The sequence below is a fragment of the Emergencia sp. JLR.KK010 genome (assembly GCF_037018265.1).
In the GTDB taxonomy this organism is placed as follows: Bacteria; Bacillota; Clostridia; order Peptostreptococcales; family Anaerovoracaceae; genus Senimuribacter; species Senimuribacter intestinalis.
Genome location: NZ_CP143550.1, coordinates 1 through 115,343, shown reverse-complemented (window position 1 = coordinate 115,343; position 115,343 = coordinate 1). Strand labels below are relative to the sequence as shown.

Sequence of the window (115,343 nt, the reverse complement as noted above, 5' to 3'; positions counted from 1 at the left end):
TCGGATATCGCCAGGCTGGAACTGCAAAGTTATTATCTCAACAGAGAAAATGATATTTTCGTCAGAACTGAGCAGGGAATGATTATTCTGCTCAGTGAGGACAACAAAGAGCGGCTTCAGCAGACTTTAAATGCATGTCTTGTCAGAATCAAAGAATTTCTGGACAATCCCGTCATCGGCTACAGCCGGGCATTTCCAAGAAAAGACTGCGGCAAGGCGCTGGAGGAAGCAAGACTTGCCCTGGAAACTGCCAAGGCTATGGATATGACTGTAAAAACCTATGATGCCCTTTCGTCGATTCAGCTTTTAACGGCAGTGAAGGATACGCAGGAAGCGGAAGATTACTATGATGCTTACCTAGAGGCGCTCAGAACAAAGATTACCGAGGAAAACCTTCCGGAAATGATACTGACCGTGGAGAACTATGTGGCTAACTCCGGAGATTTCAAGCTGACAGCGGAGATGATGAACCAGCATGTCAACACCATAAGATATAGGATTAATCGTATCAAGAGTGTGCTGAATATGGAAAACGATACCATTAAGTTCAACGAAACCATTGCAATTGCAGTTAAACTCAGAATCCTGCTAAATCGGGAAATCTAATCGAAGTATAGGGCTTGTAATAATTACAAAAAAATCCTGTCATAATTAAAACCAGTACAAAGAAAACTGAATTAATTTTCTGTAAAATCAGGGAAAACTAAGGAGGTTTTCTTATGAGTGACGAGAAAAAGAAAAACACTATGGAAACGACCACGCTGACGGAAGTTCCCATGGAAGAAAGAAAAAGCTGGATATCCGTAGCTTTTATGCAGGCGGGCATTATGATTTGTGTTCCAAGCCTGCTTCTGGGCGGAATACTGGCAGGTGCAATGCCGCTTCATCTTGCAATTATTTCTGGTATTATCGGTTATATTATTGTAATCGTACTCTTTAGTCTTATGGGCATTATCGGAAGCGATCTGGGAGTTCCAACCTGTATGACGACATTAGGCGGCTTTGGAAAAAAGGGCTCCCGCTTTATCATCAGCACTTTGATCTTTATTTCTATGATTGGCTGGTTTGCTGTCCAAAACGACGTGTGCGGAAATGCTTTCTCTAATTTGATGTCGGAGTTTTTTGGACTGGATGTTCCGGTATGGCTGTCTTCCACTGTATGGGGGATTATCATGCTGGTTACGGCAGTATATGGAATCAATGCCTTGGATAAACTGAATAGGATTGCGGTTCCTGCCCTGTTTGTAATCACCATTGTTGGAACTATTATCGCGGTGAATAAATATGGCACTTCAGCGCTGAATGTGGATCCGGCGGAGATTACCATGTCCTTTGTAGATGGCATAGTACTGACTGTTAGCTTTATGGCGGCAGGCTGTCTTGCGGCATCAGATATTACAAGATATCAGGCAACCCGTAAAGATACCATTCTTTCCAGTTCCATCGGTGTTGCGCCGGCAGGCATTTTGATGATTGTACTTGGCGCTATTATGACAAAGGTTGCACAGCAGTATGATATTACAATTGTGTTCTGTGAAATCGGAATCCCAGTTCTGGGCATGCTGGTTTTGATTGCTGCTACATGGACAACGAACACGACCAATGCCTATTCCGGAGGCATCAATGCAGTTATGATGTTTAATTTGAAAGATAACAAGAGGGCCGCAGCGACAATGATTTCCGGTGTTCTTGGAACAATCTGTGCGCTGCTGGGCTTTGCTTCTCATTTTGAAAGCTTTTTATATGTGCTGGGAGATTTAATGCTGCCGACTATGGGCGTGATTTTAGCGGATTACTGGATTGTCAATAAAGCAAAACCGGAGAATTACAAGACTGCAGACGGCTTCAACTGGCTTGGGATTGTATCCTGGCTGGCGGGCTATGCTGTGATCAAATTCATTCCTTATGGCGTTCCTTTTGCGCAGGGAATTATTGCAGCAGGACTTTTATATGTCATTCTGGCAAAGACAGTAGGAAGACCGCAGGATAAAGCAGATGGTAAAGATCTGGCATAATAACAGGACGCAGAACAATTAACAGGGATTGTCCGTAATGCTTTTTCAATAGATGGAGTCGTAATCGCTTTCGGGAGAATTTGATGGCATATAACTTGCATGGTGTATTTACATGAGAAGAATACTTCTGAAAGGAGGCCATAAATGAAGAAAATTTTTATTAGTGCGGACATCGAAGGCGTGAGCGGAATCACCAGTTGGGAAGCAACCAGATACGGTGGCAAGGGTTACGAGGAAGCTTGCAGGCAAATGGCGAAGGAAACGGCCGCTGCATGCAGGGCTGCGTTAAACTGCGGCTATGGTGTGGTTGTCAAAGACGGACATGAAGATGCGATGAATATCGCCCATGAATTGCTGCCGGAGGAGGCTGAGCTGATTTCAGGCTGGACGTGTACACCTTTATCTATGCTTGGAGGCATAGATGAAACCTTTGCGGGCGTCATTTACATCGGCTATCATTCCGGGGCGTGGACCAACACGAGTCCGCTGAAGCATACCTGTGAGGATTACATCTACAACTGGTTTAAAATCAACGATAAATATGCGTCTGAATTCACGATCAATTCAGGGGTTGCTGACCAGTTTGGCGTTCCGTCACTGCTGCTGTCCGGTGACGCGGGGATTTGCAGCGAAGCGGAGACAGAATATCCGGGTATTGTCACCGTTCCGACCAAAAAAGGAATGGGCAATGCAACATGGAATATACACCCTGATAAGGTGGTAGCAGAGATTGAGCGGGCTGTGACTGAAGTACTGTCAAAGCCTTTACCGAAGTCCAAGCCGCTTTCAAAGTCCTATACGATGACACTATGCTATAAGGAGTTTCAGAAAGCTATGTCCGCAACTTGGTTTCCGGGCGTTGAGAAGCTAAATGACTATACTGTCTCCTATACGGCAGATAGCCCGATGGAACTGGCAAGATGCCGGTATTTTATCGGCTAACGCACTGTAGCTTGAACAGGGTTTTCTAAGTAAAGAATTAAAAACTAAAATTTATCCAGCCGAAGGCGTAATTCGGCTGGTTTTTTGTATAAGAAAATCAAGGTAAATAAATGAGGACAAAAAGGTTCATAGAATAATAGAACCTATTTTTAGCGAAACACATAAGAGGGCAGGCGAAGGAGTCGTTGATGAATTTACGCATTTTTACACATTATTGTAGTGAAGATGGCAAATGGCATGAATATTGCAATTTAACAGAATATAATGCAAATGCTGTGTCGCAGACCAGCAAAAAGTATGGGAACAGAAATTCTTGTTCCCCCCTGTCTTGCCGAGCGGGAGAAAGGTTCTAAAGGTTTGGCGGACGTGAAAGGAGGAAAAAATGAAAAAGAAGTTATTGGCGACCGCGCTTTGTATAGCGATGGTGTTGACCTGCCTTGCAGGATGCGGAGGAGAAGATAAAGGTGATAAAGGCGCAGACGGAATGAAGAAAATCGTTTACGCCAACGGCGGACAGCCGGAATCAATGGAGTATGTTGAAGGAAGCCGCTATGCGAAATACAGCGTCCTGAAATACAACATTTATACAGGACTTACACGAATTTCTAAAGACGGCACATCTGAGATGGGATGGGCAGACAAATATGAAACCAGTGATGACGGATTGGTATGGACCTTCCATATCAGAGATGGTGCAAAGTTCTCTGACGGCACAGATATGACTGCCCATGACTGGGAAGAAACGATGAAATACTACTGCGCACCGGAGACAGCTGCACAACAGACGACTTTGGAAGAGTATGTAAAGAATATGGGCGACTACATCGCCGGAAAATGTGATTGGGAAGAGGTCGGCTATAAGGCCCTTGACGATCGCACACTGGAGATTACACTGGAAAGCCCTTGTACTTATTTCCTGGATATCGCATGTACTTATGTAGCACTGCCGATGCACATTGTAAATGAAAATCCGAACTGGAATAAAACTGCGGAAACTTACGTTGGAAACGGTCCGTTCAGAATGACCAGCCTTAAAGACCAGGTAAATGTGGTGCTGGAAAAGAATCCGTACTATTATGATACAGATAATGTTGCCATTGATCAGGTAGAATTCGTATTCCTGGACGAACCATCTGTAGAATTGGCTTCCTTCCAGAATGGGGATATCGATGTATCAGATAACCTTAATGCGGAAGCGGTGTCTAAATATAAAGACAGTGACGAATTTGTAAACGAAAGCCGTATCGGTGTAAACTATCTGACCACTCATACGGGACATATTACAGATAATCGTGTGCGCCAGGCGTTGTCTCTTGCTCTTGATAGAGAAACCCTGCTTTCAATTCTGGGTCAGGTAAGCTACCCTGCTACTGGTTTAGTCCCTTATGGTATTCACTGGGGAGATGAACAGTATCGTGACAAAGCGGGCGATTTAGTAAGCTTTGATTTAGAACGTGCTAAGAAGCTCCTCGAGGAAGCAGGATATCCAAACGGCGAGGGACTTCCGACATATAAATATGTTTGTCAGAATAATGAGGAAGCAATGAACCGTGCGCAGGCAATGCAGTCCATGTGGCAGGCAGCAGGCTTCAAGATTGAAATCGTTTCCTATGAGCCGTCCACTTACTGGGACGTATTTGAGACTGAGGACTGGGATATCGCCGATGACGGCTGGACCGGTGACTATGACGACCCAAGCACAAACCTGTTCTTGTGGGAAGAACGTCGTGAAGTAAATCCGGACGGCAGTCTGAAAGATGCTCGTTGGCATGATGAGAAAGCGCTGAAATACAATGCGCTGATGCAGAAGACTTATAAAGAGACCGATTATGAAACTAGAATGAAGACATTCCTTGATGCAGAAAAGATTCTGATTGAAGAAACACCGATTATTCCAGTAACCTTCTATACAGATACAATGCTGGTAAATCCGAGAGTGAAAGGCATAGTGAAGAACTACATCGGTCACGTATTCTTCCAGTATGCAGATATTGCAGAATAAGAAAGCATAGAAACTGCGGCAGGTGTTCCAATTTAACTGGAACACCTGCTTCAAAAAAGGAATTGAAACAGAGAGGATAAGTCTATGTTTAAATATGTTGTCAAGCGTGTATTGATTGCAATCGTATCAATGTTCTTATTGATTACGATTACCTTCTTCCTGATGCACACCATTCCGGGAGGACCCTTCAGTGCAGGCGAACAGAAAAACCTAAATCCGGAGGTTTTGGAAGTAATCAGGGCCAGGTATGGACTGGATCTTCCGGTACATGAGCAGTTTTTTAACTATGTAAAGGATCTTTTTCATGGAGATATGGGTTTGTCCATGAAAAAGCTGAATTATAGCGTAAATGAACTGATTGCCGACAGCTTTCCGGTTTCCGCTCAGATTGGTTTTGTTGCCATCATTGTAGCGCTTCTAATCGGTATTCCCCTTGGAGTAATTGCCGCACTGAAGCGGGGAGGCGTGGCGGATATGCTGTCCATGACCCTTGCCACGGTGGGGATATCCATTCCAACCTTTGTTATCGCCATGCTGCTGATGTATGCTTTTTGTATGGAATGGGCAATTTTGCCTACGCACGGCTGGGGCGAGCTGAAGCATTTCATTTTGCCTGTAGCCTGTCTTTGCCTTGCACCTGTGGCGAACATCACCAGACTGACCCGTTCGACTCTTATGGAGGTGGTGCAGCAGGATTACATTCGGACTGCCAGATCGAAGGGGTTGTCTGAGTTTACAGTGATAGGTAAGCATGCTATGCGTAATGCTATCGTGCCAGTAGTTACCTACTTGGGACCACTGGTGGCAGGACTGATGACAGGAAGCTTTGCCATTGAGCGAATCTTTATGGTTCCCGGCATTGGCAGGTATTTCGTTAATTCTGTCAGCGACCGCGATTATACCATGATTATGGGTGTAACGATTTTCTATGGTCTGTTTATTATGATCTGTACGCTGATTGTGGATATTGCTTATGCACTCATCGATCCGCGCGTAAGATTGGATTCGTGAGGTGGGAAAGATGAGAAAGAAGAAAAATATGTTTCCGGAAGTTCCTGTACCGCCGTATACCATGGCAGATACAGATATTCCGGCGGAATTATTTGAACCGCTTCCAGAGGAGGATAAGCTGACTGATGTAATCAACCGGCCCAGCATCTCCTACTGGCAGAATGCTTATATGAAGATGAAAGCAGATAAACTGGCGGTTGTAGGAATTATTTTTATTATCTTTATGATACTGGTAGCGATTTTCGTGCCTATACTAAGTCCATATACCTATGATGGGCAGGATTACAACGCAATTTATCAGTCGCCGTGTGCTGAACACCCACTCGGTACAGATATGTTTGGACGCGACCTGCTGGTGCGTGTTGCCTATGGTGCAAGAATCAGTTTGACGATTGGTATTGTAACAGCCCTGGTCAGCCTGGTGGTCGGTGTGCTTTTCGGCGGAATATCAGGTTTCTTTGGCGGCAAAGTCGATATGCTGATGATGCGTTTTGTAGACGTATTTTCGGCAGTTCCATCGCTGCTATACAGTATTTTGCTGATTATGTTTATGGGCCCGAAAATGTCCAGTATTCTGATTGCAATCTGCTTGACCTATTGGCTTAGCCCGGCGCGGCAGACAAGAGGTCAGATTTTATCGGTAAAGAACCAGGATTTTGCTACGGCAGCTAAGGTAGTAGGCGAGAGCAAGGTGCAGATTTTACTGCGGCATCTGGTGCCTAACAGTATGGGCCCGATTATTGTTACGGTTATGCTGCTTATTCCTTCCGCAATCTTTGAAGAGGCGTTCCTGAGCTTTATCGGTATTGGTATTGCTGTACCGGTAGCAAGCTGGGGAACACTGGCAAACGACGGTATGGCAACAATGGGTATGTATCCGTATTTGATGCTGTTCCCGGCTTTGGCAATCAGCTTAACCATGTTTGCACTGAACTTTATTGGGGACGGATTACGCGATGCACTTGACCCACGTTTAAAGAAATAGAGGTAGAAATTATGTCAGAACATCTTTTAGAAGTAAAAAATTTGCGAACCAACTTTGCGACCGGCGGCGGAATTGTGCAGGCGGTTCGCGGTATAGATATTTATGTGGATTCTGGCGAATTTCTCGGCATTGTAGGAGAGTCAGGATGCGGAAAGAGTGTGACTATGATGTCTATCATGCGTCTTCTGGCGGACAATGCGGCAGTACGTGCGGATGCGCTGGAATTTGACGGCAGAGATATTCTTTCGCAAAGTAAAAAGGAAATGAAACGGATTCGGGGAAACGAGATTGGTATGATATTTCAGGATCCTATGACTTCTTTGAATCCGCTGTATACAGTGGGCAATCAGTTGATGGAGCCCTTGAGAGTACATAAAAAGCTGTCCAAGGCACAGGCCAAGGAAAAAGCCATCGAAATGCTGCGGCTGGTTGGCATCAATGAGCCGGAAAAACGAATGAAACAGTATCCTCATGAAATGTCAGGGGGTATGCGCCAAAGGGTGATGATTGCTGTGGCGATGTGCTGTGATCCGAAAATACTGATTGCTGACGAGCCGACTACAGCCCTTGATGTGACCATACAGGCGCAGATTATGGAGTTGATGCAGGAGTTGAAGGAAAAGTTTTCGACATCTGTTATTTTAATCACCCATGATTTGGGTGTAATTGCCCAGGTCTGCACTCGCGTAGTGGTTATGTATGGTGGGCTAATTATGGAAGAAGGTTCTTTGGATCAGATTTTCTATGAAACAAAGCACCCGTATACAATGGGGCTTTTGGAGTCAGTACCCCATAGTGATACGATGGGAAGCGGCACCTATGAAAAGCAGAAGCTGAAACCGATTCCGGGAAGTCCTCCGGACTTAATGAATCCGCCGAAAGGCTGTCCTTTTGCAGCACGCTGTGAAAATGCGATGAAAATCTGCAATATGGCGCCAGCAGAATTGACGACAGTAGCAGAAGGTCATCGCGTAGCCTGCTGGCTCCTTCATCCGCAGGCAAATCGAGGAAAAACCATGGAGAAGGAGGACGCAAGTGAACGAGAATAAGCCTTTAGTTGAAGTACAGGGATTGAAAATGCATTTTTCAGTGGCTGGAAAGGGTTTCGGAAAGAAAAGCAAGCAGACATTGAAAGCGGTAGATGATGTGACCCTGTCTATTCCTGCCGGAACTACCTTTGGATTGGTAGGAGAATCTGGCTGCGGAAAGACTACCGTGGGCAGAACAATATTGAAGTTATACAAGCCTACCGGCGGAAAAATTTTCTTTGACGGGCAGGATATTACCGATTTATCGGAAAAGGAATTTTCACCGTATCGGAAGGATATGCAGATGATTTTTCAGGACCCTTATGCATCGTTAGATCCGAGGCAGACAGTCAATGAAATTATCGGTGCGCCGCTGCTGGTTCAGAAATTAGTTGCTTCCAAGAAGGAGCGAGATGAAAGGGTTAGGGAACTAGTGCATATGGTCGGATTGAAAGATGACCATATCAACAGATATCCTCATGAATTTTCTGGCGGACAGCGGCAGCGTATCGGTATTGCCAGAGCGCTGGCTTTAAAGCCTCGGTTTATTGTCTGTGACGAACCGATTTCGGCGCTGGACGTATCCATTCAGGCACAGGTTGTCAATATATTAGAGGACTTTCAGGAAGAAATGGGGTTGACCTATTTGTTCATCTCCCATGACCTTTCTATGGTTCGACATATTTCCCACAGGGTAGGCGTGATGTATTTGGGACATTTGGTAGAAGTGGCAGATGTTGCAGAACTGTTCGAGAACAAGAGACACCCATATACCCAGTCCCTTATGTCTGCGGCGCCTGTGGCAGATCCGAAAAAGTCAGCGGACAGCAAGCGAATTATTTTAGAGGGCGATGTTCCCTCACCTATGAATCCTCCGAGCGGGTGCCCGTTTAGAACCCGTTGCCGCTATGCAACTGCAGAATGTGCGCAGGCGATGCCTCCTCTTACAGATATCGGAAACAACCATCAGGTTGCCTGCTATCACATGCTGTAATAGCAAACCATAAAAGGAGACGGCCTAAAGACTGTCTCCTTTGCTGTATCCCCAAAAGCGGATTAATGCTTTTCGCTGGAATCAGAGGTTAGCAGAGAGGAACCTTTCTTTGTAATTCGCATTCCATGTCTGCCTTTTCCTATTTCAATAAGACCATCCTGCTGAAGCTGATTGAGTATAGGGCGCAGCGCTCTGTCGCTGAGATAAAGTCCCTGCTTTTTCAGAAGCTCCGCCAGACCCGTTCGACCGATGCCGTGGGAAATTTTGGTATTTTTTCTGATTAGCTTTAGGATTTCTATCTGCACCTCAGCCGTGGAAGGACAATCCTCCGGCACAGAGATTTCCTCATAGAGATATTCGGGAAAAGAGGAAAGGGTCTTATAATAGGTGCAGAAGTTTTCCAGCTCTCGCACGTTTCCGGGCCATGAATAAGCAGTAAGCTGCCGAAGTTCCTGTGGGGTCAGATTATCATAAGATGTGCCGAGAAAGTACTTGAGCAAAGGAATAATGTCTTTCATTCTTTTGCGGAGAGGAGGAATCCGAATGGGAAGCACATTGAGACGGTAAAACAAATCGCTGCGGAAAGTCTTCTCCTGGACTGCCTGCTTTAAATCTCGGTTTGTCGCTGCAATTAAGCGCACATCAATGTTGATGATGTGGTCTGTACCTATTCTCATGACCTGCTTTTCCTGAATGACCCTCAGCAGCTTGGACTGCAGATTCGGTGATATGTCGCTGATTTCATCAAGAAAAATCGTTCCGTGGTTTGCCTGCTCAAACAGCCCTGCCTTTCCCTTCGCAATGGCGCCGGTGAATGCGCCGGGTTCATATCCGAACAATTCACTCTCTAAAAGATTTTCCGGAAGCGCTGCACAATTTACTGCAACAAAGGGAGCATTTGCTCGCTTTGAGGCGTTATGAATGGCCTGCGCAAAGACTTCCTTGCCTGTTCCGCTTTCACCATAAATCAGCACCGTGTGCTCTGTTAATGAGATTAGCTTTGCAGTCTGAATGGAGTTTTGAATCTCTTCCGACATGTGGACGATATCCTGAAAATGATATTTTGCCACATATCCTTTTTGCAGGTTGACTTTATTGACGGGAAGCAATTGACTTTTTTCTTTCAGAACAACAAAATATCCTATGACTTCGTCGATGAGTTTTATCGGGTATTTGTCGTAGTAATAATCTGTGCCATTTATTGTCGTGTAAGGATTTCCTGATTCGCTGTCGAGAGAATCCTTTAATTCTACTAATTGGCCTGCATCTAACAGACTGCTGTGATCTTTTCGGGAGATGCCCTCGACAGGGTCGTTTGCGTAAATGATGTTCATATGCTGGTCTGTCAGAAATACGCAGGACTTGTTGGAATTTGTTACAAAACTCAGGGTCTGCGTTTTTAAATACTCATAAATGTAATTTGTATTGAAGATAGTATCCGGTTCTGCCAGTGACTGCATGTATCGGAACAGGTTGCGATTAACGACGCTGTTATCCAGATCCAGGAGTTTCATCAGTCTGAACATGGTATCAAAGCTGACCTTACGGTAGCCAATGTCGATAATGTTCTTAATATGTGCCGGTACAAAATGCTTTTCGGAAGGAGTAATAGCAAGGGACAAATCGTCATAAATCGTTGTATGTGCAAGCTCCTTATCAAAGGGAACAAAGTTTAAATGGCTGATTCCAAGCTCGTAAAACATGTTCACCGTATTTACGGCAGTGCTGTAAGAGTCGTTGACGACCAGTACATTTGTATCTGCGGGGATATCCTGGAGGGTAATTAGTACACTCTGCTCAATACTCCTGCCCATCTTGATTACATTACTGAAATCTGCAACGCATTCTTTCGCTTTCTGAAAGACTCTTGCATCAACGGCAAGAAAAGCGTCGGCATGAAGGATTTCGTTTTCTTTTAAATCTGCCATAAAGCAGTTTTCGAAAACAGCATAATCACTGAATACTGAACGCAGATTGTCGTAGATGAATTCGCTTGCGGGGGTGTTGACGGAATCTTTCGAGTTTCTATAAAGAATGATTACTTTTTTCATGGGCAGCATACTCCTGTGGGTTTTCATATTGTTGATAAAAGTATACTATATTTAATGACAGGGTGCAATGTGATTGAACTGAATTGAACTTATTTCTGCCTCCTGACCTAGAAAAATATGGGCTGCCTCCATGAACGAAAAATAATTGTTCATGGGGGCAGCCCGTGTTTTTAAGATTTTTAGATTTATACTGTTGGATCCAGTTTCTTTAATTCTTCATCAACGATAACGCCGTCTTCCATAACCAGCTTACCATCGAAGTAGATGGTGGAGTTGAGGCAGATACCGTCGGTGTGGGAAGCGGCAGGCTGTCCGATTGGAGGCGCTTCGATGGCGCTGACATAGCCGATGCCCCATTCTGTACATCCCCATACACGCTCGTCTTCTACGACATTTCCTGTCAGCTTTGCACCCGGATTGAAGCCGTAGGCGATATGTGCCATTTTCAGCATACCTTCATCGTCAAAGCCTTTCAGGAATTTTTCATATTCAGAAGCTTCGCGGCCGCCTTCGATTTTTACGATAACGCCGTTTTCTACAGTCAGTTCAACCGGCTGAGAAGGCACGTGTCCGAATGGTGGGGTAATTGTACCGTCGAAAACGATTTTTCCGTTGATGGTACCGAACTTCGGAATGACATTGAGCTGGCCTGGGCACATGTGAAATCCAGGAACGTCAGCTTTGCCGCAGTCTACGGCTACAGTGTGAGATGGATCTAAAACAAAGCTTACGTCGGTTCCTGCAGGCGTAGTGACACGCATTTCTTTTACCTGTCTCTGGCGAACGCCGAAGGCCTCCATAAATTCTTTCAGCTGTGCAGTGTTGATGTCACCGATTGTTCTGATTAGAAGCTCTGGTGAAAAATCGACCAGACACATGTATCTGAGTTTTTTGTTCTTATCCATTGCAATTTCAAATGGAGTTGAGTACAGCAGCCACTGTTCATTGAACTCAATCCATACGTCAGCTTCAGATAGAGCAGCAGTTAAAAGCTCTACTGGAATATCAGGGTCGGCAGCTTTGCCAACACCCTTTGGTGTTGCAATCGTGATGACGGCTGGAAAGCCGCCTACGCTGTGTACTGCAGCGGCAACCGCCTGAATCAGAACCGGATTGGATTTCGTGTCAGCTGTGATAGCGACCGTTTCTTTCTCCTTTACGCCGAAGACCTCGCGGATCAGCTTATCGGCAGCTTTCTGTAATTCAAATTCTAACATGATGTGTCCTCCTTTTTGACGCATAATATGGTCTCATTATAGCTGGAGGGTTTTTCTGTTTCTTTAGAATAATTTTAAATCGAACCTTCTTTTTTTGTAGCCAGTACAATGAAAAAAGAGCCATGCTCTTATAAAATCTTTACAAAACTATCATAGGGAGGATTGCGATGAAAGCGGAAGATTTCGTAAAGAAAAACAGAGAACAGATGATAATGGATATCAAAGAATTTTCAGCGATTCCAAGCATTTTAGATGAAGAAACGAAAGGGGAGGGAAGACCTTTTGGGCAGAAAGCTGCGCAGGCTCTTACATGGATTTTGAACAAAGGAAGATCCATGGGAATGGAGGTGAAAAACTTTGACGGCTACGCCGGAGAAATGACGGCAGGCGGAGGCGATCGGCTGATTGGAATTTTGGGTCATGCAGATGTGGTGGCGGCAGGAGAAGGCTGGCATACGGCGCCTTTTGAAATAAAGGAGATAGATGGCAAGCTGTACGGCAGGGGTACTTTGGATGATAAGGGTCCAATTATATCTTGTCTTTATGCAGTCAAATATCTGATGGAGGAGAATCTGATTCCAGCGGAAACGGCGATTCGGATGATTATCGGCTGTGATGAGGAGGAAAACTGGAGATGTATTGAGCACTATGCGAAAAAGGCAGACCGGATGCCGGACTGCTCCATCGTGCCGGATGGAAACTTTCCTCTGATTCACTGCGAAAAGGGTCTTCTGGATGTGGACTTTTCCTATGAAACGGACGGGGACATTGGCTGTCAAATTGCAGTGGAGTCTCTTTACGGCGGAGCAGCCAAAAACGTAGTACCGGGAAAAGCACATTGCACCTTGCGGTGTCCGGATACAGAAACCGCTGCAAACCTTACTGCGGTACTGAATGCCTTTGAACATATCTGCGCGCAGCAGGAACATTGCAGCATTTTCGTGACCGTTTCGGGAAAGAGCACTCACGCCATGTCTCCGGAAAAAGGTTTGAACGCCATCAGTCTGATGATGAAAACCCTGGAAGAGGTCAGTGCAGAATTTGATATAGCGCCGGTATATAAAACCTATAATCAGTATATCGGCATGACCTATTATGGAGAAAAATTTGGCTTGAATTTTGCGGATGAAGCTTCCGGCAAACTGACTTTTAATGTGGGAACCATAGCGTTAGAATGCGGAAAACTTACTTTTGGCGTCAGTGTCAGATATCCTGCCACTGTGGATAAAGTCAAGGTGTTTTCAGCAGCCGAAGAGACCTGCAGACGCGCAGGGATGAAAATGGATATTACAAGTCATATGAACGGGCTGTATGTGGATGCTGGATCGGACTTTATTGGAGTCCTCATGAATGCTTATCAGAAGATTAGCAGGGACTATGAGTCCCTTCCAATTGCTATTGGGGGTGCAACATATGCGAGAACGATTCCGAATGCAGTGGCTTTTGGACCGTTATTTCCTTATGAGGAGGAGTTGGCCCACGAAGCAGATGAATTTCTGGATTTAGAAAGTCTGGATAAGATGACGCTTATCTACATCGAGGCGCTGAAAGGGCTGCTGACAATGAAAAAATAAACCAGTCATATTTCTCCCATCCTAAAATAGATTAGGTATGGGAGATTTTTTATTATGAAGAAAATATTGATTATCATAGGAACGATATTAGGATTTGCGCTGGGCGCTATGATCTTTGGCTATATTGCAGAGCCGGAGGGTGAAGCGGCGGCTGCAGATATGGTACAGCCGCCGACGATAAGCGCCAAGCAGGCGATTTTAATTGACGGAAAAAGCGGCGAGGTGCTTTTTGAGAAAAATGCAGATGAAAAAGGGTATCCTGCCAGCACGACGAAGATTATGACTGCTCTTGTGACTTTGGACGTCTGTGAACAAATCGGCGCAGGCATAGATACGACAGTGAAAATTCCGGAGGAAGCAGTAGGCGTGGAAGGATCTTCCCTGTATTTGAAAAAAGGAGAAGAAAGAACGTTGGAAAATCTGCTTTACGGTGTAATGCTCAGGTCTGGAAACGACGGCGCCACAGCACTGGCTGCTATTATGGGCGGAAACACAGAACACTTTGTACAGCTGATGAATGAAAAGGCGGAGAAACTAGGCTGCACCGGGACCAATTTTGTTAATCCCAGCGGGCTTTATGATGATAACCATTATACGACGGCACGAGATCTTGTGACCATCGCAAAAGAGGCCATGCAAAACAAGATTTTCCGGGAAATAGTGGGTGCAAAGTCCTGGGAAGAATACCATAACAAAAACAAGACGGTGTTTCAGTATGAGGGCGCCACAGGGATTAAAATCGGATTTACCAAGATGAGCGGAAGAACACTGGTAGCATCATCTAAGCGACAGGATACGGAACTGATTTGCGTGGTATTATCTGATGGAAACTGGTTTAATGACGCTTATGCGCTGATGGATTATGGGTATGAAGTGAGGGGGATTGAGGATGAAGAAAAGTAGATGTATTGATGCAGGACGTCAGGGATGCCCTTGTGCGCTGGCAGAATGCGGACAGTGTCTGATCTGCGCAAAGCTGCGCGGTGGAACGTGTCAGGAGTGCAGCTGGCAGGGCACCTGTATTTATTCTCTGTATGAACAAAATGGCCGCAGCGTGATTTTAAGCCGCAAGGATAGGCTGCTTAAAATCAAGCAGGTAAAGACCTACAGCGATGATTTAAAAGTCTTTATTGTCGAGGCTGACCGCGGATTCTGCCAAAAGGCACAGACAGCAGGAGCGTACGTGTTTGTGCGGGCCGAGGATGGGGCAAAATGGTATGATGCGCCAATCTCTGTTCTAAAAGCGGAACCGGAAGCGGGACTTTTGCATCTTGGTATTTGCCGGTGCGGTCCGAAGAGCAGCAGCATCTTTCAGGCGGAAAAAAATCTGTGGATTCGAGGCGTATATTATAATGCCCTTTCAGGTTTTGGCGCGCTTAGGGAAAATGCACAGGAAGCTTTTGTCTATGCAAAAGGCATTGCGATTGCGCCGCTGCGCAACTTTCTGGATGGCGGGAAGCGGTATAGCAGATGGCTTGGGCAACTGCACGTCTATGTTGATTTGGAAAAGGTAGGCTTTGATTTCTTTCACGACTATTTTGGGGATTTGCCGGCAGAAGCAGTTGAAGTGCGGGACTTTGCCAAGGAAGGTCTTTGCTCTTTAGATGATTTGGATCATATGGAGGAAAGTGATTCTCTCAATGTGTTTGCATTGACTTCACCATATTATGCCAGTCAGGTCGAGAGAGCAGCAGGAAGCAGCATTGTACGACCGGTAGAAGGAAATATGTGCTGTGGTGAGGGGATTTGTGGAGCTTGCACTTGCACAGATGAGATGGGACGCACCGTGCGCAGGTGCAAAATAAAAGAGTAGAAAAAACGATTATAAGTGAAAAGCTGTCGATATATGTAGAATCTAATTGAACTTGGGCGAAAAAGATGATAAAATGGCAGAGAGAATAGACATAGCAGAAGTCAGAAAAGTTGAGGAAATTTTCATGTCATCAATTTCGAATTTTACACAGGCGATGAAAGAACTGACCGGATTTGACGATGAAACGTCAAAAGAAAAAGTTAAGACCGCCGAAAAGCGTGAGGATTTTGCGCAAGATAGAGATAAGACCAGCGAGCCATTTCGGATGCCGCAGATGGAACCGCGTATCAGACCGCAGATGGAAATTCTTGTGCCTGAATTTAATCAGGAGGCAGGAACTGTCATCAGCAGCAGCATGGTGATTACCGGCAATATAGAAGGGGCGGACCAAGTAAAGGCAAATGGATGTATTTTTGGCGATTTGAATACGACATCGTCCGTCATCGTCAATGGAAAGATAATCGGAGATGTTGCCACAGAAAGTCTGGCGGTAAGCGGTAGTATTAAAGGTGCTGTGAAGGTCAGTTTAGATGCGCGCATTGAACATGCGGCAGTAATTGTGGGCGATATCAAGTCGGCGAATTTGCAGACAAAAGGAAAAGTAAAAGGCAATCTGGAAATCAAAAACGTCGTTGATATTACGGAAAGTGCTGTGGTCGTGGGAAACATTGATACTGGGGAACTGAATTCCGAGCGAGGTTGCGTCATCAATGGCAATGTGACAACGAGGAATACCCGCAGCTTTACTTTTGATGAAGAGCAACTTTTTAGTATTGGAGAGTAAACATGGAAGAAGAAAAGAAACAGCAGACAGAATACGAAGAACCAGTACAGGAAGAGACTGCTGAAGAGGAAAAAAACCATGAGGGCGTGCTGCCTATAGATGAGACCGGTGTGATTGCAGCGAATACCAAGGTGACGGGCGATATTGTGACTCGTGGGCACCTAATGATATACGGAGAGGTAGAAGGCAATGTAACAGCAGCAGGAAACATCACTGCAACAGGCAGGATTTCGGGTGATATCGCCTGCAGTAATCTGAAGCTGACTGGCTGCCAGCTGAAATCCAATCTCACCGTAAAAGAAAATATCCTGATGGATGCAGACTCCAAAGTGGAAGGGAGAATTTTCTGCAGTGTGCTTTCCGCAGACGGCACCATTAAGGGAAATATAGAGGCGACTTCGGAAGTGCAGATCCACAGCAGCGCCAGCATTACAGGCGGAATTCGCACAAAATCTATCTCTGTTGATGCAGGGGCACAGCTCCTGGGAAGTATGCAAGTGGTTCGGTAAATAAATATGGAAGGCAGATTTTCAGTAAGATTTTTTAAGCGACTTATTACATTTACAGTGCTGGGCATCCTTCTCATCTTGACGGTGGCGGTCATCGTGCTCTCTGTGAGAGTGACGGCATTGTCTGCAGAAGCTGGCAGTGGCACAGATTCTGGCGGAAACGAAACCCAAAACGCAGATTCTGCGCTGATTGTTGAAGAGGAGGCACTTCCTTATCAGGAAAAGTATGCATCACTTTATATTCGGGATGAATTCCGGCAGGCAAAGGCGAAGTCAAAAACGGTATACCTGACCTTTGATGACGGACCTTCTCAGACGTGCACGCCAGAGGTGCTGGACATTCTGAAGGAACACAATATTAAAGCGACCTTTTTTGTAGTAGGTAAGATCAGCGAAAATAGAGACATTGTACAGCGGATTATTGATGAAGGACATACTATCGGTATTCACACGTATACTCACTCCTACGAATACGTTTATCAGTCGATGGACACTTATCTTGCGGATTTTGAAAAACTCTGGACAGAGCTTTATGAGGAATTTTCTTATCGGGCAGAAATTTTCCGTTTTCCAGGCGGTTCTGTCAATACTTATAATTATACACTTTGTCAGCAGATTATCGCGGAGATGTACAGGCGTGGGTTTGTGTATTTTGACTGGAATGCCTCTGCAGAGGATGCGGCATCAGGAAATCCGTCCAGCGATGTGATTGCAGAACGAATCTTAAACGGCGTGCATAATGCTGACAGAAGTATCGTACTGATGCACGATAGTGCCAGCATGGGATCCACCGTGGAGGCACTGCCTGAAATTATCGAGCAGCTGCAGGATGAAGGTTATGCTTTTGATAAGCTGGACCGGAGTGTAAAACCCATTACTTTCTCTTATTTAAAATAAATGGGCAGACTTTGCCGTGTGTGCGGTGATACGGGACTTGACAGTGTGCCGCACCATAAGGTAAAATAAGAAAATAGTGAAAGATTACAAATAGAAAGGTAGATATAAAATGAAAAGAATCAAGACAATCGAAACAAGAAACTTAGAACAGAGCATGAAGAACGGTGGCTGTGGCGAATGCCAGACTTCTTGCCAGTCAGCTTGCAAAACTTCCTGCGGTGTAGCAAATCAGGAGTGCGAGAAGAAGAACTAAGATGATACACCAGTATAAACTAAACGGATACAATATCGTTTTAGATGTTTATAGCGGTTCGGTACATGTAGTGGATGATGTTGCGTATGACATCATCCATGATTTCTTTTCTGAGGAAAAAGAGACGCTGGTCGCAAAGATTTTGGACAAGTACGCAGGCAAAGCTGATGTAACCCGGCAGGAAGTGCTGGAAGTCATAGACGATATTGAAACGCTGCAGGAGCAGAGAAAACTTTTTACAGAAGATATCTACGAACCAAATGCTTACGATTTGAAGAATCGCCATACGGAAGTAAAGGCGCTTTGCCTTCACGTTGCGCATACCTGCAACTTAAACTGTAGCTATTGCTTTGCAAGCCAGGGGAATTTTAATGGTGAGCGGGGACTGATGTCCTTTGAAACAGGAAAGCAGGCGCTGGATTTTCTCATCGAGAATTCCGGTGACAGACGGAATTTGGAAGTGGACTTCTTTGGCGGCGAGCCTTTGATGAACTGGCAGGTGGTGAAGGACCTGGTTGCGTATGCCCGTAGCGTGGAGAAGCGGCATGGAAAAAATTTCCGCTTTACGCTGACCACCAACGGTGTAGGTATTGACGATGATGTCATTGCATTTACAAACAAGGAAATGCACAATGTAGTGCTCAGTCTGGACGGACGCAGGGAAGTTCACGACAGGCTGAGAAGAACACCGTCCGATGAGGGAAGCTACGATTTGATCGTGCCGAAGTTCCAGAAGCTGGTTGCGGCAAGAGGCGGCAAAGGCTACTATATGAGAGGCACCTTTACTCATAATAATGTAGATTTTACAGAAGATATTTTCCATATGGCAGACCTGGGCTTTACGGAGCTTTCCATGGAACCGGTGGTATGTCCGCCGGAGGATCCTTTTGCGCTGACGGAAGAGGATTTGCCGAAGCTCTTTGAACAGTACGAAATTCTGGCGACGGAGATGATTCGCAGAAAGAAAGCGGGAAGCGGGTTCACTTTCTACCATTATATGATAGATTTGACTCATGGACCTTGTATTTATAAGCGAATTTCCGGCTGCGGCTCGGGAACGGAGTATTTTGCTGTGACGCCGTGGGGCGACCTATACCCGTGCCACCAGTTTGTCGGCGATGAAAAGTACAAGATGGGTGACATTTGGAACGGCATTACAAACGAAGAAACTCGTCAGGATTTTAAGATGTGCAATGTCTATGCCCGTGAGGAATGCAGAGACTGCTGGGCGCGTCTTTATTGTAGCGGCGGTTGCGCAGCTAACGCATATCACGCAACGGGTTCCATCAAAGGCGTCTACGACTACGGATGCAAGCTTTTTAAAAAGCGGATGGAATGTGCGATCATGATGCAGATTGCAATGATGGAAGAGGACAACTAGTGTAATGAACGAGATGATTTAAATTGTTAAAACACCTCAAAGAATGATACATTCTTTGAGGTGTTTTACATTATAATAGCTGCATGAGACAATTATAAATGTTTAATCGATTAAAAAAATCATAAAACATTATTATATTCACATGTGAAATTATATAAAATAAATCAAATACTATATTGACATATGCAAAGAAAAACGGTAAAATATAGAAAATTAAGAATGTACTGATATAAAAAAGTTAAGACAATATAATAAATTCTTTGAATATTGTTGATTAAATAAATAGGGGTGATATTTATGACAGGATCAGAAAAAATCGCATACTCTAAGAATATTTCATGGCAGGATATAGACGATACAGTTTTTATTATCGAAGAAAAGACTAATCGAAGATATCGTTTAGATGACACAGCTAGAGATATTTGGCTGTTGCTTAACAATACTGTGGATAATATCTGTTGTAGTATGAATGAAAAGTATTCGGATGTGGATGAAGAAATAATATTAAATGACGTAAGTGATTTAATATTTGCGCTTTATGATGAAATGCTTATTACGATAGATGGTGCGAGTGAACAAAAAGCTATGAAGGAAGGCGAATATAGCAAGGAAGATTATCTCGGAAATATTGACTCTGAGATGTTTGAAAAGGAGTATGAGAAACGACAGTTAACAGGAGTAATGTTTGAATTGTTAACCAAGTGTAATTGGAAATGTAAGCATTGTTATATTCCAGAGCATTCCGAAGATGGACTTAGCACTGAGAAAATTATATCTTTGATTCGTGAAGCGAGAACAATGGGGGCATTGAATATTACATTTACAGGGGGAGAGATATTTTTAAGAAAAGATATAATGCAATTGATAAGGACTGCAAGAGAACTGTACTGTAGCGTGTCTTTATTAAGTAATGCGTCTTTGCTTGACGAAAAAATTGTAGAGGAATTATCACGACTATATATCAATAATTACTCTTTAACTATCTTTTCTCTAAATGAGCAGATACATGATGGGATAACAGGGATTAAGGGATCGTTAGAAGATGTATTAAGAAATATTCGATTATTGAAGAAATATGAAATTCCAGTCACAATAAAAACTCCAATTTTGAAAGATAATTATAAGTTTTATAATGAAGTAAAAGAGTTTGCTTCTAAAATTGATTGTACGTTTTCTATGTCACCAACAATTTTTTCGAAATCAAATGGGGATAGAACTCCACATAATTATCAGTTGAGTGGGGAGGAATTATGTAATGCAATTCGCGATGCGGATAAGGTTACTGAAAAATTTAAAGAGGGAAAGCCATTTCTTTATAAATATGATGAACCTTGTGCAACTGTATATACAAATCTATTTATAGATTGTAACGGAATGGTAACGCCATGCAATTCCATGTATTACTATGTTGGAGATATTAAAAAACAAAGCATTGGGGAAATATGGAAAAACTCAGAAGAATTGGAATATATAAGAAGTATAAAGAAAAAAGATTTGAAATGCAATTCTTGCAAGTTAGAACCTTTCTGTGAACGTTGCCCGGGAGTGGCACTTCTTGAAGACGGAACTTTTACAGGGTGTTGTGAGAGTAGTCGAGAAGCAGCCATTTTAAGAACTAAAATCGCAAAGGAGGTGAAATAAATGTATAGTACACCAGTTGTAAAAAAACAAGTATCTACCCCCGTGTTACAGATGTGCAGAGCGAATGCTTGCAACGGGAAGTAATTTTTAGGGTGAGTAATCTCACCCTTTTAATAGAATTATAGCGTTTAAGTTATAAACTTGACGAAAGACAAGGTGCAGCATGAAAAAATATTTATATAAACTGAGAGGAATCATTTTCGCAAAAATATCTTGTGCTGTTATTTCAATTGCAGCCTTAGCAGCGATTCCATATTTGAATAAACTTTTATTCGATCAAAAATTTAAAATTTGGGGCGACTATGGAATTCTCCTGCTTATCGGACTATATATTCTGGTCTATATCATCAATAGTGTTTTTGAATATATCAGTCAAAGAAATGCCTGGAAGCTTGATTGGAAGTTCAATCTTTTAATCAAAGATGATTTGTTTCATGCACTGCTTAACCAGCCGTACAGGGAATTTGCGAAGAAGTCGCAAGGAGAGTATTTATCGCTTTTTACAAATGATATAGGGGTGGCGAGTCAATATATTTCCAGCTGTGTTGCGGTGGTACAGACTGCAATGCAGATTTTTGTGTATGGCGTATTTATTTTTTCTCTGAATCTTTATATTGGGCTGGTAATTGTGGTGGGAACACTGCTTGCTCTTTTGGCACCGGCAATTACAGGGAAAACCTTGGCAGAACGCAGGAAAATATGGGTGTGCCTGCAAGGAAACTATATAGAAAAGCTGCGTGATTTATTTGCCGGTTTTCGTGAGGTCAACAAAAAAACGCAGAACGCCATGGGAAGTGAGCAGTCAAAAGTGCTGCGGAAAACAGAAGATAGTATGCTTCACTACGGGAAATTCAGCACATTTACTCATATCTTAAATGGGGGATTTTTATATGCGGTTAATATTCTATCCTTTGCTGCGGTCGGGATTCTTTTTGTTTTTTCAAAAATTACGCTGGGGACTGGAGTTGCAGCCCTTGGTTATGCAGAAAGCTTTATTGAACCGCTGAGATATATTTTGGAAGAAGTCAGCAATATTAAATCGACAAAGCAGGTTACGGAAAATCTGATGGAATATATCAACCAGCTGGGAAAAGGTGTGGCAAGGAAAGAATTGAAATCGGAACTAGAGGAAACCGCCATTGAAACCCTTGAGCTTGAGAACCTTTGCAAGACCTTTGAGGGGTTTGAAATTAAAAACTTTAGCTATCGCTTCGTAAGAGGACGTCAATATGCGTTAATTGGACACAACGGTTGTGGAAAAAGTACGATTCTTGAAATAATCCGTAAAAGTAAAGTAGAGGATTCTGGAAAGGTTTATTTTGACGGAACGTCCTCCGATGATATATGCGTAGAGGATTACGTATCCTTAACCGGTGTAGGAAGTCATATTTTTAAAGGCGATTTCACAGAAAATGTTACCATGTTTGGAGCTTATGACAAAGAACAAAGATTAGAAAACTTTGACTTCGGAGGCTTGGATTTTAGCGCAGGAGAAAAACAGGTAATCTGCATGCTCCGTGCTTTTGCAGAAAACGCATCGGTTGAACTGTATGATGAGCCATTTTCTGCCATGGATATGGCAAATAAAAAAATACTGTCAGGGATTCTGCAGAGTCGTAAAGATAAAATTGTGATTGTTGCAACCCATGATTTAGATAGCAACTACTTGAAAGCTTTTGACGAAGTTCTCCTCATGGAAGCAGGAAAGCTGTTGATGGCTGGAACACCTGATGAGGTTATCAAAACGGAGGCTTATCAAAAGCTAAGAAAAGAAAAATCAGTTTGAGCATAGTCTGAAAAGGAACAACTAGTGGGGTCGTTCCTTTTTGGTTGTACGACAGAAGGTTTATTCTGACAGTACTACTAGTTCTTTCAACAGTTTCGGAAGCCCACAAATCGCATTTAAACGATGGAATGGTCTGAAACTTCTCCAAACCTGATACATAAAATCCAAGGCCCCTTTCCATGCTAGTAGAAAGTGTATCATTTTATATGCTGGAAAACAAGTGGCAAACAGATTGTTGGGAATGCATTTTCTGACCGCACAGAAGGCATATGACCATAATGCGGTTAGTTTTTAAAACTGTGTAACAGGGATTCTGACCGCAGAGTACTGATTTCGAACCAACACGGTCAGAAATTTAAAGCTTACAATGCAGTATTGTGTAATTTCAAGTTCGTTATTCTCATTAATTACAATGTTTTCCATGAATTCCTGATGAAAATTCTTGAAACTTGTCTTAGACAAGTAAATTTTCTCTGTGTAGACACTTTAATCATCGTTTTTTTGACCGCAATACGCCTCATAGATATAGTTACGGTCATTTTTGAAGTTACACGATTTTTAAATCTGACCGCAACCTCACTATTTTGCTGCCATACGGTCAGATCTACCGTTTATGAGTGTTATGTGTCTTGTAAAGAGTTGGACAATCCGTCAAAAAAGTATAAACGGAGTAATTATTGCATGATTCTGTTTTAAACTTGACATAAAATTGAAATTAATATATTATAATATAGTAATAAAAACTAGATTTTAAAATATTAAAAAATATATAAGGAATTAGAAAGGGGAATATGATGACGGACGGAACTTTAAAGAGATATACAGTGGGGGAAGAGATTTTTAATACAGTGTCTCACGGCTTAGGCTCAGTACTGGCAGTAGGCGGTACTACAGTGCTGATCGTTTTATCTGTAGTTCACCACAGTGGGTTGGCGCTGGGCGTCAGTCTGGTTTTTGGTATATCGCTGATTGTGCTTTACACCATGTCGGCGGTTTATCATGGGGTGCCTCATCCCAAAGCAAAGGAAATACTGCGAATTTTTGATCATGCTTCTATTTTCCTTCTGATTGCGGGGAGTTATACGCCATTTTGTCTCGTCGCCCTTCGTGGAAATCCCAAAGGCCTGATCGTAGTGGGTGCAGTCTGGATTTGCGCAGGTTTTGGCATTCTGCTCAACGCCATCGATCTTGCGAAGACCGAGAAACTGGGCACCGTACTTTATGTGGTCATGGGCTGGGCGATTCTATTTGCCTTTAAAGATATTATCCGCGTACTGCCGCAGCCTGCCTTCTGGCTCCTGCTTCTTGGAGGGATCAGTTACACAGGGGGACTTGTGTTTTATGCTATGAAAAAAAGATATATGCACAGCGTTTGGCATTTGTTTGTGCTGGCAGGGAGTGTCTTGCATTATATCTGTATTGCGGTTTATGTCATACCTATGGCGTTCTAAAAAGCATGAATTGTCATATGAATAGTAACAAGAAGAATTGTTGGAGGTTCATATGGCAAAGATTATCATAGTCGGCGGCGGCTGGGCAGGGGTCAGCGCTGCAGTCACCGCAAGAAAAACCGGCGCAAAGGTGCAGCTTCTTGAAAGGACAGACCTGCTCCTGGGGCTGGGCAATGTGGGTGGTATTATGCGAAATAATGGAAGATTTACTGCGGCAGAAGAGAATATCGCTATGGGTGCAAGAGAGCTTTTTGAGATTACTGACGGCTGCGCAACCCATCGGAATGTAGATTTTCCGGGACATAAGCACGCAACATTTTATAACGTATTGAAGGTGGAGCCGAAGGTTCGGCAACTTTTGCATGAGATGGGAGTCGATATACATTTCATGACCCGGATTACGGATGTTGAAACCGAGAAATGTCAGGATGGTGAAAATAGGATTACGGGACTTGTGTCAGCGGATGGCGAACACTTTGATGCCGATGTTTATGTAGATTGTACGGGAACGACGGGACCTATGGGAAACTGTATGGAGTTTGGAAACGGTTGCAGTATGTGTGTGCTCAGGTGTCCCGCCTTTGGACCGAGAGTCAGCATTTCTGAGAAAGCAGGCGGATTTGACTACTATGGTAAACGTGCAGACGGAACGCTGGGCGCTTTCAGTGGATCCACGAAAATAGAGAAATCGACTCTATCAAAGCCACTGCAACAGGAGCTTTCTGAGAAAGGCGTAGCAATTGTGCCCCTTGCAAAGGAATTAATCAATGAAAGCAAGCTTTCCAAAAAGGTTTGCAAACAGTATGCGCTGCCGCAATTTGCGGAAAACATTGTTCTCATCGATACAGGCTATGCAAAGATGATGACCCCATATTTTCCGCTGGAGCAGCTTCGGATGGTGGCAGGTTTTGAAAATGCAAGATATGCAGACCCTTATGCAGGCGGAAAAGGCAACTCTATTCGCTATCTGGCAGTGACAGAGCGAGAGGAAAATATGCAGGTAAAAGGTGTTAAAAACCTCTTTTGCGGCGGGGAGAAGTCGGGACTTTTCATCGGTCATACGGAAGCAATTTCTACAGGGGCTTTGGCCGGTCACAATGCCGGATGCTATGCGGTAGGCGAATCGTGTTTGCAATTGCCGGATACTATCGCTATTGGTGCACTGCTAGCGTACCAAAAACCTGACGGCGGCATGTTCACTTTTGCAGGAGATGAGTTTTTCCAGTATATGAAGGAGAAAGGACTTTACTCCGTAAACAGAGAGGAAATTGCAGCGCGCATCGAGGCGGCAGATCTCACCTGCGTATACGACTGTTAAAAAAAGCGATGACTTCCAGGTGATTTTGTGTTAAAATCCTCCTTAGGAAAAGGAGACATAAAATCAATGAGAATTAATAAATATATTGCGCAATCAGGAATTGCCAGCAGAAGAAAGGCAGATGAACTGGTTGCTGCCGGCAATGTGAAGGTCAACGGACTGACGCTGAAGGAAGCCGGCTATGATGTAGTTGCAGGTGATGTGGTAGAGGTCAATGGTCGCCGCATAGAACCGGAGGATAAGAAGGTCTATATTTTACTCAACAAACCGCTGGGGTATGTGACAACCGTCAGTGACGATAAGGACAGACAGACTGTGATGGACTTGGTGAAGGATGTCGACGCCAGAATTTTTCCGGTGGGACGACTGGATTATAATACTTCCGGCATGCTGATCATGACCAACGACGGAGATTTTGCGTATAGGCTGACCCATCCGAAACATGAGATGCCGAAGACTTACAGGGCGCGGGTTGCAGGCGTTCTGTCTGACGAGAAATGTGCAAAGCTGCGAAGGGGCGTTGATGTCGGTGGTTATGTGACATCTAATGCCAAAGTACAGATTGTAAAGGGTGTGCAGAGGTCTACCATCGTGGATATCACCATTCACGAGGGAAAAAATCGCCAGGTACGCAAGATGTTTAAGGCAGTCGGCAATAACGTGCAGGAGCTTGCACGTATTGCTATCGGCGATATTAAGCTGGGCAGATTGGCTGTAGGGCATTATAGAAAACTGACAAAAGAAGAAGTCGAATATTTAAAGAATTCCTAGAAGGCGGGAAACCGTCTTCTTTTTGTGCTGACATTTACGGTGTTTTTTATAAAGAAATATTGTAAAAGCAAAAAGAGTGTGGTACAATATTTTTTTCAGTTAAACCGTTTACGATAAAGGAGGTTACGTTATGGGCGGCTTTTTTGGTGTTGCAGCGCGGCAGGACTGCGTGTTTGATTTGTTTTTTGGGATAGATTACCATTCTCATCTGGGAACTCGGCGAGGTGGTATGGCGGTATACGGAAAGGACGGCTTTAACAGAGCGATTCACAATATCGAAAACTCTCCTTTCAGAACGAAGTTTAATAAAGATATGCAGACGATGGACGGCATTATGGGAATTGGTTGTATTTCGGACTACGAGCCACAGCCGTTGATTATTCGTTCCCATCATGGCACTTATGCGCTGACGACAGTGGGAAAGATTAATAATGTCGATAGTCTGGTGCAGAGACTCTTTGATACGGGACATGCTCATTTTCTGGAGATGAGCGGCGGTGAAATCAACGCGACCGAACTGGTTGCAGCGCTGATCAATCAGAAAGAGAATTTAATCGAGGGCATGCACTATGCGCAAGAAGTCATCGACGGCTCCATATCGCTGCTTCTGATGAATAAGGCGGGCATTTATGCAGCTCGTGATAAATACGGCAGAACACCTATTGCTGTAGGTAAGAAAGAGGAGGGTTTCTGCTTTAGTTTCGAGAGTTTTGCCTACAAGAATCTGGGATATACAGATTACAAAGAACTGGGACCAGGAGAAATTGCAGTGATTACAGATCAGAACTGTGTGACACTGCTGAATCCAAACGAAGACATGAAGATTTGTACTTTCCTTTGGGTGTATTACGGGTTTCCGGCAAGCTCCTATGAGGGGATCAGTGTAGAGCGGATGAGAAATGCCTGCGGTGCCAAGATGGCACAGCGGGATAGTGTAGAAGCGGACTATGTAGCTGGTGTACCTGATTCCGGTATCGGAAGCGCAGTGGGATATTCCAATGCTTCTGGTATTCCATACGGAAGACCTTTTATTAAATATACGCCGACCTGGATGCGTTCGTTTATGCCGACCATTCAGACCAAGCGAAATCTGATTGCAAAGATGAAGCTTCTGACTGTGGAAGATTTAATCAAAGACAAGAGACTGGTACTCATTGATGACTCCATCGTAAGAGGAACGCAGCTTCGAGAAACTGCCGAATATCTCTTTGAAATCGGCGCAAAGGAGCTGCACATCAGACCTGCGTGCCCGCCGATTATGTATGGATGCAAATATCTGAACTTCTCGCGTTCTTCCTCTGAAATGGATCTGATTACCAGAAGAGTTATCACAAGACTTGAGAATGGCAACGTAACTGGTGAAATCCTGGAAGAATATGCAAATCCTGAGACAGAAAAATATGCGCAGATGGTGGAGGAAATCCGTAAGGAAATGGGATTCACTACGCTGCAGTTCTGTCGCCTTGATGATATGATGGATGCTACGGGCCTTGAAAGAAATAAACTCTGCACCTACTGCTGGAACGGAAAAGAATAGTCTTTGCACTGTAATGCAGCAGCTGTGCATATATTCGTAAAAATCAGCGAAAATATGCAGGCTATGATAAGGAATCGTGCATATTTTTTAGAATTTTGATTGCAATATGCAGATTTACAATGAAGAACGCCGTCAGAGAGAGGGAAAACCCTCTTGATGACGGCGTTTTATGCGTATTTTTTTAATTTTTGGTGAAAATATGCACGCAGCGGTGCATATTTTTGAGAATTCTCTTTGAAATATGCATGAGATATGAGTGAAGCAAGCGCACAGAGTTCAGCAGCGCTGAATTTTTTCTATTTTAAAATCCGGTAAAGGGCCAGCGCCTTGTAAATCGTTAGAGATTCAGGCATTTTTCGCATATCAAAACCAAGGATTTCGTTAATTCGTTTCAGCCGGTACTTCACCGTGCCTTTATGGACATACAGCATTTCGGCAGACTTGTCAATATTACCGTTGGCATCAATAATAAAGGTTTCCAGAGTTTCCAGCAAAGTATCAGCACCGGAAGCGGCATGCAGAATCGGATGCAGAATGGTAAGGACATGGTCAGAAGCTTTTTTGTCTGACGCAATGGCAGCGCACTCGCTGCAGAAATGCAGTTCGCCCAGATTGAAAACTTTTTTTGAAGGAAGAATGCGATGCAGGTAGGCGTTATAGGCGACGTACTCTTCGAATAAATCTTTGTAAATGCCGGGGTTATAGTAATCGGCATGAATCATCATGCGCTCAATTTCCTCATAGGAAGAAAAAGCTTTTTCTGATTCCATAAAGAAATCGTAGCGATTGATCTCATAATCAGGAAATTCCAGAAACAGAACGATGCAATCTCCGTTTACCTCTGAAATTGGCGTAAATCCTTGGGAATAATAGTGTTTTTCTAATTTCGTCCGAAGTAAATCGGGCTCTTTTTTTGCCCTGTTTGTCATGCTGAAAATGAGTACAGCGTGAATCTTCTTTATATCGACACTCAGCCGCTTGGCAAGGCTCTGAATTTTAATAGGTTCGTTGTGAATAAGAGCATGACACAGGGCAGTCTTATCAGAGCGGTTTTTCTCCCATATACACAGATACAGACGAATCGATTCCATCACCTGCTCAAACTGGATTTGGTTTACCGCGCCCTGCTTGGAAATCACTGTTAGATATCTTAATACCGGGTCGCTGAAGAAAATGGGGCTTCGGGTGAAGTAGTAGCGGTTTCCTGTCTTTGAGACAAAAGCACTTTGATAAGATGTGCGAGTGGAAAGTTTCTCTCCATGGGAAATGGTAAAATTAGCGTCATGAAGAGGTTTGAAATCTTCACCGGCCCAGTCAGCGCCGTGAAGCAGGTTCAAGTTCTTATCGTAGAGACCGATAGAAAAATGGGTGTACTGGCTGATAATGTCTACAAGAAGGGTTAGAGAGCGCTCCTGCGCAGAGAGGGACGCCATGTATTCCAGGACAATGTTAGTCCAGTAGTTTTGATTCTTTCGATCCTCCAGAATCTGTTCCATAATAGGCGTAATCAGTTCGCTGCAGGAGTGCCTGTGAGACGGCATCTGAATCAAAGGAAAATCCAGCTCTTCTGCAGTTTGTATTACTTCCGGCTCGAAGTCCTCTTTGAACATACCGATATTCATCACTAAAATTCCGCTTGCTCCGACGCGGCTAAGAAAGTGCAGGCAATCCAGTTTGACCTGTAAGGGAAACGTAAGAAAATAGCTGGACAGCAGAATCTCTCCAAGCAGATATTTGGAAGTGTGAAACAACTCGTCATAATTAAATTGAATGTCGAACTGGTCAACGATTCCAATGCCGGAAACGGTGTTGGAAAGCGATAAAGTTCCGGCTCTTACAATGGCACCTTCCATCACTGGCAGGCTTAATAAATCTTTCAGGGTGATACTCATATTGCACTCCTATCTGCCTTCTTGGACAAGATAATTGTTTAAAGTGTATCATAGGAGGAGTTTTTTGTCAAAAGGAACAAAGGGAAGTACGTTTTTTTATCTGAAACAGAAAAGACGTAAAAGTGATTTCAATGATATGATAAATTTATAATATTGTATATAGCAAAAGAAAGGAGGAAATCAGCTATGAGAACTTATTATTTAGAGGAAATGACCTGGCCTGAAATTGAAAAAGCATTGGGTGAAGGATATAAGACAGTGGTAATTTTTTCCGGTGCGGTGGAACAGCATGGGCCACACCTGCCGGAGGCTACTGATGCAATCAGAGCCCATGCGGAGGCGGGCGACTTTGCGAAGAGGCTGGGCAAAGCGCTGGCGGCACCTGTGATTCGTCCCGGCGTTTCTGACCCCCATATGCCGTTTCCTGGCAGCATTACATTGAGGGCGGAAACTTATATGATGATAATTGAGGACTATATTGATTCTTATTTAAAACATGGATTTGATACGTTTGTTCTTGCATCCACCCACGGCGGAAATATGCCTGCGATGGAAGAGGCAGCAGTGCGCTGCAGGGAGAAACATCCTGAGGCTGCTATCGTAACCGGCTGCAGCATGGCGGATGTTATGCAAATGCTTGCAGAGGCAGAGAAAAATGAGGGGCTGCCAAAAGGCGTCTGCGGTGGACATTCCTGTGAATTTGAAACGTCCATGATGCTGGCTGTATCCGATTTGGTACAGATGGATAAAGCAGAAGCAGGCTTTATGGGCGGACTGACCAAAGAGGTTTCGGACAAAATGAACACGGAAGGTCTTCGGGCAGTCAGTGCCAATGGAATTATGGGCGATCCGACTGGTGCAACCCGTGAGCGCGGCATGCGGTTCTTTGAGACTATGCAGCAGCTGCAGCTGAAGATTATAAAAGAGAAATTAGAACGTGAAGGGAAATAACTATGGCAGAGAATCATAAACAAGGTACGATGGAAAAACGTGCCATTACCCAGGTGCAGCCCAAGGAAAAGCAGTCAACCTTAAGCTTGACCATGATTTGGGTTGGCGGTGTAATCAGTGCACCTGCACTGATGGTTGGAGCAATTTTGATGGGAGGTTTATCCCTGCAGATGACTCTTTTAATTACCCTGTTAGCTTTTGGTGTACAGGTGGCAATTATGAGTTTAAACGGAATTGAAGCATCCGATACAGGCTATCCACTGACAGTGATTCTTGGAAAAACCTTCGGCAACACCGGTTCCAGATACATTCTGGCTGGTCTGATTACATTGACACAGGGCTTACAGGCTGCTGTACAGATCGGCGTTTGCGGCGGTGCTTTTGTTGCAGCGCTGGGTGCATTTGGAATTCCATTCCCGATGTGGCTGTCCATGATTTTGTGGGGCGGCATTATGGTACTGACTGCAGTATATGGTTTTACATGGATGACTGTGCTAAACTATGTAGCAGTTCCATTCCTGGTTGTTGTATGTGTATACGGTACCATTAAGTCTGTAGGCATGTACGGCGGCTTTAGCGCAGTGCTTGCTTATGAACCGGCACAGCAGATGGACTTCGTATCTGCACTGGCAATTATGATTGGTATCTTTGCTTGCGGAACCATCGTATGTACAGACCTGACCCGCTATGCAAAAGACAGAAAGGCAACGGTCATTTCTTCAGTACTGGGAATTTTACCGGCGATGCTTTTGATTGTTGCTATGGGTGCAATCATGAGCGTTGGCGCAGGAACAACAGACCTGACAGAGCTGTTCGTAAAACTGAACATGCCGATTATCGGCGTACTCGCACTGCTTCTGGCAACATGGACTACTAACACCACTAACTTCTACCAGAGCGGTCTGGCATTCACCAGATTCTGTGGAGAAAAGGATGGTAAGAGACCGCTTCTTACTGCAATTATCGGTGTAATCGCAACTGTTCTGGCAGTTTTAGGTGCACTGGATTTCTTCGTTCCGATGCTCAACGCATTTTCTGTCATGATTCCGCCAATTGCAGGCATCATGATGGCAGACTACTGGATTATTGGAAAAGGCAAGAAAGAAAACTGGGGTATTATTCCAGGTTTCAACTTTGCAGGAATTGGCGCATGGATAGCTGGTATGGCAGTAGGCTTCTTCGTAAACGTATTCAGCCCTGCATTTAACTCCATTGTTGTCGGTATGATTGTATATCTGATTTTAAATGCTGCACTTAAGAATGTAACCCCTGCAGCAAGAAATCCGGAAGAGTTTATTGGCGAGTAATCGCAAAGTATAGGAGGTATACATATGAAATATTTAAGCTGGAAAGATGTAGAGTACATGGTTTATGGCGGTGCTTTCCTTGCTGGCGGCGGAGGCGGCGGCATGGATGCAGGGCTTGCAATGCTGGCTGAACTGGAAAAAAGATATCCTGACTACAAAGTGCCGATGATTTCCCCGGAGGAAATGAAAGACGATGAGTATGCGGCAGTATTCGGTGGAATCGGCGCACCTACAGCAGTAGATATCAAAACCGTTCTCGACTTATTTGACAAGCTGCTCAAGCATGGCTATGAAGTTGCGGCAGAGGAAGTTCCTCACGGTATTGCAGCAGCACTTCCGCCGGAACAGGGTTCCTTGTGCTGCATTCTTCCGATTCTGGTAAGCATTGCGCAAGGTATTCCGGTGGTTGACGCAGACGGCTGTGACCGTGCATGCCCGGGCCTTGAATGCTGCCTGTACACCTTAAATGGTGTGCCGTTCTACCCTGGAATTCTGACTTCTGAAAGAGGTCACGTAATTCGTATTGAGCCGAGCGATCCCCTTGACGCTGCAATCATTGAGAGAACCACCAGAAGAATTCTGGATCTCTATGAAAATATGCTGGGTATGACTTGCTGGTACTCTTCTAAAGAAGATATTCTGACAAAACTGGTTCCAGGAACACTGTCAAAGGCAATCGCTGTGGGAAAAGCAATCCTTGAAGCAAAGGAAAAAGGCGTAGATGTGTCAGAAACTGTCGGAAAATTGGTTCCTCTGAAACTGCTGGCTGAAGGTGTGGTAACGAAGAAGGAATCTGTCATTAACGAAGGCCACGACATAGCGACTACCATCGTTACTGATGCAGAAGGCGTAGAATACAGAATTCTTGCTGCAAATGAAAGTATGGCATTAGAAAATCTGACCACAGGAGAAACCGTAATGAGCTGTCCCGACGTAATCTGCAGTATTGACAAGGACAATTACTACCCACTTAGTACCGCAGATGTACTGGAAGGTATGCATGTACAGTACTTCGGTACACCGGTAGACGAAAAGTGGTTTGCAACTGAAACCGCAAGAAACAGCTTCGCGCCACACTTCAAAAAATGTGGTTATGAAGGACCAATGGTGAGATTTTAGTATGATTGCTAGATGCAATTGGGCTTTGCCGGCGAGTTATCGCCATGGGCAAAGCCCGCTTTTTTGGCAGAAATGTGAGAGATTTTGACAAAATTGTGTACACCTGCTTGAAAAGAGCGAGGCAAGTATAGTATAATTAAAACAAAAGTTATAGTAGAATTTTACATTGGAGAGAATATTTTGGATTTACAAGCTGTACTTACAATGCTCGGCGGTGTAGGGCTTTTCCTTTATGGAATGAAGCTGATGGGACAATCCCTGGAACGCTTTGCCGGAGCGAAGATGGAGAAAACCCTTGAGAGACTGACCAGCAGCAGAGGTAAGGGAGTCCTCCTTGGCGCAGGAGTAACGGCAGTCATTCAGAGTTCGTCGGCGACGATTATTATGGTAATCGGTTTTTTAAACGCTGGCATTCTGAAACTGGTACAGGCAGTTCCCGTCATTATGGGTGCCAATATTGGTACGACCATCACCGCTCAGATTTTGAGACTGGGAGATATTAACAACGATAATTTCCTTCTGCAGATGCTGAAGCCAGTATCTTTTGCGCCTCTCTGTGTTGTGATTGGCGCTTTTGCTATGCTGATTTCTAAGAAAAACAAGACCAAAGATAAGGCTGGTATCGCTGTTGGGCTGGGGATTTTGTTCATCGGAATGAATATGATGGAGTCCAGTTTTAAGCCGCTGGCAAGCTCACCGGAATTTATGCAGATTTTTCTGGTGTTGACCAATCCGGTGCTGGGCGTTCTTGCCGGCATGGCAGTAACTGTGCTGCTGCAGAGTTCTTCTGCTTCTGTCGGCGTACTGCAGGCTATGTCTGCAACCGGCGCTATTACTTTTTCCATGGCGGCGCCTATTGTTATCGGACAAAACATCGGAAAATGCGTCACGGTGCTTCTTGCAAGTATCGGCACCAATAAAAATTCACGTAGGGCTGTCTGTATTGATATCACAATGTCCATTGCAGGTGCAGTAATTTTTCTGCTGCTGATTTATGTATATCAGGGGCTGTTTGGATTTAGCTTCTGGGATAAACCTGTAAATAGAGGTCGTATTGCAGATTTCCATACTTTATTTAATCTAGCAACCTGTATATTTATGTTGCCTTGTGTAAACCTCTTGATTCAGTTCTCGAAGAAAATCGTCAAAGACAAGAATGTTTCTAAAATCGATGAAGAACTGCAACTGCTGGATCCGATTTTTATTCCTACGCCGGCGCTGGCTCTGGAACAGTGCAAAAAAGTCATGGTTTCTATGACGGATGCTGCTTTGGAAAATTATCGCCTGGCGTCGAACTGCTTGTTTAAGTATAGGACTGAAGATTTCGAGAAAATCAAAGAAAATGAAAATTTCCTAGATAAGACCGAAACCGTTCTGGGGGATTATCTGGTTCGCATTACAGAGCAGCATTTGGATGTGGAGCAGAACCGTTTGGCGACGGAATTTATGCACACCGTAGGTGATTTTGAACGGATTGGAGACCACTGCCAGAATCTTCTTGATGTAGCAGAGTTTAATATGGAACAGAATATAGTCTTTTCTGAGGATGCTCTTTGTGAATTGAGATATCTGCAGGCAGCAGTAGATGAGGCGCTCAGCGTAACGGTTACTGCCTATCAGGAAGAGAAGGAAAGTGTTTGTCATAAAATTGGTCCTCTTGAAGACAATGTGGATTATTTGGTGGATATGCTGAAATCCAAACATATCGATCGCCTGAAAGCTGGTCAATGCAGTACGCAGGGCGGCATTTCCTATGTGGAAATTCTGACTAACATGGAACGAATCTCAGACCATTGCATCAACATTGCGCAGCATCTGCACCAGCGTATCGTGCGGCAGAGCCTGGATACCCATAAGAGTGAAGTCTTTGATAGAGATTCTGATGAATACAAAGCGATGACTGCATATTATGAAAAACAGTTCCTGGATCCTGTTCGGTAAGAAAAACAAAAAACTGCTTGACTGTATTTGGAAAAAGGAGTATACTCTACGTTAGAGAGATGATAAAGAATAAGTCTAGATGCAGACTATAAATGTATCAATAATTAATTATCACTAAATGAAGAGTGAGAGTAAACTTTATGAGCGGCTAAACAGCCGCTCTTTCGCATTTCGTGAGATAATTATATTGAATTCGCGCGCAAAAAGGTATATAATAAAAAAGGTTACTGTGCGGGCATAGTTCATCGGTAGAATATCAGCTTCCCAAGCTGAGGAGGTGGGTTCGACTCCCATTGCCCGCTCCATGAATATACTTGCAATAAGACTGAAACTGAGCTATAATCGAATCATAAGCGTGGGGGATTGGCGCAGCTGGGAGCGCGTTTGACTGGCAGTCAAAAGGTCAGGGGTTCGAACCCCCTATTCTCCACCAATGAAAAGCAGGTTGAACACCTGCTTTTTTTCCATCTCGGAGTATATCAGAAGCAAAAAATCAGAAAGCTAGAGAAATGAAATGAATCGATTGACAAAAATTATTTTAAAGAATATTTTTCGTGTACCGTCAATTTTTGGTAGAATTTACTGGTATGCGGCACATCCGGAACGCTATAGCGGAGAGGAAAAGCTGCGGCCGCTGCAGTATATTGTAGAGCGTGCCAAAATCAGCGGAAATTTGGATATCAAAGTCTATGGAAGAGAGAATATTCCGGAGAAGGATGGGTATATTTTTTATCCCAATCATCAGGGAATTTTTGATGGTTTTGCAATGATTGAAGCCTGCCAGAGACCAATTTGTCCTGTCATGAAGCAGGAACTAATGAAAATCCCCGGTGTAAAGCAGATTTTTACCTGTATGAATGCGCTTCCTATGGACAGACGCGATGTGAAACAGTCCCTTAGAGTAATCAACGAAGTAAGTCATCGTGTAATGCAGGGCGAAAACTGTATTATCTTTGCTGAGGGGACAAGAAGCGGAAACGGAAATCAGCTGCTGGAGTTTAAGGGAGGTAGTTTTAAAGCGGCGGTCAAGGCGAAATGTCCTGTCGTTCCTGTAGCTTTGATTGACGCATATAAGCCATTTGACAGAAATGTACCGGGGTTTATTACAGTGCAGGTGCATATATTAAAGCCAATCTATTATGAGGAATATGCGGGCAAAAAAACAACTGAAATTGCCCAGATGGTGAAAAGCAGGATTGAAGAAAACATTGCGGTGTATGCTGAAAATTAACAGAACATGAACATGGCTGTCCTTTTAAGGAAGGTCATGTTCTTTTTTTATGTAATCTTAATGCATGTAAATTCTTGGAAAGTAGAATTATATTGGAAAGCGCAATGGCAATCAGATATCCGTAAATATTCAGTGCAGGAATCCCAGTAAAGATAATTAGAAATATCAAAAGCAGCAATTGTTGAAACAGCGAATTGCGGAAAGATTGACCCTCGCAGCCAATTCCAATAAGCAGACTGGTTGTGGAGGCTGTCATATATAAAAGGGGCGCCAGCAGTCCGGCAAGGCGGATCATCAGTCCTAAATTGTCCTGTTTATAGAAAAATTGTCCCATGGAATCTGCGAAAAAGAAAAAGACGGCACAAGTTAAAATTCCAATAAAAAAGGAAAGTGCCAAGGTTCGTGTGATGAGTCTGCCGACAAATTTTTCTTTTCCAGCAGCGGCCATAGTAGATATTTTAGGAACCACGATTGAGCAAACTGCACCCACCAGAATCATGGGGTAGTTGATAAGGGGAAAGACCATACCCTTATACTGTCCCAGCAGTGACAACGCTTCGGAGGTTGGATAGCCGCAGGTGCATAGCCGCAGTTTTACAATGACAGAGGAAAAAGCATTAACTCCTTCTAAAAGGCACTGGGTCAGGCAGATAGGTGCGGCGCCTTTTGCCAGTGAAAGGAGAACATTGGAAATTTCTTTTCGCGTTGGCATAGGTGTTTTAACTTTCGGCTTAGTTTTTTTATAATATAGCAGCAGCAGTAAGACGCTTTGCATTTCTCCGATGGCGTAACACAGATAAACCAGAGTTACTGCAGGAAAATCAAACCGATTGAGGCAGAATCGTATAAGAAGGTATAAAATAGGAAAGCGCAGAATTTTTTCACTGATGTTGATTGCAGAGGGAATTCTTATCTTTGTAAGTCCCAGAAAGTGTCCCTTAGTGATGTTAGAGATGGACATTAAAATCATTAAAGGACAGGTAGCGAGGATGGGATAAACAAGCTTGCTGTCGCCAAGAAAACCGGAGGCGATAGGCTTTGCGGTAATTAAAACGATACCAACAAGAAAAACAGACCAGAAAAAGCTGGCACAGGTAGCGATTTTTACAGACTGATTCATTTCGGTATAGGCTGCAAAATGCTGGTTTTTTGCGGAAATTTTAGACATGGTAACAACGATGCCCTCTGTCATAAAGGAAAGAAAAAGGCAGTTGATGGGAGCTATCAGGCTTAAGAGACCGAGGCCTTCTGCGCCGAGAATTCTGGTTAGATATATGTTGAAAATAAATTCAATTAGACCGATAATCAGATTAGATACGGCCAGTACCATGATATTTTGTTTTACTTTTCCAAAGGTCATAGACACACTCCTTGATATGCCTATATATATGAGAGAGGAACTAACAGTATACATCATTACAAACGGAATACTTGAAAATTTAGAAGATATATGCTATGCCAATATATAACATTCAAACAATGACAAGAATGGAGCTGTATTGCAAGGAGAAGATAGGAATGTTCTGTGCGGCAGGGCAAACCCACGAAAAACGTTTAGTGCTTTTTTGGAACAGACAAAACTGACAGCTTTTTAGATTTTTGTCAGTTCTGTCAGGATTTCAGCCTATTAGGATGGCTTTTTTCACGATTTGCTGACAAAATTCTGTATGCTGCTATCATTTGTCAGTATTGATGGTTCGTGATACTTTTCGCGCGTTTGCCGTGTCTATGCGCCGGTTTGTATTGCACTGCATAATTTCCTGTGATATACTGAAAAAGTCAGTAATTTATTAGGAGAAACATTTTAATGAGCGGAAAAGTTTTAGAGCAAAGTCAGAGCGTATATGAACTGCTTGCAGCGGATGGAGCCTGCAGCGGGCAGGCGAAAGAAGTGCGGACTTTAATTGATAAATTGCAAAAAAGAGATATGACGGTATCGATCATCGGTCAGTTTAAGAGAGGAAAGAGCAGCCTTTCCAATGCGATTTTGGGGGCTGAGATTTTGCCTGTCGGCATTGTACCTATTACATCGGCTGTTACTCGTGTTGTTTATGGAGATAAAGGGTGTGAGGTGCATTTTCAAAATGGCGTGGTGACACCGATTGAGTTTGAAGAGCTTTCAGCATTTATTAGCGAGCAGGAAAATGCGGATAACAGGTTAGGAGTGGATTCGGTGATTTTGCGTACGCCATCGGAGTTTCTCAAAGATGGTTTAACCTTTGTGGATACGCCTGGCGTTGGTTCTTTTCATAAAAATAACACGGAAACGGCATATCACTACATGAAGGAAAGTGATGCGGTGATTTTCCTGCTGTCAGTGGACAGTCCCATTAATCAGATTGAGATTGATTTTCTGCAGAGTACCAAAGAATTTGCAGGGAAATTTTATTTTGCTGTAAATAAGATTGATGTGGTTGGAGAAGCGGATTTACAGGCTTATGTGCAGTACTGCCAGAAACTTCTCTGTCAGCTGATGGGTGTTGACTCTGTAGCAATGTTTCCTGTCAGCGCTAAAACGGGTGCTGGCGTAGAGGAATTGAAAACCTCCATTGCTGAGGACTGCCTGAAAAATGTCGGAGAGATTCTGGAGGAGTCCGCAGCCAAGAAACTGAAAGATTTGATTTCCAGAACGTTGAATCAGCTGGATTTTTACTGGAAAGCTATGAACATGGAATACAAGGAGCTTGATGATTGTTTTGAGCAAATCCATGAGACCGTTCAGGCATGCAGAACAAAAGCTGCAGCAACGGAAGGCTTTTATGAACTGCATTTAAACGAAATCAAGATACAGCTGTCGGCGAAGGTATTGGAGCTGTTTGGCATGGAGTATCAATATGAGATTGAAGAATTGCCGGCAGGACTTGTGGTAATGAGTAAAGACGACTTCTTGCGTGAGGTCGATACGCTATGCAATGATTTGAATACAACTTTGAGTGACATTTTGCTTTATAGGGAAGAAAATGCTTATGCAGTTGTGCGCAGAATCAATGCGATTAACAGACTAGGTCGGAGTTTGCGCAGAATCAGAGAGGAATTATAAGAATTAAGGGAGATATCTCCCTTTTATGGGCCCGTAGCTCAGCTGGGAGAGCGCTGCGTTCGCAACGCAGAGGCCGTGGGTTCAATCCCCATCGGGTCCACCATAGAAGATTGAATTACGTCGGAGACAAGCGCTTCGGCGTTTTATATACATTGTGAGATGAATTGGGGGTCATAGAAATTCTGTAAAAGGGTGCAAACATTTTCAGAAAATCTTGGGAATTGTAGAGTAACCGTCTTTATGCTATAATAAAAATCCAACGTAAGACTTAGTTGCATGACAGGAGAAGGGAAGCATTATAATGACAGAAGAAACTAGAATGATTTTGGACAAATTAGAGAGGATGGAAGAGAAATTAAACAGTCTTGATAATAAAGTGACATATCTCGACGAGAAGGTATCGTGTCTTGACGAGAAGGTGACGTGCCTTGACGAGAAGGTGACGTGCCTCGACGAGAAGGTATCGGACCTTGACGAAAAGGTGACGTGTCTCGACACAAGAGTTTCGGAGATGGACGAAAGATTTACTAAGGATATCCGAGAGATTAAAATCACATTGGAAAGCGAAGTAAACAGAAATATAGCAGTTATAGCAGAGGGGCATTTGAGCTTGGATAGAAAACTCGATGAAGCTTTGAAAGTAAACCAGGAAAGAGAAATGCTGCTTCTTCGTGTAAATCGTTTGGAAACAGAACTTTTAAAGAGAAGAGAACATTAAACCAGAGATTCTGAAGACAGTGCCCTCCTTTTTACAGGCATTCGCACATATTCTGGTGAGGAAAATCCCCGTTGACAAGCATTTTTTTTATATGGTATACTTTGTTTATCTGGATGATGGAATCGGGAGAGCGCATGGGCTTAAGGCTAGCGCCGTGCCGCCGAAGGGGCAAAACTCTCAGGCAACAGGACCGTTTCCGGACAGACCTCTGGAAAGTGTAAAAAGAAACCACCGATGAAGCAACTCTGCCCGTGAAGGGGCGGAAGAATCTTTCAGGTAAAAAGACAGAGTGTAATATTCTATCTCATTTACTCATGCAAGATACGCTTGGAGGTGGTTTTTGTGTCTGCATATATTTCTTTTATTCTCGAAATTATTGGAACTGTTGCTTTTTCTGTTTCTGGCGCCATGACCGGTATTCGCAAGGGCATGGACATTTTAGGCATTTCTATCTTAGGTCTTACTACAGCAGTGGGCGGTGGTGTGATTCGCGACTTAATCTTAGGGATTACACCGCCAAAGACATTTCAGAATCCAATTTATGCTATCGTAGCGATAGGAACGGCATTAATTGTCTGCACTCCTTGGATGCAAAGGCTCTTTTCTAAAAGGCAGAATTATTATGATTTGATAATGCTTTGGATGGATTCTGTGGGTCTGGGCATTTTTACTGTTGTAGGAATCGAAACAGCTTATAGTGTTTCTACAGATTTTAGTTTGTTTCTGATGATTTTTGTCGGAGCGGTGACAGGTGTTGGGGGAGGTGTGCTCCGCGATGTTATGGCACAGGATCCGCCTTATATCTTCGTAAAGCATTTTTATGCCAGCGCTTCTCTGATTGGTGCAGTGATTTGCTCTTTGATGTGGGAGCCCTTTGGGCAGGGCGTATCAATTATCGCAGGAGTTGTCATTGTTTTGGTGCTGCGGCTTCTGGCTGCAAAGTTCAGATGGAGTCTGCCGAAACCGGGTGTCGGTACAAGCGACAGGTAATGTGGAATATAAAGGAGCTGTCTAATTGTAATCAAGACAGCTTCGCTTTTTATTACAGGATTCCGCCTGCTTTGAACTCTTCATCGGATAGGACGCCGCCTTTGTTGGATACCACCAGAGAGGAGGCAGCGTTAGCCTTTGCGATAGCATCGTACATGGAAAGTCCCATGGAAAGCCCTGCCATCACTGCGCCGCAGTGACCGTCGCCAGCACCGATGGTGTCAACGATTTTTTCGGCAGGCACCGGTGCTACGTGTACAAGACCCTCGCCGCCTGCAGTTCCATCGAAATAGTAAGCGCCGTTGGCACCGTTGGTAATGATGATGGTATTTTGCGTTTTTTTATGTAATACCGCGGCAGCATCGGAAATAGCAACACAGCCAGTATAACGACAAATTTCGTCCTCGTTTAAGTGGAGTATTGGGCGTAGTGCAAAAATTCGTTCCATTAATGCATCGTCAATGAGACAGATTCGAGGACCGGGTGCGTAGAACACCGGCAGCCCGCTGGTTTCTAGAAAATCTACGATAGTGCTACCTGTCTTATCTTCTATTTCTAGACCGCAGATGTAGGCACACTGTAGCTTTGACAGATTCAGCATGTCAAACCACTCTTTGTAAAAGAGATACTCTGCGCCATGGTCTACAATAAAGGTTCGCTCGCCGCTTTCTTCCACAAAGCAGTAGCAGCATCCATTTGCCATATCCGGCGTTGGCATAGGTGAAGCCAGTCCTTTTGAGGCCAGCTGATTGCGGACGAAATCTCCGTAAAGTCCTGTACCCACTGGAGAAAACAGTGTGTAAGGCACGCCGAAATGACGAATCATGTCCGCTACGTTGTGTGCGCAGCCGCCCAGAGACATGGATTGCGATTTAACGTGGACATCCTGTGCCGTAGTGGGTAGAAAGTCCAGATTGATGATGATATCGGCAACTGTAGAGCCGATGACTAAAATCTTTTTCACTTGCGGATAACTCCATATTAACTAAAACTTCGCTGTAACTTCGTTTTATAGTATATCACCTTCTGCAGAAATCGTCACTACCTGATATGGAAGAAATTTTCCGCTGGCAGAAATCGCACGGGAAACCGCAGTCTCAAGTCCGCCGCAGCAAGGGACCTCCATACGGAGCACTGAGACCGAGGAGATGTTGTTGCGCCGCAGGACTTCACTGAGCTTCTCGCTGTAATCTACACCATCCAGCTTTGGACAGCCAATCAGCGTTACGCGACCTGTCATAAACTGCTCGTGGAATTTTGCGTAAGCATAGGCGGTGCAGTCTGCCGCAATCAGAAGATTTGCTTTGTCAAAATATGGTGCGGAAAGAGGTGCCAACTTTATCTGTACTGGCCAGTTTGTCAGTTTTGAAGCAGCGGATTTGCTGTTGCCCGCAGAAGCACTGTCTGTATCAGTGCCGCCGCCTGCGCAATCTCCCTGACAGCTTGCCTGCAGGTTTTGCAGTTCGATTGCCAGTTTTTTTGTCATCATGTTTGCTTTCACTGCTTCCTCATCATAGGCAGCGGCTTCGCGCTCCACAAAGGTGATTGCGTTCGTTGGACATGTGGGAAGACAGTCGCCAAGACCGTCACAGTAGTCGTCGCGCAGCAGTTTGGCTTTTCCGCCAACCATGCCGATTGCGCCTTCGTGACAAGCAGCGGCACAAGCCCCGCAGCCGTTGCACTTCTCACTGTCTATTTGAATAATTTTACGAATCATATTTGTTTCCTCCTTAATGATGGAATTTGGATTATACGTGCCTAATGACATGAATTTAATGTTGTGTTCATACCACGTGAGTCGAATCTTAAAACCTGCGTAATTTTGGGAATTATCGTGAGATATTCCTCAAAAAAAGAACAGGCAGCAAAAGAGAATTGCATTGCCTGTAAAATTCGTGAAAAAAGTTTATTCCATGTTGTCAAAAAGCAGCTCATCCAAAATTGCAGCAGCATCTTCGATGCAGCCATCGCAGCTTCTAAGAGGGATGCCGCCGTCAAGTCCTTTGAGTTCACGGCAGATGACAGACTGGTTTTTGGCAGTAAACATTTCGGTCGCTTTTTTCATCAGCTTATAACAGTTTACTTTTGTCTTGGGATTATCCAATTCGCCGTCGGATTCTTTCATGCCGATGACCATCGCCATGGCGGAAACTGCGCCGCATGTACCGCGGGTGCTCATTCCGTTTCCAAAGGCTTCTGCCAGCTTAAAGATTGTCTTTGTGTCACAGTCCAAGGTATCCGCAAAGGCACAGACTACAGCTTGGGCACAGTTGAATTTTTTGTGGTGCAGATTTACTGCGAGTTCTTTTCTGTTCATGTCGCTCTCTCTATTTTACAATGAATTTTGTGTATTTTTCCTTTAAATTCGGGTCGGGAGTGATGGACTGAGGTTTTTCTTCTAAAAGCTCAGGGTGACCTGCATAGCGTTTGAATTCGCGGAAACACCTCGCGTAGTAATAGCCGGATTCTACTCTATCATCAGCAGAAACCTTGATTGGAAGCACTTTGCGCTCTTCGATGACCTCGCCGACCTTAAAAAGTCTTTTTTCAGGCTGACCCATGGCGATAAAGATACCTGTTGTGCCGAAATCGTAAATATGATGGTAGACGGCTTTCAGGCGAATAGACGCCAGATTGGTAATGAAGAGGGATGTATGGAACGGACTGGCATCTACAATGCTGAAAGGCAGAGAAAAATGCTTGTCCCACCATTTTAGAACGCCGACAACGCCGCCGACCAAAAAGGGAATTCGCATGACACCGCGAAGTAGCATATCGGTAGCATTATTGATACCGGCGCTTTTATTCAACTCGATAGCTTCTGCCAGTTTTCTGTTTACTTCGAAGATATCATCGTCTAAATTAAAATAAATTTTCGTCACAGTTTCTTCGGTATTATTATTCTTCAGTGTGGTGAAGGATACGCAGAAGTGGTTTCTGGCATAAATTCGCTTGTTGCAGACGAAACGGTTTAAATTGGGGTACTGAGACACCAATCTGAGATAAGCGGCAAGGATGACGCTCATATGGTCCATCTTAACTCCACTTGCGCGGCATTTGTTTATATAGCTGTGAATAGGCTCGAGATCCAGCTCCAGGTCGATGTAGTTGACTGCGTCATATCGCTTGGGCATAATGTAAGGCGTAATCTCATAAAACGGGTCGCAGCCCGAAAGTCTGTATCCGTCAGATCGTTTCATTTCTAAATCTCCAATCGAAAAAAATACTCAATCACTGTAGCATTATACTATAAAAAGGTTGTGAAATCAAGAAAGGAGCGGTATAATTAAGAATATCTCTGCTCCAAAAGTGATAATGTCTTAAGAAAGCGCAAGAGAAAATGTCCCAAAAGGATTCCTAAAAAACACATATCATAGTAAACTATCTCTTCGGAGGTGGTTTTTATCAGAAAGGTTGAACTTAGAATGAAAGAACAGAAAAAGTACGAAGTGATTAAAAAGCTAAAAGAAACAAACGGAAACAAGAAAAGAGCTGCCGTCGAGCTAGGCTGTACCGTCCGCCACGTAAACCGAATGCTCAAAGGTTATGAGACGCAGGGAAAAGAATTCTTTTCCCACGGAAACAAAGGCAGAAGACCTGCATCTGCTCTCTCTGAGGAGTTAAAAGAGTCTATCCTGCTTCTCTACCAGAACAAATACTATGATTCGAACCTTACGCATTTCACAGAAAAATTGGCTGAGAATGAAGATATCCGGGTCTCAGAGGGAACCGTCAGAAATCTGCTTTACTCTCATGACATTCTCTCTCCCCTTGCATGGAAACGGACTCGCAGGAAACTCAAAGACAAGCTAAAAACCCAAAAGGATACTGCAACATCAAAGACAGAAAAAGAAAGCCTTCAGACTGCAATCGTTGACCTGGAAGATGCACATCCTACCAGAGCCAGATGTTCCTATGCCGGTGAGATGATTCAAATGGATGCGTCTGTACATCTTTGGTTTGGCGAAAACAAAAGCCATCTGCATGCCGCCATTGACGATGCCACGGGAACCCTTGTCGGCGCATATTTTGACAGCCAGGAAACCTTACATGGATACTACCAGGTCTTCCGCCAAATTCTTGAAAATTATGGCATTCCCTATATGTTCTACACTGACCGCAGAACCGTATTTGAATACAAAAAGAAAAATTCTCCAAATTTGGAGAATGATACATTTACGCAGTTTGCTTATGCATGCAAGCAATTCGGTGTCGATTTAAAAACAACCAGTATACCACAAGCCAAGGGCAGAGTTGAACGTCTTTTTAAAACCTTACAATCACGCCTGCCTGTCGAATTACGACTGGCAGGCGTGAAAAACCTGGAGCAGGCAAATGAATTCCTTCACTCCTACATAAAGAAATTCAACGCACAGTTCGCTCTACCCCTTAATCCTACCACGTCTGTATTTGAAACACAACCCTCAAAAGACAAAATCGACCTGTTTCTTTCCTTGCTCACACCCCGTATAGTGGATGCCGGTCATTCCATTCGGTTCAACAACCATCGGTACAAAATGTTGGATGAATCCGGCATGCATACAAACTACTACAAAGGAACGCAGGTGCTGGTAGCGCAGACCCTTAGCGGCAGGCTGTTTTGCAACGTAAACGGGCGAATTTACGCCTTGGAAGAGATTCCGTTGCATGAAGAAGTATCTCGGAATTTCAATACAGAAAAAGAACTTGCAGCAGCGAAGAAGCCAAAGAAGCAAAATATCCCGCCTATGCATCATCCTTGGCGCAAAGATAACTTTATGAAACATGTCTACGCTATGTATGGTAACGAAGCAACCTGGGCTGTTTAACTGCTCACGGTAACCCTTGCTTTTTGGTGCTAATATTGCACTTATTTTTGGACTTTTTCAATTACGGTTGACAGAAAGGAGCGGTATAATTAAGAATATCTTAATGAACCGGGAAGAAAAATATGGAATACAAGATTTATAAAGAAACGGATTTTAACAAATCGAACTGGACCGGTGGAACGACTACACAGCTGGCGATTTTCCCACAGGAATCCAGATACCTGGAAAGGAACTTTATTTGGCGTTTGTCCAGTGCGACGTGTGACTTAGAAGAAACGACCTTTTCTAAGCTTGCGGACTATGACCGGGTGCTGATGGTTCTTTCGGGAAACGCAGTGCTTGCCCATCAGGATGTGCGGGTGGCAAGACTGCAGCCCTTTGAACAGGATCGATTTGACGGTGCATATACGACTAAGAGCTTTGGCAAAATCACCGACTACAATCTGATGGTTAAAAAAGGAAATGAGGGCTTCTTAGATGTTATTATGGCGGAAGAGCAAAGTAAACCGCTGGATCGGGACTCCTATCCATCTTTCGAGCGCTATACGACAGCGCTATATTGCACTGAGGGTTTTGCAGCAGTGACTGTCTGCGGAGAAACCCTAATGCTTACTGTGGGGCAGCAGCTTGTGATCAACGACGAGAATCGGAATCCGGCGGAAGTTTCAGTGATGGGAGACGGCACTCTGATTCGGGCGCAGATATTCTACGACTATCATCCGGAGGAGATGGCGGCTACGGTGATTCCGAGGGAAAGAGTTTCCTTTGACGATTTTAAGACCTGCATTTATTTGTCCAACGTGCAGTTCCGCGGTGCCAAATATATTATAAAGAGTTTAAAAAATCAATGGTTTGATGAAGAACTTTCCAAGGCAATTCGGAAGCTGGAACAGTTTTATATTCCTTTCATTATTACGACTTTAGGGTTTTGCGCGATTCTGGGCATAGGATACAACAGATTTGATACGGTACTGCAATGGGTGCTGGCACTGGTTGGTTGGTTCTTGGCAGATATTTTACTCGTATCACCGCTGCTCTATCTTATGGTTGTTCCAAAGCCTGCAAGGAAGCACATTAAGGATGTAGCAAATCTGACGCCTTATGAGAAAAGGGTGCGGGAGAGGGAACTTTCTACCAACGAAAGAATGGATAAGCTCATGAAAAGGTATAAGACAGCAGGAATGCAGCGTTACGATAAAAATGGAAACGCATATATGATAGAGAAGGACGACTAGCGATGAGAAAAACGGCATGCCGCAGGGGGGTTCCTGCCCGGCATGCCGTTTTGAATTGCAGTTACGATTTTTATTTACTTCACAGTTACTTTCTTTGTTGTGATTTTACCGTAAATCTTTTCGCCCATTACATAAGTATACGGCGTAACTTTTACAGTGTATTTGCCTTTTGCCAGTTTCTTTGTGGTAAAGGATTTTGAGGTCTTGCTTAAGGAAGAAACTTTCTTGCCTTTTGCATTGTAAACGTGATAATAAAAGCCGCTTGCGTTGCTGTTTCCGCTGATTTTTACCGTGATTTTGGAAGTCTTCTTGGAAGCGGTCGCTGATTTAATCTTTGTGGTGCGGGCAAGAGCTGCCTTGTATGCCTTGATTGCATCCTTGCCGGCTTTTTCGATGGAAGCGGCAATATCTTTGGAGTTGTAAGCCTTGATTATACCGATTCTGCCTTCTGGCTTTGCATAAGTCTGACCGATTTTACCGCCTAAATCTTTTTCAAGATACTGAACCAGCGCTAGCGCGTCGGTGATGGATTCTTTGGTTACTTCCTTTGCACCTTTGAACATGGTGAAACCGTCGCCTTCCTGGGTAAGGATGTAAAGGCTGGAAGCTACGGTGTAGGTTTTAGCAGGATCAATTGCTTCACCGCCGACTTTCACGTTGGTGACTCTTCTTGCACCGCTTACTTCTACGAACATGCCGTTGTCATCAGTTACCACTGTGGAAGGGATGGTGGTATCGATATCGTAAGTCAGACCGGATACCTGCAGGAACCCGCCGCTTTCGGAAGGTGCGGATTTTGCGCCGTGTTCCAGTGCGTCAAGAATCTGCTGACCGGTAGCCTCGATAACGCCTAGCTGATTGCTCCAAGGGTTTACTGTGATGAGACTGCCATAGGTAACTTCGCCTTTTTTGATGGCTGCGCGAACGCCGCCTCCCTGAACCAGACCGATATCCGCACCAGTTACAGCGCGGTATGCATCAGCACAGAAGTTTCCGGCAGGGGCTTCCTGATTTCTTACCATTCTGTTGCCGTCAGCGTCATAGTCGTCTACGTCGACTTCACAGGTGCCGATGACTTTCTCGGTTACAGCCTTCAGATTAGCGTTAATACCGCTGATAACAGCAGCTACAGCGCTGTCCTTTTTGGTATAGCCGGAAACCAGAGAAGCGGAAATTTGTCCGTCGGCCTTGATGATGACTTCGCCGATATAGGAAATTCCGGTGCCTGTCTGAGTTAGAATGACTTCTTTTCCGTCTTTTGCTTTGACTTTAGTATCTTGGATTACACTGTGGGAATGACCATCAATCATAACGTCGATTCCGCTGGTGTTAGCGATGACGTTTTCTGAAGTCCAAGGATTTTCGCTTTCACCGATACCAAGGTGAGCTACTGCAATGACATAGTCTGCGCCAGCTGCTTTAGCATCATCTACGGCATTTTGTACAGCATCATAAAGGTCTTTTCCATTGTTGCCGTCGCAGAAGCTGTAGATGTAGTTGCCATTTTCATCCTGAAAGAAAACAGGCGTGGATTTGGTGATAGACTCCGGCGTAGAAATGCCGACGAAAGCGACTTTTTTGTCGCCGTAGGTTTTCATTTCGTAAGGCTTGAATACCGATTTGCCGTCAGAACCCAGGAAATTTGCACTGATATAGGTGGCATTTGCCTTGGATACCAGCGTCAGGAATGTGTCCATGCCAAAGTCAAACTCGTGGTTACCCGGAATTGCGATATCGTAACCTGCCGCATTCATAATATCAATAATATAATCGCCTTTGGAAAGGGCACCGATGACATCACCCTGAATAGCATCACCTGCGTCAACTAGGGTTACATAGTCGGTTTCCAGAAGCTTGTCAGCCTTATAGGCGGCAACACCTGCAAAACCAAGATTTCCCTCTACATTGCAGTGGGTATCGTTGGTATGGAGAATGACGATATCTCCGGTTTTTGCCTCTGCTGCAAAAGCTGTCGCTGGCATCATTACTGTGATGAGACACAAGGACAGTAAAACAGCAAAAAGTTTTTTACTTTTTTTCATGGGAACGACTCCTTTCGTAATTTATGAAACTCAGGTTTAGAATTTTTTTAGCGCATTTAAGAATGCGTCTACGTCTTCTTCAGTTGTGCCCCAGGAGGTTACCAGCCTGATGACACGCTTGCCTTCTCCGGCAGCAGCCCAATCATAGAAGAAAAATTCTTTTTCCAGTTCTCTGACCATTTCGGTTGGAAAGATTGGGAAAATTTGATTGGTAGTAGAAGTGCCGTCGAATTCATAGCCGCAGGCAGCAATTCCTTCGCGCAGTTTCTTTGCCATAGCATTTTCGTGAGCGCCGATTTGGAAGAAAAGGCTGTTTTCGCCGCCTTCCAAAAGTGCTTCAAACTGCACGCCGATGAGTCTTCCTTTTGCCAGCATGCCGCAGTTTTGCTTAATCATCCAGCGGTAGTGATCGTTGATGTTTTCATCAAAGATAACAACAGCTTCGCCAAGGAGCAGACCGTTTTTTGTGCCGCCGATGTAAAAGGCATCAGTCAGTCTTGCGATATCCTGGATGGTAAGGTCGGTATCCTCACAGGTGAGACCGGCACCGAGTCTGGCGCCGTCCAGTCCGAGGTACATGTCGTGGGCATCACAGCATTTGCGGAGAGCCTCCAGTTCTGCTTTAGTGTAAACGGTACCGCTTTCGGTGGTGTGGGAAATGTATGCCATCTTAGGAACGACAGTGTGGTCATCCTCATATTCCAGCCATGCGTTGTCGATGAGTTCCGGCGTCAGCTTGCCGTCAACGCCGTCGACAGTCAGCACTCTATGTCCTGTAGCCTCCACCGCACCGCACTCGTGAGAGTAAATATGGGCAGCTCTGGTTGCAACGACAGCTTCCCAGGGCTTCAGTGCTGCAGCGATGGTGATGACATTGGTAGGGGTTCCGCCTACCATCATGTGAACTTCACAGTCCGCTCTGCCGATTAAATCTTTAATCATCTGTGCAGCGCGTTCGCTGTGTGGATCAAGGGCGTACCCGTCAGTATGTTCTAAATTGGTAGCAATCAGTGCATCCAGAATTTTTGGATGAGCGCCCTGACTGTAATCACTTCTGAAAAAAATCATGGGTTTGTTCCTCCTAGTCGGTAAGTTTTATCACGATAAAATATTCTAAATCCATTATAAAATATTTTCGGGGAGAATTCACTAGATTTTGGAAAAAATTTTGCAACTATATTCTGAAGTGAATATTTGGTTAGAATATATTTGAAATATAATGATAATTACTGTTGGAATATAAGTGTATAGCCTAAGAATAAAGTGGGAAAATTTATAAAAATATAACCTCGAGCTATTGACAAACAGGGATAGATATGCTAACCTTAAATCGTAATTTTAAAGGCAAAATCGTTGTGAAGCGATGACGCAAAGCTATAGGGCCTTGTAAAGCCAAGGCAGCCAGTTGCACCTTACAGTGAATAAAACTGTTTTATTGGAACACTATAGCCTGATGCGTTGCGCACAAGGCTATTTTATTTTAAAATAAATTGTGATAAAATGATAAATGCAATAATTGGAAAGGATGAAAAAACGATGAAAAAGATTAGATTTTTAGCATTGACACTGTGCCTGGCACTGGTTGTTTGTATGGCAGGCAGCAGCTTTGTATTTGCTGGAGCAGAAGCGTCTCTGAAAGCACCGTCTTCTGTTAAGGCGATTTCCTCAGGAACAACAACTGTGAAGGTTTCATGGAGTAAGGTCAGTGGAGCTGAGAAATATCAGGTTTACCGCTATTACAGCAGTTCTAAAAGCTGGAAGAGAGTCCGCACTACAGCAAATGCGACAGCTTCTTTTACGGGGCTTACAAAGAACACCACTTACAAATTTAAGGTACGCGCTGTTTCCGGCGACAGTAAATCGGATTACAGCAATGTAGTTTCTGCTAAGACTGGCGTTGTAACGAAGATTTCGCTGGACAGAAAAACCAAGCCGCTGTATGGTACTGCATCTTTTACACTGAAGGCAACAGTAACTGCGAAAGCGCCGTCAAAGACAGTGACATGGACAAGTTCAGACAAGAGCATCGCAACGGTCAGCTCTTCCGGAAAGGTAACCGCAAAGGGAAAAGGAACCGTTAAGATTACAGCAAAAGCACATAATGGCGCTACCGCAAGCTGTCTGGTGACAGTAGGAACGAAATTCGACCAGACTTATCAAAAAGAAATGCTGCGCCTTGTTAACAATCTGAGAGCAGAAAAAGGTCTCAAACCGCTGCAGTACGCTTACAGCATTCAGGCGGCATCAGATTTGCGGGCACAGGAAGCCTGGGCCAATAAAGACATGGGGCATATGAGATATACAAAAAAAGGAACTGAAGGCGATTTCGATTCTGTTTATACGGACTTAGGATTGAAGCTCTCTTACCGGGGCACAGCTGAAAATCTGGCATGGCGTACAGATTCTTACAGTGATGCAAAAGCTGCGGCACAGGTGTATTTTAATCAGTGGAAAAATTCTAAGTATCACCTTGCCAATATGTTACATAAAAATGCGAAATCTATGGCAGTTTCTTATCACTATCAGAGCGGAAGAACTTTTGCGGCTGCTTCTGCGCAGCTTTTCCTGATGTAACTTGGATAGAAGTTTTGACTTGTGAGCCACCCTTCGGTGGCTCTTTTTTTGTGAAAAATTTATGAAAAATAACCTGAAACCATTTGAAAATACACGTTTGAAGGCTTGACAAAAATGTGCGGGGGGGGGTATAATACTTTTGTAAATTCTAACGAGAAAATCGCCATTAGGCGGTGATAACGAGCTGCTTGCGGCAGCTTGGAAGCGGTAGGAGGTTTTTTATGAAAAGAATAAAGAAAGAGTGCATTGTTTTTTTGTGCTTGATGCTGATTCTTTGTGGAAATCTGAGCGTATTTGCGGCAGATATCATCATGAATCCGGGCGAAAGCTGGGGGGCTTACCAACAGCGTGTCTATAATGCACGAAAAACAGAGTTTGATGCGCTTCAAACAGCAAATGCGGGAAACACTGTTCCTGCAGATGAGGTATGGACGCTTAATGCGATGCAGGAGGCGACGGATGGAGACGGCAACGGACTTGTGGATGTGTATACGGCGGCGCAGCTTCGCTGGGCGCTAGTAAACAAGAAGTCTCTGGAACTGAAAAACGATGTGGACTTAGGCGGACGCAACCCTGCAAACAATTGGAGTCCGGTTGCTGATCCAGGCAGCATCACCATCGAAGGAAATGGACATACTATTTATAATATGTATACTGCCGGATCTGGCACGGTGGGTATGATTTCAACTGTAGGCAGAGCCAGCACAGGATTTAAAATGCAGAATCTTCGCTTCCGGTATTGCCATGTAGAATCTAGCGGGCAGTACTCGGGTGTAGCGGTTGGCTGGCTGCTTGCAGGCAAGATGAAGCAGGTGTCCGTTGAGGATTCTATTGTTCATGGAGCAGCGCATACGGGCGGAATTGTCAGTGGATGGAATGGCGATGGCTCTACCTCTTTAAATAGTTTCTTTGTACACATGGATCAGTGCCATGTGCGCAATGTGACAACCTATGGGACAAGCTGTGTTGGGTCTTTTGTAGGTCCGGTTTCTGGATATAAGATTACCAATAGCTATTCTATTGACAGCTATGATATTTCTACATCATCGCATTCGGGAGGCTTTATATCCTGTCCGGGCAACTGCTGGATAGAGAACTGCTTCACGAATGTTAAGCTATATTGCAATACTGACGGCGGCGTATTCTATGGAATCGGTCATTATGCAAACCATTTTGAGAACTGTTTCGCCTCTGGCGTTGTAGAAGGAAGCAGCAATGTAGGTGGATTCTTTGGCAGAGATGAGCAGAATACCGATACTTGCATCAACTGTTACAGCACCTCCATGGTCGGTATGCAGAATACGGCAAGCACCATGGGAGGATTCTATGGAGGCGCTACAGGAGATACCAGAATACAGAACTGCTACAGTACCGGTGAGGTAGGGACGACAAAGACCAAGCCGGGAGCGAGCGGCTCAACATTAGGAGGTATCGGCGGAAATAATCCAGGTGCTGCAACTTTTAGTAATTGTTACTTTGATAAGCAAACATCCGGCATGGGCGAGTATGCAATCGGTACTTTAACCCATAATTCGTTTGCTGGAATCACTGGCTATCTGACTGGACAGATGATTGGCGATGCCATGAAGGAAGAATTCGGTACAGACGGAACCTGGACTTATCAGAGCGGTGTATATCCGCAGCTTTCCGTATTTACTAATCCGAGTGAAAGCTTCGGTAATGAAACAGACAGAGCAATCGCAAAGGCATATTCCGCGGCGTCTGTGTGCACAGCGCTGCTGCAGCCTTCTAACTTAGATAAGACACAAGAGGAACTTGAAAATTTCAGCACTACAGATTATGACACGGTACGTAATATTTCTGTATTATTCCCACTGACCAACAACAGGTTGGCAGGTTATGACGGCAGTGGTTTCGATATTTCGTGGGAGACACGCGATGGCTACACTTGTCAGTTACCGGGGGACATGAACGGACTGCCGGTTATTACGCTGGATCCGAAGACTTATGAGACAACAAACTTCGCGCCTGGTGTGGGCTGGACTGACGTATCGGTTAGCACGGGCATCACCAATCCGCAGAACGGCGAAGAAATCGTGGGACAGCGCTTCATGCGTCTGGTGCCGACAACCGTTATTTCACTGGCCAATGGCAGCGCTGGGGTAGACCAATACATTTATGTTAAGAAAGACAATCGTTTGCCTGATGAAGCAACCAAGTACGACCACAGAGAAAGTGTTATCTTCGCACTGGGATCTGCGACTGATGTGGACACCGGAAGCATCAGGACTACGCCGTATCCGGCGGATGATACCACCTTTGGCTATGATGAAACAGGAACTCCTGTTGGCACAGAACTTACTGGTACGGGTACTGTGGGTGGTAAGGTTATAGTAAAGGTATCCAAACTGAATGAAGCAACAGGAAAGTATGAAGATCAGCATATTGAAAGCAACGAAGAGTTGCAGAAACTTCTGCTGAACCAGCGTAGTGCGGAAGAAAAGGACAAGGGCGTTTATAAGCTGCAGTATGAGTGGTATAAGTCTGGAAATTTAGAAGGCGGCTGTATCGTCAACAGTAAGACGCTGACCGTGCGCGAGGTACTGACTTTAGCTTATGATAAAAACTATCCAGAACCTACTGGGGGAACGCGGGTAGAAAAAGACGATTATCCTTATGTGGTTGGACAAAGTGTAAATGATGCGGCGCAGAACTTCCCAGAATCACCGGAAATGAAAGGGTATACTTTCATGGGCTGGTCTACTGACCCGAAGGCAAATCCGGAACGTTTTGATGCTTTTACAGCAGATACAAAGCTGAAAGACGATACTGTTGCCTATGCGGTCTGGAAGATGAACACTTATGATGTTACTACTGCAAAGACTGGTCAGGGCACTATCAGCAGTTCTGAAAGCTATAAATATAAAGAGAATGCTACAGTCACCTGGGAACCTGCAGAAGGCTGGCGTGTGAGCAGTGTTATGGTGGATGGAATCATTCGTGATGATTTGCTGCCTGCAGATGGCTGCAAATTTGTCAGCATAGACGCAAATCATAAGGTGCAGGTTCGCTTTGAAGAAGGTACTGCAGATGACGATGAGACTGCGGGAGGAAGCTTTGTCAGTGTTGCAACGTCAACAGAAGGTCTGGGAAGTATCAGTGAAGCAAAAACCTTGAAAAAGGGTGGCGATTATACAGTTTCCTGGAAACCTGCAGATGGCTGGAAAGTAAAAGAGGTATGGATTGACGGCGAAAATGCTGAGGCATTAAAAGATGTAGGCGAGATTGCTTTTCAGGATGCTGCGGTAAACCATACTGTACATGTTGTTTATGTTCGTGAAGATGGCAGCAGCCTGGATGCTGATCAGGTCTGCGTAGTTGAAACGTCTGTTGCCGAGGGTGAAGGTACGATTACGGCGACTGGACAGGTACAGAAGGGCGAAGACCATACTGTGACTTGGGAAGCCGGTAAAGGATATAAAGTTGTAGAAGTCACTGTTGACGGTGAGGTGCGGCCAGATTTACTGAATGCAGGAAATGTGACCTTTGAAGCTGTGGACAAAGACCATACAGTGCAGGTAAAACTGAAGAAAAAACCTTCTCTTATTATCATTGATCCGGATGATAATCCAGGCGGAGAGGAACCGGACGATAAGCCAGACGATAATCCGGATATTAACAAGGATACCGACGGAGACGGCAAACCAGACATTAACATCGATACTGATGGAGATGGTAAACCGGATGTAGACATTGATACCAACGGAGATGACAAGCCAGACATCAACATTGATACCGATGGAGACGGCAAGCCGGATATTAACAAGGATACTGACGGAGATGGCAAACCAGATGTAGATATTGATACCAATGGAGATGGCAAACCGGATATCAACAAAGATACCGACGGAGACGGCAAGCCAGACCTCGACATCGATACCAACGGAGACGGCAAGCCGGATGTCAATATCGACACTGACGGAGACGGCAAACCGGATATCAACGTTGATACCAATGGAGACGGCAAACCGGATGTGAACAAAGATACCGACGGAGATGGCAAACCAGATATTGATATCGATACTGATGGAGATGGCAAACCGGATATCAACATTGATACTAACAAAGACGGCAAGCCAGATCTTAATATCGACACCGATGGAGACGGCAAACCAGATATTAATATTGACACCGATGGAGATGGTATCCCTGACCTTAATGTCGACATCGATGGAGACGGCAAACCGGATACTAACATCGATACTGATGGAGATGGCAAGCCGGATGAAAACGTTAAAACGCCAAGTGAAATTGACAAACTGATTAAAGACAACAACAAGGAAGACCAAAACGCCGGAAATAAGACCAATGACGATGAGGAGGATGAACTTCCTTGGTGGATTCCAAGAACCGGTGATACGAGCAATATGCTTACTTGGTTGGCAATCCTTGCAACTGCATTACTGGCACTTACCGGTATGATAGCATGTGTGGAAAAAAAGCGTGAATCTAAATAAGATGGATTCCTGCAGGTAGGCAATCCTTTGAATGTTGTTTGTGAAGAGGCTGACTCATTTGTTTGAGACAGCCTCTTCTTTTATTGTGTTTATACAGAAAGATCCACATAACCATGTTTTATGTTTTGTATTATATTTCTGAAAAATACGATGATAGCACCAGAAAACGGGTTAGAATATGTATGGAGTTAAAACTGAAAGGATATTGAAAAACGCAAATATGTCCTGATAATAAAAGTGAAGATTTAGTGAAAATATAACCGAAAAATGCATGTAATCTATTGACAAAGCGTATTAAATATGTTATTGTAAAAAAGTAATTTTAAAGGCAAAATCGTTGTGAAGCGATGGCGCAAAGCTATAGGGTCTTGCAAGAAACAAGATAGCCAGTTGTACTTTACAGTTAACAGAATTGTTTAATTGGAGAATGATAGCTTGGCACGTTGTACGGCTATTTTTTTTGTCGAAAAACTGTAGTGCAATACAAAAAGAATTGACATTAAAAGTTTTAGAGAGGAAGAAAATGATGAAAAGATTCGGAACTTTTGTTTTAACTCTTTGTGTAGTGCTCACTGTCATTATGACAGCAGGTCAGGTGACCTATGCAGCAGAATCCGAACAAGGGGCGACAATGTATCCGCAGGCAGAAATCAAGGCGCCGACTTCTGTGAGAGCAATCACTTCAGGAACGCATACCATTAAAGTTTCCTGGAAAAAAGTAAGTGGTGCGGAAGAATATCAGATTTATCAACGTAATACCAAATCGAATACTTGGAGGAGGGTTCGTACTACTGAAAAAACAGCAGTGACTTTTACAGGATTATCCCAAAATACAACTTATAGGTACAAGATTCGTGCAGTTGATTCTGGAAAGGTTTCAGCATTTAGCAGCAATGTTTCTGCTAAAACCGGCGTAGTCACAAGGATTTCTCTCAGCAGAAAGACGAAGAGCCTTTATGGAAACGGCTCCTTTGTACTGAAGGCTACGGTGAGTGCGAAGGCGCCGGCTAAAACTGTCCGCTGGTCAAGCTCCGATTGTACGGTTGCAACAGTCAGTACCTCGGGCAAGGTCACTGCTAGGAGAAAAGGGATTGTAAGGATTACGGCAAAAGCGCATAATGGAGTTACCACATCCTGCTTGGTAACGGTAGGAACTGAGTTTGACAAAGCCTACCAGAAGGAAATGCTCAGACTGGTCAACGACCTGAGAAAAAAGAATGGGCTGAATTCTTTGAAGTACGCATATCACCTTCAGGCGGCAACAGACATACGTGCATATGAAGCCTGGGCATATAAGCAGATGGGACACATGCGCTATAATAAATATGGAAAAGAAGCTGCTTTCAATTCCGTCTACACAGATTTGGAGCTGAATCTTGACTATAACGGCACCGGCGAAAATTTGGCATGGCGCTCCAACTCCTTTAATGATCCGGTTGCAGCAGCACGTGCATATTTCGAGCAGTGGAAGAATTCTCCGGGGCATAGAGCAAATATCCTTCGCAAAGGCATCAAGTCTATGGCAGTGTCTTATCTTTATCAGAGCGGGAAAAAGTTTTCGGGCGCATCGGCGCAGCTGTTTCTGATGTAATAAAATTAGACTTTGTTTGAGAGCCGCCTTATATATGGCTGAAAGGAAGAAGACCGCGCGGTTATAAAAAAACTGCTGGACTTTTTCCTGTAAAAGTCGTATAATATTTCAGTAATATTATTTTATAAATTGCGCAAAGACATAACAGAAATAAGGAGAAGATGGCGAACTTTAGAGAGTTTCGGGATCTTGTGTATCCTTCTCACTAAAAAGCCAGATGCCTTATTTTTTTTAGTTTTTGCGTTTTGTTTTTTTGGAAGGAGTGTAGCTATGAAAAAATATATCTTTGTGACAGGCGGAGTTGTATCCGGACTTGGAAAGGGAATTACGGCGGCGTCCTTAGGTCGGCTTTTGAAAGCAAGAGGTCTGAAGGTGGCGGCACAGAAACTGGATCCTTATATCAATATCGACCCGGGCACCATGAGCCCTTATCAGCATGGAGAGGTTTTTGTCACTGAAGATGGTGCTGAGACGGATCTGGACCTGGGACATTATGAGCGGTTTATCGATGAAAACCTGAATAGGTTCAGCAACCTGACTACAGGAAAAGTCTACTGGAATGTGCTGAACAAGGAGAGAAATGGCGATTATCTGGGCAGCACTGTACAGGTTATTCCTCATGTGACTAACGAGATTAAATCGTTTATTTACAATGTTGGAGAAACGTCTTTAGCCGATGTAATTATTACTGAAATTGGCGGAACTGTAGGGGATATTGAGAGCCAGCCGTTTCTGGAAGCGATTCGTCAGGTTTCTCTGGAAGTGGGCAAGGAGAATTGCATCTTTATTCATGTGACCTTGGTGCCGTATATCAAAAGCTCCGGTGAACACAAGTCCAAGCCGACTCAGCATTCGGTTAAGGAATTGCGTGCGCTGGGGATTTCGCCGGATATCATCGTAATGCGGGTGGACGAGCCGGTAGACCAGGACATCATCGATAAAATCGCACTGTTCTGTAATGTGAAAAAGGACTGCGTCATTGAAAATATGACTTTGCCGACTTTATATGAAGCTCCTGTGATGCTGGAAAAGGCAGGACTCAGCTGGATCGTCTGCAGGGAGCTTGGAATTAACGCTGGTCCATGTGAGATGGAAGACTGGAACAAAATGCTGACACGGATTGAGAACAGAAGCAAGTCTGTGACTATCGGTCTGGTAGGTAAATATGTAAAATTGCACGATGCATATCTTTCTGTTGCTGAAGCCTTGCGCCATGGAGGTTATGAGAATGATGCCTGCGTCAATATCAAGTGGATTGATGCGGAGGATGTAACTTGTGAAAGCGCAGAATTGGTATTAGGCGATGTTGATGGGATTTTAGTGCCGGGCGGTTTTGGTGATCGTGGTATTGAAGGTAAAATCCAGGCAGCAAAATATGCAAGAGAAAAGAATGTGCCATACCTTGGCATTTGTCTTGGCATGCAGACGGCAGTAATTGAATTTGCTAGAGATGTTCTCGGCTACTCTGATGCGGATTCAGGAGAATTTGCAGAAAACGGTGCCCACAATGTTATCGACTTGATGGCGGATCAGCAGGGTAATATTCCTAAAGGCGGTACTATGCGTCTTGGCGCTTATCCTTGCAAAATCCGGGAGGGCACTGTGCTGGAAAAAGCCTACGGCACATCTGAAATCAGCGAACGTCATCGCCACAGATATGAGTTCAATAATTCTTATAGAGAGGAAATGGAGACAGCGGGAATGACGATAGCTGGCACTTCCCCTGATGGCAGACTGGTAGAGGCAGTGGAACTGAGAGACAGAAAGTTCTTTGTCGCCGTCCAGTATCATCCGGAATTTAAGTCAAGACCCAATAATGCACATCCGCTGTTCAGAGAATTTATCGCAGCAGCAGTGAAATTTTAATTATGGGACGTGTTCTAGGTGAGCAAGAGGAACGTTTTATGTGCAATGCACTTGAAATATAATAGAAATAAGCATATAATAAGAATATATCAAGGGAGGTGTTTTTATGGCGAAGAAATGTAATTTAACATTACGCATTGAGCCAGAGCTAAAGGCGCAGGCAGATGAGTTATTTAAAACCTTGGGATTAGATTTAAGTACAGCTACAGGACTTTTTTTCCGGCAGGCACTAATGCACCATGGGTTACCTTTTCCGGTAAAAGTTGTAGAACCAAATGATACTACCTATGCGGCAATGGAAGCAGCTGAAAATGGAGAAGTTTATGGTCCTTATGATAATATGGAAGATTTGATGGAGGCTTTGAATGCTTAATGTCAAATTTACTGCACAATTTAAAAAGGACTATAAGTTGGCAGCTAAGAGAGGTTGTGACCTTAAAGAAATGATTCAAGTAATAGATCTTTTACGAAATGAACAACCTTTACCGGAGTCCTATCACGATCATGCGTTAGTTAACTCAAGGTACTATAAAGGAATGCGAGAGTGTCATATTCAACCGGACTGGTTATTAGTCTATAAAATTGTGCAGGATACATTAGAACTAAGACTAATCCGAACAGGCTCACATAGTGATTTGTTTTAAAGATTAAATAATAAAAAAGCAGGAAATCCCTGCTCTGACTGTAGACAAAAGCCTAAATCCCTTAACAGGGATTTAGGCTTTTTACCACCCTTTTGAAGGGTGTGCATGATTTAAAAGATTATCCAATTATGTTATTCATCCTGATGACTGTACTTTTCTCTGGTGGCAAGACCGCCTCGTATATGTCTTTCGGCTTTATTGACGTCCAGTACGGTTTTTACCTGTGCGGCAAGCGAAGGACTGATTTCCTGCAGCCTTTCTGTAACGTCTTTGTGTACAGTACTTTTGCTGACTTTGAATTCTTTTGCAGCGGCTCTGACTGTCGAATTGGTCGAAATAATGTAGTTGGCCAGCGAAAGTACTCTCTCCTCTATGTAATCCTTCATAATAAACACCGCTCCTTAAACTCAAGTTAGAACCAATATATGCAGGGAAGAGAAGGGATATGCAAAAGAATTCAGATTATAAAGCCGCTGATGGAAAGTGGTTGCCAATCAATAGAAAGAAACGGGAGGCAGCTGGACCAAAGCCTATCAGAGGTTAGAGTTTTTCTGTCCATCTTTGTATGTGAGCCCAGAAATCTGCGGCAGCAGCCGACAGCAGAGAGAGATCTTTGCATGCCATACCGATTTGGCGGTATCTGGGCGGGGCTAAAGGAACGGCAATAATTTTTCTGTCAAAACCGCGGAGCATCATTTGGGACATCAGACTGGTACCGAGTCCCTGTTCTACCATGGCGATGACTGCATGGTCGTCGCTTTCGATAAAGGCAGGATTAAGGGTAATGCCGCTTTGCGTAAGAACTTCTGTAATTTCATCGTCAACGCCTTCGTTTAAAGCAATGTAAGGAAGTGTTTTCAACTCTTCTAAAGAAAAATATGTTTGATTTACCTGCGGGGCTTCTGCAGAAAATACGCCGACGATAGGATCCTGATAGAGAAATACTTCGCAGCAATCTTCGGCGGTAGGGTAGCGAGTAAATCCGATATCTACCTGATTATTCTGTACCCATTCTACAATTTCATCGTTGTTTCCATGCAGCAGCTGAAAACGGATACCGGGATGCAGCTCTGTAAATTCTTTGATGATACCAGGCAGCCACTGTGCTGATACACTGTTGAAGGTACCGATGGTAATCAGCCCTAAGTTCAGATTTTTAATTTCTGCGGCACATTGCAGCAGGCGGCGCTGTTCATTGAGGAGCGCCTGAATATGGGGCAGAGCCAATTTTCCTTCCGCAGAAAGACGCACGCCGCGGCGATCCCGAACTAAAAGCGGAAAGCCGAGTTCTGCTTCTAGGGAATTTAGCATGCGGGTCAGTCCCGACTGGCTATAGCCAAGTTCTTCGGCAGCAGAAGTCAATGTACCGCTTTCTAAGACTTTCAGTAAAACTTCGTATTGGATGATTTGCATGGGTGCCTCCTTTTCTTGCCTTGTCTAAAATTGCATTTATATAATGATAAATCATGGAACGGATATAAACTATTATTTTAAGTTATGATACTTTTAGTATATCGCCGCAAGAGAATAAGTCAATACTTAACTGAAACTTGGCTTTGTATCTTTTCTGGTTTTGCGGGAAAACTTAACATGAATTTAACATTAAAATTCTGGCTTTTTAAGCAGGCTTATAGTAGACTTGAAGCAAAGGAGAACTGCGAGATGATTTATTTGGTAGAAGATGATGACAGCATTCGTGAACTGGTGCTGTATACATTAAATAATGCAGGTTATGCGGCAAAGGGGTTTGCTGTGCCGTCTCTGTTTTGGGAGGCGATGGAGCAGGAACTTCCTCAGCTGATTCTGCTGGATATTATGCTGCCCGAAGAAGACGGACTATCTGTTTTAAAAAGATTGCGCGCATCTGTGAAAACTGCCAGAATGCCTGTCATGATGCTGACAGCAAAGGGAACGGAATATGACAAAGTGATTGGACTGGATTACGGTGCAGATGATTATATGCCGAAACCTTTCGGCATGATGGAACTGCTTGCACGCATCAGAGCGCTTCTACGCAGAGCATCTGCTTTGGATAAGCAGGAAGAGTATCGAATCGGCAATCTTTTTCTTTCTGTGTCAAAACACATCGTTTCAGTAGATGGAACAGAGACAGCGCTGACGCTGAAAGAGTTTGAACTTCTCGCTTTGCTGATGAAGCAGCAAGGGCATGTGTTTACCAGAGATCAGCTGCTATCCAGGATTTGGGGATACGGCTTTGATGGAGAAAATAGAACAGTAGATGTACATATCCGGTCATTGCGCCAGAAATTAGGCGCCTGCGGACATTACGTCGAGACCGTAAGGGGGCTGGGTTATAAAATTGGAGAGGTAAAGGATGAAGAATAGAATTTTCAGAGGGATTTTTTCGGTGGCAATCCTGGTCTGGATATCATGTCTGGTGCTTATTTTAGGCGCACTGTATCTGCAGTATAATGAGCAGTATGCGCAGGAGCTGCGCATGCAGAGCCGCCTTGTGGCGCAAGCCTTAGAAACAGGTGATACTGGTTATTTTGACGGATTGAGCCTTGCGGAAAATCACAGAATTACTCTAATTGCCGCAGATGGAACAGTGGAATACGATTCTTCTGCAGGGAAACAGGAGATGGAAAACCATAAAGACAGGCCTGAGGTAAAAGAAGCGGAGAAGTCAGGCTATGGAGAAGCGGTTCGTTACTCTAAGACATTTGCGGAAAAAACCATGTACTGCGCTGTTAAGTTGTCCGATGGCAGTGTGCTTCGGGTTTCTCAGGTGCAGTTTACAATTTTTACGCTGATTTTAAGCATGCTGCAGCCTATTTTGATTGTTTTACTCATGGCGGTGCTGCTGTCCGCCATGCTGGCGGCGAGGATTGCCAGAAGAATTGTAGAACCGCTGAATCAGATTGACTTAGCACATCCGCAGGAAGCGCAAACTTATGCAGAGGTGCGCCCTTTGGTGCGGCGAATTGCGGAACAGAGGCAGGCTCTTGACAGCAGAATTAGCAGGCTAGAGACTGATGTGGACGAAAAGACTAAGGAGGCGGATTTTCGTAAAGAATTTACTGCTAATGTGTCCCACGAACTAAAAACACCTCTGACCTCCATCAGCGGTTTTGCGGAAATTATAAAAGCCGGCATGGTGAAAGAAGAGGATATTCCTCGGTTTGCCGGCCGAATTTATGATGAAGCGCAGAGGCTGATCATGCTGGTGGAAGATATCATCAAACTGTCCCAGCTGGACGAAGGTCGGATTACCGAAAAGAAAGAACAGATTGATTTGTACCTGCTTTGTCAAAAGGTGCTGAGCCATTTGGATAAAGCCGCAGAAGACAGGAAGATTCAGCTGAAACTTATTGGAGAATCCCTTTATATTGAGGCTGTCATGCAGGTTGTGGAAGAAATGATTTATAATCTCTGCGACAATGCGATAAAGTATAATCGAGAGGGTGGCAGCGTGACGGTTTCTGTTATGGAAAAGGATGGAAGACCAACCGTATCGGTGTCAGATACTGGTATTGGAATTGCAGAAGATGAACTGGAGCGAATCTTCGAGCGATTCTACAGAGTCAATAAGAGCCATTCTAAAGAAATCGGCGGCACAGGTTTGGGGCTGTCCATTGTCAAACACGGCGCAGCATATCATGAGGCGCAGGTTCAAATAGAAAGCAGACTCGGCGTTGGTACACATATTTCGATACAATTTTAAACAGAATATGAGATAGAGAGGAAGGGATATTTATGGATATATTTTCGCTGATTTCGCTGCTTGGCGGACTGGCGCTGTTTCTTTACGGAATGAGCCTGATGTCATCTGGGCTTGAAAAACTGGCAGGCGGTAAGCTGGAGGGCATTTTGAAGAGGATGACAGCAAGCCCGCTTAAAAGCCTGTTTCTGGGAATCGGTATCACGGCGGTAATTCAGAGTTCTTCAGCTGTAACCGTTATGCTGGTGGGGCTTGTGAACTCTGGCATTATGGAACTGGCTTCTACCGTAGGCGTTATTATGGGATCGAACATTGGCACTACTATTACGGCGTGGATTCTCAGTCTGGTCGGTGTAGAAAGTGATAATGTGCTGATAAAGCTACTGAAACCGGAATCCTTTTCGCCGGTACTGGCGTTGATCGGTGTGATTCTGATGATGAGTGCGAAAAACAGCAGGAAGAAAGATATCGGAAGCATTCTTGTAGGATTTGCAATCTTAATGTACGGTATGAATTTTATGAGTGGTGCGGTAAGCCCTTTGAAAGATATGCCGGAATTTACATCAATCTTAACCGCATTTACCAATCCGATTCTGGGAATTGCAACTGGTATTTTATTGACTGCAGTGATTCAAAGTTCATCGGCATCGGTGGGTATTTTGCAGGCGCTGTCATTGACGGGCAGTATTTCCTACGGAATGGCAATCCCTATTATCATGGGTCAAAATATCGGTACCTGTGTAACGGCACTGATATCCAGTATCGGCGTAAACCGCAATGCAAAGCGGGTTGCAGTGATTCATATTTCATTCAATATTATAGGAACTGCCATTTGTCTGCTTATCTATTTTGTGGCTCACTATCTGATAGAACTGCCGTTTCTGACAGAGGTAATTGGTCCTGCGGGTATTGCGGTGGTGCACAGTATTTTCAATATTACAACTACGCTGCTCCTGCTGCCGTTTACGAAGCTTCTTGTAAAGATTGCAGAACGCAGTATCAAGGAGGAGCCGGAGACTGAAATTGCATTTCTTGATGAAAGACTTTTAAATACACCGTCTATTGCAGTGCAGGAATGCGGACAGATAACCATAGAAATGGGACATATCGCAAAAGAATCAATTCTTAATGCCATGGAACTATTTTCTCATTATGACGAGAAAAAGGCGCAAAAGGTCATTAAGCTGGAAAAAGAAGCAGATATCTATGAAGATCGGCTTGGCTCTTATCTCGTAAAGCTGTCAGCCTGTGCTTTATCTGATGCAGATAGTAATTCTATATCCAAAATGCTTCATGTGATTGGAGATTTTGAACGAATTAGCGACCATGCGGTGCATATCATGGAAGCAGCAAAAGAAATGAAAGAGAAAAAACTTGTCCTTTCAGAAAGCGGCAGACATGAGCTTGAAACTGCTACGGCAGCAATTCGTGAGATTATGGGGCTTGCAATTATAGCGTTTGACGGAAATGATATGGAGTCAGCATATAGGGTGGAACCGCTGGAGGAAGTCATCGGAGATTTGGCAGAAGAGGTGAAGCAAAATCATATTTCGCGTCTGCAGAGCGGGGTTTGCACTATTCAGCAGGGCTTTGTTCTTTCTGACATCATGACCAATTATGCCAGAGTTTCCGCTCACTGCTCAAATATTGGCGTTGCAGTAATTGAACTTTCTCAATCGTCCTTTGCTGCCCATCAGTATTTGGGGAAACTGAAGACGATGGATGATCCTGCATTTAAGGAAATGTTCAGGGAATACAGGCACAAATATGCCCTTTAAATGCTGCAGCAGAATCTTAATGAATCTTAAGATGGAAAATATGTGCAATTGCATTGAAAAAACTTCAAAAATTGTATATAATATTTGCATATATCGTTTTGGATTCTTCGTAGAATTTATTTGACTGGCGTATATTGTTGGCTTTGTCTGCAAATGCTATAGAGAAATAATCGCGGAGAGGTAGATTTTAGAGAAAAGGAGTATGCAAATGGCAAGTGAAGTAGGAATAGACTTAGGGACAGCCAATGTTTTAGTATATATAAAAAATAAAGGAATCGTGCTCAATGAGCCTTCTGTTGTGGCAATTAATAAGGATACAGACGATATTTTGGCAGTGGGTGAAGAGGCAAGACAGATGCTTGGAAGAACGCCTGCTAATATCATTGCGGTAAGACCGCTGCGCGACGGTGTGATTTCTGATTATGATATTACAGAAAGAATGCTGAAATATTTTATAAAAAAGACCTGCGGCAGCGGCAGATTTTTCAAGCCTAAAATTATGGTCTGCGTACCGAGCGGCGTGACAGAAGTTGAGAAGCGAGCGGTCAGAGAAGCGGCAACGCAGGCAGGCGGCAAGGATGTGTATCTGATGGAAGAGCCGGTTGCGGCTGCCATCGGTGCAGGTATTGACATTTCACAGCCTGACGGTGTTATGGTCATCGATATCGGCGGCGGTACGACGGATATTGCTGTTATTTCTCTTGGCGGCATTGTTGCAAGCACTTCCGTTAAGATTGCAGGGGACAAGTTCGATGACTCCATTATTAAATATATGAGAAAAGTACACAAGCTGTACATTGGGGAGAGAACCGGGGAAGAAATCAAAAAGACTATCGGTACTGCGTATCCAAGAGAAGAGAATATGACGATGGAATGCAGAGGCAGAGACTTGGTAACCGGTCTTCCAAAGACTGTTGAAGTTAGCTCCGAAGAGATTATGGAAGCGCTGGAAGAGCCGCTTCATACAATCTGCGAAGCAGCACACAGTGTGCTGGAGCAGACACCGCCTGAACTGGCTGCAGATATCAGTAACTCTGGCATTGTCATCACCGGCGGCGGCGCATTACTTTACGGCATTGACAAGCGTATCGAAGCGCGTACTGGGATTAAAGTGCGTATTGCTGATGACCCGACTTCTTGTGTTGCCATCGGCACAGGTAAAGCACTCAATGAACTGGAATCGCTGGAAGGCAATTCCCTCAATAGGAGAGCGCCTTATCTATAATGGTTCTGCCCCACGAGAGGAATCGCGAGTGGCAAGGCAGACCTTATGCTTTTGTGACCCAAGAACGAAGTGATTGGTAAGGCACAAGTCGTATAATGGAGTTGTCCCAATTTGCGAAGAAAATTGATGGAAACTCCTTATGCTTTTGTGACCCAAGAACGAAGTGATTGGCAAGGCACAAGTCGTATAATGGAGTTGTCCCAATTTGCAGAGTAAATCACGTTTATCCAAAAGTCCTGCACGGATCTGCACCGCCTCTTTGCGGCGCAGCTTTGTACGGGATTTTTTGTGCTCTTATCATAAGTGATACTTATGATAAAATAAGAATCATTCGTTTTACTTAATATAATAGTTGTGATATGATAATGACAACGAAAGAAAAACAGCGCTGCAATTGATGGGATGATGGCATTCATTTTTGCTATCTGTCCGACACTGGCAGACATGGTGGAAATTCAACCGATTTCAAGAGAAAATTTGGGCAATTTACTGCAGTCACGGAGTAATCCAAATCTTAAGGATTAAAATAAATGCATAAAAATCGAGAAGAGTTGTCTCAATATAAAATGAGACAGCTTTTTTCGGCTTTAGGCCAGTGCTTGCTTGAAGCAGTTAGCTTGACAGGTTTGTGTACGGGAATAAAATAAGAATCAAGCTATACCGAGGATTTGTCACGCGCCATATTTGACCTTGATTTCTGTATACATGGCGCGGACCTATGAGAAAGTGCCAGATAGAAAAGCTTTTTTAGAAAAAATGGCGGCAGCAGAAAGAAATGCAGCTCAGATAGTCGAAAAAACTTTAGCATCCTACAGTAAAATATCAAAAAAGCACGTATCAGGCGGCAGGCGCACGCCAGTTTTTTAGAAAATGAATCCCAATATGGCGTTTGGCGAATGGCTGGCGCCATGTATACAAAAAAAACGCTTTGAATATGGCGGTTTCCATGGGGTAAACGCCGGATATACAAAAAAATCCTGCGATTATGGCGCGCCGGTTTCTCCGCAGCATGAACTACCGCATACCAATCAGATTCAATCAGATTCAATCAGATTAAATCTGATTGAACTTCATCCCGACATTTGATTTGGACCTTTTTTAGCCCAATATCATTTTTACTGCAAGGGGACAGTCTCAAAAGTAAGGAAATGAGACTGTCCCCTTGCGTTAGCTGAATTTCAATACGGGGTCATTTAGGAGTGTCCTGAAACTCCGGCTGCGACAGAAAAAATTTGAGAAATTTTCTCGCGGCAATAGGCATCGTATCCCAGTTATGCCAGCAGGCAGATAAAAGACGAGTAGGTTTTTCTTCGATTTCTCGTATAACAATATTAGCGCTTGTATTGGCAAGGAATACTCGATCTATGATAGATACGCCCAGTCCCTGTTCAACCATGATGATAATACTGTTGTTATCATAAAGGTGAAACTCAATGTTTGGTGTTAGTCCTGCTTCTGAGAAAAAATGAAGCGGGAGACTGAACTTGCCTTCGTCATCAATAATAAAGGGTTCTGCAGCAAGATCTGCTAAGGTTACAGTCTTTTTCTCAGCTAATGGATGGTCCGCAGGCAGAATGGCAACAAGTTCCTGCTTGTAGAATGTCTTAATTGGTAAGCCTGAAGCTGCACTTGGTGTAGTAAAGCCAAAATCAACCTGGCGATTTTTGACCTGCTGGATAATATCTTGATAGTCACCTTGATGCAGTTCGAATTTAACAGTCGGATATTTTTCCTTAAAGGCTTTCATGACCAGCGGCAGATAATATCGGCTGATACTAGTGTAGGTGCCAATGCGGATCAGACTGTTTTCAAGTCCTTGCATTTCGGAATGTTTTCGTTCAAGAGACTGTTCTGCATTGTAAATTTCCTGCAGATAGGGGAAATATCCTTGACCGTCACGGGTAAGCCTGATACCACCTTTTTCGCGGGTCACAAGGGTAGTGCCGAGTTCTTGCTCCAGTGACTTGACCGACTGGCTGATAGCGCTTTGAGAGTAGCTGATTTCCTCTGCTACCTTGGTAAAACTGCCGCACTCTATGACTTTGCAGAAGATTCCATATTTGGATATCATAAAAAGCCTCCTTCGAGTTTCGGATAAAAGATTTCATTGTATTTATTATATTGGGAACAAGCGGTTTGTGTCAACGGAATCTTATTCTTCCCAGCCTAGCTTTTTAGCGATGGCAGCAGGGCAGAGGCTTAGACAGATAGCGCAGGTTGCGTCAATAAATCCCAACAAAAGCTGAAGCGCCGGTGTCAGCGGCATCAGGCAGAGCAGCATCGTAAGCCCGATTACCAGCAGCAGGCTTAGAATGAATACGAAAAGGTGTGTTTTTATTTTGTACATATAAATCCCTTCTTTCTTAGTGCATTTTTGTATCATAGGCGCATAATAGCATAAACTCAGGGGATGCGTCTTTTATCATATCGTCAATTTTGCTTTACACCACCACAAAAAACGAGTATCATAGAAATGATGCCTATACGACTTAGTGGCATTGCCAAAAAACTTTCATTCTTTGGTTTTAAGCGTTTTTTTGACAATCTGAGGACGATACAGACGTGCGCGGCAAGCGCACAAGGCAGACCTGATGACGTGGCGGCAAAAGAATGAAGACAGGAGCACAGAATACATATGAAATTGGAATTAATTGCAACCGCAACTTTTGGACTTGAAGCGGTAGTAAAACGTGAAATACAGGATTTAGGGTATAAGATTCTGAAATCAGAAGACGGAAAAATTACCTATCTGGGCGATGAGCGGGCGATCGTGCGCAGCAATTTGTGGCTTCGCAGCGCGGACAGGGTGCTGCTTAAAATGGCGGAATTTAATGCGGTGACCTTTGAGGAACTTTTTCAGCAGACCAGAGGGCTTGCTTGGGAACAGCTGATTCCCCTGGATGGAAAATTTACGGTGACAGGGACATCGGTGAAATCAAAACTCCACAGTGTTCCTGCATGCCAGAGTATTGTAAAAAAGGCAATTGTAGAGCGGCTCAGAGAATACTATATGGCGGAGTATTTTGCGGAAACAGGCGCAGAATACTCCGTAAAAGTAACAATTTTGAAAGATCATGTAACTTTGACGGTGGATACCAGCGGCGCAGGTCTGCATAAGAGAGGCTATCGCGTGCGTGATGTTGCAGCGCCTATCAAGGAGACTCTGGCAGCAGCTATGGTGCAATTGTCCTTTTGGCGTGAAGGCAGATTGCTGGTAGATCCATGCTGCGGCAGCGGCACAATTCCCATCGAAGCTGCTATGATCGGCAGAAACATTGCGCCGGGACTTAATCGGGTCTTTGCGGCGGAAGGCTGGGAGCTGATTGATTCAAAAGTCTGGAAAGAAGAGCGAAAAAAGGCTTTCGGCGCTATAAATTATGACAGCGAGCTTCGGATCTTTGCTTTTGACGTGGACGAAAAAGCTATCACAAGCGCTAAGGAAAATGCCATCGAAGCGGGTGTGGATGACTGCATCATATTTAAGCAGATGCCAATGCAGAAACTCGTAGCAAAAGAAACCGGCGGCATTATTATAACCAATCCACCTTACGGTGAGCGAATCGGTGAGAAGAAGCAAATTGAGAGTATTTATCGGAAATACAGCGAGTTTTTTAAGGAAAATCCGACCTGGTCACTATTTCTGGTGACTACAGATAAGGAATTGGAGGCGAAGACTTTGGGAAGACCTGCAGACCGCAGGCGTAAGCTTTACAATGGCAGACTTGAGGTGTGTTATTATCAGTTTCACGGGAAGAAGGAGTTCTAATCCATGCAGGTGGTTGTAGATAGGGAGAGCAGAACGCCAATTTACTGGCAGATAGCAGATCAGATTAAGGAAAAGATTATCAGCGGACAAATGCCTGACGGCTTTGTGCTGCCGTCAGAGCGTGCTTTTGCCCAGATGCTGGGAGTACATAGAAATACTATTATTAAAGCCTATACTGCCCTGAAGGATGAAGAAATTGTGGAGTCTGTTCGCGGCGTAGGGTACCGCGTTGCCTATCAAAGTAAAGACTTTTACGAGCCGGATGTTCGTAAAAAGGTTAATTGGAGTGCGGTGATTAAAGATGAATATCAGGATATGGAACGAACCTTTGACGAGATTTTTCAGAGAAGTTCCGATGCAAATAATATTTCTTTTGCCACCGGTTTGCCGCCGGCAGTGTATGATGAGGCGAATCTTGCGGCGGATTTTGCAGCGATTTTAAACGAGCAGGGAGGAAAATCCTCCTTTTTGACGCCTTATCAGGGCGATTTGGAACTGCGGCAAAGGGTGATCTCTTATCTGCGTACCAAAGGTATTAAGGCTGGGCTTAATCAGGTTCAGATTTTGTCGGAAACCAATCAGGCGCTGGACTTTATTGTAACTGCTATGCTGAAAGAGGGTGACAGGGTTATTGTGGAGGAGCCGGTATCGCCTGATGTTTATCGGGTGATCAAGCTGGCAGGCTGCAAGGCAGTTACAGTGCCGGTGGATCAGGACGGTATTGTCTGCGATCACTTGGAAGCGCTCATTGAAACCCATAGACCGAAGTTTATCTATGTCAATTCCAGTTATCATGATCCGACCGGAAACATTTTGTCGGTAGAGCGAAGAAAAAAGCTGCTGGAGATTTCTAATCGGTATAGACTGCCTATCGTAGAGGAGGACGCTGCGTCAGAGTTAGCCTTTGAAGATGATGTCATGCCGACGCTGAAAGCTATGGATAGGAGTGAAAATGTAATTTACATTTACTCTTTCTCCCTGACCTTTATTCCTGGACTTTCCATGGCATTTGTCGTGGCGCCGGAAAAGCTGATTAAGAGTCTAAGTTATTTGGTGTCCATTCGCGTAATGACCTTGGACTGGATTACCCAGAAGCTGCTTGCCAAGTACATTACCAGTGGAAAATTTTATGAAAATGCAAGGCGCATTACAGAACTGAACCGGGAGAAGCGGGATTTGATGTGCGGATTCTTAGATCGGCTGGTGCCTCTGGGGCTTTCTTATGAAAAACCGCGGGGCGGTGTATATGTGTGGTGTCATCTGCCGGAAGGTGTAGACGGCAAAGAGGTTGCGGCTGTCTGTACGCGTTGCGGGATTTCTATCGTGCCTGGAGACATTTTTTATCCTAACAAAAATGGCGGCAGAGACTGCATACGCCTTAATTACTCTTTTGAAACCAAGGCACGAATCAAGCTAGGAATGGAGAATTTGATTGAGATTATTACAAACCTTGCGCAGAGGACTTCCTTATAACTGATATTTTTTGATTTTGCGATAAAGCGTCGCCAGACTGATATTTGAGCTGGCGGCGCTTTCTTACGTATAATAACAATGCTTGATTGTTTGTAAACGGTTCAATCACGGGGTTGGTTGATTTTAGTAGTTTTTGGAATATACTGGTACTTTAAAAAATAAAAGTGCTGGTACTTTAATTTTTTGACAAATATAGTATCATTTTTAGTAAAGAGAGTTAAACTATCTGATATGAACGATTTTTAACGAAATGAAAAGGAGAACACACCAATGGCAGTAAACTTAAAAGGAAGAAGTTTCTTAACACTTATGGATTTCACACCAGAAGAAATCAGATACATGCTTGACCTGGCACATGACCTGAAGGCAAAGAAAAGAGCGGGTATCTGCAATCAGATTTTGAAAGGCAAGAACATTGTTCTGCTGTTTGAGAAAACTTCCACAAGAACCAGATGCGCATTTGAAGTGGCAGCAATGGATGAAGGCGCTGGCGTTACATTCCTGGATTCCAGTTCCTCCCAGATGGGCAAGAAAGAAACCATGGAAGACACTGCAAAAGTATTAGGCAGATTCTACGATGGTATTGAATACAGAGGCTTTGACCAGGAAGTTGTAGAAGGACTTGCAAAATATGCTGGCGTACCTGTATGGAACGGTCTGACCGACGTTGACCACCCGACTCAGATTCTGGCAGACCTTTTGACTATCGAAGAACATTGCGCTAAACCGCTGAACAGAGTTAAAGTTGTATTCAGTGGCGACGTTAGAAACAACATGTCCTACGCTTGGATGTACGGCTGTGCTAAGATGGGTATGCACTTTGTTGCTTACGGACCGGACGAGCTGGCAAAAGAACTGAAACAGGATGTTATCGCAGAAGTACAGGAAGTTGCAAAGAAAACTGGTGCAACTATCGAAGTATCATCTGATCCGGCTTGCTTGAAAGGCGCAGATGTCATCTATGCTGACGTATGGGCTTCCATGGGCGAAGAAGCAGAAATTCCAGAAAGAGTTAGACTGCTGACTCCGTTCAAGGTAACAGAAGAATTAATGGCAGCAACCGAAAATCCGGATTGCCTGTTCATGCACTGCCTGCCTTCCTTCCATGACTTTGAAACAAAGATGGCAAAGACCCAGATGGAAGCTGGTTACGACATCCGCGAAGTCACCGACGAAGTATTCAGAAGCAAGAACTCCGTGGTATTTGACGAAGCAGAAAACAGAATGCATACGATTAAGGCTGTTATCGTTGCTACAATCGGCTAATCTTTTTGCCCAGACTTTGCTTAGCTAGGCAAAATGGACAGCGTAGGGATACGTTATCCTTGTGGCTCTGTTCTGCTTCAAGGAGCGGAATCTTTATAAGACAATAAATCTTGCTGCCGCGGGTCTTTTCCGGCTTGCGGCAGTTTTATTCCTGAGGGATGCCGAATCTTTTGGTTTGGCTCATAAGAAAATTTTGGGGGAAAGAATTATGAAACCAGGAATTCACAACTATTCTGAAATAGGAAAATTAAACAAAGTACTTCTTCATAGAATTGGAGAAGAAGTAGAAGGTCTTGTTCCCGACAACTTTGAAAGACTGTTATTTGATGACATTCCTTTCTTAAAAGTTGCACAGCAGGAACACGATAGATTTGCGGAGGTTCTCAGAGAAAACGGCGTAGAAGTTGTTTATTATGTGGACGAAACTGCAAAGGCGCTGAAAGACCCTGCGGTCAAGGCAGAGTTTTTGAACAAATTTTTAGACGAAAGTCACTTGAATTCCATGGGCGTCAGAGAGGCGATTTACGATTATCTGATTAACATGGATGAGAAATCCATGGTGGCAAAGCTGATTGCGGGCGTGAAGAGAGACGAAATCGATGTACAGACTAAGTCTTTAGCAGATTTTATTTCTTCTTCATATCCGTTCTATATGGAACCGATGCCGAATCTGTACTTTACAAGAGATCCGGGCGCATGTGTCGGAAATGGTATCAATATCCACCATATGAGCACGCTAACCAGAAGAAGAGAAGCATTGCTTCTGAAGTACATGTTCCTGCACAATAAAGATTTTGCGCCAGAAGGCTCTCAGATATGGTACGACTATGACCACGAGTATTCCATCGAAGGCGGAGATGTGCTGGTTCTTAATTCAGAAACCGTTGCAATTGGACTTTCTGAAAGAACGACAGCGCCGGCGATCGAAAGATTTGCAGAAAACATGCTGAATAAATCTACGTTCAAGAGAGTATTAGTATTTGATATTCCAAAGAGAAGAGCGTTCATGCATCTGGACACTGTATTTACTATGGTTGACTATGACAAGTTTACCATTCATCCAGAAATCGAAGGACCTCTGCAGCTCTTTGAAATCACATTAGGTAAAGACGGAAAAGCTAACTTCAAATCCGTTACAGATTCCTTAGACCACATTCTGGGCAAAGTGCTGAATCTGCCTGCAGTTGATCTGATTCGCTGCGGCGGAAACGATATGATGGCTGCACAGAGAGAGCAGTGGAACGACGGTTCCAATACCCTTTGCATTGCGCCGGGCACAGTTGTTACTTACGAGAGAAACTATGTAACCAACGATCTGCTCGATAAAAAGGGCGTAAAAGTACTGACAATTCCAAGTGCGGAATTATCCAGAGGCAGAGGGGGTCCAAGATGTATGTCTTGCCCTGTAAACAGAGATGACCTGTAATGCTTAGCGTATTGACAGGCACACAGAGTGTAGAACAAAATTAGAGTATTAGGAGAATTACAATATGGCAGAGAAAATTGTGATCGCCTTAGGCGGAAATGCTTTGCAGTCCGGAAAGAGCGAAGCGACAGCTGAAGCACAGCTTGAAGTTGTTAAGAAAACTTGTGAATATATTGCAGATATCAGCTGCAAAGGTTATGAAATCGGTCTGGTTCACGGAAACGGACCGCAGGTCGGCAGAATTTTGCTGGCTTCTGAGACAGCAAAAGATGTTACCCCAGCAATGCCGTTTGATGTTTGCGGCGCTATGTCCCAGGGTTACATCGGATATCATCTGCAGCAGGCGCTGAAATATGCACTGAGCAAAAAAGGCAGAAATCTTCCTGTTCTGACTGTTGCAACACAGATGGTTGTGGAAAAGAGCGATAAAGCATTCCAGAACCCGACAAAACCAATCGGTCCGTTCTATTCAGAAGCAGAAGCAAAAGCTTTAGAGACAGAAAAAGGATACACAATGAAGGAAGATGCAGGCAGAGGCTTCAGAAGAGTTGTAGCTTCCCCGCTTCCTAGAAAAATCGTTGAAATCGACGCAGTTAAGAAACTATGGGATACTTCCATTGTAATTTCCTGCGGCGGAGGAGGAATCCCTGTAGTAGAAAATGCTGACGGTTCTATGGAAGGTGTGGCAGCTGTAATCGATAAGGATTTTGCAGCAGAACTTCTGGCTGAACAGGTTGAGGCTGATGTACTGATGATTCTGACCGAGGTAGAAAAAGTTGCAATCAACTTTAATAAACCGGATCAGAAGAATTTGGATAACCTGAATCTGGAAGACGCAGTTAAATACATCGAAGAAGGACAGTTTGCACCTGGAAGCATGCTGCCGAAGGTAGAAGCTGCGATGAAGTTTGTCAGAGCATATCCGAACAAGAAAGCTATCATCACTTCTCTTGATAAGGCTATTGACGCATTAGAAGGTAAAACTGGTACAGTTATTACTTTCGCATAAACAAAATAGATATACTGACAGAAAGCACCCGTATGGAGACTAAATCTCTATGCGGGTGTTTTCATGATTTGATTTTGGAAAATAAAAGAAGAATCAAGAGATTAAGGGATAATAAACCATTTTTGGGAGTTGCTAAAGGGGAAGTTTTATGCTAAAATAGGATAGAGGTAAAAAAGAATTTGCAATCTAAACAGTCATATTGGCTGTTTTTTCTTTTTGCCTCTTTTTTGTTGATAACATATGAGGGAGGTATTAGACATGAAGAAACAATCACTATTTGAAAATAAACGAAGAGGATTTTTTAATCTATATGACGACTGCCTTTTCGCCCCAGCTTTAGCTGGATAGGCGAAACGGACAGCGTAGGTTGCGAAGCAACCGGAGGAGTGAGCGCAGCGAACGTTGGGTATTTCATTATATTTTCTCCAGGGATGCGGAGGAAAATAAGCAGGCACTGATTGCAATTATCAACGTGATATTGGGACGAGAGGCAGATCCGATAGAGTCTATTCAGATTATGAACCCATACATTTACGGGGAGAAACCCTATATGAAGGGTGCGGTTTTGGACATTAAGGCGCAAACCAGTCTGGGAGAGCTGTTGGATATTGAAATGCAGAATGGAAACTTGGAATTCTATGCTGACCGTTCTGTTTTTTACTGTGGAAAATTAATTAACTTATCATTGGAAAAAGGGGAAGACTATGATAAAATGAAAAAAAGTATTGTAATTTCAATTGTGAAGGGGAATGTGCTCCCGCAAACGAAGAAATTACATAGTACCTTTTACTTTTTGGAGAGTGAGGAACATTTTAGGCTGTCGGAGACTGCAGAGATTCACTTTGTGGAGCTTGAGAAAGTGGATGTGCATAAGTCGATAGAGGAAATGGATCCTTTGGAGCGTTTGGCAGCGTACATGCTTTTTGCAGGAGATCGGACGCAGGAGATGTATGTGCAGGATTTAATAGAGCGAGGAGGGGAGGCTGTTACGATGGCGGAAAGATTGTTTAAAGAATTAACAGAGGATCAGATAGCCTTTGAGATGCGGGAACAGCAGATTAAGACAGAGCATGCTTTAGCAACCCTGCGATTTGTAGAGGAAAAGCGTAAGGCGGAGTTGGCTCAGAAGGAAGCCGACATGCAGAAAAAGGAAGCCGGCATGCAGAAAAAGGAAGCTGATGTGCAGAAGAAGGAAGCTGATGTGCAGAAGAAGGAAGCTGATGTGCAGAAGAAGGAAGCTGATGTGCAGAAGAAGGAAGCTGATGTACAGAAGAAAGAAGCTGAAGTTGAATCCCGACAGGATGAATTAGACATTCAACAACGGGCACTGGACATTCAACAGAAGGAATTAGATGTTCAGCAGCAGGAATTGGACATTAAACAGCAGGCGTTGAGCGTGCAACAGGAGCAGCTGCATGCGCAGCGGAGAAGTATTGCGATTACACTAAAAAAGGCAGGAATTGATGTTGCGCAAATTTCGATTTTAACAGGCCTAAGTATAGAAGAGGTCTCTTCATTATGAAGAATAATGAAGCGCATAAAAGAACTGAAAATCCAAGCGGATCAAAATGATGTTCGTAAGGGAATTTCAGTTCTTTTTCTTTCTCTGATTTCCAAGGAATCTTTGACCTTTCTGTATCCACTGTGCTATACTGATAAGAGTAACAAAAGGAGGCAAATCTATGAAACATCAACCGAAAATCATTGCAGTAGCAGGAAAAGGTGGGGTTGGAAAGACCTCTGTTGCAGCGGCGATGATTAAAGTTTTAACAAAAAAATATCCAGACAAACGGATTCTTGCTATCGATGCAGATCCGGCAGTGGGTCTGGCAACGGCTCTTGGAATCCAGCCAGAAAAAACCATCGACGATATTCGTATAGAGGTGGTGGAAACTGTGGAAGACGGGCAGACCAAAGCGGCAATTGAACTGCTGGGGGAAGCCAGATATAAAATCTTTGAAACATTGACCGAAAAGGATGGATTTGCTTTTATCGCAGTGGGAAGACCCGAATCGGCGGGATGCTACTGCAAAATTAATACATATTTGAAAGATGTGATAACCTTGCTGTCAGAGGAGTTCGACTATATCGTCATCGATGGCGAAGCGGGTATTGAGCAGATTAACAGGAGAGTGATGGAAAAAGTAACGCATCTGCTTCTCATCACCGATCCAAGCCGGAAAGGCATTCAGGTCATACAGACTATCAAGTCCGTAGCAGAGCGCCTAGTTATGTATGAAGAAGTTGGTGTTATCATCAACAGAATTTTGTCTGAGGAAAGCAAGCGAGCTATCCACATAGATGAGTTACCTGTTCTGGCAGAGATTATGGCAGATGGAAAACTCAGCCAGTTTGATCTGGCGGGAGAGAACGTATTCTATCTGCCAGATGATACGGAAATTGTAAAAGGCGCTGCCAGAGCATTGCAGCAGATAGGAGTATAGACTTGAAGGACCTGAAACATCTATTTTATTTTGAAAAACTGTTAGAGGAAAGTCATAATGATTTGGTGCGTGAGGCACAAAGCCGAGGAGATATCGCTATCGGCAGCGTCTGCGCATTGATTCCGGAGGTGCTGCTCAATTTGCCGGGGACTTTTGCTGTGCGGCTTCGTGCGCCTAGGACTGGGTCCATTGAAATGGGTACCTACTATATGACTAGTTTACTTTGCGAAGGGTGCAGAGCCTATTTGGAAAGAGCTTTAGAAGGCGGCTATGAGTTTCTCGACTGCATGCTGACCCCGGACGCTTGCGCACAGATGAATCGGTGCGTAGAAAACATTGAAAAACAGGGGCTTTGCAGCAAGGAACATTTCTTTGTCACCTATGCAGATGTGCCTATGAAAGCAGATGAAACTGCTCTGAAACACTATGTAAAACAAATGCGTCTTCGGGTGCTTGCTCCGCTTCACGAAGCTTTTGACATTGACGTATCTGACGCTGCGCTGTTTCAGGCGGTAAAGGCACAAAACCAGATAAATGAGTTGATTCGCAAAATTGGTGATTTTAGAAAGTCAGAAAATCCGGTTATCACCGGCTATGAGTTTGCGGTGCTGTGCCTTGCTACTTATTGCTGTCCTCATGATCTTTTGGTTGAAAAGCTGACGGAAACCTTGGAAGAATTGAACAGCAGGGAGCCTGACGAGAAGTCTCCGTACCGCGTGCGAGTCGTTATGGCTGGCTCTGAAATCGACGACCCGGCGCTAATTAAACTGGCGGAGGAAGCCGGCGCTTATGTGGCGGCGGATCGTTTTTGCTTTGGCTCTCTTCCGGGCAGAGAGGAAATTGTGATTGAACCTGAAGAAGATCCACTGACAAGTATTTGCAGGCATTACATGGAGCACGGGCAGTGTCCTCGCTACATGAACACCGATAAAATTCGCGAGAGAAAAACTTATATAGATGCACTGGCGAAGGAGTACAACGCGGACGGTATTATTTACCAGTATATGAAGTTTTGTGATTACTGGGGCTACGAGCAGGCTGCAGCGACCCACATCATGCGTAAGGACTATGGATATCCTGTACTTTCCATCGACCACCCTTATGTTGTAGGACAAAGCGGGCAGCTGCGCACCCGCATACAGGCATTTGTGGAAAGTATAGAAATTAAGAAACTGGCAGGTCAAAAGGAGACGAAACATGAGTAAAGAAGCAGGCGGCAGGAAGCTAGGCAGTTTGTATGACGGAAAAAAAGCGAGAAAACGCAGAGAGTGGCGTGGCTTTAAAGACACTTGGTACGCCTATACACAATGGCTGAAAATCTGGAAAGTTCTCATTAAGTTTGCGGCAAAACCAAGAAACATTAAAGGCTTTTTCCGTTATCGCTGGATGCTCAATTTTTTGGCGGTGCCGGATTTTTTTGACAGACATACAGAAGGCATGCGAGATGTGCAGCTTCGAATGGCACACACCGGTCTGGGACTGATTGTAACTGATATGTGTGAAATGGTAGAGACGATTTTTAAGGCGGACCCGCGTATCGGCAACGACAAAGCACTCAGCGACCGCATTGTTATCTTTGATGAAAATATGATGAGTGAGATTATGAATGGATTTCCCAATCTGCGGTGGCTGTCGGTAGAAGTTCCATCTATTTATACCAGCGCCATGATGAATCAGACCGGCGTATCTCACTATATCGACGTAACCAGCAGATTCGGTATTCCGGGAGACGTATGTCCTATGCCGGCGGCGGAGCTTGGGCTTGCCATCGACGACGATTTTCCTCTTATTGGCAAATGCGCGGTACAGTGCAACACCACTTGCGACGGCAGCGCTATGGGAAACGGGATTGAAGCCATGCGCTTTAATATTCCGACTTTCCAGCTGGCAGTACCCATTCGCCATACCCAGGAAAGTGTGCAGGATTATGCGGCAGATGAGATTAAAAACTGTATTCGCTTTATAGAGGAAAATACCGGCGAAACCTTTGACTGGAACGCATTCTTTGCTTCTATGAAAACCTTTAACGCAGAGAGCGAGCTGACAAAGGAATGGCTGGAAATGTCCAGAACACCGTATCCGCAGGTCATTGGAGACAATCTTGCTCTTTATCGCTACGGTGTGTATCAGGCTGCAGGCGGGCGGAATATGGAATTCCTGGAAACTGACCGCAAAATCACCGCCTTGGCGCAGGAGGGTTATGCGAAAAAACTGCCTGTGGCAAAGGAAGTCAGACATAGAGCTATTACTTGGGGTGTACAGGCGGCATATTATACAGCTTTTCCGATTTGGCTGCAGAACTGCTGGGGGATTGCGGCTCTGGCAGATATGCTCAGTCTGGTTTCTATGGAGCCGATTGATACCGAAGACCCGGAAAAAGCCATTTATGATCTGGCACATCTTTACGAAAACATGATTATGCGCAACCGCTCTAACGGCGGTTATGAAGTGGGCGTCGAGGCCCTTTGGCGCTACTGCGAATATTTTAACTGTGATATGGTTATTATGTATGCGCATATGGGCTGCAAAGCCATGAGCGGGTATCACGGCATTTTTGAAGAGGAAGCCCGCAAGCGCGGCATTCATCTGATTTGGGTGACCCATGGGCTGATGAAACCGGAGGACGCATCCCGGCAGGACATGCGGACAGAAGTCAATCGCTATATGCGTACCGTGCTTCGTGAAGAACCAGTAGACCCAACCCTTGAGGAGTTCGACGACGCAAAGTGCTGGTAATGGAGTTGTCCCAATTTCCGAAGGAAATTGATGGAAACTCCTTATGCTTTGGGAGACCTAACTCAATAAGCGAAGCGAATTGTAGTAGGTCCCCTGTCAGGAGTGCAGTGCTTTAGCACGTGGCACTCTACGACTAGTTCCCACGAGCAGAGCGAGTGGCAAGACGCTAGTCGTATAATGGAGTTCACCTGCTCCAAAACTTGTTTTGGTAAAGCAGACCTTATGCTTTGGGAGACCTAACTCAATAAGCGAAGCGAATTGTAGTAGGGCCCCTGTCAGGAGTGCAGTGCTTTAGCACGTGGCACTCTACGACTAGTTCCCACGAGCAGAGCGAGTGGCAAGACGCTAGTCGTATAATGGAGCCCGCCCAATTTCCGCTTGGTGAGTGATGGGAGCTAATAGAAACAAATAAAAACAGTGAAAACAAAACTGTGAAATAACTTAATACAAACGGAGGAAGACGATGAAATATTTTGGCGGCTGTGATGCCGGAAGTACATATACAAAATGCGTGATTCTAGATGAGACTGCAAAAATTGTAGCATCCGTGATTCTAAAAAGCAGAATTAATCCGGTTCTCAGTGCGCAGGATGCGCTGGCTGCTGCGCTGGAACAAATTCCCGAACTGAAAAATGCGGAGGATTTAACCTATTTAGTAGGCACCGGCTATGGCAGAAATAAAGTGCCGTTCGCAGACGAAAACATTTCTGAAATAAGCTGCCATGCCATGGGGGTTCATGCAGCGGCGCCGGACGTGCGCGCGATTATTGATATTGGAGGCCAGGATGTAAAGGGCATCGCCGTTGATACTGATGGAACTGTACTGAATTTTGCAATGAATGATAAATGTGCAGCGGGGACCGGAAGGTTTTTTGAAACGATGGCGAACGCCTTTGAGATGAGCCTGCCGGAGTTTTCAAAACTGTCGCTGGGCGTAAAGAACGCAATTCCAATCACGGCGCAGTGTGCGGTCTTTGCGGAGAGTGAGGTAATCTCCCTTGTAGGAGAAGGAAAGCCCATGGAAGAAATTGCAGCAGGCATTCAGATGTCTGTGGCTAAACGGTGTTTTGTTATGGCAAAGAAAGCCGGCGTGACTGACAGCATAACTTTAACCGGCGGCTGTGCAAAAAATGAAGGTTTGAAAGCTGCGATTCAAAAAGTTCTGAAGGTAGAAGTTGTCGATTTATCGGTAGATCCGCAGCTGATGGGAGCACTTGGCGCAGCGGAATTTGCAAGGCAGAAAGGAATGGCAAAATGTTAAAAATTGTACTCATGATAGCCTGTATTTTGGCAGTGCTTTTTGTGCTGAGCCTAGTTGTGTTCTTTTTCAATTTAGATATGAAGATGGCAGCGAAGATGGGAACTCTTCTAAATGGACATTATGACAGAATCAAACGGGACAGGATGGACGGATGATGAAACTCTACGATGCATTGATTGAGGAGGTTTTATCTTTGACTGGGCAGGCGCAGGTGCAGTCCTGCAGCGGAAAAGCCTGGCAGCAGACAGATGACTTTGAGATGGTGATGAAAAAGGATATGGCATATGAGTTGGGCGGCGGCAGCTTGCCGGCGGTCAGCGGGCTTTTCTTTACCTCGGATGAAAGTTTGGTCCCCGAAGACGAGGTGCTGCTTTTTGGTCCAGACCTTCCGCAGCTTGAAACGGATTCATCCTATGCAAGAATTACCCTTTTAAAAGTTGAAGAAAACAGCTTTGCAGGAGAAGATGAGGCTTATGAACAATTGCGTAAGATAGAGTATACAAGGTATCATGTTTTTCCCAGGGGCTATATGATGAGGATTTCTGCTGCAGGTATGCGCGAGCCTGTTCGCATTGCAAAAAAAGCCCTGCGGGAAGGGATGACTTTTGAGAAAGTAGGGCGCTTATTCATAGAGGGATACCATACCCATCCGAAGGTAGAATGCGTCACGATTTTATTCATTACCCAGCCGGATTTTCCCTACGAAAAGTTGGCGATGCTGGCTAAAAAAGGGGAAGAAATCACAGCTTCTCTGCACCGGATTTTCGACAATCTGGTGATGGATTGCAGGGCGTGCAGTCTGAAGCCAGTCTGCGATGAGGTGGAGGGATTGCGCAGTTTACATTTTCAGGCAGCGGGTGTAGCAATGAAATAATATGATTATGAGAAAAGTAATAAAACTTGTGCGATAGAATGTAAGTTTGTGTTCTGCTGCACAAGTTTTTTACTTCGATTGTACTGAAAAAAATCCCAAAACAGCTATTGCATAAATATAAATTTACTGGTATAATCTTCCGTTAGAACGTAATAGAAAACAGCAAGAAACGCAGAATCACTTACAAAGTACAAGGAGGGCAGATGAAAGGACTTATTTATCTAGAAGACGGCAGCATATATAAGGGAAAAGGTTTTGGTGCCAGCACTACCAACGTGGGAGAACTGGTCTTTAACACAGCGATGACCGGGTATCAGAAAACATTGACCGACCCTTCCTATAGTGGACAGATGATTACCATGACCTATCCGCTTTTGGGAAACTACGGGATTAACGATGAAGACTATGAGTCAGAAAAAATTCATGCACTGGGCGCAATATGCCAGGATTTATGTATGAAACCCAGCAACCATCACAGCGTAAAGACCATTGACCAGTGGTTTTGCGAGCAGGGTGTTCCAGGTGTTTACGGCGTAGACACTAGAGAAATTACGAGAAAGCTCAGAAAGACCGGCAGCCAGAAGTGTGTTATTACCACAGAAGATATTCCCCTCAGTGAAATTAAAAAACTTGCAGAAGAGACAGAACTTTCGACAGACCAGATGAAAACTGCTGGCGTGCAGGAGATACAGACAATAAAAACGCCGGGAAGTGACTTCCACGTAGCAGTGCTGGATTTGGGCGTGAAGCGGAGTATTCTCAAAGAACTGGCAGACCGAGGCTGCAGTATGACCATCTACCCTTACGGTACCAAAGCAAAGACTATTTTGGAGGCAAAGCCTGACGGCGTTTTTCTGACCAATGGCCCAGGGGACCCTGCATCGGCAACGGAAGCGGTAGCCGTTATCGAGAAGCTTATAACCAACAGTAATTATGGCGCGGATTTAATGCCGATTTTCGGTATCTGCATGGGACATCAGCTGATCGCCCTTGCCTGCGGCGGCAGCACCTACAAAATGCAGTACGGACATCGTGGCTGCAATCACGGCGTCTTCGATAAAAATATTGGAAGAAGTTATATCACCAGCCAGAATCACGGCTACGCAGTGCAGCCGCAAAGTATTGTTCTAAAAGGGCTGGAAGCGACCCATCTGAATTTGAATGACGGAAGTGTGGAAGGGATGGCACATCTGTCAAAACCAGTTTTTTCTGTACAGTTTCATCCTGAATCAAATCCAGGTCCAAACGATACTGGATACTTATTCGATCAGTTCATCGACTTAATGAAAGGGGGAAGACTGTAATGCCTAGAGATTTTACCTTAAAGAAAGTTTTAATTATCGGTTCCGGCCCGATTATTATTGGACAGGCTGCGGAATTTGACTATGCAGGTACGCAGGCGTGTAAAGCTATCAGCGAAGAAGGCATTGAGACTATTCTCATCAACAGCAATCCAGCGACCATTATGACCGATCAGGGAATTGCAGATAAAGTTTATCTGGAGCCGATTACAGAAGAAGCTGTGGAACAGATTCTTGCAAAAGAGCGCCCGGATGGCGTGCTGGCAGGGTTTGGCGGACAGACTGGACTAAACCTTGCTATGGCGCTGGACGAAAAAGGTGTCTTTGAGAAATACGGTGTTAGACTTCTTGGCGTCAATAAAGAGTCCATCCATAAAGCCGAAGACAGGGAGGCATTTAAAGCGCTGATGCTGCAGACAGGACATCCCATTCCGCCGAGCACTATCGCAACAAGCCTGGAAGAATGTAAGGCCTTTGTTGAAGAAATTGGATATCCTGTTATCATCCGTCCTGCATATACGCTTGGCGGCACAGGCGGCGGCATTGCCCACAACGATGAAGAACTGGAACATTTCTGCCAGTTGGGTATGGAGAAAAGTGCTATCGGGCAGATTTTGCTGGAAAAGTCTGTAGCAGGCTGGAAAGAAGTAGAATACGAGGTAATCAGGGACGGCAAGAATAATTGCATCATTATCTGCAGTATGGAAAACTTGGATCCTGTGGGCGTGCATACGGGAGACAGCATCGTCGTAGCGCCGACCCAGACACTGACCGACGGGCAGTATCAGATGCTGCGGGACGCATCGCTGTCTATCATCAGAAAGCTGGAAATCGAAGGCGGCTGTAATGTACAGTTTGCGCTGAATCCGGACAAGGATGAATACATCGTCATTGAAGTGAATCCGCGCGTCAGTCGTTCGTCCGCACTTGCATCTAAAGCGGCAGGATATCCTATCGCCAAAATTGCTGCAAAGATTGCCATCGGCTACAGTCTTGATGAACTGAAAAACTACGTGACAGAAGGCTCAAGCGCCTGCTTTGAGCCGGCGCTTGACTACTGTGTTGTAAAATTCCCAAAGTGGCCTTTTGATAAGTTCCGCACTGCCTCCAGAAAACTGGGGACGCAGATGAAAGCCACTGGTGAAATCATGGCAATTGACAGAAACTTTGAGAGTGCCCTCTTAAAAGCAATCGCCTCTTTAGAAACCGAAGGAACCGGTCTGCGGGTGCCGTACGTAACTGGACTTTCTGACAGCCGCCTTATGGAAAAATTGCTTGCCTGCGATGATGAGCGTATATTTTGTATCGCAGAAGCATTCCGGCGCGGACTTGCCGGCGTAGAAGAGATTTTTGAAATGACACAAATTGACCGCTGGTTCCTTTATAAAATTGAGGGCATCGTGTTGATGGAAAAAACGCTGCAGAGCGAAGAAATTACGGCAGATTTAGTCAGAGAGGCAGAACAGCGCGGCTTTACAGACGACGAGATTCTGGGACTGACCGGTATGGAAAGAGAGGTCCTTCAGGATATCAGATTGTATCACGATATTTACCCAGTTTACAAGGTGGTCGATACCTGCGCAGGAGAATTTGACGCAGTCACGCCGTACTATTATTCCAGCTATGGCGGGGAAAATGAAAGCGTAAAGAGTACCCATGAAAAAATTCTGGTTGTCGGCTCCGGTCCCATTCGGATCGGTCAGGGCATTGAATTTGACTACTGCTGTGTGCAAGGCGTGCGGGCTTTGAAGGAGCTGGGATATGAGTCCATTATCATTAACAATAATCCGGAGACGGTCAGCACGGATTTTGATACAGCAGACAAGCTGTATTTTGAACCGCTTCATACAGACGATGTGATGAACGTGATTAAGCAGGAGAGACCGGAAGGTGTGATTCTGCAGTTTGGCGGGCAGACTTCCCTAAATCTTGCATCCAAACTGGCTGCAAGAAGTATTAAAATTTTGGGCACGCAGAATAAATATATCGACCTGGCGGAAGATAGAGAGAAGTTCTCTAGTCTTTTGGATCTGTTAGATATTGCAGCGCCAAAAGGCTGTGCGGTGCGCAACCAGGAGGAAGCCTTTGAGGCGGTAGAACGTCTGGGTTATCCTCTCGTCGTGCGTCCGTCTTTTGTGATCGGTGGCAGAGCCATGCAGGTAGTCTATTCCGATGAGGAACTGCGGAAATATCTGAAGGAGGCGGTAAAACTTTCCCACGAGCATCCTGTCCTCATCGACAAATATGTTGAGGGCAAGGAAATTGAGGTAGATGCAGTAGCTGACGGAGAGGATGTCCTGATTCCGGGCATTATGGAACATATCGAAAGAACCGGCGTCCATTCTGGAGACAGCTGTACGGTATATCCGACTTACTCGCTGCCGGAGGAAGTGCTGCAGGAACTGCTTTTCGCTACAAAACGCATCTGCTGGGCGCTGCATATCGTTGGACTTGTCAATATTCAGTATGTCTGGGACGGCGAACGGATTTATGTTATCGAAGTAAATCCGCGTGCGTCAAGAACGGTGCCGATTCTCAGCAAAGTGACAAAGGTGCCGATGGTAAAACTGGCAGTAGCCGTCATGACTGGCAGCAAGCTGGTTGATCTTGGCTATGGCACAGGTATACACCCTGCACAAAATTACTATGCTGTAAAAGTACCGGTATTCTCCGATGCGAAATTGACCGATGTAGATGTGGCAGTGGGACCTGAGATGAAGTCTACCGGTGAAGTATTGGGTATCGATACCGACCTGGATAAAGCCATCTATAAAGGGTTTCTGGGAACAGGAACTCAGATTCCAACAGAAGGCGGCGTGTTCGTTTCTCTCAAAGACCATGACAAAACAGAGGAAAGCGCAGCGGTGATAAAGGGCTACATGGACATGGGATTTGTTCTATACGCCTCTGCAGGAACGGCAGCATTTTTGAAGGAATATGGAATAAAGGCGGCAGTTATCGATTACCGCGATGTGATCCCTAAAATTTCTGAAGATATTCACATTGTTATTAATACGCCGAAAGCCATCAATAAGATTGGCGCAGATACATTTCCAATTAGGCGTGCAGCGATTGAGCACGGCTTGCCGGTGCTGACCTGTATGGATACAGCATGGGCATTTGCAAAAGCAGTGAAACAGAAACAAGAAGGCGCACAGCTGACGTACGAGGCGCTGTAATTGATAAAAATAAGCATGAGAGGCTGTATCATTTTGAAACAGCCTCTTTGTTTATGGTCAATTTTCTGAAAAGAACATTGAAAAAATTGCGGAAAAATGGCATAATAATAAAATATAACATAATACTAGAGAAAGGAATATGCGTAAACCGCGCGACATAGAAGCAGCGCGGCGCATGAAATGAAAATGGAGATATTGGCACCGATTTTGGCGGTATTGATTTTTGTGGGCATGTTTGTCATGATTGTCCTGGAAAAATTTGAACGTCATTACATTACGTTAGTTAGCGGCGCACTGGTTTTAGTACTGGTTTTTGGTCTTTGTATGCGGGATATGGACGCTGTGCTGCAAACCCTGAGTCTGGATAGCCTGTTTGAGTCGGGTTTCTGGATTGGAGAAGGCGAAGAAGGCTCTATGGGAATCAACTGGGCAACGATCATTTTTATTACAGGAATGATGGTTATGGTAGAAGGTCTTGGAGAAGCAGGATTCTTCCACTGGCTTTGTCTGCTTCTTGCCAGAATGGTCAACTATCGTGTGACACCGCTTTTAATTTGTTTTATGTGCATTTCTGCAGGACTTGCCATGTTTATCGACAGCATTACCGTAGTACTTTTTTTAGCTGCAGTGACTGTGGATTTGGGAAAACTTCTCAAATTTAATCCAATTCCTATGGTGATTGCAGAAATTTTCTGTGCTAACCTGGGAGGCGCAGCAACCATGAGCGGAGACCCACCGAATATTATTATAGGAACAGCTTTAGGCTATACTTTTACTGACTTTGCCAGAAATACAGGGCTGATTGTAGCAATCTGTTTTGTTGTTATCGTGGCCTACTTCCTTCTCATATTCAGAAAGGAACTGAAAGCAACCGATTCTATGGATAGAAGCGGTTTATCCTGTCCGGAGCCGGCAACAGCAATTCACAACAAAAAACTGTTTATCTATGCAGTGGTTATTTTCATTGGCGCTATTGTTCTTCTGGTGACCCATGCCCAGACTGGTCTTACTGTTGCCACAATCGGCGTCATTATGGCGGTGGTTACGATACTTGGAATGATCGTGCTGGAAGATAAGAAAAAGACTGTTGAAGTGCTGAAAAAAGTAGACTATAAGACGCTGCTTTTTTTCATCGGACTATTTGTTTCTGTAGGAGGATTAGAGGAAACAGGCATACTGGAACTGATGGCGCAGGGCATTATGAATATCTGTCAAGGCAATATCAAGCTGATTTTACTGGTCATTCTGCTGCTGTCAGCTGTGTGCAGCGCACTAGTGGACAATATTCCGTTTGCAGCAACTATGATTCCGGTGATCAAGTCTATCTCTGCGGCGCAGGGTATCAATCTGTCTATGCTGGCATGGACGTTGGCACTGGGGACCGACTTTGGCGGTAATGCAACACCAATTGGCGCTTCTGCTAATGTGGTAGGAACCTCTATCGCAGCCAAGGAAGGACACCCGATTGGATGGGGCACCTATTGTAAGTACTGCGTACCGGGCACGATTTTAATTATCGGAATATCTCTGTTGTGTCTGTACGCAAGATATGTATAGAGATAAAACAGAAAGGAAATTCCAATGAAAAAACAACTGATTATTACGATTGGAAGAGAAAGCGGAAGCGGCGGACATGAAGTTGCAAAGCAGCTGTCAGAAGCGTTTCGCATTCCGTTTTACGATAAAGAAAAAATCCAGCAGCTTGTCGCCAAGGAAACCGGTTACGAGTTGGAACTGGTAAAGAAGATGGATGAAAAACCTGTAAGTAGACTGTTTTCCAGAAGATTTGATGATTTTTCCACATCCGTGCCCGAACATGTGGCTAGAAAAACCTTTGAAATCGTGCAGACCATGGCGAAAGAAGGGAAATCCTTTGTTCTTGTGGGCCGCTGCGGAGAATATATCCTCCGGGATAATCCTAACATGGTCAGCTTTTTTATCAACGGCAAAAAAGAAGCGAAAATAAAAAGACTGATAGAGACGGAAGGCTGTGACGCCCATGAAGCAGCCGGTCTGATGAAACAGCGCGACGCAGTCAGAAAGACATATCATAACTATTATTGTGATACTAAGTGGGGAGATTCCCGGGGATATAATCTGGTGATTAACTCCTCCGTCCTGGAACTTGAGAAGAGCGTAAAAGTGCTGACAAATTTTGTAGAAGAGTTCATGGAAGGATAAAAGTAAGGCTGCCATGCCGGCAGCCTTAAATTTTTTTGAGGATATTATTCTACGAAAGAACCGCCCTTAAAGATCTTTTTGCCCAGTTCTTTTTGTGCTTCAGGAACGCCCTCCAGGTTTTGCTTCTGGATTGCTCTGATTTTCAGCGGCAGAGAGAATAGGTTGATAAAGCCTTCTGCATCGCTCTGATTGTACACTTCATCTTCGCTAAATGTTGCGAACTCTTCGTTGTATAAGGAATATGGAGATTTACTTGCAACAGGCCAAGCGGTGCCCTTGTAAAGTTTCATCCTTACCGTACCGGTTACCAGCTTTTGTGTTTCGTCTACAAATGCGGAAATGGCTTCACGGAGCGGTGTAAACCAAAGACCGTCGTAAACCAGCTGCGCAAATTTCTGAGAGACAATGTTGCGGTACTGCAGGGTATCTCTGTCTAAAATGAGTTTTTCCAGGTCTTTATGCGCTGCGAATAAAATGGTGCCGCCCGGCGTTTCGTATACGCCTCTGGATTTCATGCCGACCAGACGGTTTTCGATGATATCAATGGTCCCGACGCCGTTCTCGCTGCCTAATTTATTTAACTCGGTTAAAAGCTCAATTGGACCCATTTTCTTTCCATCTATAGCAACAGGGATGCCTTTTTCAAAATCAATTTCTACATAAGTCGGAGTGTCAGGTGCGTCCTCTGGCGTCTTTGAAAGTACGTGGATGTCAGGCTTATGCTCGTTCCATGGGTTTTCCAGATTGCCGCCTTCGTGACTAATGTGCCAGATGTTTTCGTCTCTGGAATAAATTTTTTCTACAGTCTGTGCAATCGGAATGTTGTGCTGATGCGCATATTCAATACACTGTTCACGAGACTGTAGATCCCAGATTCGCCAAGGTGCGATGATTTTGATAGCAGGATTCAGTGCATGAATAGTGGACTCAAAACGAACCTGGTCGTTACCTTTTCCGGTACAGCCGTGGGCAATGGTAAAAGCACCTTCAGCTTCAGCGATTTCTACCAGTTTCTTCGCCTGCAGCGGTCTTGCCATGGAAGTACCCAGCAGATAGTCGTTTTCATAGATTGCGTCTGCTTTTAAAGTTGGATAGATAAAGTCGGTAATGAATTCTTCCTGAATATCTAATATGTAGGCTTTGTCTGCGCCAGTAGCGTAGGCTTTCTTTTCAATTGCATCGAAGTCTTCCTTCTGCCCGGTGTTGCAGCAGACTGCGATAACTTCGCAGTTATAGTTCTCTTTTAACCATGCGATGATGATGGATGTGTCCAGACCGCCGGAATAGGCAAGGACGATTTTTTCTTTTGCCATAGTGTGTTCCTCCGAATATGTAAATATTTATAATCGTGAATAAAAATTAATCAGTGCATGTAATATACCACACCTGCCTGAATAAATCAAGGTTTTTTGTATTAAAATAATAAAATGTGTAAAAAAATACATTCTGATATACAAAATAGGATCGTAAAGCGCTTTTTGTAAAAAATCGGAAGACCCTACAAAAATATAACAAAAATCTAACCTCCTATGGCTATAATGTGAAATATAAAATGAGAAAAGTACTTGCGGATAAAGTATAGGGCAGGTACAATAATATTAAACAAGAAAGACCTTTGTAGAACATTAAGTAAATCATTAAGGAGGAAAAAGAAATGAAAAAACTATTAACTTCACTGTTATGCGTAGTGATGGTAATGGCGTTCATGCCGGCAATGGCTTTTGCTGCTGAAGAAGTTGCAGCATCTTTACCGGCAGCAGAAAATGGTGTCATCACTCTGGAAAGTGACGTTGTACTGAGTGAGACAGCGACTTTTAGCAAAAACGTAACGATCAACGGCAATGGTTATACCATCAGTCCGGCTAGAGACGGACAATTTACCGGCGCAAACCTGATTGCAGTTACTGGCGGCACTGCAACTCTCAATAATGTGAGAGTGGATGCAGTTGGCGCTTGCAGAGCGGTTCTGGTAAAAGCAGGTAAACTGGTTGTTGATGGAAACTCCTATATCACTGGAGGTAAAGCAAGCAGCTATGCCCATGGTGTATATGTAACTGGAAAAGCTGAATTTGAACTGAAGAGCGGTACGATTTCCGGCAACACTGGAACAAATGTTAACGCAGATTACTACGATGAATACAGCAAAGATTTATGGATTGGCGCTAATGCAAAAGCAGATATTTCCGGTGGTGCTGTAGGTTATGTATTTGTAAATGCAAACGGCTACTCTGGTCAGAACAAAGGCGGTCTGACTGTTTCCGGCGGTTCTGTCACTAACCTGTACGCAGAAACTGCTGATGGATATGATGCTGACTGCATCGTAAATGGCGGAACAGTTGAAAATGCTATGGTAAGTTCTGCAGCAAATTTGCAGTCCTTGGTAAATGCAACAGGTATTAAGACAATTCAGCTGAGAACTGATATGGATGTAAATCTGGTAATTCCGGCTGAAGCAGACTTTACACTTGATTTAAACGGCAAGACTCTTAATGGCGGAACAGTAAAAGGCAAAGCAACAATTACTAACTATGGTAAAGTTGTAATCAACGGAAACGGAACTATTAAGCGTGAGGACAACAACACCTCTGGATATTATACGATTAATAACCATGGAACCATGTCCATTAATAGCGGAACTGTAATCAACAACTCCAACAACTCTTCTTTGATTAGAAATGCTGGTCTGGCTTCCGATAAGGACAAGAATGTAACACTGAATATCAACGGTGGAACGATTGAACAGAAAGAGTTTAACGCAGTAAAGAATGATGACTATGGCAAACTGAATATCAATGGTGGAACAATCACCAGCGAACACTATGCCGTACAGAACTGGAGCAACGCAACTATTCAAGGTGCAACCATCAACGGCGGTGTTTATACTGGTGCATGGGACGATACTATCGGAGCAGGAGATACTGCTATCAGCACAGGTACAACTGTTAAGGGTGATGTTGTAACTGAAGTTTTCGGCAGCGGTGTAACAGGTAAACCGGAAGTACGCATTTATGCTGGTACAATTGAAGGAAAACTGAATGTTACAGAACAGTCTGATGTAAGAGTTTACGGTGGTAAATTCGCTGATAAAAATGCAGCTGAATACATTGTAGGTAATCGTGAGATGGATGCAGATGGTAATGTTGTAGCTAAACAGCCTGAAACTCCGGTAACTCCAAATCCAGGTCCAGTTGGTCCTTCAGAGCCGGTAAATCCTGATACACCGGAACCACCGGTTGACATTGAAGATCCTGATACTCCGCTAGGACCTCTTCCTGACGAAGAAGTAGCCGCAGCAGTAAAAAGTGCAAAGATAAAGACTACTTCCAAGTTGGTTACTGTAAAAGGCAAGAAAGCAATCAAACTCTCCTGGAAGGGTGCTGAGGACTTAGAGTTAGATGGATATGAAGTATTCAGATCTGTTAAGAAGAATTCCGGATACGGAAAAGTTAAGTATTTTGGACCTACTTCCAAAACCACTTACACTAACACTAAGGAACTGAAAAAAGGCAAGACCTACTATTACAAAGTAAGAGGTTACAAGATGGTTGGAGGCCAGAAAGTTTACACTGCATGGTCAACAAAAGCTTGGAGAACTGTTAAATAGTTTCTGGCAAATAGAATGAAAATAATTTAAGTGATAAATGAACGAAGAAGCTGTCTCAAAGTAAAATGAGACAGCTTCTTTTCGCTTTTGGGTCAGCAGCCTCTTTAAGCGGTTAATCTAATAGAAAAAGAATCGAGATATGCCCATAATTTGCCCCGCGCCAATTTTGGGCTTGATTTCTGTATACATGGCGCGGACCTATGAGGAAGTGCCATGTAGAAAAGTTTTTTTAGAAAAAATGGCGGCGGCAGAAAGGAATGCAGACAGATAGCCGGAAAAACTTTAGCGTCCTACAGTAAAATATCAAAAAAGCGGATATCAGGCAGCAGGTGCGCGCCAGTTTTTTAGAAAATGAATCCCAATATGGCGTTTGGCGGATGGCTGGCGCCATGTATACAAAAAAACGCTTAGAAGATGGCGGTTTTCATGGGGTGGACGCCGGATATTCAAAAAAATCTTGAGATTATGGCGCGCCGGTTTCTCTGCAGCACAGGCTATTACATATTAATCATATTAAATCAGATTGAACTGCATCCCGGCATTTAATCTGGATTCTTTTTCACTTCAATGTGAAATAATCTCTTTGATTTTGTCTTGCACTATTGCCTTATATTTACATTAAAGTGGTGCGGATTTTTATATTCTATCGATAAAACTTCTTTTTTGCAAAAAAATTGTCGAAATTTCAAAAAGTACCCTGAGAATTCCTTTTCAAAATGGTAAAAAAGAGATACACTAAAGGAACCGCTATTTAGCGAAAAACAAAAAGAAAGCGAGAAGGAGAGTTGACAGAAAAAGAACTTTCAGAAAGAAGAGCAGTACTTTGTGAGAAATATGACAAGATACTGGGATTAACTTATCACTTTGGTGTGGCAGACAGCGACAGAGATGATGTTGTGCAGGAAGTGTTTGTTGCAGCTTATTTACATTTGCATCAGCTGCGGGACATAGAGAGCATGGATTCTTGGTTGTATAAAATTGCCATGAGAAAAGCGGGACGAATCGGAAGGAAAAGTAAAAGGCGAGAAGACAAAGAGCTTTTGTACGAGTCCTGTGAGCAGGAGCTTGACAGGATTAGCGCAGAAGAATATGCGTCAAAGATAGACTTCAGCGATGAAGACATCTTTGAAATGGTAAATAGTCTGAAGCCGCCAGCGCCGGAAATAATCAGACTCCGCTATGTATCGGAATTGAGCATGGTGGAGATAGCAAAGCTTTTAAAGATGAATTACAATTCGGTGAAAACGATAGAACGCAGAGCGAAAAAAGAACTGGAGAAAATGATAAGTGAGGGAAAGCATGAAACGAGAAGAGAGAGAAAACCTGAAGAAGAACGAGCAGAAGTTTATGGAGGAGATAGGAGCGGCACTGAAGAGACACGAAAAGAAGACAAAACTAGACGCAGAGGTGTTGGAAGGCTGGGTCGCAGCTGCCAAGGAAAGGAGTAGGGCTAGAAAGAGAAAGTATATGGCTGCGATATCCTGTGTTGTGATTGTTTGCGCAGGTACTTTTAGTGCAATGAACTTGCTGGTGCCGGATGCTGCAATTGCTGGGAAAAACGGTCCGGTTACAATGGAGGATGGAAACAGCACAATTGTAAAAAATAATGCTGAAGACCCGGGAGCAAACTTAGGCGGCGATACGATGATTGAAACAGAATGGGATAAGGTTGCAACTATAAAGAAAAACTATCCGGACTTGCTGATTCCAGGCTACGTGCCAGAGGGATATGAGTTTAAAGAGTTGCGGGTAGAAGTGACGGAAGCATTTAGTTCATTTATTTATACATATGAAAGAGATAACAAACTAATAAAACTTATACAGTCAAAAGGCGACGGCATGAAGATTATTAAAAATTATAGCTATACTTTCGAAACCAATGATGGAATTGAAATAAGGATGAAAGAAGATGAAGAAAAAAGTGCGAACTTCTTTATAGAAGAGGACTTGTGTGCAATTGTTGGAGACCTTTCGGAGGAGGAGTTTGGAAAAATAACAGATAGTTTAGAGAGGTGATAAGGAGTTCTCAAATTAGAAGGGGTCTGAATAGGTTGTGGAAGTATATTTGCTGCCTCGATCGTATTCGTCCACGGAGACGCATTTCACTCTGTAAACAATACCTTTTTTTACGGTCCATTCATCATAGGTTAAAACACTGACTTTATTTGTACCAGTGTATTTAATTGTATTACCGCTGACGTCAGTAGCTGTTACCCAGCTGCTGCCGGATTTCTTTTGCAAAGTGATAGTAACAGTATATTTATCTGCGGTAGAAGAAAAGTGAACTACTGCACCAGCAGTGGCTTTTGTATCGCTAACTCTTTTTGTATTGAATCCGACAGCGGTAGTACTATATGTCGAACCTGTATCTGCAGAGGCAAAAACAGATGTCATTCCAAGGGTTAGAGCGAGCATGAGAAACATGCAGACGAATTTTTTTTTCATGGTTTTCCTTTCAATCATTGATAAGAGTAAACTTTCGCAAGGCAAGTATATCTTGCCTTGTTTTTATTGTCAACTTTTAAGAAACCATTGGCAAACACAAGGAAAAATGCGCGCTAAAAGTAGTCTGAAATGCATATATTTGAAGAAAATCATCAAAATATGCACGCAGTTGTGCGTAAAATTTGAGAAAACCTTTATAATATGCACAAATGGGGTGTCTGGACGAAAAATATCAATTCAATCAGGATGAAAAGGTGCATATTTTTTCTGATTCCTTTAAAAATCTGCACAGATTCATGAAGAAACGTGCATATATTGAGGAAAAAGCCGGATTTTATGCATGCTAGAGGACACGAGCAGAATTCTTGCTGAGATAAAATGATACGGAAATCGTTTTCATAGGCTTGCTGTGACGAGCAGCAAAAGAAAAACAACAAAATGCAGTGCTTTATATCTGCATACCAGTAAGAGAGCAGAAAGTGTGCAGACTTTAGTCCTTTGTGAGGCTGCTGTGCATGTGGAAATATGGATTTGCCATCTGTAAAGTTTTTCTTGCACTTCAGATTTATAGAAATATTCAGTAAAGCTAGTTTTTTTACCAAAATAACTAAAACCGGATATATACCCGGGGGGGGGTAACATATAATGGTATAAAATATATTTTATATCTTTAATCGAGTAAGGGAGCGAAAAATGGAAAAAACAAAAAAGAAATTCCAAGTACCACACGTGTACGCATTACTCACAGGCCTTATTATATTATGTGCAATTCTAACGTATATTGTTCCGGCAGGGGCCTATGATATGATGGTGCTGGACGATGGCAGAGAAGTTGTAGACCCTGATACTTTCCGCTATATTGATCAGACGCCGGTGGATCTGATGGGCACTATGAGCGCTGTATTCAGGGGAATGCTGGGAGCAGCTGATATCGTATTTCTGATTTTTATCTTTGGTGCGTGCTTTGGCGTAATCGGGGATACAGGAGCGATTGAGGCAGGACTTGTCAAAGTTTCTAAAGCTCTTGCAGGAAAAGAACTTTTTATCATTCCGGTTATGATGTTCATTTTCTCACTGATGGGAGCGATCATCGGTTCAGCAGAGGATTTACTGCCGTATATTCCAATCTGCGTAAGTCTTTGCCTCGCATTAGGCTTTGACTCTATCACCGGTACAGCTATCGTACTTTGCGGCGGTGCGGCAGGCTTTGGCGGCGCCTTTATGAACGCATATACAGAGGGCGTTGCGCAAAGTATTGCGGGACTTCCGATGTTCTCTGGACTGGGATACAGAATTGTTGTGTATGTATCTATGGTAGTTGTTACAGTTGCATTTGTTATGATTTATGCACGCAGAGTCAAAAAGAATCCGACCCTTTCCAGAATGTATGAAGAAGATCAGAAGAGAGAGGATAAACTGGAACTGGATGAAGAATTGCATCCGTTTGGAATCAGACAGAAACTGGTTCTGCTGGCACTGCTGATTACCATTGTTCTTCTTGCGTATGGAACTATTCAGTGGGGCTGGTACTTTAATGAAATTGCGGGACTTTTCTTTGGTCTGGCGATTGTGTCAGCTATCATTGGCGGCATGTCAGTCAATGAGTTTGCAGAATCTATTTCCAACGGAATGACTGGAATTTGCGGAGGCGCATTAGTTTGTGGTTTCGCCAGAGGTATCATGGTAGTGCTGACAGACGGCAATATCATCCATACACTGCTGCATGCAACTGCAAATATCCTGATGCAGCTGCCTTCAGTGATTTCCGCAGTTGGTATGTATATTTTCCAGTGCTTACTGAACTTTATCATTCCATCCGGTTCCGGTCAGGCTGCAGTGTCCATGCCGATTATGGCGCCGCTTGCTGATATGGTAGGTGTAACCCGTCAGACTGCAACGCTGGCATTCCAGCTGGGTGATGGTATTTCCAATATCTTTACACCGACATCTGGCTACTTTATGGCAGCCTTGGCACTTGCAAAGATTCCTTGGGAAAAATGGGCAAGATGGATTCTGCCGTTAATTGGAATTCAATACTTATTAGGCGCAATTCTGGTTGTAATTGCACACTTAATGCAGTGGGGACCGTTCTAAGAACGACATACTGGAGTGAAATTTAAGAGGTGAGTAAAATTATGAAAACATATACGAGCCTTGTGAGAAAGACCGATGAAAAAATCGGTCTTTTTCACAAGGAGCTGATGGCTCTTAGTGATGATTTGGCAGATCATCCGGAAGTAGGCGGTCAGGAATACCGAACTACAGAAAAAATGACTGCCCTTCTTAGAGAAAAAGGATTTACCGTGACATATCCTTTTGCGGGCCTGGAAACAGCATATAAGGCGGTTTTTGGAAATAATGACCATAAATATAAAATTGCGCTGCTTGCAGAATATGATGCACTTCCAGAACTGGGGCACGCCTGCGGACATTGCCTCAGCGGCTCTATTAGTATACTTGCAGGTATCGCACTTTCTGCACTGCAGGACGATTTGGATGTGGATATTCATATCATTGGAACCCCTGACGAGGAGTATAACGGCGGTAAACCGAAGATGATTCGCACCGGTGCTTTTGATGATTATGATATGGCGATGATGATACACCTTTACGATGCCAATCAGGTTTATACGAAGCTGCGGGCGCTTGATACCTATACCTATTATTTTCATGGGAAAGCAGCCCATGCTTCGGCGGCACCTTGGGATGGTCATAATGCCTTTAATGCCTGTCAGCTGTTCTTTCATGCGATCGATATGCTTAGGCAGCACGTGAAAACGGATATCCAAATACACGGCATTATCAGAAATCCGGGAGAAGCGCCGAATATTGTGCCGGAGGAAGTATCTGCAGAACTTTACATTCGCGGATTTGACAGACCTTATCTGAATCAGGTCAACAAGATGATTGATGACTGTGCAGCGGGTGCTGCTATTGCAACCCAGACTACCTGGGAGAAGAAAGCAACTGCAGAAAGGTACGACAATCTGCTGATTTTACCCTTTGGCAATGCTTTGCTTGCAGAAACTTATGAGGAAATGGGACTTACTTTAAACGGCAATCCCGAAGAACTCTTTGGGTCTTCCGACTGCGGCAATGTAAGCTTTGTCTGCCCAGTCTTTCATCCGACCTTGCAGGTGGTGGACAAAGGCGTGCCAATACATACCAGAGAATTTGCCGATGCTATGAAGACAGACAGAGCACACAAGGCACTGGCGACTGGTGCGGGTATCATTTGCCGCCATGTGATTAAAATACTGGCGAATGAAGAGAACTTAAAGAAACTGAAAACAGAATTTGAGGAGAAAAAGGCATGATGTACGTAAGAGCATTTTTACCTGCGATTTTGGCGTTGCTGGCATTTCTGATGTTGCTTCGCTATGGTTTTAATAAAAATGCGCTGATTCTCGGTGCTAGTGGCGCTATGGCGGTGTATTTGCTGGCAGAAGCCAGACTTAGTCTAGTTTCTACTGTCAATGGAGCAGCACTAACTTTTACACTGGTCTATGCTATAATTGCTATTATGAATATGAGGAAGAATAAAAGAGGTAAATAGATATGATGGATTTACTGATTATAAACGGGCGTTACCCTGACTTTCAGGCGGCACAAATAAAGAAAGCCAATATCGGTGTTCGTAATGGGAAAATTGTTTATTTAGGGGAAGATATGCCCGAGGCAAAGAAGACCTTAGATGCGATGAACCAAATTGTATCGCCAGGCTTTATTGATATTCATATGCATGAAGATGATTTGCTGGGAGAAGATGCAGAATATATAATCGGAAATATGATGCTGAAGATGGGAGTGACGACAGCCTGTGGCGGAAACTGCGGCATACAGAGGCAGAGGCTGGCTGAATTCAAAGACCGGGTAGCGAAACTGGGCGGAAGTCCTGTCAATATGGTTATGTTTGCAGGTTACAATCAGATGCGCTATGAACTTGGATTGGGACATTATGAGCGTGCGAATGAACATCAGAGAGAAAGCCTGCGAACATTGTTAGAAGAAGAGCTGCGGGAAGGCGCTTGCGGTATTTCTTTTGGAATAGAATATGACCCTGCGATAACCTATGACGATATGATGGAAGCGCTGGCATTGCTAAAAGATAAGAGATATCTGGCATCGGCACATTATAGAGAATCCGGCATCGGTGCCATCGAGTCCATAGAGGAAATGCAGCGTTTATCAAAGGACAGCGGTGTAAAGTTTCAGATTTCCCATCTGTCTAGCTGCTCTGCGACCGGGCAGATGGAAGAGTCTCTGGCTCTCATTGATAAACTGATTAGCGAAAATCCGCTGCTGGATTTTGATACTTATCCGTATAACGCCTTTTCAACCTTGATAGGCAGTGAGGTATTTGAAGAGGAAAGCCTGAATCAGTGGTGTGAGGATATCAGCGCCATTATGCTGACGAAAGAACCTTATAAAAACACCTATTGCACAAAAGAAATTTTAGACGAGGCGAGAGAAAAATATCCTGACATGATGGCGGTGGGCTTTATTATGAATGAAGAAGAAATTTCTGCAGCAATCTCCAGTGAACACGGTATGATTGGCAGCGATGGAATTCTCTTTGGCGGTGATGGACACCCGCGCGCTTCAGGCACTTTTCCCAGAGTTCTGGGGAAATATGTAAGAGAAGAAAAGGTGATTTCTTTACTTGACGCTCTTGCCAAAATGACCGTCAGACCGGCAGATAGATTGTCTTTATCGGACAAAGGAAGAATAGAACTTGGCGCTGATGCGGATTTGACTATTTTTGATGAAACGACTATAATAGATGGTGCCACCTATGAAAATATCGACGTGCAGCCTGAGGGGATAAGCTATGTCATCATAGGCGGTGAAATTGCTATGCAGCATAAAGAAATCGTCAGTGATAGACTTGGACGGTTTATCAGTTTTCATCAGAGAGAAGATTAGAATGAACAAAGAACACTATTTACAAAAAACGAGTATTGTTTGTTTGCTGGCGCTGCTCTGCTGTTTCTTGTGGGGCAGCGCATTTCCATGTATTAAAATCGGCTACCGGCTTTTTGCCATCGAAAGCACAGATACCTGGTCGCAGATTCTTTTTGCGGGTATTCGGTTTACGCTAGCGGGTGTGCTGGTGATTCTGACAGCAAGCGTGCCGCAGAAGAAGATTCTGTTTCCGAAAAAAGGCTCCTGGGGCATGGTGGCAAAAATCAGCATGGCGCAGACCGTAATTCAGTATTTTTTCTTTTATGTGGGGCTTGCCCATACGACAGGAGTAAAAGGTTCTATCATAGAGGGAGCCCATGTTTTTCTGTCGATTCTTATTGCATCACTAATTTTTCATCAGGAAAAAATGACGAAGGCGAAGAGTGCAGGCTGTGTTATCGGGTTTTCCGGTGTGATTTTAGTTAATGTCAGTGGAGCCGAGGGTCTTGGCGGCGGTCTTGCGCTCAATGGTGAGGGGTTTCTGCTCATTGCTTGCGTGTCTTATGCCTTTTCCTCGGTACTTGTAAAACTTTATTCTGCAAAGGAAAGTCCGGTGGTGCTCAGTGGATATCAGTTCATGATGGGCGGCGTGATTATGACGGCTGCAGCATGGATTGGCGGAGGCCATTTGACGGTAACAAGCCTGTGGGCATATCCAATGATGGTTTATATGGCATTGATTTCGGCAGTAGCATACTCCGTTTGGGGCGTGCTCCTCAAATATAATCCGGTTTCAAAGGTCACCGTCTTCGGCTTTACCACGCCGGTGTTTGGCGTTGTGCTTTCCGCGCTGTTTCTTACAGAAAGTGGGCAGATTCCGTGGGTACAGAGTCTTGTTGCGCTGTTGTGTGTCTGCGCCGGCATTTTCATTGTCAATCGCGGAGAAACATTAGAAAACACAGATTGACTATAAATTAACAAAGAATTGATTTTTTTTTGACAATTTGAGGAAACTGTATTGATTTCAATACAGTTTTTGTTATAATAGTAGTAAGTGGTTTTATACTGCGGCTTGATTATTAGAACTTTGAATCATAAGAAAGGAACATATTACTATGAACGTTTATGAAGAATATCGTGCGAAACTTCGCACCGCAGAAGAAGCAGTTAAAGTTGTTAAAGACGGAGACTGGGTTGACTACAGCCAGACGTGTTCTTTTCCGGAAGCGCTGGACCGTGCGCTGGCAGGAAGAGTAGGAGAAGTAAAGGACGTTAAAGTCAGACATGCAATCAGCATGAAACCGGTTCAGATTGTAGAGCAGGATCCAAATCAGGAATCCTTTACTTATAACCTGTGGCATACTTCCGGTCTTGATCGTAAATACTGCGACCAGGGCAGAGCATATTACTCCCCAATGCTGTTCAGACACTGCGGCAGATATTATACGAAGGGTTTTGCGCCAGTAGATGTTGCAATGATTACAGTAGCTCCAATGGATGAGCACGGCAACTTCAACTACGGTCTGACTAACTGCTGTCTGCAGGAGATGCTGGATCAGGCAAAGACCATTATCCTGGAAGTAAATCCGAATATGCCGAAGATTTACGGTAAATGCACAGATCATATCCATATTTCTCAGGTTGACTATGTTGTTGAATCTGATGCTGAGCTTGCAACTACACCAGTAGGCAAGGCTTCCGACATCGACAAACAGATTGCAGAATATATCTTCCCTTACCTGGAAGACGGAATTACACTGCAGCTGGGTATCGGCGGCATGCCTGATTGCCTGGGCATGCTCATTGCAGAGTCCGACCTGAAAGACTTAGGCATGCATACTGAACTGATGTCTAACGGATATCTGAAATTATATCAGTCCGGTAAAATGACTGACAGAAGAAAGAACATTGACAAGGGCAAAGGCGTATTCTCTATCTGCAGCGGTTCCAGAGAACTGTACGATTTCTTAAACGAAAACCAGATGATCGTATCTGCACCAATGGCATACGTAAATGACCCGGCCACCCTGAGACAGCACGAGAAATTCGTTTCTATCAACAGCTGTATTTCTATGGACCTTTATGGACAGGTATGCTCCGAAACAGCAGGTACCCGTCACATCAGCGGTACTGGCGGACAGCTGGACTTCGTAACAGGTGGTCTGGAGTGCCCGAATGGAAAAGCATTTCTTGCATTCCCTTCAAGCCGTGTTGACAAAGAAGGCAACCGTCACTCCAACATCTTCCCTAAGTTCACGCAGGGTGATGTAATTACAACACCGAGAACGCAGGCACCTTATATGGTAACTGAATACGGTGTAGCAGTACTTCCTGGCAAAGCAACTTGGCAAAGAGCTGAAGCCATCATTGACATTGCGCATCCTGACTGCCGCGAGGATTTAATTAAGGCTGCTGAAGAACAGAGAATTTGGAGAAGAAGCAACAAACGTTAATTTGTGTGAATTTTTCCATCCCAATAATAAAACCGTCCCTCTCAAAGATGAGCAATCGAGAGGGGCGGTTTTATTATTGGGATTGTGCCCATTTTTCAAGAAGAACTTTTATAATACCAGCCAGAGGAACTGCCAGAATCATCCAGAGAAGACCTCCAACGGCTCCGGCTGCGGATACAGAGATTAGAACGAAGAATGGGTGCAGCCCAGTGGATTTTCCAATGATACGCGGATAAATAAAATTCGATTCTACTTGTTGAACGGCAAAAAGCGCCAGCGCAGCAAGTATAGCTTTGGAAAGTCCGCCCTGAGCCAGTGCAATTAGGGATGCGGGAATAATACCGATGACTGGACCGAAGTAGGGAATTACGTTAGCTATGCCAGCAAAACAACCGATAAACACAGAAAAGTCAACGCCAATCAGTGCAAGCGCAAGTGACGATAAAAAGGCGACAATGACCGAATCTACAAAGACGCCTCGCAGAAATGCAGAGACGACGTCGTTTATGGAAAAAGCAATTTCCCTGAGAATGCCGTGCGCTTTTTGACCCAAAAAAAGGTGCAGTCCCTTGTTGCACAAGCGAAGAAAGAAATCCTTATCTTTCAAAAGGTACATAGCAGCAACGGCGCCGATAAAGAATTTTGTAAGACCGCTTCCGAGGCTTTGTACCATCAGTACTACATCAGCTTGACCGAAAGATATGCCAAATAGCTGCCTGATTAGGGATTTATACTCTTCATAGTAGGCTTGCAGTGAAGTGACGATACTTTGTAGAGACCCTGCTGTTAGATGGTCGCAGGCGATATCAGCAAAGCCAACGGCTAGCAGGCAAAATGCGCCTGCCACAGTCAGATAAGCAAGAAGAACGCAAAGAAAACGCTTGGCTGAAAGTTTTTTCTCCAGCCAGCAGACATAAGGATCCAGAATATAGGCGATGGCGATGCCGAGAAATGCGGGGACCAAAGCGCGGCGCAGAAAAAAGAACGCCGTAACGATAAAAAATATGATAAGCAGTTTTAACATAGTTTGCGGAAACCTCCTGAAAATAGTATGTTAGAATAACAGGAAAATATAAAAGATAAAGCTGAAAATTTTAGAGGTAGGCAAAGTAAATTCTGCGGTAGAGACAGGAGAATAAAAGGTGACTTAGGTATTGTGAGAATCTATTGAAAATCACTGGTATAGAAGCATTTTTTATGTTTCAAAAAAAGAACAAAAAACTTTGCATAAGGGTGTTGACGAAAACATTCTTCCGCTGTATTATGATAGCAGAAAAAGGGTTACCCATCAGGTAGGAATTGAGAACTGAAGGTGTAACCAAAAAATTGTACCAATTTTGTATACAAGATACAGAATTCAATACACTACCCCTAAATATGATTAATTAACAGTAAAGGAGAACATTGAACATGAGTAATGCATGGGAAGGCTTCAAATCAGGAGCATGGGAAACTACAATTAACGTGGATGATTTTATCAACACTAACTATACTCCTTATGATGGAGACGAAAGTTTCTTAGCAGGTCCGACTGCAAGAACTACAGAAGTGAACGACAAAGTAAAGAAACTGCTGGTTGAAGAAAGACACAACGGCGGTACTCTGAAAGTTGACGCAAGCAGAATCATGAGAATCAACGCTTTTGATCCTGGCTACATTATTGAAGGAAAGGACCTGATTGTAGGTCTGCAGACTGATGAACCTTTGAAGAGAGGTATCTGCCCGTTTGGTGGAATCAAAATGGTAAGAGAGGAAGTTGCTGAATATGGCGAAAAACTTCCTGAAGAAGTAGAATTCATGTTCAACTATGTAACTTCTCATAACGATGGTGTATTTAAGGCTTATTCCCCTGAAATGAGAAAAGCAAGACACCTGGGATATATCACAGGACTTCCTGATGCATACGGCAGAGGCCGAATCATCGGTGACTACAGAAGAGCGGCACTGTATGGTATCGACAGACTGATCGAAGCAAAGCAGATTGACCACGACGAAATCGCATCAAGACCTATCATGAGCGAAGAAAATGTAAGACTGGCTGAAGAAATCTGGAACCAGATTGCTGCTCTGAAAGAAATCAAGAAAATGGCTGAAAAGTACGGCTATGACATTTCCAAGCCAGCAACTGACGTAAGAGAAGCAATTCAGTGGACTTACTTCGCTTACCTTGCAGGTATCAAAGAAGAAAATGGCGCAGCAATGTCTCTGGGAAGAACAGCTACTTTTATCGACGTTTATGCTGAAAGAGACCTGGCAAGTGGAAAATATACAGAAGAACAGATTCAGGAATTCATTGATGACTTTATTCTGAAGCTGAGAGTTGCAAGACATCTGAGAACTACTGAATACAACGAACTGTTTGGCGGAGACCCTATGTGGATTACAGAAGGTCTGGGCGGCGTAGGCGCTGACGGCAGACACAGAGTTACTAAGATGACTTACAGATATCTGAACACTTTATACAACCTGGGTGCTGCACCGGAACCAAACCTGACAGTTCTCTGGTCCAAAGACCTGCCTGAACCGTTCAAAAAGTTCTGTGCACAGGTTTCCATCGACACAGACTCCATTCAGTACGAAAACGACGACAAGATGAGACCGGCTTATGGCGAAGACTACTCCATCGCTTGCTGTGTATCCGCAATTCAGATGGGACAGCAGATGCAGTTCTTCGGCGCAAGATGTAACCTGGCTAAGTGCTTACTGCTGGCTATCAACGGCGGTATCGACGAAAGAACCGGCGAGCACATCGGACCTCAGATGGAATCCATGCCGGATGGTCCTTTAGACTTTGATGAAGTATGGAGAAGATACAACATTTATCTGGAATGGCTCATGAGCGTATATGCTAGAATCATGAACATTATCCACTTCATGCACGATAAATATGACTACGAAAGATCCCAGATGGCATTCCTGGATTCTGAAGTGAAGAGACTGATGGCGTTTGGTGTTGCAGGTTTCTCTGTAGCAGCTGACTCTCTGTCTGCAATCAAATATGCTAAGGTTACTCCAATCAGAGATGAAAACGGCGTAATCGTTGACTTTGAAACTGAGGGTGATTTCCCTAAATACGGAAACGACGATGACAGAGTAGATGAACTGGCAGTTAAGATTTCCGAAAAATCCATTCAGGAATTGAGAAAACAGCCGGCTTACAGAAACGCTGTAACAACTCTTTCCGTACTGACTATCACTTCCAACGTTATGTACGGTAAGAAGACCGGTAACACGCCTGACGGAAGAAGAGCTGGAACTCCGTTTGCGCCAGGTGCAAACCCAATGCACTGCAGAGATAACCACGGTGCAGTTGCATCCTTAAACTCTGTAGCTAAGATTGACTGGGATACTTGCCAGGATGGTATTTCTAATACATTCAGCATTACACCGGATTCCCTTGGTAAAGACAGAGAAGACAGAAAAGAAACTCTGGTTAAACTGCTCAGCGGATACTTTGGTCAGGGTGCACACCACCTGAACGTAAACGTGCTGAACAGAGAAGTGCTGATGGATGCTTATGAAAATCCAGACAAATATCCTTCACTGACAATTCGTGTATCCGGTTATGCAGTAAGATTTAACGCATTATCCAAAGCACACCAGAAGGAAGTTATCGACAGAACATTCCACGAAGGACTGTAAAGATTATGACACAAAAGGGAATATCGCGGAGCGGTATTCCCTTTTTAAAGATGGGAGGATTACAGTATGAACATGGGATTGCTGCACTCCATAGAAACCTTTGGAGCAGTTGATGGTCCTGGTATTAGAACTGTGTTTTTTCTGCAGGGCTGCCCGGCAAGGTGTGCTTATTGCCATAATCCGGACACCTGGCGCACTGGCGGCGGACACCGCGCTACGGTTGGTGAAATTGTTGCCCGTGCAAAGAGGGGAATTCCGTACTATGGAGAAGACGGCGGTGTGACTTTTTCAGGAGGAGAGCCGCTTATGCAGGGGAAATTTGTGTCTGAGGCAATCAATGCGCTAAAAGAAGAAGGAATCAGCAGTGCCATTGATACCAGCGGAACCTATTTTGACAAAGACTCCGAGGCTGCTATTGCAGTGGCAGATTTGATTCTTTTGGACATTAAACACGTGGATTCGGAGGAGTTTCATAACCTGACCGGAAGGTATCAGGAAACTTTATTTAAAGTTATTGACGCCATTAACCGCTTTGGAAAACATGTGTGGATTAGACAGGTGATTATGCCAGGATATAACGATACAGAAGCGTATATCGAAAGTCTCAATGGCTTCCTGCGCCGCATTAAATATGTGGACAAGGTGGAACTTCTGGGATACCATAACATGGCAGTTAACAAGTACAAAAAACTTGACATTCCGTATAAGCTGGCGGATATGCCGCCGATGAACAAACAGCGACTTATGCAACTTAATGAATTGGTTAGAAAATAAAGAAGAGAACCGGCGAGGAGTATCCTGCCGGTTCTTTTATCAGTATAAGGTTGATATAGTTAAGCTTCTAATGCTTCCAGAGCCTCTTTCTGCTCTCTTTCTCTTTCGCTGAGTATCTTTTGGTATTCTTCTTCGCTCATCTTGGTCATGGTAATGCCGGTGTAGCCGAAGATAATGGAAACTACAGGATTTAACCAGTTGAGAATTGCATACGGAATATAACCGCTTCCTACGCCCAAGAAGGATCTCATGGTTGCGCCGCAGGTGTTCCAAGGGAAGAAGTTGGATGTAATAGTTCCGGAGTCTTCCAGACACCTGGACAGGTTCTTTGGTGCCAGTCTCATGTCTTCGAACGCTTCCTTGAACATTCTGCCAGGTAATACTAATGCTAAGTACTGGTCGCAGCAGATTGCGTTTACGAAGATACAGGAGAATTCTGTAGCCAGAACCAGACCGCCTCTGCCTTTTGCTACTTTCAGCAGCAGCCCTGCAAAGGTGCCCATGATGCCAGTTACATCTACGATACCGCCGAAACACATTGCGCAAAGAATGATGGAAATGGTCCAGAACATGCCCTGCATGCCGTCACAGGACAGTAAGCTTGCTAGCTCTTGAATGATTGCCGATGCATCATCAGAGACTGAACCCATAGCAACACCGTTATTTAAAATATTGAAAATGTTTGCAGTTAAGTCGTCATCGATAGCAGCTTCGATATATGGTCTGTTCCAGAACATCAGAGGAACACCGATAAATACGCCGCCCAGCAGAGATGGTAATGCTGGTAGCTTTAAGATTACTGCAGCAATTACAAATACTGGCGGAACCAAAGCGATAATGCTAATATTGGAAGATGCTTCAATAAATGCAGTAATCTCGTTCAATACACCAAGGTCTGGTGCATTGGAGGAAGAATGCATGAATCCCATAACAGCATATGCAACCAGTGCGACTACTAAAGATGTACCGGTGGTATAAATCATATGCTTAATGTGATCGAACAAAGTAGCGCCTGCCATAGCTGGAGCCAGATTTGTGGTATCGGACAGCGGAGACATTTTGTCTCCAAAGTAAGCACCGGATACTACGGCACCAGCAGTCATAATAGAAGGAAATCCCAGTGCGGTACCTACACCAATCAGTGCAACACCCATGGAGCCAGCCGTGGACCAGGAAGAACCGGTCGCCAGAGATACGATAGCACAAAGGATACAAGCAGTTACCAGGAAAATGCTCGGGCTGATAACCTTGATACCATAGTACATCATGGAAGGAATTGTGCCTGCAGCCATCCAAGAAGCAATCATACATCCTACGATTGCAAGAATTAAGCAAGCTTGCATAGAACGGTTGATGGAGGCAAGAATACCTTTTTCAAGATAAGCCCATTTCCAGCCGTTTGCAGCAGCAACGATGCCGCCGACGCAGGCGGCTAAGATTAATGCGATATGAGGCTCTCCACCTGTGTCTTTCAAAATAGACCACATCAGCAGACCGACCATCGCAAGAATGACAATTAAGCATTGCCATAAAGGAATCTTTCTACCCATAAATAAGTCCTCCTTAAAAATAAAATCAAGTAAAAAATCCTAGGCTATATAGCCATTTTTATTATAATTCTGAAAAAAAGATTTGTCAAGTTAATTAAAATTCTCGGTCACATTCTTGAATGTATATCCTGTGCATAAAATGCATTGAGTTTACAAACATATGCGGCATTAAAAACAAGAAATAAAGTTACATGTAATCAATGACGAAAAAAGAGATCAGAGATTTTTGTATATACATATACAAAAATATGAAATAAAATGACAAAAATGATTAAAAAAATTTTTTTTAACAAGGATAGACAACCGGGGAAGTATATTCAGGAATTATATGTAAGAAAAATCTCCAATGGTAATGCCGGGAAGGAGAGATGAAAAGCGCTGAAGGATTCAGAAAAAAAGAACAATAGAAAAAAGGGAAAAAGGTACTTGACGGGAGAAGAAAAGGGTGATATATTAAGAAAGCTGTCTTGCAGGGGGAACCCCACAGGCAGACTTGCCACAGAAAACTCCCAGAAAAGGAGAAGAAAAAAGCTCGAAAAAACTTCAAAAAAGAGGTTGACATAAGAGCCAAAGAGTGGTAAGATAAATAAGCTGTCGCAAGGACAGCAGTCCGCTTGAAAGAGCAGACAGAACCTAGACAACTTCATAGTGTAGAAATTTAGTCAAAACAAAATTGAACAATCAGCAAATTGGTAAGACATTACTAGTTTGTGAGAGTTCACGACAATTTCTTAAAAGAAGAACAATAATTCTAAGAAGAATATATTGCAAGAGCGCAAAGCGTTCAGAATCCGAACAAGGATATCTTAAGAAAGATATTTAAGACATTAGTCTTTGATATACCATTTAATTAAGAGTTTGATCCTGGCTCAGGATGAACGCTGGCGGCGTGCCTAACACATGCAAGTCGAGCGAGAAGCTGATGACAGATACTTCGGTTGAAGGAGTCAGTGGAAAGCGGCGGACGGGTGAGTAACGCGTAGGCAACCTGCCCTTAGCACAGGGATAGCCATTGGAAACGATGATTAAAACCTGATAACACCATTTGGTTACATGAGCAGATGGTCAAAGATTTATCGGCAAAGGATGGGCCTGCGTCTGATTAGCTAGTTGGTAAGGTAACGGCTTACCAAGGCGACGATCAGTAGCCGACCTGAGAGGGTGAACGGCCACATTGGAACTGAGACACGGTCCAAACTCCTACGGGAGGCAGCAGTGGGGAATATTGCACAATGGGCGAAAGCCTGATGCAGCAACGCCGCGTGAAGGAAGAAGGCCTTCGGGTCGTAAACTTCTGTCCTTGGGGAAGAAGAACTGACGGTACCCAAGGAGGAAGCCCCGGCTAACTACGTGCCAGCAGCCGCGGTAATACGTAGGGGGCAAGCGTTATCCGGAATTATTGGGCGTAAAGAGTACGTAGGTGGCAACCTAAGCGCAGGGTTTAAGGCAATGGCTCAACCATTGTTCGCCCTGCGAACTGGGATGCTTGAGTGCAGGAGAGGAAAGCGGAATTCCTAGTGTAGCGGTGAAATGCGTAGATATTAGGAGGAACACCAGTGGCGAAGGCGGCTTTCTGGACTGTAACTGACACTGAGGTACGAAAGCGTGGGGAGCAAACAGGATTAGATACCCTGGTAGTCCACGCCGTAAACGATGAGCACTAGGTGTCGGGGTCGCAAGACTTCGGTGCCGTAGTTAACGCATTAAGTGCTCCGCCTGGGGAGTACGCACGCAAGTGTGAAACTCAAAGGAATTGACGGGGACCCGCACAAGCAGCGGAGCATGTGGTTTAATTCGAAGCAACGCGAAGAACCTTACCAGGACTTGACATCCCTCTGACAGACCCTTAATCGGGTTTTTCTACGGACAGAGGAGACAGGTGGTGCATGGTTGTCGTCAGCTCGTGTCGTGAGATGTTGGGTTAAGTCCCGCAACGAGCGCAACCCTTGCCATTAGTTGCCAGCAGTAAGATGGGCACTCTAGTGGGACTGCCGGGGACAACTCGGAGGAAGGTGGGGATGACGTCAAATCATCATGCCCCTTATGTTCTGGGCTACACACGTGCTACAATGGCCGGTACAGAAAGCAGCGAAGTCGTGAGGCGGAGCAAATCTCGAAAACCGGTCCCAGTTCGGACTGCAGGCTGCAACTCGCCTGCACGAAGCCGGAGTTGCTAGTAATCGCGGATCAGAATGCCGCGGTGAATGCGTTCCCGGGTCTTGTACACACCGCCCGTCACACCATGGAAGTTGGGGGTGCCCAAAGCCGGCAGGGAAATATGCTGTCTAAGGCAAAACCAATGACTGGGGTGAAGTCGTAACAAGGTAGCCGTATCGGAAGGTGCGGCTGGATCACCTCCTTTCTAAGGAGACGAGATTTTTACACTATGAGTTCATGGGGAATTAGCTCAGCTGGGAGAGCACCTGCCTTGCACGCAGGGGGTCAAGGGTTCGAGCCCCTTATTCTCCACCAAGGTCGAAAGACCAAAGTACCTTGAAAACTGAATAACAAGAAACAAACACAGAAAAGAGAGAAATCGAGAAAATACACAAAGCATAGCGAAAGCAAGCGAAGGGTAAATTCTATGATTTCAACCGAGAAACCAGAAAAGATTCTTTAACAAAAATCCATGTGCAAGCGCTGTACATGGTACACAAAGAACCGCGAAGTTAGAATTCGGAGATGACGAGGCGCGCGAGTGAGCGAGGAAGGCGCATACATTGGTATGTAACTGAGGAGTGAGCGAGCAGCAACAAAGTCAGAACGGATTAAAACGAGCGAAAGGTCAAGTGAAGAAGAGCATAAGGCGGATGCCTTGGCACTGGGAGCCGACGAAGGACGTGACAAGCTGCGAAAAGCTGCGGGGAGGAGCAAATATCTGCTGATCCGCAGATATCCGAATGAGGGAACTCACCTGTGGTAATGCACAGGTATCCATAACTGAATCAATAGGTTATGAGAAGGAAACGCGGGGAACTGAAACATCTAAGTACCCGTAGGAAGAGAAAGAAACATCGATTTCCTAAGTAGCGGCGAGCGAAAGGGAAAGAGGCCAAACCGATAGCTTGCTATCGGGGTTGCGGACACTCAAGATGTATCCATTGTTGATAGTCGAATATGTTTGGAAAGGCAAACCGAAGAAGGTAAAAGTCCCGTAGACGAAATTGACAAGGAGCAGAGTGGATCCAGAGTAGGACCGGACACGTGAAACCCGGTCTGAAGCCGGGGGGCCCACCCCCCAAGCCTAAATACTACCCAGTGACCGATAGAGAATAGTACCGTGAGGGAAAGGTGAAAAGAACCCCGGGAGGGGAGTGAAAAAGAACCTGAAACCTTATGCTTACAAGCAGAGGGAGCGCAAGTGACCTCGTACTTTTTGTAGAACGGGCCAACGAGTTATGGTATGCAGCGAGGTTAAGGTGTAAAGCACTGGAGCCGAAGTGAAAGCGAGTCTTAATAGGGCGAGAAGTTGCATGCTGTAGACCCGAAACCGGGTGACCTATCCATGAGCAGGTTGAAGTAACTGTAAAAGGTTATGGAGGACCGAACCCATATCTGTTGAAAAAGGTTGGGATGACTTGTGGATAGCGGTGAAATTCCAATCGAACTCGGAGATAGCTGGTTCTCCTCGAAATAGCTTTAGGGCTAGCCTCACAGAAAGATACCCGGAGGTAGAGCACTGAATGTTCTAGGGGCCTTCACCGGTTACCGAAAACTATCAAACTCCGAATGCCGGAATATCATATGTGGGAGTCAGACTATGTGAGATAAGTTTCATAGTCGAAAGGGAAACAGCCCAGACCAACAGCTAAGGTCCCAAAATGTAAGTTAAGTGGAAAAGGATGTGGAGCTGCATAAACAGCTAGGATGTTGGCTTAGAAGCAGCCACTCATTTAAAGAGTGCGTAATAGCTCACTAGTCGAGTGGCTCTGCGCCGAAGATAAACGGGGCTAAAACTTACTACCGAAGCTTTGGATACAGAAATGTATGGTAGAGGAGCATCGTATACTGGGAAGAAGCAAATTCGTAAGGATTTGTGGACTGTATACGAGAGAGAATGTTGGCATGAGTAGCGCAAGGCAGGTGAGAATCCTGCCCGCCGAAAATCTAAGGATTCCTGAGGAAGGTTCGTCCGCTCAGGGTTAGTCGGGACCTAAGCCGAGGGCGAAAGCCGTAGGCGATGGATAACAGGCAGAGATTCCTGTACCACCGGAGGTCGTTTTAAGCGAAGTGGGGACACAGAAGGATAGACTGAGCACGCCGCTGGTAGAGCGTGTCCAAGCGTCGAGGTAGGCAATGTAGGCAAATCCGCATAGTCAATACTGAGGCGTTACGGGGTGGCAAGTAAGCCGGAAGCAGTCGATTTCACGCTGTCAAGAAAAGCCGCTAGCAAGACCCGAGGTGCCCGTACCGCAAACCGACACAGGTAGATGAGGAGAGAATCCTAAGGCGAGCGAGAGAACTATTGTTAAGGAACTCGGCAAAATGACCCCGTAACTTCGGGAGAAGGGGTGCCTGCTTCGGCAGGCCGCAGTGAAAAGGCCCAGGCAACTGTTTACCAAAAACACAGGTCTCTGCAAAAGCGAAAGCTGAAGTATAGGGGCTGACGCCTGCCCGGTGCTGGAAGGTTAAGGGGAAGTGTCATCCGTGAGGAGAAGCACAGAACTTAAGCCCCAGTAAACGGCGGCCGTAACTATAACGGTCCTAAGGTAGCGAAATTCCTTGTCGGGTAAGTTCCGACCCGCACGAAAGGCGTAATGATCTGGGCACTGTCTCAACAATAGACTCGGTGAAATTGTAGTACCGGTAAAGATGCCGGTTACCCGCAGCAGGACGGAAAGACCCCGTGGAGCTTTACTGTAGCTTGATATTGAGTTTCGGCGTTGCATGTACAGGATAGGTGGGAGACAAAGAGATCAGTACGCCAGTATTGGTGGAGTCACCGTTGGGATACCACCCTTGTAACGTTGGGATTCTAACCATGTATCGTAATCCGGTACTGGGACAGTGTCAGGTGGGCAGTTTGACTGGGGCGGTCGCCTCCTAAAGAGTAACGGAGGCGCCCAAAGGTTCCCTCAGCGCGGACGGAAATCGCGCGAAGAGTGCAAAGGCAGAAGGGAGCTTGACTGCAAGACAGACAAGTCGAGCAGGGACGAAAGTCGGGCTTAGTGATCCGGTGGTACCGAGTGGAAGGGCCATCGCTCAACGGATAAAAGCTACCCCGGGGATAACAGGCTGATACCCCCCAAGAGTTCACATCGACGGGGGTGTTTGGCACCTCGATGTCGGCTCGTCTCATCCTGGGGCTGAAGTAGGTCCCAAGGGTTGGGCTGTTCGCCCATTAAAGAGGTACGCGAGCTGGGTTCAGAACGTCGTGAGACAGTTCGGTCCCTATCCGCTGTGGGCGTTGGAGATTTGAGTGGAGCTGTCCTTAGTACGAGAGGACCGGGATGGACATACCTCTGGTGTACCAGTTGTCTTGCCAAAGGCATAGCTGGGTAGCTACGTATGGAAGGGATAAGCGCTGAAAGCATCTAAGTGCGAAGCCCCCCACAAGAAGAGATCTCCTCCTAAAAGGTAAGACCCGTGGGAGACTACCACGTAGATAGGCCTCAGGTGGAAGTGCAGTAATGCATGTAGCTGAGAGGTACTAATCGGTCGAGAACTTGACCAGTGGTTTTACGAAGAGTTTGTTGATTGTTATTCAGATTTGAGGGTATATACCTCAAGAGAAAAGAAGCTGCGAAGAATTTTTCAAGAGCTGACGCGGCGTGCGAAGGAGCGAAGAGGGCACGTACTAGTGTACGTAACTGATGAGCGAAAGAGCAGCAACAAAGTCAGGATTGAAAAAGGCAAGCAGGAAATCCGGTGACAATAGCGGGGAGGATACACCTGTACCCATCTCGAACACAGAAGTTAAGCTCTCAAGCGCCGATGATACTTGGTGGGAAGCTGCCTGGGAAAGTAGGTCGTTGCCGGTTT

88 protein-coding genes, 4 tRNA genes, 3 rRNA genes and 3 riboswitches (1 of these 98 running past the window's edge) are annotated in these 115,343 nt (G+C 44.4%); of the genes, 76 read left to right on the top strand and 19 right to left on the bottom strand.

Annotated features, from left to right (window positions below; all coding sequences use genetic code 11):
- From V1225_RS00470 to V1225_RS00435, 8 genes are all read left to right on the top strand, one after another.
- On the top strand, positions 1–606 hold the 3' portion of the coding sequence (locus tag V1225_RS00470; RefSeq protein ID WP_338547162.1) for a PucR family transcriptional regulator ligand-binding domain-containing protein. The gene continues 552 nt to the left of window position 1, outside the view; only the last 606 of its 1,158 coding nucleotides appear in the window; its start codon lies beyond the left edge, outside the window; it ends in the stop codon at positions 604–606.
- Between the two features lie 113 nt (positions 607–719).
- The gene (locus V1225_RS00465) at positions 720–2,015 is read left to right on the top strand and encodes a cytosine permease (protein ID WP_160200846.1); all 1,296 of its coding nucleotides are present in this window, start codon (positions 720–722) and stop codon (positions 2,013–2,015) included.
- A gap of 144 nt (positions 2,016–2,159) precedes the next feature.
- Positions 2,160–2,957 carry a M55 family metallopeptidase gene (locus V1225_RS00460; protein ID WP_160200847.1) on the top strand — a complete coding sequence of 266 codons (798 nt, stop codon included), beginning with the start codon at positions 2,160–2,162 and terminating at the stop codon, positions 2,955–2,957.
- Between the two features lie 382 nt (positions 2,958–3,339).
- Positions 3,340–4,959, top strand: coding sequence for a peptide ABC transporter substrate-binding protein (locus tag V1225_RS00455; protein WP_338547160.1), 1,620 nt, complete (start codon positions 3,340–3,342; stop codon positions 4,957–4,959).
- Positions 4,960–5,043: 84 nt separating this feature from the next.
- A complete protein-coding gene (locus V1225_RS00450; RefSeq protein ID WP_160200849.1) occupies positions 5,044–5,970 on the top strand; it encodes an ABC transporter permease in 927 nt (308 codons plus the stop codon).
- Positions 5,971–5,980: 10 nt separating this feature from the next.
- The gene (locus tag V1225_RS00445; RefSeq protein ID WP_243150994.1) at positions 5,981–6,955 is read left to right on the top strand and encodes an ABC transporter permease; all 975 of its coding nucleotides are present in this window, start codon (positions 5,981–5,983) and stop codon (positions 6,953–6,955) included.
- A gap of 11 nt (positions 6,956–6,966) precedes the next feature.
- Entirely contained in the window at positions 6,967–8,004 is a 1,038-nt protein-coding gene (locus tag V1225_RS00440; RefSeq protein WP_160200850.1) for an ABC transporter ATP-binding protein, read from the top strand.
- Positions 7,991–8,977, top strand: coding sequence for an oligopeptide/dipeptide ABC transporter ATP-binding protein (locus V1225_RS00435; protein ID WP_330588326.1), 987 nt, complete (start codon positions 7,991–7,993; stop codon positions 8,975–8,977). Before V1225_RS00440 ends, V1225_RS00435 begins: the two co-directional genes overlap by 14 nt.
- Before the next feature lie 62 nt (positions 8,978–9,039).
- Here V1225_RS00435 and V1225_RS00430 read toward each other — a convergent pair whose 3' ends face one another.
- Positions 9,040–11,028 carry a sigma 54-interacting transcriptional regulator gene (locus V1225_RS00430; protein ID WP_338547159.1) on the bottom strand — a complete coding sequence of 663 codons (1,989 nt, stop codon included), beginning with the start codon at positions 11,026–11,028 and terminating at the stop codon, positions 9,040–9,042.
- Positions 11,029–11,213: 185 nt separating this feature from the next.
- Entirely contained in the window at positions 11,214–12,245 is a 1,032-nt protein-coding gene (locus V1225_RS00425) for a hypothetical protein (RefSeq protein WP_338547157.1), read from the bottom strand.
- Positions 12,246–12,412: 167 nt separating this feature from the next.
- On the opposite strand from V1225_RS00425, the gene V1225_RS00420 reads away from it, so the two are divergent.
- From V1225_RS00420 to V1225_RS00355, 14 genes are all read left to right on the top strand, one after another.
- Positions 12,413–13,819 (top strand): Sapep family Mn(2+)-dependent dipeptidase, encoded by a 1,407-nt coding sequence (locus tag V1225_RS00420; protein WP_161908880.1) that lies wholly within the window; start codon positions 12,413–12,415, stop codon positions 13,817–13,819.
- A 54-nt stretch (positions 13,820–13,873) separates the two neighbouring features.
- Positions 13,874–14,722: a D-alanyl-D-alanine carboxypeptidase family protein gene (locus tag V1225_RS00415; RefSeq protein WP_338547153.1), complete on the top strand. Its 849-nt coding sequence runs from the start codon at positions 13,874–13,876 to the stop codon at positions 14,720–14,722.
- Entirely contained in the window at positions 14,709–15,632 is a 924-nt protein-coding gene (locus tag V1225_RS00410) for a hypothetical protein (protein WP_338547151.1), read from the top strand. Before V1225_RS00415 ends, V1225_RS00410 begins: the two co-directional genes overlap by 14 nt.
- A gap of 73 nt (positions 15,633–15,705) precedes the next feature.
- The gene (locus V1225_RS00405; protein ID WP_160200856.1) at positions 15,706–16,416 is read left to right on the top strand and encodes a polymer-forming cytoskeletal protein; all 711 of its coding nucleotides are present in this window, start codon (positions 15,706–15,708) and stop codon (positions 16,414–16,416) included.
- Positions 16,417–16,418: 2 nt separating this feature from the next.
- The gene (locus V1225_RS00400; protein ID WP_160200857.1) at positions 16,419–16,925 is read left to right on the top strand and encodes a polymer-forming cytoskeletal protein; all 507 of its coding nucleotides are present in this window, start codon (positions 16,419–16,421) and stop codon (positions 16,923–16,925) included.
- A gap of 6 nt (positions 16,926–16,931) precedes the next feature.
- Positions 16,932–17,822, top strand: a complete 891-nt coding sequence (locus tag V1225_RS00395; protein WP_160200858.1) for a polysaccharide deacetylase family protein — start codon at positions 16,932–16,934, stop codon at positions 17,820–17,822.
- 109 nt (positions 17,823–17,931) lie between these two features.
- Positions 17,932–18,075 carry a six-cysteine ranthipeptide SCIFF gene (gene scfA, locus V1225_RS00390; protein ID WP_160200859.1) on the top strand — a complete coding sequence of 48 codons (144 nt, stop codon included), beginning with the start codon at positions 17,932–17,934 and terminating at the stop codon, positions 18,073–18,075.
- Between the two features lies 1 nt (position 18,076).
- Positions 18,077–19,456, top strand: a complete 1,380-nt coding sequence (gene scfB, locus V1225_RS00385) for a thioether cross-link-forming SCIFF peptide maturase (RefSeq protein WP_338547147.1) — start codon at positions 18,077–18,079, stop codon at positions 19,454–19,456.
- A gap of 297 nt (positions 19,457–19,753) precedes the next feature.
- Entirely contained in the window at positions 19,754–21,097 is a 1,344-nt protein-coding gene (locus V1225_RS00380) for a PqqD family peptide modification chaperone (protein WP_338547143.1), read from the top strand.
- Positions 21,098–21,260: 163 nt separating this feature from the next.
- The gene (locus V1225_RS00375; RefSeq protein WP_251632448.1) at positions 21,261–22,883 is read left to right on the top strand and encodes an ABC transporter ATP-binding protein; all 1,623 of its coding nucleotides are present in this window, start codon (positions 21,261–21,263) and stop codon (positions 22,881–22,883) included.
- 791 nt (positions 22,884–23,674) lie between these two features.
- The gene (locus V1225_RS00370) at positions 23,675–24,334 is read left to right on the top strand and encodes a hemolysin III family protein (protein WP_338547140.1); all 660 of its coding nucleotides are present in this window, start codon (positions 23,675–23,677) and stop codon (positions 24,332–24,334) included.
- 52 nt (positions 24,335–24,386) lie between these two features.
- Positions 24,387–25,652: an FAD-dependent oxidoreductase gene (locus V1225_RS00365; protein ID WP_338547138.1), complete on the top strand. Its 1,266-nt coding sequence runs from the start codon at positions 24,387–24,389 to the stop codon at positions 25,650–25,652.
- 66 nt (positions 25,653–25,718) lie between these two features.
- Positions 25,719–26,423 (top strand): pseudouridine synthase, encoded by a 705-nt coding sequence (locus V1225_RS00360; RefSeq protein WP_338547136.1) that lies wholly within the window; start codon positions 25,719–25,721, stop codon positions 26,421–26,423.
- A gap of 130 nt (positions 26,424–26,553) precedes the next feature.
- Positions 26,554–27,960, top strand: coding sequence for an amidophosphoribosyltransferase (locus V1225_RS00355; protein WP_251614366.1), 1,407 nt, complete (start codon positions 26,554–26,556; stop codon positions 27,958–27,960).
- A 296-nt stretch (positions 27,961–28,256) separates the two neighbouring features.
- Here V1225_RS00355 and V1225_RS00350 read toward each other — a convergent pair whose 3' ends face one another.
- The gene (locus V1225_RS00350; RefSeq protein WP_338547133.1) at positions 28,257–29,852 is read right to left on the bottom strand and encodes a helix-turn-helix domain-containing protein; all 1,596 of its coding nucleotides are present in this window, start codon (positions 29,850–29,852) and stop codon (positions 28,257–28,259) included.
- Positions 29,853–30,038: 186 nt separating this feature from the next.
- On the opposite strand from V1225_RS00350, the gene V1225_RS00345 reads away from it, so the two are divergent.
- The 7 genes from V1225_RS00345 to V1225_RS00315 all read left to right on the top strand — a co-directional run bounded on the left by V1225_RS00345 (position 30,039) and on the right by V1225_RS00315 (position 36,401).
- Complete coding sequence (locus V1225_RS00345) at positions 30,039–30,803, top strand: creatininase family protein (protein WP_338547131.1); 765 nt, start codon at positions 30,039–30,041, stop codon at positions 30,801–30,803.
- Between the two features lie 2 nt (positions 30,804–30,805).
- The gene (locus V1225_RS00340; RefSeq protein ID WP_338547129.1) at positions 30,806–32,110 is read left to right on the top strand and encodes a cytosine permease; all 1,305 of its coding nucleotides are present in this window, start codon (positions 30,806–30,808) and stop codon (positions 32,108–32,110) included.
- Between the two features lie 24 nt (positions 32,111–32,134).
- The gene (locus V1225_RS00335; protein WP_161908869.1) at positions 32,135–33,229 is read left to right on the top strand and encodes a DUF917 family protein; all 1,095 of its coding nucleotides are present in this window, start codon (positions 32,135–32,137) and stop codon (positions 33,227–33,229) included.
- Between the two features lie 180 nt (positions 33,230–33,409).
- Entirely contained in the window at positions 33,410–35,170 is a 1,761-nt protein-coding gene (locus V1225_RS00330; RefSeq protein ID WP_160200869.1) for a Na/Pi cotransporter family protein, read from the top strand.
- A gap of 231 nt (positions 35,171–35,401) precedes the next feature.
- Positions 35,402–35,475 (top strand) — tRNA-Gly (locus tag V1225_RS00325).
- Between the two features lie 52 nt (positions 35,476–35,527).
- Positions 35,528–35,603, top strand: a tRNA-Ala gene (locus tag V1225_RS00320).
- A gap of 81 nt (positions 35,604–35,684) precedes the next feature.
- Positions 35,685–36,401 (top strand): lysophospholipid acyltransferase family protein, encoded by a 717-nt coding sequence (locus V1225_RS00315; RefSeq protein WP_338547126.1) that lies wholly within the window; start codon positions 35,685–35,687, stop codon positions 36,399–36,401.
- A 34-nt stretch (positions 36,402–36,435) separates the two neighbouring features.
- Here the strand turns inward: V1225_RS00315 and V1225_RS00310 are convergent, their stop codons facing one another.
- Complete coding sequence (locus V1225_RS00310) at positions 36,436–37,761, bottom strand: oligosaccharide flippase family protein (RefSeq protein ID WP_338547124.1); 1,326 nt, start codon at positions 37,759–37,761, stop codon at positions 36,436–36,438.
- Positions 37,762–38,208: 447 nt separating this feature from the next.
- Here V1225_RS00310 and V1225_RS00305 point away from each other — a divergent pair, with 447 nt between their 5' ends.
- From V1225_RS00305 to V1225_RS00290, 4 genes are all read left to right on the top strand, one after another.
- Positions 38,209–39,441 (top strand): dynamin family protein, encoded by a 1,233-nt coding sequence (locus V1225_RS00305; protein ID WP_161908867.1) that lies wholly within the window; start codon positions 38,209–38,211, stop codon positions 39,439–39,441.
- 27 nt (positions 39,442–39,468) lie between these two features.
- Positions 39,469–39,544: transfer RNA gene (locus V1225_RS00300), tRNA-Ala, on the top strand.
- A 198-nt stretch (positions 39,545–39,742) separates the two neighbouring features.
- Positions 39,743–40,159 (top strand): hypothetical protein, encoded by a 417-nt coding sequence (locus V1225_RS00295; RefSeq protein ID WP_161908866.1) that lies wholly within the window; start codon positions 39,743–39,745, stop codon positions 40,157–40,159.
- A 113-nt stretch (positions 40,160–40,272) separates the two neighbouring features.
- Positions 40,273–40,362: riboswitch (glycine riboswitch) on the top strand.
- Positions 40,363–40,501: 139 nt separating this feature from the next.
- Positions 40,502–41,149: a TRIC cation channel family protein gene (locus tag V1225_RS00290; protein ID WP_160200874.1), complete on the top strand. Its 648-nt coding sequence runs from the start codon at positions 40,502–40,504 to the stop codon at positions 41,147–41,149.
- Positions 41,150–41,201: 52 nt separating this feature from the next.
- Here the strand turns inward: V1225_RS00290 and V1225_RS00285 are convergent, their stop codons facing one another.
- The 4 genes from V1225_RS00285 to V1225_RS00270 form a co-directional block, all read right to left on the bottom strand.
- Positions 41,202–42,113, bottom strand: a complete 912-nt coding sequence (locus V1225_RS00285; RefSeq protein ID WP_160200875.1) for a PfkB family carbohydrate kinase — start codon at positions 42,111–42,113, stop codon at positions 41,202–41,204.
- A 45-nt stretch (positions 42,114–42,158) separates the two neighbouring features.
- On the bottom strand, positions 42,159–42,866 hold the full coding sequence (locus tag V1225_RS00280) for a 4Fe-4S binding protein (RefSeq protein WP_160200876.1): 708 nt from the start codon (positions 42,864–42,866) through the stop codon (positions 42,159–42,161).
- Between the two features lie 189 nt (positions 42,867–43,055).
- Complete coding sequence (locus tag V1225_RS00275; protein WP_160200877.1) at positions 43,056–43,466, bottom strand: C-GCAxxG-C-C family protein; 411 nt, start codon at positions 43,464–43,466, stop codon at positions 43,056–43,058.
- Between the two features lie 10 nt (positions 43,467–43,476).
- On the bottom strand, positions 43,477–44,349 hold the full coding sequence (locus tag V1225_RS00270; protein ID WP_160200878.1) for a 2-oxo acid dehydrogenase subunit E2: 873 nt from the start codon (positions 44,347–44,349) through the stop codon (positions 43,477–43,479).
- Between the two features lie 225 nt (positions 44,350–44,574).
- Here V1225_RS00270 and V1225_RS00265 point away from each other — a divergent pair, with 225 nt between their 5' ends.
- Together V1225_RS00265 and V1225_RS00260 are read left to right on the top strand one after the other, a co-directional pair.
- Positions 44,575–45,957, top strand: coding sequence for an ISNCY family transposase (locus tag V1225_RS00265; RefSeq protein WP_338545996.1), 1,383 nt, complete (start codon positions 44,575–44,577; stop codon positions 45,955–45,957).
- A gap of 122 nt (positions 45,958–46,079) precedes the next feature.
- On the top strand, positions 46,080–47,192 hold the full coding sequence (locus V1225_RS00260; protein WP_338547119.1) for a HutD family protein: 1,113 nt from the start codon (positions 46,080–46,082) through the stop codon (positions 47,190–47,192).
- A 74-nt stretch (positions 47,193–47,266) separates the two neighbouring features.
- Here V1225_RS00260 and V1225_RS00255 read toward each other — a convergent pair whose 3' ends face one another.
- Together V1225_RS00255 and V1225_RS00250 are read right to left on the bottom strand one after the other, a co-directional pair.
- On the bottom strand, positions 47,267–49,234 hold the full coding sequence (locus tag V1225_RS00255) for a bifunctional UDP-sugar hydrolase/5'-nucleotidase (RefSeq protein WP_338547117.1): 1,968 nt from the start codon (positions 49,232–49,234) through the stop codon (positions 47,267–47,269).
- A 36-nt stretch (positions 49,235–49,270) separates the two neighbouring features.
- Positions 49,271–50,302: a beta-eliminating lyase-related protein gene (locus tag V1225_RS00250; protein ID WP_161908864.1), complete on the bottom strand. Its 1,032-nt coding sequence runs from the start codon at positions 50,300–50,302 to the stop codon at positions 49,271–49,273.
- A gap of 265 nt (positions 50,303–50,567) precedes the next feature.
- Positions 50,568–50,647: riboswitch (cyclic di-GMP riboswitch) on the top strand.
- A gap of 123 nt (positions 50,648–50,770) precedes the next feature.
- Between V1225_RS00250 and V1225_RS00245 the strand changes: the two genes are divergently transcribed.
- The 6 genes from V1225_RS00245 to V1225_RS00220 all read left to right on the top strand — a co-directional run bounded on the left by V1225_RS00245 (position 50,771) and on the right by V1225_RS00220 (position 60,387).
- Entirely contained in the window at positions 50,771–51,808 is a 1,038-nt protein-coding gene (locus V1225_RS00245) for an Ig-like domain-containing protein (RefSeq protein ID WP_338547116.1), read from the top strand.
- Positions 51,809–52,029: 221 nt separating this feature from the next.
- On the top strand, positions 52,030–56,286 hold the full coding sequence (locus tag V1225_RS00240) for a hypothetical protein (protein ID WP_338547114.1): 4,257 nt from the start codon (positions 52,030–52,032) through the stop codon (positions 56,284–56,286).
- A gap of 317 nt (positions 56,287–56,603) precedes the next feature.
- A riboswitch (cyclic di-GMP riboswitch) is annotated at positions 56,604–56,684 on the top strand.
- 125 nt (positions 56,685–56,809) lie between these two features.
- Complete coding sequence (locus V1225_RS00235; RefSeq protein ID WP_338547112.1) at positions 56,810–57,877, top strand: CAP domain-containing protein; 1,068 nt, start codon at positions 56,810–56,812, stop codon at positions 57,875–57,877.
- A 270-nt stretch (positions 57,878–58,147) separates the two neighbouring features.
- On the top strand, positions 58,148–59,743 hold the full coding sequence (locus tag V1225_RS00230) for a CTP synthase (RefSeq protein ID WP_338547110.1): 1,596 nt from the start codon (positions 58,148–58,150) through the stop codon (positions 59,741–59,743).
- Positions 59,744–59,849: 106 nt separating this feature from the next.
- The gene (locus V1225_RS00225; protein ID WP_160202604.1) at positions 59,850–60,116 is read left to right on the top strand and encodes a type II toxin-antitoxin system RelB/DinJ family antitoxin; all 267 of its coding nucleotides are present in this window, start codon (positions 59,850–59,852) and stop codon (positions 60,114–60,116) included.
- Positions 60,109–60,387 (top strand): type II toxin-antitoxin system YafQ family toxin, encoded by a 279-nt coding sequence (locus V1225_RS00220; RefSeq protein WP_251614422.1) that lies wholly within the window; start codon positions 60,109–60,111, stop codon positions 60,385–60,387. Before V1225_RS00225 ends, V1225_RS00220 begins: the two co-directional genes overlap by 8 nt.
- A gap of 131 nt (positions 60,388–60,518) precedes the next feature.
- Here V1225_RS00220 and spoIIID read toward each other — a convergent pair whose 3' ends face one another.
- Positions 60,519–60,773, bottom strand: a complete 255-nt coding sequence (spoIIID, locus tag V1225_RS00215) for a sporulation transcriptional regulator SpoIIID (RefSeq protein ID WP_160202606.1) — start codon at positions 60,771–60,773, stop codon at positions 60,519–60,521.
- A gap of 154 nt (positions 60,774–60,927) precedes the next feature.
- Positions 60,928–61,800, bottom strand: coding sequence for a LysR family transcriptional regulator (locus V1225_RS00210; RefSeq protein WP_160202607.1), 873 nt, complete (start codon positions 61,798–61,800; stop codon positions 60,928–60,930).
- Between the two features lie 177 nt (positions 61,801–61,977).
- Here V1225_RS00210 and V1225_RS00205 point away from each other — a divergent pair, with 177 nt between their 5' ends.
- The 4 genes from V1225_RS00205 to V1225_RS00190 all read left to right on the top strand — a co-directional run bounded on the left by V1225_RS00205 (position 61,978) and on the right by V1225_RS00190 (position 67,072).
- Positions 61,978–62,733, top strand: a complete 756-nt coding sequence (locus V1225_RS00205; protein ID WP_330588325.1) for a response regulator transcription factor — start codon at positions 61,978–61,980, stop codon at positions 62,731–62,733.
- Positions 62,723–64,072 (top strand): ATP-binding protein, encoded by a 1,350-nt coding sequence (locus V1225_RS00200; protein WP_338547108.1) that lies wholly within the window; start codon positions 62,723–62,725, stop codon positions 64,070–64,072. Before V1225_RS00205 ends, V1225_RS00200 begins: the two co-directional genes overlap by 11 nt.
- A 32-nt stretch (positions 64,073–64,104) precedes the next feature.
- Positions 64,105–65,847, top strand: coding sequence for a Na/Pi cotransporter family protein (locus tag V1225_RS00195; protein ID WP_338547106.1), 1,743 nt, complete (start codon positions 64,105–64,107; stop codon positions 65,845–65,847).
- Positions 65,848–66,049: 202 nt separating this feature from the next.
- Positions 66,050–67,072: a rod shape-determining protein gene (locus tag V1225_RS00190; protein ID WP_161908857.1), complete on the top strand. Its 1,023-nt coding sequence runs from the start codon at positions 66,050–66,052 to the stop codon at positions 67,070–67,072.
- Positions 67,073–68,261: 1,189 nt separating this feature from the next.
- On the opposite strand, the gene V1225_RS00185 is transcribed toward V1225_RS00190, so the two are convergent.
- Together V1225_RS00185 and V1225_RS00180 are read right to left on the bottom strand one after the other, a co-directional pair.
- The gene (locus V1225_RS00185; RefSeq protein WP_338547104.1) at positions 68,262–69,143 is read right to left on the bottom strand and encodes a LysR family transcriptional regulator; all 882 of its coding nucleotides are present in this window, start codon (positions 69,141–69,143) and stop codon (positions 68,262–68,264) included.
- Positions 69,144–69,224: 81 nt separating this feature from the next.
- Entirely contained in the window at positions 69,225–69,419 is a 195-nt protein-coding gene (locus V1225_RS00180) for a hypothetical protein (protein WP_160202613.1), read from the bottom strand.
- A 288-nt stretch (positions 69,420–69,707) separates the two neighbouring features.
- Here V1225_RS00180 and V1225_RS00175 point away from each other — a divergent pair, with 288 nt between their 5' ends.
- The 16 genes from V1225_RS00175 (at position 69,708) to V1225_RS00100 (ending at position 89,988) form a co-directional block, all read left to right on the top strand.
- Complete coding sequence (locus tag V1225_RS00175) at positions 69,708–70,838, top strand: class I SAM-dependent RNA methyltransferase (protein WP_160202614.1); 1,131 nt, start codon at positions 69,708–69,710, stop codon at positions 70,836–70,838.
- A 3-nt stretch (positions 70,839–70,841) separates the two neighbouring features.
- Complete coding sequence (locus tag V1225_RS00170) at positions 70,842–72,311, top strand: PLP-dependent aminotransferase family protein (RefSeq protein WP_160202615.1); 1,470 nt, start codon at positions 70,842–70,844, stop codon at positions 72,309–72,311.
- A 270-nt stretch (positions 72,312–72,581) separates the two neighbouring features.
- Positions 72,582–73,577, top strand: a complete 996-nt coding sequence (argF, locus tag V1225_RS00165; protein ID WP_160202616.1) for an ornithine carbamoyltransferase — start codon at positions 72,582–72,584, stop codon at positions 73,575–73,577.
- 208 nt (positions 73,578–73,785) lie between these two features.
- Positions 73,786–75,003 carry an arginine deiminase gene (arcA, locus tag V1225_RS00160; RefSeq protein WP_160202617.1) on the top strand — a complete coding sequence of 406 codons (1,218 nt, stop codon included), beginning with the start codon at positions 73,786–73,788 and terminating at the stop codon, positions 75,001–75,003.
- A gap of 64 nt (positions 75,004–75,067) precedes the next feature.
- On the top strand, positions 75,068–76,012 hold the full coding sequence (arcC, locus tag V1225_RS00155; protein WP_251632166.1) for a carbamate kinase: 945 nt from the start codon (positions 75,068–75,070) through the stop codon (positions 76,010–76,012).
- 367 nt (positions 76,013–76,379) lie between these two features.
- Positions 76,380–77,534 carry an Rpn family recombination-promoting nuclease/putative transposase gene (locus tag V1225_RS00150; RefSeq protein WP_338547100.1) on the top strand — a complete coding sequence of 385 codons (1,155 nt, stop codon included), beginning with the start codon at positions 76,380–76,382 and terminating at the stop codon, positions 77,532–77,534.
- Between the two features lie 160 nt (positions 77,535–77,694).
- On the top strand, positions 77,695–78,456 hold the full coding sequence (locus V1225_RS00145) for an AAA family ATPase (RefSeq protein ID WP_160202620.1): 762 nt from the start codon (positions 77,695–77,697) through the stop codon (positions 78,454–78,456).
- Positions 78,457–78,458: 2 nt separating this feature from the next.
- Positions 78,459–79,661, top strand: a complete 1,203-nt coding sequence (locus V1225_RS00140; RefSeq protein WP_161908852.1) for a 2-hydroxyacyl-CoA dehydratase family protein — start codon at positions 78,459–78,461, stop codon at positions 79,659–79,661.
- Entirely contained in the window at positions 79,654–81,192 is a 1,539-nt protein-coding gene (locus V1225_RS00135; protein ID WP_160202622.1) for a 2-hydroxyacyl-CoA dehydratase family protein, read from the top strand. Before V1225_RS00140 ends, V1225_RS00135 begins: the two co-directional genes overlap by 8 nt.
- Positions 81,193–81,655: 463 nt before the next feature.
- Positions 81,656–82,453 carry an acyl-CoA dehydratase activase gene (locus V1225_RS00130; RefSeq protein ID WP_161908851.1) on the top strand — a complete coding sequence of 266 codons (798 nt, stop codon included), beginning with the start codon at positions 81,656–81,658 and terminating at the stop codon, positions 82,451–82,453.
- Positions 82,447–82,608, top strand: a complete 162-nt coding sequence (locus V1225_RS00125) for a hypothetical protein (RefSeq protein WP_202620416.1) — start codon at positions 82,447–82,449, stop codon at positions 82,606–82,608. Before V1225_RS00130 ends, V1225_RS00125 begins: the two co-directional genes overlap by 7 nt.
- Positions 82,605–83,327 (top strand): carbon monoxide dehydrogenase, encoded by a 723-nt coding sequence (locus V1225_RS00120; protein WP_161908850.1) that lies wholly within the window; start codon positions 82,605–82,607, stop codon positions 83,325–83,327. Before V1225_RS00125 ends, V1225_RS00120 begins: the two co-directional genes overlap by 4 nt.
- Positions 83,328–83,530: 203 nt before the next feature.
- A complete protein-coding gene (gene carA / locus V1225_RS00115; protein WP_338547098.1) occupies positions 83,531–84,631 on the top strand; it encodes a glutamine-hydrolyzing carbamoyl-phosphate synthase small subunit in 1,101 nt (366 codons plus the stop codon).
- On the top strand, positions 84,631–87,807 hold the full coding sequence (gene carB, locus V1225_RS00110; RefSeq protein WP_338547096.1) for a carbamoyl-phosphate synthase (glutamine-hydrolyzing) large subunit: 3,177 nt from the start codon (positions 84,631–84,633) through the stop codon (positions 87,805–87,807). Before carA ends, carB begins: the two co-directional genes overlap by 1 nt.
- 180 nt (positions 87,808–87,987) lie before the next feature.
- Entirely contained in the window at positions 87,988–89,364 is a 1,377-nt protein-coding gene (locus V1225_RS00105) for an SLC13 family permease (RefSeq protein WP_338547094.1), read from the top strand.
- Positions 89,365–89,388: 24 nt separating this feature from the next.
- Positions 89,389–89,988, top strand: a complete 600-nt coding sequence (locus tag V1225_RS00100; protein WP_338547093.1) for a cytidylate kinase-like family protein — start codon at positions 89,389–89,391, stop codon at positions 89,986–89,988.
- 44 nt (positions 89,989–90,032) lie between these two features.
- On the opposite strand, the gene V1225_RS00095 is transcribed toward V1225_RS00100, so the two are convergent.
- Complete coding sequence (locus V1225_RS00095; protein WP_251617140.1) at positions 90,033–91,301, bottom strand: argininosuccinate synthase; 1,269 nt, start codon at positions 91,299–91,301, stop codon at positions 90,033–90,035.
- A 341-nt stretch (positions 91,302–91,642) separates the two neighbouring features.
- Between V1225_RS00095 and V1225_RS00090 the strand changes: the two genes are divergently transcribed.
- From V1225_RS00090 to V1225_RS00080, 3 genes are all read left to right on the top strand, one after another.
- Positions 91,643–93,592, top strand: a complete 1,950-nt coding sequence (locus V1225_RS00090) for a hypothetical protein (RefSeq protein ID WP_251617138.1) — start codon at positions 91,643–91,645, stop codon at positions 93,590–93,592.
- A 785-nt stretch (positions 93,593–94,377) separates the two neighbouring features.
- The gene (locus V1225_RS00085; protein ID WP_338547091.1) at positions 94,378–95,040 is read left to right on the top strand and encodes an RNA polymerase sigma factor; all 663 of its coding nucleotides are present in this window, start codon (positions 94,378–94,380) and stop codon (positions 95,038–95,040) included.
- On the top strand, positions 94,940–95,608 hold the full coding sequence (locus V1225_RS00080) for a DUF4367 domain-containing protein (protein WP_338548140.1): 669 nt from the start codon (positions 94,940–94,942) through the stop codon (positions 95,606–95,608). The genes V1225_RS00085 and V1225_RS00080 overlap by 101 nt, the downstream gene beginning before the upstream one ends.
- 15 nt (positions 95,609–95,623) lie before the next feature.
- Here V1225_RS00080 and V1225_RS00075 read toward each other — a convergent pair whose 3' ends face one another.
- Complete coding sequence (locus V1225_RS00075; protein WP_338547090.1) at positions 95,624–96,037, bottom strand: hypothetical protein; 414 nt, start codon at positions 96,035–96,037, stop codon at positions 95,624–95,626.
- Between the two features lie 693 nt (positions 96,038–96,730).
- Between V1225_RS00075 and V1225_RS00070 the strand changes: the two genes are divergently transcribed.
- Genes V1225_RS00070 through V1225_RS00060 form a run of 3 tightly spaced genes read left to right on the top strand, consistent with a single transcriptional unit; the run spans position 96,731 to position 99,593 of the window.
- Complete coding sequence (locus tag V1225_RS00070) at positions 96,731–98,131, top strand: AbgT family transporter (protein WP_160201785.1); 1,401 nt, start codon at positions 96,731–96,733, stop codon at positions 98,129–98,131.
- Positions 98,132–98,172: 41 nt separating this feature from the next.
- Positions 98,173–99,354: a M20 family metallopeptidase gene (locus V1225_RS00065; RefSeq protein WP_338547088.1), complete on the top strand. Its 1,182-nt coding sequence runs from the start codon at positions 98,173–98,175 to the stop codon at positions 99,352–99,354.
- On the top strand, positions 99,351–99,593 hold the full coding sequence (locus V1225_RS00060) for a hypothetical protein (protein WP_160201787.1): 243 nt from the start codon (positions 99,351–99,353) through the stop codon (positions 99,591–99,593). Before V1225_RS00065 ends, V1225_RS00060 begins: the two co-directional genes overlap by 4 nt.
- 97 nt (positions 99,594–99,690) lie before the next feature.
- On the opposite strand, the gene V1225_RS14715 is transcribed toward V1225_RS00060, so the two are convergent.
- On the bottom strand, positions 99,691–99,747 hold the full coding sequence (locus V1225_RS14715) for a hypothetical protein (protein ID WP_350339730.1): 57 nt from the start codon (positions 99,745–99,747) through the stop codon (positions 99,691–99,693).
- Between V1225_RS14715 and V1225_RS00055 the strand changes: the two genes are divergently transcribed.
- The 3 genes from V1225_RS00055 (at position 99,737) to V1225_RS00045 (ending at position 103,395) form a co-directional block, all read left to right on the top strand.
- Positions 99,737–100,963: an amidohydrolase family protein gene (locus V1225_RS00055; RefSeq protein ID WP_350339729.1), complete on the top strand. Its 1,227-nt coding sequence runs from the start codon at positions 99,737–99,739 to the stop codon at positions 100,961–100,963. The two genes, V1225_RS14715 and V1225_RS00055, sit on opposite strands and share 11 nt — an antisense overlap.
- A gap of 1 nt (position 100,964) precedes the next feature.
- Entirely contained in the window at positions 100,965–101,909 is a 945-nt protein-coding gene (locus V1225_RS00050) for a DMT family transporter (RefSeq protein ID WP_160201789.1), read from the top strand.
- A 148-nt stretch (positions 101,910–102,057) separates the two neighbouring features.
- On the top strand, positions 102,058–103,395 hold the full coding sequence (locus V1225_RS00045; protein ID WP_160201790.1) for an acetyl-CoA hydrolase/transferase C-terminal domain-containing protein: 1,338 nt from the start codon (positions 102,058–102,060) through the stop codon (positions 103,393–103,395).
- Positions 103,396–103,468: 73 nt separating this feature from the next.
- Here the strand turns inward: V1225_RS00045 and V1225_RS00040 are convergent, their stop codons facing one another.
- Complete coding sequence (locus V1225_RS00040) at positions 103,469–104,419, bottom strand: AI-2E family transporter (protein WP_251632177.1); 951 nt, start codon at positions 104,417–104,419, stop codon at positions 103,469–103,471.
- Between the two features lie 386 nt (positions 104,420–104,805).
- Between V1225_RS00040 and pflB the strand changes: the two genes are divergently transcribed.
- Together pflB and pflA are read left to right on the top strand one after the other, a co-directional pair.
- Positions 104,806–107,037: a formate C-acetyltransferase gene (pflB, locus tag V1225_RS00035; RefSeq protein ID WP_160201792.1), complete on the top strand. Its 2,232-nt coding sequence runs from the start codon at positions 104,806–104,808 to the stop codon at positions 107,035–107,037.
- Positions 107,038–107,103: 66 nt separating this feature from the next.
- Positions 107,104–107,811 (top strand): pyruvate formate-lyase-activating protein, encoded by a 708-nt coding sequence (pflA, locus tag V1225_RS00030; RefSeq protein WP_251632178.1) that lies wholly within the window; start codon positions 107,104–107,106, stop codon positions 107,809–107,811.
- Positions 107,812–107,870: 59 nt separating this feature from the next.
- Here pflA and nhaC read toward each other — a convergent pair whose 3' ends face one another.
- On the bottom strand, positions 107,871–109,361 hold the full coding sequence (nhaC, locus tag V1225_RS00025) for a Na+/H+ antiporter NhaC (RefSeq protein WP_160201794.1): 1,491 nt from the start codon (positions 109,359–109,361) through the stop codon (positions 107,871–107,873).
- An 846-nt stretch (positions 109,362–110,207) separates the two neighbouring features.
- On the opposite strand from nhaC, the gene V1225_RS00020 reads away from it, so the two are divergent.
- The 4 genes from V1225_RS00020 (at position 110,208) to rrf (ending at position 115,342) form a co-directional block, all read left to right on the top strand.
- A 16S ribosomal RNA gene (locus tag V1225_RS00020) occupies positions 110,208–111,723 on the top strand.
- Positions 111,724–111,757: 34 nt separating this feature from the next.
- A tRNA-Ala gene (locus V1225_RS00015) sits at positions 111,758–111,833 on the top strand.
- Between the two features lie 311 nt (positions 111,834–112,144).
- Positions 112,145–115,035 (top strand): 23S ribosomal RNA (locus V1225_RS00010).
- A 190-nt stretch (positions 115,036–115,225) separates the two neighbouring features.
- Positions 115,226–115,342 (top strand): 5S ribosomal RNA (rrf, locus tag V1225_RS00005).
- Together the 16S, 23S and 5S rRNA genes with 1 tRNA gene alongside form the textbook arrangement of a ribosomal RNA operon.
- The last annotated feature ends 1 nt before the right edge of the window (position 115,343 follow it).

Excerpts from the sequence above, each read along its gene's own strand:
- V1225_RS00465 (WP_160200846.1), top strand. The coding sequence starts at position 720 with ATGAGTGACGAGAAAAAGAAAAACACTATGGAAACGACCACGCTGACG.
- V1225_RS00460 (WP_160200847.1), top strand. The coding sequence starts at position 2,160 with ATGAAGAAAATTTTTATTAGTGCGGACATCGAAGGCGTGAGCGGAATC.
- V1225_RS00455 (WP_338547160.1), top strand. The coding sequence starts at position 3,340 with ATGAAAAAGAAGTTATTGGCGACCGCGCTTTGTATAGCGATGGTGTTG.
- V1225_RS00450 (WP_160200849.1), top strand. The coding sequence starts at position 5,044 with ATGTTTAAATATGTTGTCAAGCGTGTATTGATTGCAATCGTATCAATG.
- V1225_RS00445 (WP_243150994.1), top strand. The coding sequence starts at position 5,981 with ATGAGAAAGAAGAAAAATATGTTTCCGGAAGTTCCTGTACCGCCGTAT.
- V1225_RS00440 (WP_160200850.1), top strand. The coding sequence starts at position 6,967 with ATGTCAGAACATCTTTTAGAAGTAAAAAATTTGCGAACCAACTTTGCG.
- V1225_RS00430 (WP_338547159.1), bottom strand. The coding sequence starts at position 11,028 with ATGAAAAAAGTAATCATTCTTTATAGAAACTCGAAAGATTCCGTCAAC.
- V1225_RS00425 (WP_338547157.1), bottom strand. The coding sequence starts at position 12,245 with ATGTTAGAATTTGAATTACAGAAAGCTGCCGATAAGCTGATCCGCGAG.
- V1225_RS00420 (WP_161908880.1), top strand. The coding sequence starts at position 12,413 with ATGAAAGCGGAAGATTTCGTAAAGAAAAACAGAGAACAGATGATAATG.
- V1225_RS00415 (WP_338547153.1), top strand. The coding sequence starts at position 13,874 with ATGAAGAAAATATTGATTATCATAGGAACGATATTAGGATTTGCGCTG.
- V1225_RS00410 (WP_338547151.1), top strand. The coding sequence starts at position 14,709 with ATGAAGAAAAGTAGATGTATTGATGCAGGACGTCAGGGATGCCCTTGT.
- V1225_RS00405 (WP_160200856.1), top strand. The coding sequence starts at position 15,706 with ATGGCAGAGAGAATAGACATAGCAGAAGTCAGAAAAGTTGAGGAAATT.
- V1225_RS00400 (WP_160200857.1), top strand. The coding sequence starts at position 16,419 with ATGGAAGAAGAAAAGAAACAGCAGACAGAATACGAAGAACCAGTACAG.
- V1225_RS00395 (WP_160200858.1), top strand. The coding sequence starts at position 16,932 with ATGGAAGGCAGATTTTCAGTAAGATTTTTTAAGCGACTTATTACATTT.
- scfA (WP_160200859.1), top strand. The coding sequence starts at position 17,932 with ATGAAAAGAATCAAGACAATCGAAACAAGAAACTTAGAACAGAGCATG.
- scfB (WP_338547147.1), top strand. The coding sequence starts at position 18,077 with ATGATACACCAGTATAAACTAAACGGATACAATATCGTTTTAGATGTT.
- V1225_RS00380 (WP_338547143.1), top strand. The coding sequence starts at position 19,754 with ATGACAGGATCAGAAAAAATCGCATACTCTAAGAATATTTCATGGCAG.
- V1225_RS00375 (WP_251632448.1), top strand. The coding sequence starts at position 21,261 with ATGAAAAAATATTTATATAAACTGAGAGGAATCATTTTCGCAAAAATA.
- V1225_RS00370 (WP_338547140.1), top strand. The coding sequence starts at position 23,675 with ATGATGACGGACGGAACTTTAAAGAGATATACAGTGGGGGAAGAGATT.
- V1225_RS00365 (WP_338547138.1), top strand. The coding sequence starts at position 24,387 with ATGGCAAAGATTATCATAGTCGGCGGCGGCTGGGCAGGGGTCAGCGCT.
- V1225_RS00360 (WP_338547136.1), top strand. The coding sequence starts at position 25,719 with ATGAGAATTAATAAATATATTGCGCAATCAGGAATTGCCAGCAGAAGA.
- V1225_RS00355 (WP_251614366.1), top strand. The coding sequence starts at position 26,554 with ATGGGCGGCTTTTTTGGTGTTGCAGCGCGGCAGGACTGCGTGTTTGAT.
- V1225_RS00350 (WP_338547133.1), bottom strand. The coding sequence starts at position 29,852 with ATGAGTATCACCCTGAAAGATTTATTAAGCCTGCCAGTGATGGAAGGT.
- V1225_RS00345 (WP_338547131.1), top strand. The coding sequence starts at position 30,039 with ATGAGAACTTATTATTTAGAGGAAATGACCTGGCCTGAAATTGAAAAA.
- V1225_RS00340 (WP_338547129.1), top strand. The coding sequence starts at position 30,806 with ATGGCAGAGAATCATAAACAAGGTACGATGGAAAAACGTGCCATTACC.
- V1225_RS00335 (WP_161908869.1), top strand. The coding sequence starts at position 32,135 with ATGAAATATTTAAGCTGGAAAGATGTAGAGTACATGGTTTATGGCGGT.
- V1225_RS00315 (WP_338547126.1), top strand. The coding sequence starts at position 35,685 with ATGAATCGATTGACAAAAATTATTTTAAAGAATATTTTTCGTGTACCG.
- V1225_RS00310 (WP_338547124.1), bottom strand. The coding sequence starts at position 37,761 with ATGACCTTTGGAAAAGTAAAACAAAATATCATGGTACTGGCCGTATCT.
- V1225_RS00305 (WP_161908867.1), top strand. The coding sequence starts at position 38,209 with ATGAGCGGAAAAGTTTTAGAGCAAAGTCAGAGCGTATATGAACTGCTT.
- V1225_RS00295 (WP_161908866.1), top strand. The coding sequence starts at position 39,743 with ATGACAGAAGAAACTAGAATGATTTTGGACAAATTAGAGAGGATGGAA.
- V1225_RS00280 (WP_160200876.1), bottom strand. The coding sequence starts at position 42,866 with ATGATTCGTAAAATTATTCAAATAGACAGTGAGAAGTGCAACGGCTGC.
- V1225_RS00275 (WP_160200877.1), bottom strand. The coding sequence starts at position 43,466 with ATGAACAGAAAAGAACTCGCAGTAAATCTGCACCACAAAAAATTCAAC.
- V1225_RS00270 (WP_160200878.1), bottom strand. The coding sequence starts at position 44,349 with ATGAAACGATCTGACGGATACAGACTTTCGGGCTGCGACCCGTTTTAT.
- V1225_RS00265 (WP_338545996.1), top strand. The coding sequence starts at position 44,575 with ATGAAAGAACAGAAAAAGTACGAAGTGATTAAAAAGCTAAAAGAAACA.
- V1225_RS00260 (WP_338547119.1), top strand. The coding sequence starts at position 46,080 with ATGGAATACAAGATTTATAAAGAAACGGATTTTAACAAATCGAACTGG.
- V1225_RS00255 (WP_338547117.1), bottom strand. The coding sequence starts at position 49,234 with ATGAAAAAAAGTAAAAAACTTTTTGCTGTTTTACTGTCCTTGTGTCTC.
- V1225_RS00250 (WP_161908864.1), bottom strand. The coding sequence starts at position 50,302 with ATGATTTTTTTCAGAAGTGATTACAGTCAGGGCGCTCATCCAAAAATT.
- V1225_RS00245 (WP_338547116.1), top strand. The coding sequence starts at position 50,771 with ATGAAAAAGATTAGATTTTTAGCATTGACACTGTGCCTGGCACTGGTT.
- V1225_RS00240 (WP_338547114.1), top strand. The coding sequence starts at position 52,030 with ATGAAAAGAATAAAGAAAGAGTGCATTGTTTTTTTGTGCTTGATGCTG.
- V1225_RS00235 (WP_338547112.1), top strand. The coding sequence starts at position 56,810 with ATGATGAAAAGATTCGGAACTTTTGTTTTAACTCTTTGTGTAGTGCTC.
- V1225_RS00230 (WP_338547110.1), top strand. The coding sequence starts at position 58,148 with ATGAAAAAATATATCTTTGTGACAGGCGGAGTTGTATCCGGACTTGGA.
- V1225_RS00225 (WP_160202604.1), top strand. The coding sequence starts at position 59,850 with ATGGCGAAGAAATGTAATTTAACATTACGCATTGAGCCAGAGCTAAAG.
- V1225_RS00220 (WP_251614422.1), top strand. The coding sequence starts at position 60,109 with ATGCTTAATGTCAAATTTACTGCACAATTTAAAAAGGACTATAAGTTG.
- spoIIID (WP_160202606.1), bottom strand. The coding sequence starts at position 60,773 with ATGAAGGATTACATAGAGGAGAGAGTACTTTCGCTGGCCAACTACATT.
- V1225_RS00210 (WP_160202607.1), bottom strand. The coding sequence starts at position 61,800 with ATGCAAATCATCCAATACGAAGTTTTACTGAAAGTCTTAGAAAGCGGT.
- V1225_RS00205 (WP_330588325.1), top strand. The coding sequence starts at position 61,978 with ATGAATTTAACATTAAAATTCTGGCTTTTTAAGCAGGCTTATAGTAGA.
- V1225_RS00200 (WP_338547108.1), top strand. The coding sequence starts at position 62,723 with ATGAAGAATAGAATTTTCAGAGGGATTTTTTCGGTGGCAATCCTGGTC.
- V1225_RS00195 (WP_338547106.1), top strand. The coding sequence starts at position 64,105 with ATGGATATATTTTCGCTGATTTCGCTGCTTGGCGGACTGGCGCTGTTT.
- V1225_RS00190 (WP_161908857.1), top strand. The coding sequence starts at position 66,050 with ATGCAAATGGCAAGTGAAGTAGGAATAGACTTAGGGACAGCCAATGTT.
- V1225_RS00185 (WP_338547104.1), bottom strand. The coding sequence starts at position 69,143 with ATGATATCCAAATATGGAATCTTCTGCAAAGTCATAGAGTGCGGCAGT.
- V1225_RS00180 (WP_160202613.1), bottom strand. The coding sequence starts at position 69,419 with ATGTACAAAATAAAAACACACCTTTTCGTATTCATTCTAAGCCTGCTG.
- V1225_RS00175 (WP_160202614.1), top strand. The coding sequence starts at position 69,708 with ATGAAATTGGAATTAATTGCAACCGCAACTTTTGGACTTGAAGCGGTA.
- V1225_RS00170 (WP_160202615.1), top strand. The coding sequence starts at position 70,842 with ATGCAGGTGGTTGTAGATAGGGAGAGCAGAACGCCAATTTACTGGCAG.
- argF (WP_160202616.1), top strand. The coding sequence starts at position 72,582 with ATGGCAGTAAACTTAAAAGGAAGAAGTTTCTTAACACTTATGGATTTC.
- arcA (WP_160202617.1), top strand. The coding sequence starts at position 73,786 with ATGAAACCAGGAATTCACAACTATTCTGAAATAGGAAAATTAAACAAA.
- arcC (WP_251632166.1), top strand. The coding sequence starts at position 75,068 with ATGGCAGAGAAAATTGTGATCGCCTTAGGCGGAAATGCTTTGCAGTCC.
- V1225_RS00145 (WP_160202620.1), top strand. The coding sequence starts at position 77,695 with ATGAAACATCAACCGAAAATCATTGCAGTAGCAGGAAAAGGTGGGGTT.
- V1225_RS00135 (WP_160202622.1), top strand. The coding sequence starts at position 79,654 with ATGAGTAAAGAAGCAGGCGGCAGGAAGCTAGGCAGTTTGTATGACGGA.
- V1225_RS00130 (WP_161908851.1), top strand. The coding sequence starts at position 81,656 with ATGAAATATTTTGGCGGCTGTGATGCCGGAAGTACATATACAAAATGC.
- V1225_RS00125 (WP_202620416.1), top strand. The coding sequence starts at position 82,447 with ATGTTAAAAATTGTACTCATGATAGCCTGTATTTTGGCAGTGCTTTTT.
- V1225_RS00120 (WP_161908850.1), top strand. The coding sequence starts at position 82,605 with ATGATGAAACTCTACGATGCATTGATTGAGGAGGTTTTATCTTTGACT.
- carA (WP_338547098.1), top strand. The coding sequence starts at position 83,531 with ATGAAAGGACTTATTTATCTAGAAGACGGCAGCATATATAAGGGAAAA.
- carB (WP_338547096.1), top strand. The coding sequence starts at position 84,631 with ATGCCTAGAGATTTTACCTTAAAGAAAGTTTTAATTATCGGTTCCGGC.
- V1225_RS00105 (WP_338547094.1), top strand. The coding sequence starts at position 87,988 with ATGAAAATGGAGATATTGGCACCGATTTTGGCGGTATTGATTTTTGTG.
- V1225_RS00100 (WP_338547093.1), top strand. The coding sequence starts at position 89,389 with ATGAAAAAACAACTGATTATTACGATTGGAAGAGAAAGCGGAAGCGGC.
- V1225_RS00095 (WP_251617140.1), bottom strand. The coding sequence starts at position 91,301 with ATGGCAAAAGAAAAAATCGTCCTTGCCTATTCCGGCGGTCTGGACACA.
- V1225_RS00090 (WP_251617138.1), top strand. The coding sequence starts at position 91,643 with ATGAAAAAACTATTAACTTCACTGTTATGCGTAGTGATGGTAATGGCG.
- V1225_RS00080 (WP_338548140.1), top strand. The coding sequence starts at position 94,940 with ATGGAGGAGATAGGAGCGGCACTGAAGAGACACGAAAAGAAGACAAAA.
- V1225_RS00075 (WP_338547090.1), bottom strand. The coding sequence starts at position 96,037 with ATGAAAAAAAAATTCGTCTGCATGTTTCTCATGCTCGCTCTAACCCTT.
- V1225_RS00070 (WP_160201785.1), top strand. The coding sequence starts at position 96,731 with ATGGAAAAAACAAAAAAGAAATTCCAAGTACCACACGTGTACGCATTA.
- V1225_RS00065 (WP_338547088.1), top strand. The coding sequence starts at position 98,173 with ATGAAAACATATACGAGCCTTGTGAGAAAGACCGATGAAAAAATCGGT.
- V1225_RS00060 (WP_160201787.1), top strand. The coding sequence starts at position 99,351 with ATGATGTACGTAAGAGCATTTTTACCTGCGATTTTGGCGTTGCTGGCA.
- V1225_RS00055 (WP_350339729.1), top strand. The coding sequence starts at position 99,737 with ATGAACCAAATTGTATCGCCAGGCTTTATTGATATTCATATGCATGAA.
- V1225_RS00050 (WP_160201789.1), top strand. The coding sequence starts at position 100,965 with ATGAACAAAGAACACTATTTACAAAAAACGAGTATTGTTTGTTTGCTG.
- V1225_RS00045 (WP_160201790.1), top strand. The coding sequence starts at position 102,058 with ATGAACGTTTATGAAGAATATCGTGCGAAACTTCGCACCGCAGAAGAA.
- V1225_RS00040 (WP_251632177.1), bottom strand. The coding sequence starts at position 104,419 with ATGTTAAAACTGCTTATCATATTTTTTATCGTTACGGCGTTCTTTTTT.
- pflB (WP_160201792.1), top strand. The coding sequence starts at position 104,806 with ATGAGTAATGCATGGGAAGGCTTCAAATCAGGAGCATGGGAAACTACA.
- pflA (WP_251632178.1), top strand. The coding sequence starts at position 107,104 with ATGAACATGGGATTGCTGCACTCCATAGAAACCTTTGGAGCAGTTGAT.
- nhaC (WP_160201794.1), bottom strand. The coding sequence starts at position 109,361 with ATGGGTAGAAAGATTCCTTTATGGCAATGCTTAATTGTCATTCTTGCG.